The sequence below is a fragment of the Caballeronia sp. LZ003 genome (assembly GCF_031451465.1).
Taxonomy (GTDB): domain Bacteria; phylum Pseudomonadota; class Gammaproteobacteria; order Burkholderiales; family Burkholderiaceae; genus Caballeronia.
In genome coordinates this window covers 2,934,544-3,046,067 of the sequence record NZ_JARUXJ010000001.1, presented here as the reverse complement: position 1 = coordinate 3,046,067, position 111,524 = coordinate 2,934,544, and the positions used below count along the sequence as shown (strand labels likewise).

115 protein-coding genes and 1 riboswitch are annotated in these 111,524 nt (G+C 62.3%); of the genes, 67 read left to right on the top strand and 48 right to left on the bottom strand.

Features of this window, described 5'->3' with window-relative positions; all coding sequences use genetic code 11:
- Window positions 1–553: 553 nt before the first annotated feature.
- The 3 genes from QCE79_RS13845 to flgA form a co-directional block, all read right to left on the bottom strand.
- Window positions 554–988: a flagella synthesis protein FlgN gene (locus QCE79_RS13845; protein WP_250466048.1), complete on the bottom strand. Its 435-nt coding sequence runs from the start codon at window positions 986–988 to the stop codon at window positions 554–556.
- A 109-nt stretch (window positions 989–1,097) separates the two neighbouring features.
- Entirely contained in the window at window positions 1,098–1,421 is a 324-nt protein-coding gene (gene flgM, locus QCE79_RS13840) for a flagellar biosynthesis anti-sigma factor FlgM (protein WP_309844839.1), read from the bottom strand.
- 303 nt (window positions 1,422–1,724) lie between these two features.
- A complete protein-coding gene (gene flgA / locus QCE79_RS13835) occupies window positions 1,725–3,197 on the bottom strand; it encodes a flagellar basal body P-ring formation chaperone FlgA (protein WP_309844836.1) in 1,473 nt (490 codons plus the stop codon).
- 462 nt (window positions 3,198–3,659) lie between these two features.
- Between flgA and flgB the strand changes: the two genes are divergently transcribed.
- The 14 genes from flgB to QCE79_RS13765 all read left to right on the top strand — a co-directional run bounded on the left by flgB (window position 3,660) and on the right by QCE79_RS13765 (window position 16,364).
- A complete protein-coding gene (gene flgB / locus QCE79_RS13830) occupies window positions 3,660–4,163 on the top strand; it encodes a flagellar basal body rod protein FlgB (RefSeq protein WP_244826560.1) in 504 nt (167 codons plus the stop codon).
- A 14-nt stretch (window positions 4,164–4,177) separates the two neighbouring features.
- On the top strand, window positions 4,178–4,603 hold the full coding sequence (gene flgC / locus QCE79_RS13825) for a flagellar basal body rod protein FlgC (protein WP_244826559.1): 426 nt from the start codon (window positions 4,178–4,180) through the stop codon (window positions 4,601–4,603).
- Window positions 4,604–4,614: 11 nt separating this feature from the next.
- A complete protein-coding gene (locus QCE79_RS13820) occupies window positions 4,615–5,346 on the top strand; it encodes a flagellar hook assembly protein FlgD (protein WP_250466045.1) in 732 nt (243 codons plus the stop codon).
- 27 nt (window positions 5,347–5,373) lie between these two features.
- Window positions 5,374–6,591 carry a flagellar hook protein FlgE gene (flgE, locus tag QCE79_RS13815; RefSeq protein WP_244826557.1) on the top strand — a complete coding sequence of 406 codons (1,218 nt, stop codon included), beginning with the start codon at window positions 5,374–5,376 and terminating at the stop codon, window positions 6,589–6,591.
- 34 nt (window positions 6,592–6,625) lie between these two features.
- Window positions 6,626–7,378 (top strand): flagellar basal-body rod protein FlgF, encoded by a 753-nt coding sequence (gene flgF, locus QCE79_RS13810; protein WP_244826556.1) that lies wholly within the window; start codon window positions 6,626–6,628, stop codon window positions 7,376–7,378.
- A gap of 33 nt (window positions 7,379–7,411) precedes the next feature.
- Window positions 7,412–8,200, top strand: a complete 789-nt coding sequence (gene flgG / locus QCE79_RS13805) for a flagellar basal-body rod protein FlgG (RefSeq protein WP_244826555.1) — start codon at window positions 7,412–7,414, stop codon at window positions 8,198–8,200.
- 27 nt (window positions 8,201–8,227) lie between these two features.
- On the top strand, window positions 8,228–8,923 hold the full coding sequence (locus tag QCE79_RS13800) for a flagellar basal body L-ring protein FlgH (protein WP_244826554.1): 696 nt from the start codon (window positions 8,228–8,230) through the stop codon (window positions 8,921–8,923).
- Between the two features lie 6 nt (window positions 8,924–8,929).
- Entirely contained in the window at window positions 8,930–10,057 is a 1,128-nt protein-coding gene (locus QCE79_RS13795; protein WP_244826553.1) for a flagellar basal body P-ring protein FlgI, read from the top strand.
- Window positions 10,058–10,070: 13 nt separating this feature from the next.
- Entirely contained in the window at window positions 10,071–11,111 is a 1,041-nt protein-coding gene (gene flgJ / locus QCE79_RS13790) for a flagellar assembly peptidoglycan hydrolase FlgJ (protein WP_309844826.1), read from the top strand.
- 308 nt (window positions 11,112–11,419) lie between these two features.
- Window positions 11,420–12,172, top strand: a complete 753-nt coding sequence (locus QCE79_RS13785; RefSeq protein ID WP_250509642.1) for a flagellar brake protein — start codon at window positions 11,420–11,422, stop codon at window positions 12,170–12,172.
- A gap of 352 nt (window positions 12,173–12,524) precedes the next feature.
- Window positions 12,525–14,450, top strand: coding sequence for a flagellar hook-associated protein FlgK (gene flgK / locus QCE79_RS13780; RefSeq protein WP_244826550.1), 1,926 nt, complete (start codon window positions 12,525–12,527; stop codon window positions 14,448–14,450).
- Window positions 14,451–14,461: 11 nt separating this feature from the next.
- Entirely contained in the window at window positions 14,462–15,697 is a 1,236-nt protein-coding gene (flgL, locus tag QCE79_RS13775) for a flagellar hook-associated protein FlgL (RefSeq protein WP_309844822.1), read from the top strand.
- A 194-nt stretch (window positions 15,698–15,891) separates the two neighbouring features.
- The gene (locus QCE79_RS13770) at window positions 15,892–16,185 is read left to right on the top strand and encodes a hypothetical protein (protein ID WP_309844819.1); all 294 of its coding nucleotides are present in this window, start codon (window positions 15,892–15,894) and stop codon (window positions 16,183–16,185) included.
- On the top strand, window positions 16,182–16,364 hold the full coding sequence (locus QCE79_RS13765; RefSeq protein WP_250526379.1) for a hypothetical protein: 183 nt from the start codon (window positions 16,182–16,184) through the stop codon (window positions 16,362–16,364). The genes QCE79_RS13770 and QCE79_RS13765 overlap by 4 nt, the downstream gene beginning before the upstream one ends.
- A 23-nt stretch (window positions 16,365–16,387) precedes the next feature.
- Here QCE79_RS13765 and fliR read toward each other — a convergent pair whose 3' ends face one another.
- From fliR to fliL, 7 genes are read right to left on the bottom strand one after another with little or no spacing between them, the layout of a single operon-like run.
- A complete protein-coding gene (gene fliR / locus QCE79_RS13760; protein WP_250466038.1) occupies window positions 16,388–17,185 on the bottom strand; it encodes a flagellar biosynthetic protein FliR in 798 nt (265 codons plus the stop codon).
- A gap of 8 nt (window positions 17,186–17,193) precedes the next feature.
- Window positions 17,194–17,463, bottom strand: a complete 270-nt coding sequence (gene fliQ, locus QCE79_RS13755) for a flagellar biosynthesis protein FliQ (protein ID WP_244826546.1) — start codon at window positions 17,461–17,463, stop codon at window positions 17,194–17,196.
- A gap of 28 nt (window positions 17,464–17,491) precedes the next feature.
- Window positions 17,492–18,262: a flagellar type III secretion system pore protein FliP gene (fliP, locus tag QCE79_RS13750; protein WP_244826545.1), complete on the bottom strand. Its 771-nt coding sequence runs from the start codon at window positions 18,260–18,262 to the stop codon at window positions 17,492–17,494.
- On the bottom strand, window positions 18,262–18,777 hold the full coding sequence (fliO, locus tag QCE79_RS13745) for a flagellar biosynthetic protein FliO (protein ID WP_309844814.1): 516 nt from the start codon (window positions 18,775–18,777) through the stop codon (window positions 18,262–18,264). The genes fliP and fliO overlap by 1 nt, the downstream gene beginning before the upstream one ends.
- The gene (gene fliN / locus QCE79_RS13740; RefSeq protein WP_244828135.1) at window positions 18,774–19,166 is read right to left on the bottom strand and encodes a flagellar motor switch protein FliN; all 393 of its coding nucleotides are present in this window, start codon (window positions 19,164–19,166) and stop codon (window positions 18,774–18,776) included. Before fliN ends, fliO begins: the two co-directional genes overlap by 4 nt.
- 46 nt (window positions 19,167–19,212) lie before the next feature.
- The gene (gene fliM, locus QCE79_RS13735; protein WP_244826543.1) at window positions 19,213–20,211 is read right to left on the bottom strand and encodes a flagellar motor switch protein FliM; all 999 of its coding nucleotides are present in this window, start codon (window positions 20,209–20,211) and stop codon (window positions 19,213–19,215) included.
- Between the two features lie 36 nt (window positions 20,212–20,247).
- Window positions 20,248–20,739 (bottom strand): flagellar basal body-associated protein FliL, encoded by a 492-nt coding sequence (gene fliL / locus QCE79_RS13730; RefSeq protein ID WP_244826542.1) that lies wholly within the window; start codon window positions 20,737–20,739, stop codon window positions 20,248–20,250.
- A 424-nt stretch (window positions 20,740–21,163) separates the two neighbouring features.
- Between fliL and QCE79_RS13725 the strand changes: the two genes are divergently transcribed.
- From QCE79_RS13725 to QCE79_RS13715, 3 genes are read left to right on the top strand one after another with little or no spacing between them, the layout of a single operon-like run.
- On the top strand, window positions 21,164–21,778 hold the full coding sequence (locus QCE79_RS13725; protein WP_309844811.1) for a hypothetical protein: 615 nt from the start codon (window positions 21,164–21,166) through the stop codon (window positions 21,776–21,778).
- Window positions 21,778–22,578, top strand: a complete 801-nt coding sequence (locus QCE79_RS13720; protein ID WP_309844809.1) for a hypothetical protein — start codon at window positions 21,778–21,780, stop codon at window positions 22,576–22,578. The genes QCE79_RS13725 and QCE79_RS13720 overlap by 1 nt, the downstream gene beginning before the upstream one ends.
- Window positions 22,563–22,949 carry a hypothetical protein gene (locus QCE79_RS13715; protein ID WP_309844807.1) on the top strand — a complete coding sequence of 129 codons (387 nt, stop codon included), beginning with the start codon at window positions 22,563–22,565 and terminating at the stop codon, window positions 22,947–22,949. The genes QCE79_RS13720 and QCE79_RS13715 overlap by 16 nt, the downstream gene beginning before the upstream one ends.
- Window positions 22,950–23,005: 56 nt before the next feature.
- Here QCE79_RS13715 and QCE79_RS13710 read toward each other — a convergent pair whose 3' ends face one another.
- The 6 genes from QCE79_RS13710 to fliF all read right to left on the bottom strand — a co-directional run bounded on the left by QCE79_RS13710 (window position 23,006) and on the right by fliF (window position 29,960).
- Window positions 23,006–24,442 (bottom strand): flagellar hook-length control protein FliK, encoded by a 1,437-nt coding sequence (locus QCE79_RS13710; protein ID WP_309844805.1) that lies wholly within the window; start codon window positions 24,440–24,442, stop codon window positions 23,006–23,008.
- Window positions 24,443–24,473: 31 nt separating this feature from the next.
- Window positions 24,474–24,923, bottom strand: coding sequence for a flagellar export protein FliJ (gene fliJ, locus QCE79_RS13705; RefSeq protein ID WP_244826537.1), 450 nt, complete (start codon window positions 24,921–24,923; stop codon window positions 24,474–24,476).
- Window positions 24,924–24,994: 71 nt separating this feature from the next.
- The gene (fliI, locus tag QCE79_RS13700) at window positions 24,995–26,509 is read right to left on the bottom strand and encodes a flagellar protein export ATPase FliI (RefSeq protein ID WP_250466294.1); all 1,515 of its coding nucleotides are present in this window, start codon (window positions 26,507–26,509) and stop codon (window positions 24,995–24,997) included.
- An 8-nt stretch (window positions 26,510–26,517) separates the two neighbouring features.
- The gene (gene fliH, locus QCE79_RS13695) at window positions 26,518–27,189 is read right to left on the bottom strand and encodes a flagellar assembly protein FliH (protein ID WP_250466034.1); all 672 of its coding nucleotides are present in this window, start codon (window positions 27,187–27,189) and stop codon (window positions 26,518–26,520) included.
- Window positions 27,182–28,177 (bottom strand): flagellar motor switch protein FliG, encoded by a 996-nt coding sequence (fliG, locus tag QCE79_RS13690; protein ID WP_244826535.1) that lies wholly within the window; start codon window positions 28,175–28,177, stop codon window positions 27,182–27,184. The genes fliH and fliG overlap by 8 nt, the downstream gene beginning before the upstream one ends.
- The gene (gene fliF, locus QCE79_RS13685) at window positions 28,167–29,960 is read right to left on the bottom strand and encodes a flagellar basal-body MS-ring/collar protein FliF (protein ID WP_244826534.1); all 1,794 of its coding nucleotides are present in this window, start codon (window positions 29,958–29,960) and stop codon (window positions 28,167–28,169) included. The genes fliG and fliF overlap by 11 nt, the downstream gene beginning before the upstream one ends.
- Window positions 29,961–30,257: 297 nt before the next feature.
- Here fliF and fliE point away from each other — a divergent pair, with 297 nt between their 5' ends.
- The 5 genes from fliE to QCE79_RS13660 all read left to right on the top strand — a co-directional run bounded on the left by fliE (window position 30,258) and on the right by QCE79_RS13660 (window position 33,337).
- On the top strand, window positions 30,258–30,623 hold the full coding sequence (fliE, locus tag QCE79_RS13680; protein WP_244826533.1) for a flagellar hook-basal body complex protein FliE: 366 nt from the start codon (window positions 30,258–30,260) through the stop codon (window positions 30,621–30,623).
- A 241-nt stretch (window positions 30,624–30,864) separates the two neighbouring features.
- On the top strand, window positions 30,865–31,284 hold the full coding sequence (fliS, locus tag QCE79_RS13675; protein WP_244826532.1) for a flagellar export chaperone FliS: 420 nt from the start codon (window positions 30,865–30,867) through the stop codon (window positions 31,282–31,284).
- A gap of 29 nt (window positions 31,285–31,313) precedes the next feature.
- Window positions 31,314–31,643 (top strand): flagellar protein FliT, encoded by a 330-nt coding sequence (locus tag QCE79_RS13670; protein ID WP_244826531.1) that lies wholly within the window; start codon window positions 31,314–31,316, stop codon window positions 31,641–31,643.
- A gap of 75 nt (window positions 31,644–31,718) precedes the next feature.
- Window positions 31,719–33,041, top strand: coding sequence for a flagellar hook-length control protein FliK (locus tag QCE79_RS13665; protein ID WP_309844795.1), 1,323 nt, complete (start codon window positions 31,719–31,721; stop codon window positions 33,039–33,041).
- Window positions 33,038–33,337 (top strand): EscU/YscU/HrcU family type III secretion system export apparatus switch protein, encoded by a 300-nt coding sequence (locus QCE79_RS13660; RefSeq protein WP_244826529.1) that lies wholly within the window; start codon window positions 33,038–33,040, stop codon window positions 33,335–33,337. The genes QCE79_RS13665 and QCE79_RS13660 overlap by 4 nt, the downstream gene beginning before the upstream one ends.
- Here QCE79_RS13660 and QCE79_RS13655 read toward each other — a convergent pair.
- Complete coding sequence (locus tag QCE79_RS13655) at window positions 33,334–35,022, bottom strand: isovaleryl-CoA dehydrogenase (protein ID WP_309844792.1); 1,689 nt, start codon at window positions 35,020–35,022, stop codon at window positions 33,334–33,336. The two genes, QCE79_RS13660 and QCE79_RS13655, sit on opposite strands and share 4 nt — an antisense overlap.
- A gap of 314 nt (window positions 35,023–35,336) precedes the next feature.
- Between QCE79_RS13655 and QCE79_RS13650 the strand changes: the two genes are divergently transcribed.
- Window positions 35,337–37,034 carry an OmpA family protein gene (locus QCE79_RS13650; RefSeq protein ID WP_309844790.1) on the top strand — a complete coding sequence of 566 codons (1,698 nt, stop codon included), beginning with the start codon at window positions 35,337–35,339 and terminating at the stop codon, window positions 37,032–37,034.
- 118 nt (window positions 37,035–37,152) lie between these two features.
- Here QCE79_RS13650 and QCE79_RS13645 read toward each other — a convergent pair whose 3' ends face one another.
- On the bottom strand, window positions 37,153–38,094 hold the full coding sequence (locus QCE79_RS13645; RefSeq protein WP_309844786.1) for a LysR substrate-binding domain-containing protein: 942 nt from the start codon (window positions 38,092–38,094) through the stop codon (window positions 37,153–37,155).
- A gap of 112 nt (window positions 38,095–38,206) precedes the next feature.
- Here QCE79_RS13645 and QCE79_RS13640 point away from each other — a divergent pair, with 112 nt between their 5' ends.
- The 12 genes from QCE79_RS13640 (at window position 38,207) to QCE79_RS13585 (ending at window position 50,824) form a co-directional block, all read left to right on the top strand.
- Entirely contained in the window at window positions 38,207–38,665 is a 459-nt protein-coding gene (locus QCE79_RS13640; protein WP_309844783.1) for a CidA/LrgA family protein, read from the top strand.
- A gap of 3 nt (window positions 38,666–38,668) precedes the next feature.
- Window positions 38,669–39,391 (top strand): LrgB family protein, encoded by a 723-nt coding sequence (locus tag QCE79_RS13635; protein ID WP_250466023.1) that lies wholly within the window; start codon window positions 38,669–38,671, stop codon window positions 39,389–39,391.
- Window positions 39,392–39,489: 98 nt separating this feature from the next.
- The gene (locus QCE79_RS13630) at window positions 39,490–40,269 is read left to right on the top strand and encodes a glycosyltransferase family 2 protein (RefSeq protein ID WP_309844779.1); all 780 of its coding nucleotides are present in this window, start codon (window positions 39,490–39,492) and stop codon (window positions 40,267–40,269) included.
- 89 nt (window positions 40,270–40,358) lie between these two features.
- Window positions 40,359–40,475: riboswitch (S-adenosyl-L-homocysteine riboswitch) on the top strand.
- A gap of 32 nt (window positions 40,476–40,507) precedes the next feature.
- On the top strand, window positions 40,508–41,929 hold the full coding sequence (ahcY, locus tag QCE79_RS13625; RefSeq protein WP_250466021.1) for an adenosylhomocysteinase: 1,422 nt from the start codon (window positions 40,508–40,510) through the stop codon (window positions 41,927–41,929).
- A gap of 96 nt (window positions 41,930–42,025) precedes the next feature.
- Entirely contained in the window at window positions 42,026–42,379 is a 354-nt protein-coding gene (locus QCE79_RS13620; RefSeq protein WP_244826521.1) for a phage holin family protein, read from the top strand.
- A gap of 41 nt (window positions 42,380–42,420) precedes the next feature.
- On the top strand, window positions 42,421–43,260 hold the full coding sequence (gene metF, locus QCE79_RS13615; protein ID WP_250526366.1) for a methylenetetrahydrofolate reductase [NAD(P)H]: 840 nt from the start codon (window positions 42,421–42,423) through the stop codon (window positions 43,258–43,260).
- Between the two features lie 366 nt (window positions 43,261–43,626).
- Window positions 43,627–45,258, top strand: a complete 1,632-nt coding sequence (locus tag QCE79_RS13610) for an ABC transporter substrate-binding protein (RefSeq protein ID WP_244826519.1) — start codon at window positions 43,627–43,629, stop codon at window positions 45,256–45,258.
- 149 nt (window positions 45,259–45,407) lie between these two features.
- Window positions 45,408–46,418 (top strand): ABC transporter permease subunit, encoded by a 1,011-nt coding sequence (locus tag QCE79_RS13605; RefSeq protein ID WP_244826518.1) that lies wholly within the window; start codon window positions 45,408–45,410, stop codon window positions 46,416–46,418.
- Between the two features lie 259 nt (window positions 46,419–46,677).
- Window positions 46,678–47,598 (top strand): ABC transporter permease subunit, encoded by a 921-nt coding sequence (locus QCE79_RS13600; protein ID WP_309844769.1) that lies wholly within the window; start codon window positions 46,678–46,680, stop codon window positions 47,596–47,598.
- A gap of 1 nt (window position 47,599) precedes the next feature.
- On the top strand, window positions 47,600–48,592 hold the full coding sequence (locus QCE79_RS13595) for an ABC transporter ATP-binding protein (RefSeq protein WP_244826516.1): 993 nt from the start codon (window positions 47,600–47,602) through the stop codon (window positions 48,590–48,592).
- On the top strand, window positions 48,589–49,593 hold the full coding sequence (locus tag QCE79_RS13590; protein WP_244826515.1) for a peptide ABC transporter ATP-binding protein: 1,005 nt from the start codon (window positions 48,589–48,591) through the stop codon (window positions 49,591–49,593). Before QCE79_RS13595 ends, QCE79_RS13590 begins: the two co-directional genes overlap by 4 nt.
- Window positions 49,594–49,717: 124 nt before the next feature.
- Entirely contained in the window at window positions 49,718–50,824 is a 1,107-nt protein-coding gene (locus QCE79_RS13585) for a TraB/GumN family protein (protein WP_309844764.1), read from the top strand.
- A gap of 13 nt (window positions 50,825–50,837) precedes the next feature.
- Here QCE79_RS13585 and QCE79_RS13580 read toward each other — a convergent pair whose 3' ends face one another.
- The 5 genes from QCE79_RS13580 to pxpB form a co-directional block, all read right to left on the bottom strand.
- Window positions 50,838–51,794, bottom strand: a complete 957-nt coding sequence (locus QCE79_RS13580) for a DUF979 domain-containing protein (protein ID WP_309844762.1) — start codon at window positions 51,792–51,794, stop codon at window positions 50,838–50,840.
- Complete coding sequence (locus tag QCE79_RS13575; RefSeq protein WP_250509626.1) at window positions 51,791–52,510, bottom strand: DUF969 domain-containing protein; 720 nt, start codon at window positions 52,508–52,510, stop codon at window positions 51,791–51,793. The genes QCE79_RS13580 and QCE79_RS13575 overlap by 4 nt, the downstream gene beginning before the upstream one ends.
- A 106-nt stretch (window positions 52,511–52,616) precedes the next feature.
- The gene (pxpA, locus tag QCE79_RS13570) at window positions 52,617–53,381 is read right to left on the bottom strand and encodes a 5-oxoprolinase subunit PxpA (protein WP_309844760.1); all 765 of its coding nucleotides are present in this window, start codon (window positions 53,379–53,381) and stop codon (window positions 52,617–52,619) included.
- Window positions 53,382–53,403: 22 nt separating this feature from the next.
- A complete protein-coding gene (locus QCE79_RS13565; RefSeq protein WP_309844757.1) occupies window positions 53,404–54,450 on the bottom strand; it encodes a biotin-dependent carboxyltransferase family protein in 1,047 nt (348 codons plus the stop codon).
- Entirely contained in the window at window positions 54,447–55,100 is a 654-nt protein-coding gene (pxpB, locus tag QCE79_RS13560) for a 5-oxoprolinase subunit PxpB (protein ID WP_250466008.1), read from the bottom strand. The genes QCE79_RS13565 and pxpB overlap by 4 nt, the downstream gene beginning before the upstream one ends.
- A 181-nt stretch (window positions 55,101–55,281) precedes the next feature.
- Between pxpB and QCE79_RS13555 the strand changes: the two genes are divergently transcribed.
- Complete coding sequence (locus QCE79_RS13555; protein WP_244826509.1) at window positions 55,282–55,794, top strand: winged helix DNA-binding protein; 513 nt, start codon at window positions 55,282–55,284, stop codon at window positions 55,792–55,794.
- A gap of 1 nt (window position 55,795) precedes the next feature.
- On the opposite strand, the gene QCE79_RS13550 is transcribed toward QCE79_RS13555, so the two are convergent.
- Complete coding sequence (locus QCE79_RS13550) at window positions 55,796–56,413, bottom strand: 5-formyltetrahydrofolate cyclo-ligase (protein ID WP_404989366.1); 618 nt, start codon at window positions 56,411–56,413, stop codon at window positions 55,796–55,798.
- An 8-nt stretch (window positions 56,414–56,421) separates the two neighbouring features.
- Here QCE79_RS13550 and QCE79_RS13545 point away from each other — a divergent pair, with 8 nt between their 5' ends.
- The 4 genes from QCE79_RS13545 to QCE79_RS13530 all read left to right on the top strand — a co-directional run bounded on the left by QCE79_RS13545 (window position 56,422) and on the right by QCE79_RS13530 (window position 61,327).
- A complete protein-coding gene (locus QCE79_RS13545) occupies window positions 56,422–58,389 on the top strand; it encodes a lytic transglycosylase domain-containing protein (RefSeq protein WP_250526360.1) in 1,968 nt (655 codons plus the stop codon).
- 120 nt (window positions 58,390–58,509) lie between these two features.
- Window positions 58,510–59,466, top strand: a complete 957-nt coding sequence (locus tag QCE79_RS13540) for a complex I NDUFA9 subunit family protein (protein WP_244826506.1) — start codon at window positions 58,510–58,512, stop codon at window positions 59,464–59,466.
- Between the two features lie 11 nt (window positions 59,467–59,477).
- Complete coding sequence (locus QCE79_RS13535) at window positions 59,478–60,101, top strand: glutathione S-transferase family protein (protein WP_309844744.1); 624 nt, start codon at window positions 59,478–59,480, stop codon at window positions 60,099–60,101.
- Entirely contained in the window at window positions 60,098–61,327 is a 1,230-nt protein-coding gene (locus QCE79_RS13530) for a multifunctional CCA addition/repair protein (RefSeq protein WP_309844742.1), read from the top strand. Before QCE79_RS13535 ends, QCE79_RS13530 begins: the two co-directional genes overlap by 4 nt.
- A gap of 3 nt (window positions 61,328–61,330) precedes the next feature.
- Here QCE79_RS13530 and QCE79_RS13525 read toward each other — a convergent pair whose 3' ends face one another.
- Together QCE79_RS13525 and QCE79_RS13520 are read right to left on the bottom strand one after the other, a co-directional pair.
- Window positions 61,331–61,525, bottom strand: coding sequence for a DUF2905 domain-containing protein (locus QCE79_RS13525; RefSeq protein ID WP_244826503.1), 195 nt, complete (start codon window positions 61,523–61,525; stop codon window positions 61,331–61,333).
- Between the two features lie 9 nt (window positions 61,526–61,534).
- Window positions 61,535–62,740, bottom strand: a complete 1,206-nt coding sequence (locus tag QCE79_RS13520; protein ID WP_250509620.1) for a class I SAM-dependent methyltransferase — start codon at window positions 62,738–62,740, stop codon at window positions 61,535–61,537.
- Between the two features lie 13 nt (window positions 62,741–62,753).
- Here QCE79_RS13520 and QCE79_RS13515 point away from each other — a divergent pair, with 13 nt between their 5' ends.
- From QCE79_RS13515 to glmS, 5 genes are all read left to right on the top strand, one after another.
- On the top strand, window positions 62,754–63,599 hold the full coding sequence (locus QCE79_RS13515; protein WP_250509619.1) for an SDR family oxidoreductase: 846 nt from the start codon (window positions 62,754–62,756) through the stop codon (window positions 63,597–63,599).
- A gap of 35 nt (window positions 63,600–63,634) precedes the next feature.
- On the top strand, window positions 63,635–64,036 hold the full coding sequence (locus tag QCE79_RS13510; RefSeq protein WP_244826500.1) for a dihydroneopterin aldolase: 402 nt from the start codon (window positions 63,635–63,637) through the stop codon (window positions 64,034–64,036).
- The gene (ttcA, locus tag QCE79_RS13505; RefSeq protein WP_309844738.1) at window positions 64,033–64,992 is read left to right on the top strand and encodes a tRNA 2-thiocytidine(32) synthetase TtcA; all 960 of its coding nucleotides are present in this window, start codon (window positions 64,033–64,035) and stop codon (window positions 64,990–64,992) included. Before QCE79_RS13510 ends, ttcA begins: the two co-directional genes overlap by 4 nt.
- 97 nt (window positions 64,993–65,089) lie before the next feature.
- Entirely contained in the window at window positions 65,090–66,454 is a 1,365-nt protein-coding gene (gene glmU, locus QCE79_RS13500; protein WP_309844736.1) for a bifunctional UDP-N-acetylglucosamine diphosphorylase/glucosamine-1-phosphate N-acetyltransferase GlmU, read from the top strand.
- Between the two features lie 61 nt (window positions 66,455–66,515).
- Window positions 66,516–68,333, top strand: a complete 1,818-nt coding sequence (gene glmS, locus QCE79_RS13495) for a glutamine--fructose-6-phosphate transaminase (isomerizing) (protein WP_244826497.1) — start codon at window positions 66,516–66,518, stop codon at window positions 68,331–68,333.
- Window positions 68,334–68,523: 190 nt separating this feature from the next.
- Here glmS and QCE79_RS13490 read toward each other — a convergent pair whose 3' ends face one another.
- Window positions 68,524–68,733 carry a hypothetical protein gene (locus QCE79_RS13490; RefSeq protein WP_309844733.1) on the bottom strand — a complete coding sequence of 70 codons (210 nt, stop codon included), beginning with the start codon at window positions 68,731–68,733 and terminating at the stop codon, window positions 68,524–68,526.
- A 148-nt stretch (window positions 68,734–68,881) separates the two neighbouring features.
- Between QCE79_RS13490 and QCE79_RS13485 the strand changes: the two genes are divergently transcribed.
- The gene (locus QCE79_RS13485) at window positions 68,882–69,175 is read left to right on the top strand and encodes a HipA domain-containing protein (protein WP_309844730.1); all 294 of its coding nucleotides are present in this window, start codon (window positions 68,882–68,884) and stop codon (window positions 69,173–69,175) included.
- Window positions 69,176–69,189: 14 nt separating this feature from the next.
- Window positions 69,190–69,546, top strand: a complete 357-nt coding sequence (locus tag QCE79_RS13480; protein WP_309844728.1) for a hypothetical protein — start codon at window positions 69,190–69,192, stop codon at window positions 69,544–69,546.
- Between the two features lie 96 nt (window positions 69,547–69,642).
- On the opposite strand, the gene QCE79_RS13475 is transcribed toward QCE79_RS13480, so the two are convergent.
- On the bottom strand, window positions 69,643–70,347 hold the full coding sequence (locus QCE79_RS13475; RefSeq protein ID WP_250526351.1) for a FadR/GntR family transcriptional regulator: 705 nt from the start codon (window positions 70,345–70,347) through the stop codon (window positions 69,643–69,645).
- Between the two features lie 333 nt (window positions 70,348–70,680).
- Between QCE79_RS13475 and garL the strand changes: the two genes are divergently transcribed.
- The 3 genes from garL (at window position 70,681) to gudD (ending at window position 74,267) form a co-directional block, all read left to right on the top strand.
- Complete coding sequence (gene garL / locus QCE79_RS13470) at window positions 70,681–71,466, top strand: 2-dehydro-3-deoxyglucarate aldolase (RefSeq protein ID WP_309844724.1); 786 nt, start codon at window positions 70,681–70,683, stop codon at window positions 71,464–71,466.
- Between the two features lie 70 nt (window positions 71,467–71,536).
- On the top strand, window positions 71,537–72,430 hold the full coding sequence (locus QCE79_RS13465) for a 2-hydroxy-3-oxopropionate reductase (RefSeq protein WP_250465961.1): 894 nt from the start codon (window positions 71,537–71,539) through the stop codon (window positions 72,428–72,430).
- Window positions 72,431–72,917: 487 nt separating this feature from the next.
- Window positions 72,918–74,267 carry a glucarate dehydratase gene (gene gudD, locus QCE79_RS13460; protein ID WP_309844720.1) on the top strand — a complete coding sequence of 450 codons (1,350 nt, stop codon included), beginning with the start codon at window positions 72,918–72,920 and terminating at the stop codon, window positions 74,265–74,267.
- Between the two features lie 280 nt (window positions 74,268–74,547).
- Here gudD and QCE79_RS13455 read toward each other — a convergent pair whose 3' ends face one another.
- From QCE79_RS13455 to QCE79_RS13445, 3 genes are all read right to left on the bottom strand, one after another.
- Entirely contained in the window at window positions 74,548–75,366 is an 819-nt protein-coding gene (locus tag QCE79_RS13455) for a DUF72 domain-containing protein (protein WP_244826482.1), read from the bottom strand.
- 36 nt (window positions 75,367–75,402) lie between these two features.
- On the bottom strand, window positions 75,403–75,669 hold the full coding sequence (locus QCE79_RS13450) for a cupin domain-containing protein (RefSeq protein WP_309844717.1): 267 nt from the start codon (window positions 75,667–75,669) through the stop codon (window positions 75,403–75,405).
- A gap of 106 nt (window positions 75,670–75,775) precedes the next feature.
- Window positions 75,776–76,072, bottom strand: coding sequence for a hypothetical protein (locus tag QCE79_RS13445; RefSeq protein ID WP_244826480.1), 297 nt, complete (start codon window positions 76,070–76,072; stop codon window positions 75,776–75,778).
- A 418-nt stretch (window positions 76,073–76,490) separates the two neighbouring features.
- Between QCE79_RS13445 and arsC the strand changes: the two genes are divergently transcribed.
- Window positions 76,491–76,913: an arsenate reductase (glutaredoxin) gene (gene arsC / locus QCE79_RS13440; RefSeq protein WP_244828133.1), complete on the top strand. Its 423-nt coding sequence runs from the start codon at window positions 76,491–76,493 to the stop codon at window positions 76,911–76,913.
- Window positions 76,914–77,022: 109 nt separating this feature from the next.
- Window positions 77,023–77,295: a hypothetical protein gene (locus QCE79_RS13435; protein WP_244826479.1), complete on the top strand. Its 273-nt coding sequence runs from the start codon at window positions 77,023–77,025 to the stop codon at window positions 77,293–77,295.
- A gap of 106 nt (window positions 77,296–77,401) precedes the next feature.
- Here QCE79_RS13435 and QCE79_RS13430 read toward each other — a convergent pair whose 3' ends face one another.
- Entirely contained in the window at window positions 77,402–77,896 is a 495-nt protein-coding gene (locus tag QCE79_RS13430) for an MgtC/SapB family protein (RefSeq protein ID WP_250466292.1), read from the bottom strand.
- Window positions 77,897–78,027: 131 nt separating this feature from the next.
- Here QCE79_RS13430 and QCE79_RS13425 point away from each other — a divergent pair, with 131 nt between their 5' ends.
- A complete protein-coding gene (locus QCE79_RS13425) occupies window positions 78,028–78,402 on the top strand; it encodes a RidA family protein (RefSeq protein ID WP_284503230.1) in 375 nt (124 codons plus the stop codon).
- 3 nt (window positions 78,403–78,405) lie between these two features.
- Here the strand turns inward: QCE79_RS13425 and QCE79_RS13420 are convergent, their stop codons facing one another.
- A complete protein-coding gene (locus tag QCE79_RS13420) occupies window positions 78,406–79,002 on the bottom strand; it encodes an alpha-ketoglutarate-dependent dioxygenase AlkB (protein ID WP_309844714.1) in 597 nt (198 codons plus the stop codon).
- Between the two features lie 131 nt (window positions 79,003–79,133).
- Between QCE79_RS13420 and QCE79_RS13415 the strand changes: the two genes are divergently transcribed.
- Window positions 79,134–79,523, top strand: a complete 390-nt coding sequence (locus tag QCE79_RS13415) for a response regulator (RefSeq protein ID WP_244826475.1) — start codon at window positions 79,134–79,136, stop codon at window positions 79,521–79,523.
- A 7-nt stretch (window positions 79,524–79,530) separates the two neighbouring features.
- Here the strand turns inward: QCE79_RS13415 and QCE79_RS13410 are convergent, their stop codons facing one another.
- Together QCE79_RS13410 and QCE79_RS13405 are read right to left on the bottom strand one after the other, a co-directional pair.
- A complete protein-coding gene (locus QCE79_RS13410) occupies window positions 79,531–80,340 on the bottom strand; it encodes an endonuclease/exonuclease/phosphatase family protein (RefSeq protein WP_250465929.1) in 810 nt (269 codons plus the stop codon).
- A gap of 50 nt (window positions 80,341–80,390) precedes the next feature.
- On the bottom strand, window positions 80,391–80,930 hold the full coding sequence (locus QCE79_RS13405) for a hypothetical protein (RefSeq protein ID WP_404989350.1): 540 nt from the start codon (window positions 80,928–80,930) through the stop codon (window positions 80,391–80,393).
- Window positions 80,931–81,314: 384 nt separating this feature from the next.
- Here QCE79_RS13405 and QCE79_RS13400 point away from each other — a divergent pair, with 384 nt between their 5' ends.
- From QCE79_RS13400 to QCE79_RS13385, 4 genes are all read left to right on the top strand, one after another.
- Entirely contained in the window at window positions 81,315–82,292 is a 978-nt protein-coding gene (locus QCE79_RS13400) for an AAA family ATPase (protein ID WP_309844710.1), read from the top strand.
- Window positions 82,293–82,477: 185 nt separating this feature from the next.
- Window positions 82,478–83,578, top strand: a complete 1,101-nt coding sequence (locus QCE79_RS13395) for an NAD(P)/FAD-dependent oxidoreductase (RefSeq protein ID WP_250465923.1) — start codon at window positions 82,478–82,480, stop codon at window positions 83,576–83,578.
- A 125-nt stretch (window positions 83,579–83,703) separates the two neighbouring features.
- Window positions 83,704–84,018, top strand: a complete 315-nt coding sequence (locus QCE79_RS13390; protein ID WP_244826470.1) for a high-potential iron-sulfur protein — start codon at window positions 83,704–83,706, stop codon at window positions 84,016–84,018.
- A gap of 229 nt (window positions 84,019–84,247) precedes the next feature.
- Entirely contained in the window at window positions 84,248–85,537 is a 1,290-nt protein-coding gene (locus QCE79_RS13385; protein ID WP_244826469.1) for an MFS transporter, read from the top strand.
- A 24-nt stretch (window positions 85,538–85,561) separates the two neighbouring features.
- On the opposite strand, the gene QCE79_RS13380 is transcribed toward QCE79_RS13385, so the two are convergent.
- A complete protein-coding gene (locus QCE79_RS13380; RefSeq protein WP_244826468.1) occupies window positions 85,562–85,831 on the bottom strand; it encodes a hypothetical protein in 270 nt (89 codons plus the stop codon).
- Between the two features lie 54 nt (window positions 85,832–85,885).
- Entirely contained in the window at window positions 85,886–86,644 is a 759-nt protein-coding gene (locus QCE79_RS13375; RefSeq protein ID WP_309844703.1) for a Mut7-C RNAse domain-containing protein, read from the bottom strand.
- 90 nt (window positions 86,645–86,734) lie between these two features.
- Here QCE79_RS13375 and QCE79_RS13370 point away from each other — a divergent pair, with 90 nt between their 5' ends.
- The 3 genes from QCE79_RS13370 to QCE79_RS13360 all read left to right on the top strand — a co-directional run bounded on the left by QCE79_RS13370 (window position 86,735) and on the right by QCE79_RS13360 (window position 88,495).
- On the top strand, window positions 86,735–87,607 hold the full coding sequence (locus QCE79_RS13370; protein ID WP_250509607.1) for an NAD(P)-dependent oxidoreductase: 873 nt from the start codon (window positions 86,735–86,737) through the stop codon (window positions 87,605–87,607).
- Between the two features lie 89 nt (window positions 87,608–87,696).
- Complete coding sequence (locus QCE79_RS13365; protein ID WP_244826465.1) at window positions 87,697–88,122, top strand: hypothetical protein; 426 nt, start codon at window positions 87,697–87,699, stop codon at window positions 88,120–88,122.
- A 7-nt stretch (window positions 88,123–88,129) separates the two neighbouring features.
- Entirely contained in the window at window positions 88,130–88,495 is a 366-nt protein-coding gene (locus tag QCE79_RS13360) for a response regulator (RefSeq protein WP_309844700.1), read from the top strand.
- A 212-nt stretch (window positions 88,496–88,707) separates the two neighbouring features.
- Here the strand turns inward: QCE79_RS13360 and argC are convergent, their stop codons facing one another.
- From argC to QCE79_RS13345, 3 genes are all read right to left on the bottom strand, one after another.
- Window positions 88,708–89,661 carry an N-acetyl-gamma-glutamyl-phosphate reductase gene (gene argC, locus QCE79_RS13355; RefSeq protein WP_309844697.1) on the bottom strand — a complete coding sequence of 318 codons (954 nt, stop codon included), beginning with the start codon at window positions 89,659–89,661 and terminating at the stop codon, window positions 88,708–88,710.
- Between the two features lie 162 nt (window positions 89,662–89,823).
- Window positions 89,824–90,390: a flavodoxin family protein gene (locus QCE79_RS13350; protein ID WP_309844694.1), complete on the bottom strand. Its 567-nt coding sequence runs from the start codon at window positions 90,388–90,390 to the stop codon at window positions 89,824–89,826.
- Window positions 90,391–90,575: 185 nt separating this feature from the next.
- On the bottom strand, window positions 90,576–91,082 hold the full coding sequence (locus QCE79_RS13345) for a YbhB/YbcL family Raf kinase inhibitor-like protein (RefSeq protein WP_250465911.1): 507 nt from the start codon (window positions 91,080–91,082) through the stop codon (window positions 90,576–90,578).
- 369 nt (window positions 91,083–91,451) lie between these two features.
- Here QCE79_RS13345 and QCE79_RS13340 point away from each other — a divergent pair, with 369 nt between their 5' ends.
- On the top strand, window positions 91,452–92,159 hold the full coding sequence (locus QCE79_RS13340; RefSeq protein ID WP_244826460.1) for a response regulator: 708 nt from the start codon (window positions 91,452–91,454) through the stop codon (window positions 92,157–92,159).
- Between the two features lie 99 nt (window positions 92,160–92,258).
- Here the strand turns inward: QCE79_RS13340 and QCE79_RS13335 are convergent, their stop codons facing one another.
- Window positions 92,259–92,945 carry an orotate phosphoribosyltransferase gene (locus tag QCE79_RS13335; protein ID WP_244826459.1) on the bottom strand — a complete coding sequence of 229 codons (687 nt, stop codon included), beginning with the start codon at window positions 92,943–92,945 and terminating at the stop codon, window positions 92,259–92,261.
- Between the two features lie 255 nt (window positions 92,946–93,200).
- Here QCE79_RS13335 and QCE79_RS13330 point away from each other — a divergent pair, with 255 nt between their 5' ends.
- Window positions 93,201–94,427, top strand: coding sequence for an MFS transporter (locus tag QCE79_RS13330; RefSeq protein WP_309844689.1), 1,227 nt, complete (start codon window positions 93,201–93,203; stop codon window positions 94,425–94,427).
- A gap of 243 nt (window positions 94,428–94,670) precedes the next feature.
- On the top strand, window positions 94,671–96,950 hold the full coding sequence (locus tag QCE79_RS13325; protein WP_309844686.1) for an NADP-dependent malic enzyme: 2,280 nt from the start codon (window positions 94,671–94,673) through the stop codon (window positions 96,948–96,950).
- A gap of 116 nt (window positions 96,951–97,066) precedes the next feature.
- Here QCE79_RS13325 and QCE79_RS13320 read toward each other — a convergent pair whose 3' ends face one another.
- Both QCE79_RS13320 and hppD read right to left on the bottom strand, forming a co-directional pair.
- A complete protein-coding gene (locus tag QCE79_RS13320; RefSeq protein WP_309844683.1) occupies window positions 97,067–100,654 on the bottom strand; it encodes an indolepyruvate ferredoxin oxidoreductase family protein in 3,588 nt (1,195 codons plus the stop codon).
- Window positions 100,655–101,319: 665 nt separating this feature from the next.
- On the bottom strand, window positions 101,320–102,423 hold the full coding sequence (gene hppD / locus QCE79_RS13315) for a 4-hydroxyphenylpyruvate dioxygenase (protein ID WP_309844681.1): 1,104 nt from the start codon (window positions 102,421–102,423) through the stop codon (window positions 101,320–101,322).
- 135 nt (window positions 102,424–102,558) lie between these two features.
- Here hppD and QCE79_RS13310 point away from each other — a divergent pair, with 135 nt between their 5' ends.
- Window positions 102,559–103,062 (top strand): Lrp/AsnC family transcriptional regulator, encoded by a 504-nt coding sequence (locus tag QCE79_RS13310; RefSeq protein WP_244826453.1) that lies wholly within the window; start codon window positions 102,559–102,561, stop codon window positions 103,060–103,062.
- A gap of 56 nt (window positions 103,063–103,118) precedes the next feature.
- Here QCE79_RS13310 and QCE79_RS13305 read toward each other — a convergent pair whose 3' ends face one another.
- The 4 genes from QCE79_RS13305 to QCE79_RS13290 all read right to left on the bottom strand — a co-directional run bounded on the left by QCE79_RS13305 (window position 103,119) and on the right by QCE79_RS13290 (window position 107,057).
- Complete coding sequence (locus tag QCE79_RS13305) at window positions 103,119–103,811, bottom strand: GNAT family N-acetyltransferase (protein WP_404989349.1); 693 nt, start codon at window positions 103,809–103,811, stop codon at window positions 103,119–103,121.
- A 175-nt stretch (window positions 103,812–103,986) separates the two neighbouring features.
- Window positions 103,987–104,592, bottom strand: a complete 606-nt coding sequence (locus QCE79_RS13300; RefSeq protein ID WP_250509599.1) for a TetR/AcrR family transcriptional regulator — start codon at window positions 104,590–104,592, stop codon at window positions 103,987–103,989.
- A 28-nt stretch (window positions 104,593–104,620) separates the two neighbouring features.
- Window positions 104,621–105,421 (bottom strand): DUF1835 domain-containing protein, encoded by an 801-nt coding sequence (locus QCE79_RS13295; RefSeq protein ID WP_309844678.1) that lies wholly within the window; start codon window positions 105,419–105,421, stop codon window positions 104,621–104,623.
- A gap of 166 nt (window positions 105,422–105,587) precedes the next feature.
- Window positions 105,588–107,057, bottom strand: coding sequence for an MFS transporter (locus QCE79_RS13290; RefSeq protein ID WP_309844675.1), 1,470 nt, complete (start codon window positions 107,055–107,057; stop codon window positions 105,588–105,590).
- A 181-nt stretch (window positions 107,058–107,238) separates the two neighbouring features.
- Between QCE79_RS13290 and QCE79_RS13285 the strand changes: the two genes are divergently transcribed.
- Entirely contained in the window at window positions 107,239–108,501 is a 1,263-nt protein-coding gene (locus tag QCE79_RS13285) for a TIGR03862 family flavoprotein (RefSeq protein WP_309844674.1), read from the top strand.
- A 7-nt stretch (window positions 108,502–108,508) separates the two neighbouring features.
- Here the strand turns inward: QCE79_RS13285 and QCE79_RS13280 are convergent, their stop codons facing one another.
- The gene (locus tag QCE79_RS13280) at window positions 108,509–109,687 is read right to left on the bottom strand and encodes a class I SAM-dependent methyltransferase (protein ID WP_250465890.1); all 1,179 of its coding nucleotides are present in this window, start codon (window positions 109,685–109,687) and stop codon (window positions 108,509–108,511) included.
- Window positions 109,688–109,866: 179 nt separating this feature from the next.
- Here QCE79_RS13280 and QCE79_RS13275 point away from each other — a divergent pair, with 179 nt between their 5' ends.
- The gene (locus QCE79_RS13275) at window positions 109,867–111,162 is read left to right on the top strand and encodes an SGNH/GDSL hydrolase family protein (RefSeq protein WP_309844672.1); all 1,296 of its coding nucleotides are present in this window, start codon (window positions 109,867–109,869) and stop codon (window positions 111,160–111,162) included.
- The last annotated feature ends 362 nt before the right edge of the window (window positions 111,163–111,524 follow it).

The following is a 111,524-nucleotide window of genomic DNA, read 5'->3' as shown; positions in this document are numbered from 1 at the left end:
GTTCGGGTGATGAGAGGCGTTGGGACGGACGCGCCGCGCGGCGGAAGCGTTGATCCGGCGATGTGCCGCGCCGATCGGATATAAGCGTTGGCATGCGCCGAAAGTCGGACGCAAGCGGACTAAAGCAAGCTCCGACACTACAAGAAGTGCGAGGCTTATCGGTGAAAGGAAGCGTCGACGCTTGCCGCTGCGACCATCGGCACACTCGGCGGAATCATGTGCCGACGGTTCGAAAGGCGCGGATCGTTCACCGCGCCCGCCCGGCTAGAGGCTGCGCGGAGCTTCGAACGACTGCAAAACAGCGGGCTTTCGCAAGAGCCAGAGGCGTCAGCAAGCCGGCGATCGAATCAGGCGCGACCGCGTCGAAAAACCAACCCGCCGACAGATAACCAGCCTCGGCCGCCAACCAGGAGCGCCAAGCGACGTGCGCCCCGATCGAGACAAGAAGCCCGGGAAAGCGTTGAAAAGAACGGCTGTCGTTTACCGAATGCCAGCGGAGCAAGCCGCGCCGGCCCGAAAGCGCACCCGGCAAATGCAACCCTCCAACAAATCCTCAAGCTCCCGGCAACCGCCCATCCGGCCCGTAAAAGCCCGCCTTCGACGGCGCAACCTGCAACGCGGCGAGCGCCTTGCGGTTGTATTCCATGCGCGTGCGGATCAACACGCCGTTGTTGTTGTTGCCTTGACGCGCACGGCGAGCGGCGGCGCACAACAACGCCCATTGCTCGGCGATGCGCGCATCGCCCTGAGCGGCGACTTCCATGCCGGCGAAACCGCCCGGCAGGTCGAGCGCGTGCAAATGCGCGTCGCGATCTTTCTCGAGCGCGGCGATGCGCTCGGTCAACTCGGTCTTGTTCTCGATGATTCCAGGCAGCGCTTCGAGCGGCTGCGCGGCGATCAGCGCCTTTTCCTCGTGGGCGAGGAGGGCTTCGAACGCCAGAACGGCGGCGACTTCTTCGGTAACGGTGGACAGCAGGGCGTCTCTCATTGCAGCTCGCTAAAAAAACGCGGGTTTCACAATGCGCCTGCCGCCGTCGAATTCCGGTTCCGTTGCGCGTCTGCTTTCGAAGCGAAAGCGGGCGCGGCGGAGAAAGAACTCAGGCGCCAGCGGGCGCGGTTCTGGTTTGCAGCATGTCGCGCGCGGAACCCAGCATGCCGTCGGCGATCTTGCCGGCGTCGATCTTGTAGCTGCCGTCGCGCAGTGCTGCCTTGATCGAATCGACTTTCGCCGTATCGACGTCGGCGCTGTTCGACGCGCGCAGACCCGACGACAGCGATGACAGACTCACTTTCGAGTTCTGCGCGGCGGTCGTGCCGGCTTGCGCCACGCTAGAAGCGCTCTTGGCGTCGTTTTGCGATGCACGTTGCGTAGCGTCTTGAATTCCAGCCAGTGCGATGTTGCTATTCGATTCGATTTTCACGATGTCTATTCCCGTACTTGTTGAGTCCTTTATCGGCGGGGGTGTTTGGAAACTTTACCCAACCGGGGGACCCATACGGGGCATCGACTCGCTCGTCGCCCGAAAAGCCTTACGGGGCGGGCTTCAGAGCAATTGCAACAAAGTGAAACAAACTGTTATCTGGTCCACATAAGGGCTCTAGCGGCTCTTTCAGACCGATTCGTTCGGACGATGGAGCGCCGAAAAGAGCCACCTTCGGTCACGCATCTCGACGGTCTTACTGTCTTTCACGACCTGACTCGCAGATATCTGCCTCAAGCCGTCTCACATCCGTATCTCGACGGTCTGACTGTCCTTCACGATGCCGGTAATGATCTGTCCGTTGGCCGTCTTCACGCGGACTTGCTGGCCGGGCGCGGCGTTGTTCATCACGCTGCCTTCGGCGGAAATCGAGAATCCGGAGCCATCCGTGACGACGTGCACCGTCTGGCCGACCGCAACCGAGCTGGCCGCGCGCAGCATGTCGGTGCGCAGCGGCAAACCCGCCGGCACGCGCGACAGCGCGATCGCGCCCACGGCTTGCGCTGGATCGGTGACCGTGGCCTGCGGCATCGCGGTGATATCGCCTTCGTGGGCGACCACATCGCCCTGACCGAGCATCTCGCCGGGAGCGATCGCGCGCGCCGCCGTGTAGTAAGTCGCGTTGATCGCCACGCGCGCTTGCAGATAGAGCGTCCACGGGCGCTCGCCGACGCAGCGCACGCCCACTGTCATACGGCCCCAGAGCCGTGCGCCGGTCGGCATGAACGGATCGATCGACGAACACGGCGCGAGACCTCGCGGGAACGCAGGCGTCACGGTGATCTCGACCTTGCCCGGCAGTCCGGCGGTTTGTTGCTGAAGAAAAGCCATGGCAGCCGCGCGAATGCTCTCGCCGTCCTGGACGGTGGCGCCGGTGGCGTTCGCTTGTGGCAGCGTCGTCGCGGCGGGCGCTGCGGCGGACGGATTAAAACTGACGCGCTTCATCGGCGATGCCGCGCTGGGAACGGGCGCCGTCGTGCCTGCCGCGATCGGACGCACGGCGCCGTTGCGGGCGGGAATGGCGTCGTCGCGGGTGACGACCACGGGAATCACATCGCGCGATGGCGTGACGGAGGCGACTCTGCGCGGATTCGCGTTCGCGGCGGTATCGGGTTGAGCTGCGGTTTGAGCGGCGCCCGGAGCATCGGCAACCTTGGAAACGGGCGCGCTCATCGCGCCGCTTACTGCATTCTGATTAGCAGGGGCCGCCGCGCGCGCCGTTCCAACGCCCGTTTGCGCCTTCGCTTCGCCCGGACCGGGAATGACGATCATGCCGCTTGCGTCGTCCATGGCGTCGTCGGCGGCTTCGGCGCGCGCTTCGAGCGCGAGCGCGGCATGGCGCATGGCGGCATCGGCGGCTTTGCTGGCATCGCCGTAGCCGCTCGGGCGCGACATCATCGCGGATGAAATTGCTGCCGGAGAAACGGCGGCCACCGGTGCGGGCGCGGTCGCGGGCGCGGCTTTCGCGGTCTTGAGACCCTTCGCCATTTCCGCCGCGGCTGCCGGATTCGTCTCCGCATTGCCCGGAATGACGATGGGACCATCGTCCTGCTGCGCGTAAGCGCTCGCGGTAAAGCCAAAACCAGCGGCCCCGACGAACAGCAGGGCCACGCCAGCCGCCGAGCGTCGCGCAAGCGACGACGCCTTCTGCACGCGGCGCTCCATCGCGGCGACGCGGGCAAGAGCCTTCGACGAATGACTGGCGGACCTGCTCATTACTTCTCTCCCTCGCGCGCCGCGAATGCCGCGACGGCGTTCTGATTCGATTGAGCCGTCCTGCCCTTTGCGGGGGCGCGGACAGGACGGCGACTGCAAACCGCTAACGACACGCCGCGATTTCCACGGCGGCACTCCCATTCGACTGACTCGTCTTGCCCAGGCTGGGGCGCGGACAAGACGGCAACTACACATCGCTGGACAAACCCCGCCGCAATGCCACGGCGGCCGAGCCCATCCACCCGAAGTCCCACGAACATCACAGCCGCTTCGACTCCCAAACCATTCCTTTCGACCACGAACCAGATTCTAGATAGACCGCGCGGCGATCAAGCGTCGAATAGAGGCCCCGTTTCCCGGTTATTCGTCGGATTAGTTGTTGCGCGCCGCTCCTAATATTCGTGTCATGCAAAAAGGTCTTGGCGATGCCGGACCCGGACCAAACATCTGTAGAGGACGGTGATGCTAGACAAACTCGACAAGGAATTCGCCTTCGGCCGCGAAGCGCTCGATGTCCGCGCGTATCGGCAGGAACTGCTTTCGTCGAATATCGCCAACGCGGACACGCCGGGCTACAAGGCGCGCGACGTCGATTTCTCGTCCGCCCTTGCCGGCGCGCTGAAGAAAGGCGGCGCCACTGGCACGGCGAGCAGCGCGGGCACGAGCAGCACCGGCACGCTGGCAATGGCGCAGCCGGTCAGCGTGAGCGCTGGCGCGGCAATGGCGGTCACGGCGCGCGGCCACATGTCGGGCACTTCGACGCTCACCGCATCCGGCGGTTCGAGCGACGACTACGGCCGCCTCGCCTATCGCGTGCCGAACCAGCCGTCGCTCGACGGCAATACGGTCGATCTCGACGCCGAGCGCGTGCAATTCGCGGACAACGCGCTGCACTTCGAAGCCGGCATGACGGTGTTGAGTTCGCAGATCAAGTCGATGCTTTCGGCGATCACGTCGAACAGTTAAGGAGCCAGAAAACCATGCCTTCTTTGATGAACATTTTCAGCGTGGCCGGTTCGGCGATGTCGGCTCAGGCGCAACGCCTGAACGTCACCGCGTCGAATCTGGCCAACGCGGACAGCACCACCGGCCCCGACGGCCAGGCGTACAAGGCGAAGCAGGTCGTGTTCGCGGTCGATCCGCTCGGCGGCGCGAAGAGCGGCTCCGGCCAGCAAGTCGGCGGCGTGCAGGTCACCGGCGTGATCGACGACCCGAGCCCGATGAAAACCAGTTACGACCCGAGCAACCCGGCGGCGAACGCGGACGGCTACGTGACGCTGCCGAACGTCGATCCGGTGCAGGAAATGGTCAACATGATGTCCGCGTCGCGTTCCTATCAGGCGAACGTCGAAACGCTCAATACCGCGAAGCAATTGATGCTCAAGACCCTCACCATTGGAACCTGAAGGAACATAACGTGACAACCAGCACAACCATCGGCAGCAACGGCACCACGGTGTCGCAGACGCTCCTCGACACCATGAACGGCGCGTCGTCGGCTTCCTCGACGTCGTCCAGCTCGAGCTCCAGTTCGACTTCGGGCACGTCCGCATCGGACCTGCAGAACACCTTTCTCACGCTGCTCGTGACGCAGTTGAAGAACCAGGACCCGACCAACCCCGCCGACAGCTCGCAGATGACTTCGCAGCTCGCGCAGATCAACACGGTGTCGGGTATCGGTCAGTTGAACACGTCGCTGTCCTCGCTCGCCACGCAGCTTTCCGCCGGCCAGTCGACGCAAGCGGCGATGCTCATCGGTTCGACCGTGCTCGCCTCGGGCAGCAACGTGTCGGTATCGAGCGGCGCGTCGTCGACTTTCGGCGTGCAGCTCGCCAACGACGTGAGCGACCTTCAGGTGGTCGTCAAGAACTCGTCCGGCCAGATCGTCAACACGCTCGACCTCGGCGCGCAGAGCGCAGGCGTCGTGCCGGTCTCGGGCTGGAAGCCGGTCGACTCGAAGGGCAACACGCTCGCCGACGGCACTTACACGATCACCGCGCAAGGCACGATCAACGGCCAGCAGGCAACGGCGACCACGCTCGCGGCCTCGCAAGTCCAAAGCGTCGTGCAGATGACGGGCGGCGCACCGGGTCTCAAGCTCGCGAACGGCTCCACGGTCGCACTGTCGAGCGTCGCCTCGATTCTTTAAACAAACAGACATTCCAGAGAGAAACACATGAGCTATCAACAAGCACTGAGCGGTCTGGGCGCTGCATCGAGCGACCTCGACGTGATCGGCAACAACATCGCGAACGCGAACACGGTCGGCTTCAAGCAAGGCCAGGCGCAATTCGCCGATATGTACGCAAGCTCGATGGCCACCGCCGTCAGCAACCAGATCGGTATCGGCACGCGTCTGTCCGAAGTGCAGCAGCAGTTCTCGCAAGGCACGATCACGACGACCAACCAGGCGCTCGACGTCGCCATCAACGGCAACGGTTTCTATCAGTTGTCGAACAACGGTTCGACCGTGTACTCGCGTAACGGCGTGTTCCACCTCGACAACACCGGCAAGATCGTCAACTCGGCCGGCCTGCAACTGATGGGCTACGCGGCGGATTCGAACGGTGTGGTCAACAGCGCAAGCACGGTGCCGCTGTCGGTGCCGACGGCCAATATCGCGCCGACCGCGACGAAGACCATCACCGCGTCGTTCAACCTGAATTCGCAGGACGCAGTGAAGGACAAGGCCGCGTTCGATCCGACCAACGGCAACACGTACAACGCCTCGACCTCGGTCGATGCCTACGATTCGCTCGGCGGCACGCAGAAGGTCTCGGTGTACTTCACGAAGTCCGCGACAGGCTCGTGGGAGGCGTTCGCGGGTTACGGCGATCCGGTCACGCAAAAGTCGGATCTCGGCGCGGTCACGTTCGATACGTCGGGCAACCTGACGAGCAGCCCGAAATACACCTTCACGATTCCCAACGGCGCGGACCCGAGCGGCACGACCACGCAGTCGCTCACGCTCGACCTCACCGGCACGACGCAATACGGCGCGACGAGCGGTCTCGCGAATCTGCATCAGGACGGCAACAGCACGGGCGAACTGACCGGCTTCACGGTTGGCACGGACGGCATGCTGACGGGCAACTACTCGAACGGCCAGACCAAGTCGCTCGGCCAGATCGCGATTGCCAACTTCAACAACCAGAACGGTCTGCAGAACCTGGGCGGCAACGTCTACGCACAGACGGCGGCTTCGGGCGCGGCGCAGGTCGCGGTTCCGGGCTCGACCAACCACGGCGTGCTGCAAGGCGGCGCGGTGGAAGACTCGAACGTCGATCTGACGAGCGAACTCGTGAGCCTGATCACCGCGCAGCGCAACTATCAGGCGAACGCGCAGACGATCAAGACGCAGCAGGCCGTCGACCAAGCGGTCATCAACCTGTAAGCGTCGCCAAGTCAGTCAAGGAAGGAAGCGATTCATGGACCGTCTGATCTACACCGCGATGACCGGCGCAAGCCAGGCGCTCGAACAACAGAGCGTCGTGGCGAACAACCTGGCGAACGCATCGACCACGGGCTTCAAGGCTCAACTCGCGGCGTTCCGTCAAGTGCCGATGTCGTTCGAGAACCAGTCCGCCGATGGCACGACGCGCACTTTCGTGCTCTCGTCCACGCCGAACGCGGACTACTCGGCAGGCCCGATCTCGCAAACGGGCAATCCGCTCGATGTCGCGATTCAGGGACCCGGCTGGCTCTCCGTGCAAACGGCCGACGGCAACGAGGCCTACACGCGCGCCGGCAATCTGCACGTGGATCAGAACGGTCAGCTCGTCACGGCGAACAACTTGCCGGTGCTCGGCACGAGCGGCCCGCTGTCCATTCCGCCGGGCGCGGAAGTGACGGTCGGCAAGGACGGCACGGTGTCCGCGCTGATTCCGGGCGATCCGCCCACGGCGATCGCGACGGTGGATCAGCTGAAGCTCGTGAATCCCGATCCGTCGACGCTGTCGCGCGGCGATGACGGCCTCTTCCATACCGCCGATGGCGACCCCGCCGAAGCGGACCCGAATGTGGTCGTGGCAGGCGGCTCGCTCGAAGGCAGCAACGTGAACCCGGTCTCCGCGATGGTCTCGATGATCTCCAACGCACGCCAGTTCCAGATGCAGACCAAGCTGATGGAATCCGCGGACCAGAACGAACAATCGGCGAACAAGCTGCTGAACTTCAGCTAAGCCGCACAGCCAAGACATTAGGAAACGAACGACATGAACCGCTCCCTCTATATCGCCGCGACCGGCATGAATGCTCAGCAGTCGCAGATGGACGTGATTTCGAACAACCTCGCCAACGTGAGCACCAACGGCTTCAAGGGCTCGCGCGCGGTGTTCGAGGATCTGCTTTATCAGACCGTGCGTCAGCCGGGCGCGAACTCCACGCAGCAAACCGAACTCGCGTCGGGCAGCCAGCTCGGCACCGGCGTGCAGCAAGTCGCGACAGAACGCCTTTACACGCAGGGCAACCTGCAACAGACCGGCAACTCGAAGGACGTCGCGATCAACGGTCAAGGCTTCTTCCAGGTGACGATGCCCGACGGCACGACCGCCTACACCCGCGACGGTTCGTTCCAGACCAACGCGCAAGGCCAGCTCGTCACGTCGAGCGGCTATCAATTGAATCCGGCGATCACGATTCCGCAAAACGCGACCGCGATCACCATCGGCTCGGACGGCACGGTCTCGGTCACGCAGCCGAGCAGCACGGCCAGCACGACGGTCGGCCAGATCACGCTCGCGTCGTTCATCAACCCGGCCGGTCTCGAAGCGAAGGGCGAAAACCTCTTCGCCGAAACGGGCAGCTCGGGCGCGCCGAACGTTTCGCAACCGGGCCTGAATGGCACGGGCTCGCTGCAACAAGGCTATGTGGAAGCGTCGAACGTGAACGTGGTGCAGGAACTGGTCAACATGATCCAGACGCAGCGCGCCTACGAGATCAACAGCAAGGCCGTGACCACGTCCGACCAGATGCTGCAGACGCTTTCCCAGATGCAGGTTTGACGCAGAAGCATTAAACGGATCATCAAGATGTCGCCACTCAACACTATCGTTCGCGCGTCACGCCTTGCATCGCTTCTCGCGCTCGGCGCGGCGCTTGCCGCTTGCGGCCTCGTGCCGAAGGAACCGATCATCCAGCAGCCGATGACCGCGCGTCCGCCGCAGCCGCCCATCGGCACGCGTTCGCCCGGCGCGATCTACAACGCGGGCTATGCGGGCCGGCCGCTGTTCGAAGATCAGCGTCCGCGCAACGTCGGCGACATCCTGACCATCGTGATCTCGGAAAACGTCAACGCGACGAAGTCGTCGGCGGCGAACACCAACCGCACCGGCACGGGCGCGTTCGCCGTGCCGACCGTGCCGGGCGTCTTCGGCGGCCTCTTCAACAACACGAACCTGTCGGCCACGGGCGCCAACAAGTTCACGGCGGGCGGCGGCGCAAGCGCGGCCAACACGTTCAGCGGCACGCTCACCGTCACCGTCACCGAAGTGATGTCGAACGGCAACCTGATGGTCAGCGGCGAAAAGCAGATGCTCATCAACCAGGGTAACGAATACGTGCGTTTCTCGGGCGTCGTCAATCCGACGACCATCTCGGGCAGCAACACGGTCTACTCCACGCAGATCGCCGATGCGAAGATCGAATATTCGGCGAAGGGTTATATCGACGAAGCGCAAAACATGGGCTGGCTCCAGCGCTTCTTCCTCAACGTCGCGCCGTTCTGACCGATCATGAATTCGCTCCTTCGCTTCCTCTCGTTCTCGCTCGCGGCTGCTGTCGTCGCCATCGGCTCCGTTCCGCATGCGCACGCCGAGCGCCTGAAAGACCTCGTCTCCTTTCAAGGCGTGCGTGACAATCCGCTGATCGGTTATGGCCTCGTCGTCGGTCTCGACGGCACGGGCGACCAGACCATGCAGACGCCGTTCACCACGCAGAGCTTGACCAACATGCTCGGCAACCTGGGCATCACGGTGAATTCAGCGACCACATCGAACATGCAATTGAAGAACGTCGCCGCCGTGATGGTGACGGCCACGTTGCCGCCGTTCGCGCGTCCCGGCGAAGCGATCGACGTGACCGTGTCCTCGCTCGGCAACGCCAAGAGCCTGCGCGGCGGCACCTTGCTGATGTCGCCGCTGAAGGGCGCGGACGGTCAGGTCTACGCGATGGCGCAGGGCAACCTCGTCGTCGGCGGCGCGGGCGCAAGTGCGAACGGCAGCAAGGTGCAGGTCAATCAACTCGCGGTGGGCCGCATTTCCGGCGGCGCGCTCGTCGAACGCGCGGTGCAGAGCACGGTGCTGCAACAAGGCGGCACCATGCAGATGGAACTGCGCGAGATGGATTTCGACACGACCCAGCGCATCGTCGCGGCCGTGAACAACCAGTTCGGCACGGGCACGGCGCTCGCGCTCGACGGCCGCACGATTCAGTTGCGCGCGCCGTCCGAAGCGAGCGAACAGGTCTCGTTCATGGCGCAATTGCAAAACATCGACGTGCGTCCGGCGCAAGCCGCGGCCAAGGTCATTCTGAATGCACGCACCGGCTCCATCGTGATGAATCAGATGGTCACGCTGCAGAATTGCGCGGTCGCTCACGGCAACCTGTCGGTCGTCATCAACACGAAGACGGCGGTGAGCCAGCCGAACGCGTTCTCGAACGGCCAGACGGTCGCCGCGAAGGAATCGTCGATTCAGTTGAAGCAGGATAGCGGCGCGCTCAAGATGCTTTCGGCGGGCGCGAATCTGGCGGACGTGGTGAAGGGCTTGAACGCACTCGGCGCGACACCGGCCGATCTGATCTCGATCCTTCAGTCGATGAAGGCGGCGGGCGCACTGCGCGCCGACCTCGAAATCATCTAAGGGACGACGGCACATGAACTCGACTTCGAGCGGTATCGCCAACACGGCATTGGCATCTACCGAGACGGGCGGACTGTCGAACCTGACCAACCGCTTCGCGCTCGATACGCAGGGCTTCGACGCGTTGCGCGCGCAGGCCAACGCATCGCCGCAACAGGGTTTGAAGGCGGCAGCCAAGCAGTTCGATGCGGTCTTCACGACGATGATGCTCAAGAGCATGCGCGATGCGACGCCCTCGGACAGCCCGTTCGAGTCGAACGATACGAAGTCGTTCACGGCGATGCTCGACCAGCAGTTGTCGCAGCAGATGTCGTCGAAGGGTATTGGCGTGGCGGACGCGATGTACAAGCAACTCATGCGCACGGCGGGCATCAAGGACACGTCGGCCACGGGCGGCGCGGCAAACGGCATGAACGCGATGAACGCGCTGTCGGGCGGCGGCGGCAGCAGCGACGCGAACGCGGGCAACATCGCCGCAATGAACGCAATGGCCAAGGCCTACGCCGCGGCGCAGGCCAACAAGAGCGGCGCATCGCTCAACAGCGGCAACGGCTACACGGGCGCCGACGCGCTCGATCCGGGCGTGCGCGGCAACGGTTCGGACAAGGTCAACGCGTTCGTCGAACGGCTGGCCACGCCCGCGCAAGCCGCGAGCGCGGCAACGGGCATTCCGGCGCGCTTCATCATCGGCCAGGCGGCGCTGGAATCGGGCTGGGGCAAGCGCGAGATCAAGTACGCGAACGGCGCGACGAGCCACAACATTTTCGGCATCAAGGCGACGTCGAACTGGACCGGCAAGACAGTGGATTCGGTAACGACGGAATACGTCAACGGTCAGCCGAAGAAGGTCGTGGAGCGCTTTCGCGCCTACGATTCCTACGAAGCCGCGCTCACCGACTACGCGAGCGTCATCAAGAACAATCCGCGTTACGCGCCGGTCGTGGAGGCATCGCGCGATGTCGCGGGCTTCGCGCACGGCATGCAAAAGGCAGGCTACGCGACCGATCCCCAATACGCGAAAAAGTTGATCTCGATCATGCGTCAGATCGCCTGACGAAGCGTTTTCAAATTCGACCGAAAGGCAGGCGTTTCGTCAACGGCGGAACGATCCTGCCTTTTTGCGCTCGGCGCTCAATACGTTGATTTAGAGCCATGCGCGCTCTTTGGCCTGCTTCGTGCATGTGCAAACGTTTTAGTCCTCGTAGGGACGGCGCGCCACATATTTTTCGGGGCTGCCTGTCTAAACTTTGCTGGCAGTTTGCCGCTATCCCTAAGAAGAAACTGCCGGTTCGAAGGTGAGCCGGTTCGACACGTGGCGTAGCGGAAATGGACGGTACGCGACCAATGAATACGGCCAGCACAATGAATATCAATCACATGCAGGACTTCGCCAACGACGACATTGCGCCGATCGTGGACTTTGGACGACGCAATCCGCTGGAGATCGGTGTGTCGTTGCGCAACCTTGCCCATCGCGGCGACTTTTTGACCGCGCAATACGGCGACGGGCAGATTGTTACGCGCCTTTTGGACGTCGATGTTACGGGACATCGCTTTACGTTCGACTGGGGCGGCATGGCGGAACAGAATCGTCACGTGCTGGCTGCGCCTAAGCTGATTTTCAGTTCGGCGCCGGACGGCGTGCGACTCGAATTCACCACGGGCGCCGCGCGTGAGACCGTGTTCGACGGACGTCCCGCTTTCGAGGCCGAGTTTCCGCCGGTGCTTTACTACATGCAGCGTCGCGAATATTTCCGCGTCGAAGCGCCGGTGCTCGACCCCTACATTTGCAGCGGTTCGCTGCCGGATGGCGAGCGCTTTCGCTTCGAAGTGCATGATCTTTCGCTCGGCGGCGTCGCGTTGCGAACCACGGACGAACGCGTGGCCGACCTGGAGATGGGCATCGTGATTCAGGATGCCGAACTGCACTTCACGACTACCGGCAAGGTGACCGTGGATATCAAGCTGGTGTCGCACAGGGAATCGACGACGGCCAAGGGCGATCGCCGCTTCACGCTCGGCTTCAAATTCATCTCGATGCCGGGATCGGCGGAAAACACGCTGCAGCGGCTCATTACGCAACTGGAAATGAAGCGGCGCGCGCTGGCGAAGTAAGGCGGCCGTTCACATCGGTTTCATCCCTCGCGGCGGCGCTGCTCTGAGCGCCGCCCGTCCTGCTGCAAGGTTTCCCGGTTTTTTCCATTCCCTCGCGTCGCGATACAGCTAAAAGCGCCCGCCGAAATCTAATCCGAATAAGCCCCAAAACTCCCTTCAAATCGGCAAATTGCGCTTGCACGACGCGCCCGATAATGCCCAAGTCGAGCAAACCGTCCACGGTATCCGCGTTGAAGAACCGGTCCGCGAACGTTTGCCGAAACGCTCAACTTTCCCGGCGCTTCGCCGATAAACAAGGCAGCTATCCGGCGGCGTTGCATGACGCCATCGCCGCCAAGACAAGGATCAACGCATGTCCAACAACATCTTCAATATCGGCCTGTCGGGACTGAATGCGGCTCAATGGGGCCTGACAGTCACCGGGCAGAACATCAGCAATGCGGCGACGCCCGGCTATACGCTCGAAAAGGCTTCGTTTCAGGAGTCGTCGGGACAGTACACGGGTTCCGGCTATCTCGGCAGCGGCGTGCAGACGACTACCGTCACGCGTCAATACAGCCAGTATTTGACCACGCAGGTCAACAACACGACCGCGTCGAGCAGCGCCGCCAACACCTATTACTCGTTGATCTCGCAGCTGAACAACCTCGTTGGCGATCCCACCACCGGTATCGCAACCGGCATCAGCAACTATTTTTCGGGCATGCAGTCGGTGGCGAATTCGGCGAGCAGCACGTCGTCGCGCCAGTCGCTCATGAGCAACGCGCAGACGCTCGCGAATCAGCTCAATTCGGCAGGTGAGCAATACGACCAGTTGCGTTCGAGCGTCAACACGCAACTGACGAGCGCGGTCTCGTCGATCAACAGCTACACGCAACAGATCGCTGATCTCAACAAGCAGATCAACGTCGCCAGCGCGCAAGGTCAGCAGCCCAATCAGTTGATGGATCAGCGGGATCAGGCCGTCGCGAGTCTCAGCTCGATGGTCGGCGTGCAGGTCGTGCAAACGGATGGCAACTACAACATCTTCGTCGGTAACGGACAGCCGCTCGTCGTCGGCGGCACGGCTTCGGCATTGCAGACGGTGACATCGCCGACTGACCCGAGCGAATTGACGGTCGCGTTCAAGAGCAAGGACGGCACGACGCCGACCGCCGCGCAGACGCAATACCTCGATACCAGCGCGTTGTCGGGCGGCGTGGTTGGCGGCCTGATGGACTTCCGCTCGCAAACGCTCGATCCGGCGCAAGCGCAACTCGGCGCGATTGCGACGAGCTTTGCCGCGCAACTGAACGGACAGAACTCGCTCGGCCTCGATCTGAACGGCCAGGCTGGCGGCGCGCTCTTCTCGGCGGGTTCGCCCACCGTCTACGCCGACGCGCGCAACAAGGGCACCGGCACGGTCACGGCCGAGTTCTCCGATGCCACGCAGCCCACGTCCAGCGATCTCACGGTCACCTATAACGGCACCGGCTTCGACGTGACCGATACCCAGAGCGGCAAGGCGCTCGGCAGCTTCACGCCGCCCAACGCGTTCGACGGTCTGAAGATCACGCCGTCGGGCACGATGCAAGCGGGCGACTCGTTCTCCATTCAGCCGACGCGCGCCTCGCTCGACAACTTCCAACTCGCGACGACCAACGGCTCCGCGATCGCGGCCGCTTCGCCCGCGGTGACATCGGCGGCGACCGCGAACACCGGTACGGCCACGATTTCCTCGGCGACGGTCGCGGCGGGTTACAGCACGCCTTCGGCTATCGCACTCACGTACAACTCGACGGCGGGCGGCTTCACGTCGAATGTCGCGGTGACCGTGGGCACCACGAATTATCCGGCCAACACGACCATTCCCTACGATTCGTCGAAGGGGCTCACTGTCACGTCGAACGGCATCAGCGCGACGATCAGCGGCAAGCCGGCCAATACGGACGTGTTCAACATCAATCCGAACACGGGCGGCACGAGCGACGGCAGCAACGCGCTCACCATGTCGAACCTGGTGTCGACCAAGTCGATGAACGGCACCGACACGCTCACGAATTCCTATGCGAACTACGTGAACCAGATCGGCAACCAGACGAACCAGCTGAAGAGCACGAGCTCGTCGCAAACGGCGCTGCTCAGTCAGGCGACATCGGCGCAACAGTCCGTGCAGGGCGTGAACCTGAACGAGGAAGCGGCGAACCTCATGCAGTATCAGCAGCTTTACCAGGCGAACAGCAAAGTGATTCAGACGGCTTCGACGCTGTTTCAGACGCTGCTTGGCATCTTTAACTGAGGCATTTAGCGATGCGTATATCCAGTTCGCAGTATTTCAACATGAACGTCGCTTCGATGAGCGACCAGCAGAGCTCGCTTGCCTCGATGTATCAGCAGATCTCGTCGGGCAAGCGCATTCTGACTGCTTCCGACGACCCGCTCGGTGCCGCGCAGGCCGTGCAGCTCACGATGAAGACCGCCACGCTCACGCAATACAGCGCGAATCAGACCACCGCGCTTTCGTCGTTGCAGCAGGAAGATTCGACCTTGAGCGACGTGAGCGGCGTGCTGCAAAGCATTCAGACGCAAGTCGTGCGCGCGGGCGATGGCTCCCTCACGAACGCGGATCGCAAATCGATTGCGGATACGCTGCAGGGTTATCGCGACCAGTTGATGAGCGTCGCGAACACGACCGACAGCGAAGGCAATTACATTTTCTCGGGTTTAAAGGGCGGCACCGCGCCGTTTTCGAACAATGCTTCCGGCGTAGGCACGACGTATTCGGGCGATGCCGGCCAGCGCACGGTGCAGATCAGCTCGGGCCGCTCGATTCCAGTGGGCGACACCGGCGCGTCGATTTTCATGGGCGTGTCGCCCACGGATAGCGACGCGGTACCGTCGGCATCGGCGACCAATACGGGCACGGCCACGATCAGCAAGGTGAGCACGACCGATCCGGGCAACGCGAACAATGCGAGCACGTATTCGATCGCGTTTTCGGTATCGTCGACGGATGGTTCGACGAGCTACCTCGTGACCGCGACGCCGCCTGACTCGTCGTTGTCGACGACACCGACCGCATACACGGCCGGCACGGCGATTTCGTTCGGCGGTCAGAAGGTGACGGTCAGCGGCGCGCCCGCGAACGGCGACAGCTTCACGGTGCAGCCGGCGGCATCGGGCAACAACGATGTGTTCGCGACGCTCGACAATTTGATCAGCGCGCTCAAGCAGCCGACGGGCACGCCAGCCTCGGAAGCGACGTTGACCAACGCGTTGTCGACGGCTTCGACCAAGCTCGACAACACCTACACGAACGTGTTGTCTGCGCAGACGGTGGTGGGTGGCCGCGAGCAGGAAGTGAAGGCCACGCAGACGTCGATGGCGACTTCGCAGACGCAGACCGCCAGCGATCTTGCGAATCTGACGAGCATCGATCTGGTTTCGGCGATCAGTTCTTATGAGCTCACGCAAAACTCGTTGACGGCGGCACAGCAGGCGTTTTCGCAGATCCAGAAGTTGTCGTTGTTCAATTACCTCAGCTAATAAGGGGTCTTGTCTCTCGTTTTTTAAGGGAACTTCGAGAAGGGCATCGTGCGGTTTGGCGATGCTCTTTTTTTCGTTTTTTCAGTGGAAGAAGCCGGGAACGATTGCCTATGATTGACGCACCGGACTTAAGTGCAACGTCGAGGATTCGTGCGTCATGAGATACCGACTGCTTGGTGAGACGGGTGACGGAAATGAGGATTGATCGCGCGCTCGTTGTGCTCGGTGCAATGACATGTCCGATCATGCTTGTCGCGTGTGGAAGCGACGCGGATTCGCCGCCTGCCCGCGAGAACACGGCACAACTCGACGCCGGGCGGGCACAGTGGGCCGCGACGCTGCCGGAGCCGGACGCTGACTACGGTGAATATCCGTCGAATTATCAGGACATCATCAAGGCGGCCATGGCGAAGACGCTCAAAGACCCCGAGTCGGCGCGCTATGGCGATTCTCCACGCCAACGAAGGATCAGGCTATCGAGAACATGACGGAGCACCGTGCCGTTTATGGCTATCTCGTGTGCACGGACATCAACGCGAAGAACAGCTATGGCGGTTACACGGGAGCCAAGCGCCGCTGGTTCCTTATTCGTAACGGCGCTGTCGTTCGGTATGGTGAACGGCCCATGTATGTCGGGCACGTTGCGCCGTGCATGCGCGCACCGTGAGCCACGATGCGGGCAATGAGGCGTCAAGGGCCCATCGAGCCCGCGATCCTTCCCACCTGTCCCAGCCCCGCCTCGAAGATCCGCTGAAAAAACGGCATCAAATTAGGCACCATTAACTGAAGCAGCAACAAGCCGACGAGCATGGTGACCGGAAAACCCACCTGGAAGATGCCGATCTGCGGCGCCGCGCGATTCAGAATGCCGAGCGCGAGATTGGCGATAAGAAGCGCCGCCACGACCGGCAACGACAGCAACAACCCGGTGGAAAAAACCGAAGCGCCATAACCCACCATCACCCGCCAACCTTGCGCATGCGAAGCGGACGCCACGACATTGACATCGACGGGCACGCTCTGGAAGGTCGTGATCAGCGCGGCGATCAGTTGCAGATGCCCGTCGAAGACGAGAAACGCCAGCATTGCCAGCGTGTTGAGATAGCGCGATACCACCACGGCATTGCCACCCGCGCGCGGATCGTAAAGCATCGCGAAACCGAGGCCCATTTGCTGTCCGATGAACTCGCCAGCCGCATCGACGGCGGCAAAGGCTATTTGCATCGTCATGCCAATGGCCGCGCCAATCAGGAACTGATTGACGATGATCCACACGCCCGCCGCTGAAAACACCGTGGCGTCGGGCATGGCGGGTAAGGTGGGCGCGACGATCAGCGTGATGAAGGCGGCCAGCGCGATCTTCACGCGCGTGGGCAACGCCATATGGTTCAGCACCGGCGCGGTGGCCATCAAGGCGAGGATGCGCACGAACGGCCACAGAAACGCCGTGAGCCAGCCGTTCAGTTGTGCATAAGTAACCGAGAACATCGAACGAATCAGCCTGTGATCGCAGGCGTGATGGTGAACACGTGCCGCATGTAATCGAGGATGGTCGTGAGCATCCACGGTCCTGCGATCACGAGCGTCACCGCCACGGCGATCAGCTTGGGAATGAAGGAGAGCGTCGATTCGTTGATCTGCGTGGCCGCCTGAAAGAGACTAACCACCAGACCCACGACGAGCGCGACCAGCAAGAGCGGGGCAGCCAGCAGCAACGCGACATACATCGCCTGATGCGCTATGGTCATGACCGATTCGGGTGTCATTCCAGCAACCTCAATAGAAACGATAACGTTACGAAACGAAGCTCTGCGCAAGCGAGCCGATCAGCAACTGCCAGCCATCGACGAGCACGAACAGCATGAGCTTGAAGGGCAGCGCTATCGTCGTGGGCGAGACCATCATCATGCCCATCGACATCAAGACGCTCGCCACCACCACGTCGATGATGAGGAACGGAATAAAGATGGTGAAGCCGATCTGAAACCCCGTCTTCAGTTCGCTCGTCACGAACGAAGGCACCAGCAGCGACAGCGGCACGTCTTCCGGACCGTTCATCGGCGCGGCCTTCGAGATGCGGGCGAAGAGCGCGAGATCCGCTTCGCGCGTCTGCTTCAGCATGAACTGCTTGAAGGGCGCGACGCCGCGCTGCATGGCTTGATCCATCGCGATGGTGCCGTCGGAGAAGGGCTTGTATGCGTCGGTGTAGGCTTTGTCGAGCACCGGCGACATCACGAAAAACGAGAGAAACAACGCGAGGCCCACGAGCACTTGATTAGGCGGCGTGCTCGTCGTGCCGAGCGCCTGGCGCAAGAGCGACAGCACGATGATGATGCGCGTGAAGCTCGTCATCATCAGGACCATGGCCGGGAGGAACGAGAGCATCGTCAGCAGCAACATCGTCTGCACGCTGAGCGAGTACGTCGTGCCGCCGTTCGGGCCGGGGCTGGTATTGAAGGCGGGAAGACCCGCCGTGCTTTGCGCGAGCGCCGCGACCGGCAACAAGGCGATCACGACCGGCAGCGCCAGTTTCACGCCGCGCACGATGTTACGACTGACCTGCATTACTTGCTCCCGCCCACGAACTTCTGAAGACGCTTGTTCGCTTCACCGGCGAGGGCATCGCGAAACCGCTGACCAAAACTGCCTTGCAACGTTTGCGCGGCCGACGGCGCTGGTTCGCCGCTTACGTCCGCATCCGCCGATCCGGCGGGCATGGTATGCAGCAAGCGCACGTTGCCGGGCCCCGCGCCGAGCACGAGCCAGGTATCGCCTATTTCGACGACCGCCACGCGCTCCTTGTTGCCGAGCGACGCGCCGCCCACTACTTTCACGAGGCCGCCTTTCCTGCCGCCTTGGAAGCCGAACTTGCGAGCGAGCCACGCGCAACCGAACACGAAGCCGATCACGATGACGAGACCGAACAGCGTCTGCAACACCGCGCCGAAACCGAGCGACGGCACGGCGCTTCCCGCGCCGACGCTCGAAGCGATCTGCGCGGCGTGGTTCACGGCGTTCATATCGGCTGCGCGGGACAGCGCAGGCACGAAGGCAATCAGGACGGCGGCAAAGCGTTTCATCGATTCAACTTCCGGATACGTTCGGACGGCGTGATGATGTCGGTCAGGCGAATACCGAACTTGTCGTTCACGACGACCACTTCGCCTTGCGCAATAAGACAACCGTTCACCAACACGTCCATTGGCTCGCCCGCCATGCCGTCGAGTTCCACGACCGAACCCTGCGCGAGCTGCAGCAGGTTGCGAATCGCGATCTTCGTGCGGCCGAGTTCCACCGTCATCTGCACGGGGATATCGAGAATCATGTCGATGTCGTTGCGCGTCGAAGGCGCCGCGGCTTTCGACAAGGGCTGGAACACGCCCGCGCTGGCCACGGCAGGCGTTTCGTTGCCGTTCTGCTCGGCGAGCGCGCTCGCCCAGTCGTCCATCGACAACTCTTCCGCCTTCATGTCGCCCACGCCGGTCGAGCCGGGCAGTGTGCCTTCCTGCAAGAGATCACTCATATCCACCTTCCTTCATGTTGTCCGACGCGCTGACCATTTTCTGCACGCGCAGCGCGTATTGACCATTGAAAATTCCGTAGCCGCATTCCATCACCGGCACGCCGTCCACCTTGGCGACGACATGCTCGGGCACGTCGATCGGCAGCACGTCGCCCTTGCGCATGTTGAGCAGCCTTTCGAACGACGAACGGATCTCGGCGAGTTCCACCGTCAGTTCCACTTCCGCCGATTGCACTTGCTGCGAGAGCACGCGCACCCAGCGGCGATCCACTTCGAGCGCTTCGCCCTGAATCGGCGAGGAGAGCTGATCGCGAATCGGCTCGATCATCGAGTAGGGCATGCAGATATGCAGCGTGCCGCCCGTCGAACCGAATTCGATGGTGAACTGCGTCACGATGACGATTTCATTCGGCGTCGCCACGTTCGCGAACTGCGTGTGCATTTCCGAGCGCATGAATTCGAACTGCAGCGGACGCACGCTCTTCCACGAAGCGGAGTAGTGCTCGAATACCAGCGTGAGCAGCTTGTGAATGATGCGTTGCTCGGTCTGCGTGAACTCGCGGCCTTCGACGCGCGTATGGAAACGCCCGTCGCCGCCGAAGAGGTTGTCGACCACAAAGAACACGAGGTTCGGATCGAACACGAACAGCGACGTGCCGCGCAGAGGCTTCACATGGACCAGGTTGAGGTTGGTCGGGATCGGCAGATTGCGCGTGAATTCGCTGTACTTCTGCACCTTCACCGGGCCGACGGAGATTTCCGCCGAACGCCGCATGAAGTTGAAGATGCCCACGCGCAACAGGCGCGCGAAGCGGTCGTTGATGATTTCGAGGCCGGGCATCCGGCCGCGGACAATGCGTTCCTGCGTCGCGATGTTGTAAGGACGAACGCCGGCGGGCTTGCTGTCGTCTGAAACCTGATCGACTTCGCCGGTGACGCCCTTGAGGAGGGCATCGACCTCCTCCTGCGACATGAACTCTTCGTGGCCCATGACTCTTTTCCGTTTCCTTGAATCTGGTGCGCGGGCTTACTGCACGACGAATTCGGTGAACAACACTTCTTCGACGTGGGCGGGATGATCCGGCGCGCTGGCGGCCTTCTCGACGGCTTCGCGCAGTTCGTCGGCGAGCTTGCGCTTGCCTTCGACGGTCGCCATCTCTTCGGGGTGCTTGCCGGAGATGAGCATCAGCACGCGGCTGCGGATCTCAGGCATGCGTTCGGTGATCTGCACCTGAGCCTTTTCGTCCGCGAGCTTGAGCGACAGACCGACGCGCAGGTAGTGCATGATGCCGTCGTCGGCTTGCAGGTTGACGGTCAGCGAATCGAGCGGGAAGAACACGGGCGGCGGCACCGGTGCGGGCTTGGCGGGGCCGTGAGGCTGCTTGCCGAGCATGAAGTAAGCGCCGCCGGCGCCAGCACCCAGCAGAACGACCGCGCCAATGGCGATGATCAGAGTCTTCTTGAGCTTGCCGCTCTTCGCGGGAACGATGTCTTTCGGATTTGCAGTGGTGGTAGCCATGAATTCTTGCCCTCTTTCGATAGGTTGAATTGTTGGCTATAACGCCGTTGAGCGATGGGGCGAAAAGAGGGGGGATTTGGGGCTAACTCGTGGGTTAGGGCAGCTTGCTGGCGGATGCAGAGCCTTGCTATTCCGGTCTCGACGGCCCGTGAGCGAACGCTGAAAATGGGCGCGCGAACGCATTGCCGCGAGAAAGTTGCCCATGCACAGCATTTGGCACTATTTTTCAGCAAGGGCCCTTCGGTCATGTGAAACTGCGGTACGGGCGATACGCCAAGCGTTTCAGGCCGCTTTCTGGAAGGTTAGATGCGGCTATAACGCCTTCGCCTGAACGACGTTTCTTGCATTTAACGCGCATATCTACAAATCGACGTTAGACACGAACGTGTTGTCATCGCCGACGTACAAGAAAGGCAATAGCGAAATGACCGTCTATTACGCCGCCGTGGATGGCGACCCGCTCACCAGCGAAGAGGGGAGCTACGTAATCGCGCAAGGGCGAACTCGGCGCATTGCGGACGAAAGCGGTCGACTGCGCGGCGGGGCAGTGATCGGCGACTTCGCCTTCTGCACAGCTTGCGAGAGCACAGGCGAAATTACCTATGGTGTCCATCTAACACCGGGCCGTAGACCTAAAGATCGGGGACGCGATTGGGCGCTTGGCGGTGACCGGGTTCTTTGCCAGTGCTCGACGTCTCCGATCATCTATCCGGCTCACGGAAGACGATGCCGGGTATTCGATCACGCGCCCATCACGCGCTTCTCGTCGAGCAATGCTTCGGCAGAGCCGCCGGTACCTCCTGATGCAGACCACTGGATCAGCTTCACTCTGCGCGAGCCGGAAAGCTACGAAGGCATGTCATGCGTCACACGCTTCGCGGACGGGTCCAGCGAGCGAGGCAGTATCGGCGGCGGCAACAACATCCGGTTCGCTAGATCGAACAACAGCGCATGCACACGTATCGAGATCGCGGTAAGCGTTTCTCCCACTGAGGAAGCGACCGTATCTCAAGCACTTTTATCGATTATTCGAGCTTAATGCCAGACACAAAAGCGCCAGTAAGCGGCAGTACCATCAGAGGTTCTTTCGCGGCGAACAAAGATCACCAGATTGATTCCCGGATTCTGGCCGATGCGCGCGCCGCTCTCGAAGGCGCTGGAGCGTATTTCTCCCAAAGCGTTATCAGCGACGCGAGCGTGCGAGCGCGTTATGCCGCTGGCATCGAGCGAATGAGCGAGACCGTTCAAACCGAAGTCAACGCTGGACGCATGACCGCTGCAGAGGGTGCGGCTTTCTGCCAGGACATGCGCAATCGCATCATGGAAGAGGCGAGGACGGCCACTTCGCCCACGAGTTTGGCAAAAGCACTGGCATATAAGGCAGAAGGGCTTGGCCTTGAAAAGCTTCTCGACAAGTACTCGGTTAAAAATTTTTCCAAGCCCTTTCATGCATTGACCGAGTCTGAAAAAGACCGCGCTTACTTCTCGATAATCGAATCGGCGGGAAGGAGTAACGCCAAGGTCAACGCAACAACGGCCCGAATGAGATTGATGGGCAAGGTCGGCCTCTTGATAACAGGAGTGCTCGCCGGATATGAGATTTTGAACGCCAGAGACAAGATAAGCGAAGCTGAACGCCAAATTGCGTCCATTGAAGGCGGGTTGATCGGCGGTGCGCTTGCGGGTCTTGCCGTAGGATCAATCTGCGGACCGGGAGCCCCAATATGTGCTCTCGGTGTCGTCTTGATCGGTTCAACTCTCGGTTCTGTCGTAACTCAAACGGCTCAGGACGCTTATCTCGACGAATTGGAGGAATTCCGCACGTGGGGCATCAGATAGACCAGCAGGCAAGGGAGCGCATTTGGACGACGATGGCGGAATTCTTCGTCGATAACAGAATCGACTACGACTACCAAGCATCGAAAATATGTGTCTATCCATCGAAAGAACTCAAAAAGATTTTCTTTCGGGAGGTTGCTCCAGTGTGCGGTCCGAACGCCTTAACTGCAGCGCCGCCGATCTGGCTTTCATTCGATGATCAAACGGTGATCGATGAAGTCAGGAAACTCCTGTTGAAACGCGACGCGTCTGCTTTCTTCCGTTTGCGACACGAACTCAGCGTTCTGTATCTTCGGATGACACTCAACGGAATTTGGCAGGAAGTCGAAAAAGCGATCACGCGTCAGCGAGGACGCGCAACCTGTGCTTGATCAATGTAATTGCAATCGGTTCGTCCCAAGAAGCCAAATCGATTGCACCACGGTCATCAAGCAAACGTATCCACCAACCCGACCGTGCGCCGCACCGGCATCGTCACCGTGCTTGCCACGCCCGAATCGCTACCGCCGACGCCGCCAACACCGCCCACGCCGCGTCCGTTACCCGACGACGAGCGGCCCTCGCCGCGGTCCTGTTGCGACGACTGGCGCGCGAATCCATCCGAAACGCTGGTGGAGCCTAGGCTGATACCGTTGGCTTCCATCGCCTCGCGCAGCTTCGGCATCGCGGCTTCGACCGCTTCGCGCACCTGCGCATGCTGCGACACGAAGAGCGCGTGCGCGTGATTCTCGGAAACCTGCAGAGTGACCTGCAACGGGCCGAGATCCTTCGGATTGAGCGTCAACTCCGCGCTCTGTTGCTGCGAATTCGAGAGGAACACGACTTTCTGGCTGAACGCATCGTCCCAGCCGCCAGCGCCCACGTGCGGCGCAATCGCCGCGCTGGTCGCCGCCGTCATCTCGCCCTGCGCACTCGATACCGCCGACCCCGCCGATGCCGATTGCATCGCCACCGCGCGCGCCGCTGCATCGGCTTGCTGCGAGATGGCTTTGTACGCCGCGCTGCCCGCATCGGCTTGCGGGGTCAGCGCGGCCTGAACCGCTGCCGCATCGCTTGTCAGTGCCGCGGTCGTGGCCGGCGCCGCGTTGTCCCTGGCATCGCCGGCGAGCGCGTTGAGCAGGCCGCCCGAGCGATTACCCTTCGATCCTTCGCCGACCATGCCGCCCGACGCCTCGTCGCTCTTTCCAGCGCCCGTGGCCGCGCCCGAATGCGCCGATGCCGCTGCGTTCATCGGCACGGCATTCGCCGGCACGTTGTTCATCGCGGCGAGCGCGGCCTGCAGCGCATCTTGCGCGGACTTGGCGTCGCCGCTCTTGTGCGTGTCGCCGGTCGCGGTCTTGTCGTCATCCGTCGATGCAACCGCCGTCGCGGCCGCATCGGTTACGTCGGACACGGTGGTATTCGCAGCTTCGGCGGCGTCCGCGCGCTCGGCCGCATCGGCGGCATCCGTCGCTTTCGCGGGCTTTGCCGGGGCGGCAGGCTTGGACGCATCCGCCGTTTCGGTCTTGCCCGAAGGCTTCGAAGCCTCCTTCGTCGAATCCGTCTTGCCGCTCTTGTCGGCCGACGACGACGCCTGCGTGTCTGTCGCGCTATCGCTCTTCTTCACGTCGCTCGCGTCGTCCGACTTGCTGGCGCTCGCGGTGTCGTCGGACTTCGGCACGTCATGCACGCTCGACTTGGCCGCAGTGGACGAAGACAAGGACGACGCCGCCAGCGCCTTGGCTGCCTGTGCGTCGGCATTGGCCTTGTCGGTCATGCTCTGCAGCGTCAGGCCGAACGACGCGCCTGCGTCCGCTGCACGCTTTTTGGCAGCCGAAGATGACGTAACGCCCGACTGCGCGCCGATGGAAGAAACGGAGGACATGCGTTACCTCGAAAAAGTCCGGTAGTTAAATTCAGGCGCGTTCGGCGCGCATGCGCAGCACCTTGGCCGCGTGCTCGTCCGATTCGCGCTGTTCCACGCGCGCCGCCTTCTTTGCGAGCAACGCCTCGCCGCGCGCCGCGAGCACCTCGTAGCTGCCGACCTTCTGCTTCTTGAGACGCCATTCCGGCTTCGCCGCCTCGATGCGCTGGTCGGCCATCACGAGCAACGTGCGCTGTTGCGCAATCGCCGAGTCCAGCGTGTCGACGAACGCCTGGAAGTTACGCAGCGTCTGCGCCGTCGTGCCTTGCTGCGCCGACGCCGTGAAACGCGCGTGATATTCGTCGCGATACGTCACGAGCGAATTGAGTTGCCCCTCGATTTCGTTGCGCTCCTGCTGAAGCTTGCCCAGCTTCTTGGTCGCGGCGTCGAGTTCTTCCTGAGCGAGTTCGATCAGGGTGTTGATCGGCAGATTCTTTGACATGGACGAGTTGGTCTCTGTGGTCGCGCGGTTTTTTTAATAACTTATGACAAATATAGGTGCGGCTGCAAATACTAGTTGAAAAGTTGATGCAATAAATCAAGACTCGGTTCGAAATTCGCCTGCTCGCGAAAGCCTTGCTGTAAAAACGACTCCATTCGCGGATAAAGCGCGATGGCCCGGTCGAGCAGGGCATCGCGGCCGCTGGAATACGCGCCCACGTTGATCAGATCGCGATTGCGCTGATAACGCGAAAGCATCTGCTTGAAAAGGCGCACGTGCTCGAGATGCTTGTCGTCGATGAGCGCGGTCATCGCGCGGCTAATCGACTGTTCGATATCGATAGCCGGATAATGCCCCGCCTCGGCGAGCGAGCGGTTCAGCACGATATGGCCGTCGAGAATGGCGCGGGCCGAATCGGCGATCGGATCTTGCTGGTCGTCGCCTTCGGTGAGCACGGTGTAGAACGCGGTGATCGAACCGCCGCCTTCCGGGCCATTGCCGGTACGCTCGACGAGCGCGGGCAGCTTGGCGAACACCGACGGCGGATAACCCTTGGTCGCGGGCGGCTCGCCAATCGCAAGTGCGATCTCGCGCTGCGCCATCGCGTAACGCGTCAGCGAATCCATGAGCAGCAACACATGCTTGCCCTGATCGCGGAAATATTCGGCGAGCGAAGTCGCGTAAGTCGCGCCCTGCATGCGCAGGACCGGCGAAACGTCGGCCGGCGCGGCCACGACGACCGAACGCGCGAGACCGTCTTCGCCCAGAATCTGTTCGATGAATTCCTTCACTTCGCGGCCGCGTTCGCCGATCAGTCCGATCACGATCACTTCCGCGCTCGTGTAGCGCGCCATCGTGCCGAGCAGCACCGATTTACCGACGCCCGAGCCCGCGAACAGGCCCATGCGCTGGCCGCGTCCAACCGTCAGCAGCGAATTGATTGCGCGCACGCCGACGTCCAGCACTTTGTGAATCGGCTCGCGATTCAGCGGGTTGATGACCGGCGATGACAACGGCGCATCGACTTTTGCGCCGAGCGGGCCGAGTCCGTCGAGCGGACGGCCGGATGCATCGACCACGCGGCCGAGCATCTCCCAGCCGACCGGCAGACGTTTTGCGCCTGCCATCGGATCGTTGATCGGCGCGCTTTCCAGCGGATACACGCGCGCGCCGGGCAAGAGGCCGGCCATTTCCGTGGTCGGCATCAAAAAGAGTTTGTCGCCCGCGAAGCCGACGACTTCGGCTTCGGCGGTCGGAATGGCGCTGCCCGGCGGCAGTTCGATCATGCATTCGGAACCGACGCCCATCTTCAGTCCGACCGCTTCGAGCACGAGGCCGGCGGCGCGCGTGAGACGTCCGCACGGACGCAGCGGCTTGGCGATCGCGGTACGCGCCTTGAGGGCGTCGAGCTTGTCGCGCCAGGCGTCGATATGCGGATTGCCCGCCATGTTCGCGAGTTCCGCGATGGTCCGCGCAGCGAGTTCCTCCGGCGATTCTTCCTCGACGACAGCCTCCGGCCCGAACGACGCGCGCGCGATTTCCTGCTCCAGCTCGCTCAGCCCGTCCTGCGTGATGCGATGCGTCATTGCGCTATTTACCACGGCTTGTTCCTCCCCAATGCCGCCGCGACACGCTCCCAGCGCGACGCATTGGTCGAATCGATTTCGCCGCTCGCCGCGTGCGCGCGGCAGCCGCCGCGTTCCACGAGCGGGTCGGGCCGCACCATCCAGCCAGCCGCGCCGAGTTCTTCCTGCAAGTACGCATCGACGATAGGCAAATCGGCGGGATTCACGATCAGCGTCGGCGATCCCGTGAGTTCCGGCTCGGCCGCGATCACTTCGCGCGCCACGGTGACGAGCGCCGTCGGATCGTGCGCTAGATGCTGCCGCACCACTTGCTGCGCGATATCGACCGCGAGCGTGGCGAGCGTTTCCGCGATGGCGGCATCGGCGGCTTGCAGCGCGATCCTGAACGCATCGGCGATTTCCGCGAGACGCGCCGCTTCGGCGAGCGCTTCCTTGCGGCCGTCCTCGAAACCCTTGGCGTGCCCTTGTTCGAAACCGGCCTGATACCCGATCGCCTGTCCAGCCACATGACCCGTGGCGAGACCTTGCGCATGCGCGTCTTCCTCGACGCGGCGCAAATGCGCTTCGAGCGCTGCCTGATCCGCCGCGCTGTGGTCCACGGTGACGGGATCGAACGAAGCCATCTCCCAGCGCTGATACGCGGAGAGCGGCGCCTTCGGGTTCTGGGCCGGATTAGACATATGCATCCTCTGCCTTGCCGCCTAATTGAATCTGGCCGTTTTCGGCCAGATTACGCACCACCTGAAGCACCTTGCGTTGCTGCTGCTCGACTTCCGACACACGCACCGGACCACGCGAATCGAGGTCTTCCGCAAGCAATTCGGCCGCGCGTTGCGACATGTTCGACAGGAACTTCTGACGCAACGCGGGCTGCGCGCCCTTGAGCGAGACGATCAGCGTTTCGGATTCCACTTCCTTCAGCAGCAACTGGATCGCGCGGTCTTCCAGGTCGAGCAGGTTCTCGAACACGAACATCTGGTCGATGATCTTCTGCGCGAGTTCCACGTCGTATTCCTTGACGTTGTTGATCACGCCCTCTTCATGGTTGCTCGACATGAAGTTGAGAATCTCGGCCGCCGTGCGGATACCGCCCATCGGCGCGCGCTTCAGGTTGTCGCTGCCGGAGAGAAGCGTGGTCAGTACATCGTCGAGTTCGCGCAGCGCGGCGGGCTGAATACCGTCGAGCGTGGCGATACGCAGCAGCACGTCGTTACGCAGACGGTCGTTGAGCAGCGAGACGATTTCCGAAGCCTGATCGCGGTCCAGGTGCACGAGGATCGTCGCGATGATCTGCGGATGCTCGTTCTTGATGAGTTCCGCGACCGCGCCCGAGTCCATCCACTTCAGACCTTCGATACCGCTCGTATCGCTGCCTTGCAGAATCCGGTCGATGAGCGCGCCAGCCTTGGTTTCGCCGAGCGCCTTCGTGAGCACCGAGCGGATGTACTCGCTCGAATCGAGCGACAACGCGGTGTGCTGCTCCGCTTCGCTGACGAATTCGGTCAGCACGTTGTCGAGCTGCTCGCGCGTCACGTTCTTGAGCGCCGCCATGGTCGCGCCGATCTTCTGCACCTCGCGCGGAGCGAGATACTTGAAAACTTCGGCGGCTTCTTCCTCGCCGATCGACATCAGGAGAAGCGCGGCTTTATTGAGACCTTCAGCGTTCATCGGACACCCAGTTCTTCACGACCGTCGCCACGATTCTCGCGTCCTGACGCGCCACCATGCGCGCGTAGTCGAGATTGCGATCGAACTTGGCCTTGTTGCTTTCATGACCGAGGAGACTTACCTCGGCATCCTTGTCATCATCGTCATTCTTGGCGCCGCCTTCGAGCGTCGGGCCGTCGAGCAGCGAGAGTTCGTCTGGCGCGTTGAGCGAGGGCGCCGCCGGTTCCGGCACGGGGAAGGCGCGGCGCATTGCCGGCTTCACCATGCTGAAGTACAGGAACAGTGCGACGATGCCGATGCCCACGTACTTCGCCAACTGGATGCCGCGCATGATCATGTCCGGCGTGCGCCACCACGGCACATCGGGCGTCACGTTCTGGTCGGAGTTGAACGCGCTGTTCACCACGTTGACCGAGTCGCCGCGCTTCTCGTCGTAGCCCATCGCGTCCTTCACGAGTTGCTGGACTTGCGCGAGCTTGTCGGCGGCGAGCGGCGTCATCGTGACGTTGCCCTTCGCATCGACCTGACGCTGATAGTTCACGACCACCGCCACCGAAAGACGCTTGATGCCGCCTGTCGCCTGTTCGTAGTGGCGCACCGTGCGGTCCACTTCGTAATTGGTCGTCGTGTCCTTGCGCAGGTTCTGCGGCGTGGACTTCGCGGCGGCAGCGCCGGTTGCGTCCGATGCTCCGCCCGTGACCGGCGCGGATGCCGGCTGCGGCGGCTGGTTCGACAGCGCGCCCGGCACGCCCGACGGGCCGCTGCCCGAGGTTTCGCTGGATTCGCTCGATTGCTGGCTGCGGATCGACGTGTTCTGCGGGTTGGCGTTCGGGCCGTAGCTTTCGGCGGTCTGTTCGAGCTTCGAGAAGTCGATGTCCGCGCTCACTTGCGAATGCGCGTTGCCGCCGCCGAAGAGCGGGGAAAGAATCGCGTCGATGCGCTTTTGCGTGTTGTGCTCGATCTGCTGCACGTACTTCAGTTGCGATGCGTCGAGACCGTTCGCGGCGCTCTGGTTCGTGAGCAGGTTGCCGTCCTGATCGACGATATTCACGTTCTTGACCGGCATGTCCGCCACGCCCGACGACACCATGTGCGCGATCGCCGAAACCTGTCCTTCGTCGAGCACGCGGCCGGGAAAGAGGTTGACCATGACGGACGCGGTCGGCAGTTCCTTGTCGCGCACGAACACGCTCGGCTTCGGAATGGCCAGATGCACGCGTGCCGACTTCACGGAGGAAATTGCGCCGATGGTGCGTTCCAGTTCGCCTTCGAGCGCGCGCTGGTAGTTGATCTGCTCCGCGAACTGGCTGATGCCGAACTTCTGGTTGTCCATCAGTTCGAAGCCGACCGAGCCGCTTTTCGGCAAACCCTGGCTTGCGAGGCGCAGACGCGTTTCGTGCACCGACTCGGCCGGAACGAGGATCGCGCCGCCGCCGTCGGAGAGCTTGTAGGGAATGTTGCCCTGCTGGAGCGCGGCGACGATCGCACCGCCGTCGCGGTCGGAGAGATTCGAGAACAGCACGCGGTAGTCGGGCTGGCGCGTCCACATGACGAGCCCCGCCACGACCATCGCCAAGATCGCCACGGCGATGATGAGCGGCACGCGCGGGTTCGAGCGGAATTGCGAGAGCATCGGCATGCGCTGAGCGAAGCCGCCGAAGTCGGCGCCGCCAGCGCCGCCGGTGAGGCTGGGGCTCGCGGCGCTCGCCGAGGCGCCAGGCTGCGCGCCTGCCAGGCCCATTCTGGCGTCTGGCGTGATCAGTGAGTTGTTGGGCGTATCCATTTAGCGTCGAAGCTCCGAATCTTTTGCGTTCCCCTCTGGCCGGTCGTACTGCCCGTGATGCGGCGCCGGAGGACTTTTGACGAGATGGATTATCCGCAGAAGATTGCAAGTCGATTCGGCGAATAGAGCCGGGTTTCCCCCGTTCTTCCGGCGCTTTGGAAAATGCCGCGCTGCTAATCTTTCTCGTACTCGGTAAAAGCGTTCGGACGACCGTTCGCACGCCGCCCCGAACCCGGCGACGAGCGTTTTTCGCACTTGGGCGCTGAACCGGCTCTTTACTTGTCAATCGGAGACACCATGAACTTCCCGATCAATCCGCTCACCTCCGCGCTGAGCACAATGCAGTCGATGGCGACGCAGGCCGCCGGCAGCCCCACGGTCGCCACGGGCGCCGTATCCGGACAGGACGCGGGAATCGGCCAGTCGGGCGCGGTGAGCGCGGGCACGTTCGCGGACGCGCTGCAGTCGTCGATCAGCAAGATCAGCGACAACCAGACGAAGGCGCTGTCCGAAGCGCACGCGTTCGAAATCGGCGCGCCGAACGTTTCGCTCAACGACGTGATGGTCGATATGCAAAAGGCCAACGTCGGCATGCAGTTCGGCTTGCAAGTACGCAACAAGCTCGTGTCGGCCTACAACGACATCATGCAAATTTCGGTGTAACGCGCTGTGGCTGGCGCGTGCCTTTCGAATCCGTCCCCATCATGCCGATACGGCCCCAGAGCCTTGCGCCCTAAAGCTTTGCCGCGATTCTCCGATAACCTCGATAACAGCACGGCGAACGATGGTTCGATCGCCAGCACCGATTCTTACCGGTCGGACGAAGCGGCCTTTGCGCCGTCGTCCGAGCACCGCGCGCCACGTGCCGCGGGCGTCATTCGGTATCGCATAAGGAGAACCACGGATGTATTCCCCAGGACAGGCGGGAGCCAACGCATATGCACGCGTCGGCGTTCAGACAGGGGTGATGGGAGCGAGCCCGCACCGGCTGATCGTGATGCTCTATCAGGGCGCGCGGCAGTCGATTGCACAGGCGCGGATGCACTTGCAGCAGAAGAACGTGGGCGCGCGCGGAACGGCGATCAGCAAGGCGATCAACATCATCGAGACCGGGTTGCAGCAGGCGCTCAACAAGGAAGCGGGCGGCGAAGTCGCGCTGCGTCTGGACGCGCTGTACTCGTACATGGCACGCCGGCTCCTGGAAGCGAATCTGAACCAGGACGAGTCGATGCTCGTGGAAGTGGACAATCTGCTGGCTACGCTCGAAGAGGCGTGGGTCGGCATTGGACCGGAAGTGGCGAGAACGACCGCGGCAGCCGTCTGAGCGGCAGCCATGGCGACTGCCTGACAAGAATGAATACCACAGACGAATATTTCGCGCACTACGAGGCGATTGCTGCGCTGTCCGGCCAGATGCTGGCTGCGGCGCGCAGTGGCGAGTGGAGCGAATTGAAGACGATGCAGGGCAGGTATCGCGAGTTGATCGAACGGTTGAAGGACGTGGATACCGGCTCGGAACTCGACGACACCGCCCGTGCGCGCAAGCTGGACCTCGTGAAGAAGATCCTCGCCGACGACGCCGCGATTCGCGACCTCAGTTCGCCGAGCCTCGCGCGTCTTTCCGCGCTCTTCACGACCAACAGCCCGGCGCGCGTACTTAAAAAGATGATCGGACTGCGCTAGACAACGCGGCTTGCGACGGAAAACTCTTCCGGCGTCTGGCCCGGCCCTCGCGCGCGGTCTTTCCAGGATGCCGGCATGTCAGGACTCGATTCCGCGATCGCCACGATTATCGCCAGCCGGACCGAGCTCCTTCTGTCCGCGCTGCGCGCCAACGCCGGTTCGACCGGCCAGACGAGCACGCAGACGGGCGTTTCCTTGTCCGTCGCGACGCCCGCCGGAACCGCGGCGGGCGCATCCGCGCCGACGCTCGCTCCGGTGGCGTCCGCGCAAACCGAACTGTCGAGCGTGGCCCGCACGCTCGATGTCATTTCCCGCCTGGGCGGCGCCGCGCCCGCGATTCTCGGCGATGCCCCGCTCTGGCCGACACCGCCGCGTCCCGCGAGCGCGTTCGCCGCGCTGACCACGGGGCTTTTCGATACCGCTTTCTCCTCCAATGCCGCCGCCGTCGCGGCCGCGCGTGCGGCGAGCCAGAATCTGCCGCCGTTGCCGGCGTCCGCGCTGGCATCGGAGCTTGCGAAAACGGTGGCGCAAAGCGGCCTCTTCTACGAGTCGCATCTCGTGCAATGGATGGCCGGGCAGCGCAGCACGGCGTCGCTCGCGAGCGAACCGCAGGCGCGCATCGATCCGCGCGCGCTGACCTTGCCGCTCGATTTGCCGGGCGACGAAAGCATCGCGCGCGATACCGCCTTCGACGACACGCGCCCACCGGCGTTTGCCTCGACACAAACCGATCTGTCCGATCTGCACGCCGAAACGCATAACGTCGCGATGCCGCAAACGCCGCAGCAAGCGGCGGCGCTCGCGGCATCGGTACGGGATGCGCCCGCGCTGGCGCTGTCGAATTCGCAAAGCGCGCCGTCCGCGCCCGCTTCGCCGCCCGCCGCGCCGCAGCCGAGCCAGCATGAATCGGCGCTGCTGGCATCGCTCGATGCGGGTATTCATCCAGCGACCCTCACGGTCGTGCGTCAGCAACTCGACATACTCGCCAACGAGCAATTCCGCTGGCAGGGCGAAGCGTGGCCGGGAACGCGTTTCGAGTGGGAAGTAGCGCGAGAGCCGCGTCCCGCCGTGGATACCAGCGAGAAACGCGCGTGGCGCACGCGCGTCACGTTGTCGTTGCCCGCGCTCGGCATGGTGGACGCCGAACTCGTGCTGACCGGCGACAAGCTGGTCGCGCGTCTGAGGGCGAGCGATACGGGCGCATCGCGTTTTTCCGCCGATGCCGCCGCGTTCCAGCGTCAGCTCGAAGCGGCGGGCATCGCGCTGGCGTCGTTCAGCGTGCGTTCGATGGATGGCTCGGGCGCCGCCACGGGCGACATCGACCTGGACGCGCCGAAACCGGTGCGTTCGCCGCTCGAGCATTTATTCCGCGCGCCGCCGGGTGGAGAAGTGACATGAGCAATCCACTGTATTCGCGCAAGCAGGCCACCGCGCTCACTTACGATGCGGGCAGCCGCGAAACGACGCCGCGCGTCGTGGCGAAGGGCTACGGCGTGGTCGCGGAAATGATCGTGCAGCGCGCTAAGGAAGCGGGCGTGTATGTCCATGACTCGCCGGAAATGGTGTCGCTCTTGATGCAGGTCGATCTCGATTCGCATATTCCCCCCGCGCTTTATCAGGCGGTGGCGGAACTGCTGGCCTGGGTTTATCGGCTGGAGAACGAGGAGCCGGTGAGGGAGGCGGGACGCCGCTAAAACTCGAAAGCTCGCCTCACGATCGCCGCATGATCGAAGCGCGCGGGCAACGTGCCATACACGCGGCCGGTTTCGCCGCGCGCATCGCCCAAACGGCTTTCGATGAACGCCTGTGCCACCTCGTCCGGCGCATGTCTCGCCAGCAATACGCCTTGTGCACATAAGGTCAATTGCTGCGCGATGCGCCGCGCCGATGCCTCGCGCGACGCCGGATCGCTCGTCAAACTAGTCAAGAGTGTCTGCAAAGCCGCACCGAGCGCCGGATGCGCGCTTGCCGTATCGCGCCAGTCGTCGAATAGTGCGTGCGCCGCGTCCTGCTCGCGCTCGAACGCACGCAGCACGTCTAGACACATGACGTTGCCCGAACCTTCCCAGATCGAATTGACCGGCGCCTCGCGATAAAACCTCGCCATCGGCCCGGTTTCGACGTAACCGTTGCCGCCCCAGACTTCCATCGCCTCGCCGGTGAATTCGAGCGCGCGCTTGCAAACCCAGAACTTCGCCGCAGGCGTGACGATGCGCCGCCACGCGCGTTCGCGCAACGCCGCTCCCGCCGATGCGCTCTGCTCGAACGCCCCGGCCGTCCGCATGAACAGCACCGTCGCGGCTTCCGATTCCAGCGCGAGGTCGGCGAGCACGTTGCGCATCAAGGGCTGATCGGCGAGATGCGCGCCAAACGCGCTGCGATGCCGCGCATGATGGATCGCTTCGACCAGCGCCGCGCGCATCAACGCCGCGCTGCCGATCACGCAATCGAGCCGCGTGTAGTTCGCCATTTCGATGATGGTCGGCACGCCGCGTCCTTCATCGCCGATCATCATGCCGTAGGCATCGAGAAACTCGATTTCGCTGCTCGCGTTCGAGCGATTGCCGAGCTTGTCCTTCAGACGCTGCACGTGCACGGCGTTCTTGCGGCCGTCGGGCGCAAAGCGCGGCACGTAGAAGCAGGAGAGTCCGCCTTCGTCCGCCGTGCGCGCGAGCACGAGATGCGCGTCGCACTGCGGCGCCGAGAAAAACCACTTGTGTCCGATTAACCGATAGTCCCCGCCGCGCCCGGGTGTGCCGAGCGCATGCGCGCGCGTGCGATTGCCGCGCACGTCGGAGCCGCCCTGCTTTTCGGTCATGCCCATGCCGATCAACATCGATCGCTTGCCGGCTTCGAGGGCGATGTCGCGCGAATCGTGCTCGCGCGACAAGAGCGGTGCGGCGAGCCGTTCATAAAGCGCGGGTTCATTGCGCAAAACGGGGATGCTCGCGAAGGTCATCGTGACCGGACACAGCGATCCGGATTCGAGTTGTCCGTGCAGAAAGTAACCGGCGGCGCGCGCGGCCATCGACCCGGCGCGCGCCGAAGGTTCGAACGGCAGCGCGTGCAGACCTTCTTGCCGCAGACGTCGCAGCAGTTCATGCCAGGCCGGATGAAACTCGATTGCGTCGATACGCTCGCCACGCGCGCTGTGCGTGCTCAGTTCCGGCGTATGCCGGTTGGCGAGATCGGCGAGCGCGAGCACGTCCGGTTGTGTAAGCGCGCGGCCGTCGCGGTGGAGCGCCTCGGCATGCCAGTGCGCGCCTTCGCGCTCGAGCGCGGCAACGAGCGCGCGGTCCGCGGCGAAGGCGTCGTAGTCGACAAGCGGCGGCGACTGATTCGTGACTTCGTGTGTCTCGAACAAGGGTGCGTGGTTCATCGTGTGTCTCCCGTGCGAGCTTGCGTCGGCTAATCGCAACACGCGTGGTCAAAAATGATCCTCTATCTCTATTTAACGATGATAGGCCGCACGCCCGACTAGCGTGTAGCGCTGCCGCTCGCTTCAATCTGGCCGGGCGCTCGCGTTTGGTCTTAAACCATTCCTATATTTTTCTGATGCGAACTCTTAAAGACCAACCGGATGAGAGAAATCCGATTGTTTGGCTACCACGGCTGACGGACAGGAGGCCGAACCTATAATCGCCGAGACCCTTATGGCCTGAGGTTTACAGGCCTCTTCTGGAAGTCTTCTCAATGAGCATCAACCTCAATCAACTCGTTCAAGGCGCCTTGACCGAGAGCGTATTGCAACACCTGGCTGCACGCGTTGGCTGCACGCAGGAGTCCGCGAGGCGCGTCGTCGGACTATGCGCGCCAGCACTCATCGGCTCGATGATGAACAAGGCGGCGTCGCTGGATGGCGCACGCAGTCTGTTTGCATCCGTCATGTCGCCGGGCGTGAACACGCATATCGCCGAGGAACTGCCGCACTTCGTTCTCAACGACGAAGGCATGCAAACGCTCCTCGCCACCCATTCGACGGTGGATGGCGTCATTGCCTCGCACGACAATCTCAATGCGCTCGCCGAGCGTATTTCCGAATACACGGGCGTGGCGGCGAGCGCATCGCGCACGTTGTCGGGCGTCGTGGGCGCGACCATTCTCGGTATCCTCAAGCGCTATTTCACGCAGCACAACGGCCATATCGGCCAGTTGCCCACGCTGCTCGGGCATCAACTGCCGGTCGTGCGGGCCAACATGACGGATTCGTTCGCGAATGCGCTGGGGCTCGGCTCGGTCGGCGCGTTCCTCGCGGGCGTGGCCTCGCGGCTGAAGGCGGTGTCCTCGCATCTCGGTCATCCGGCTACCCAAGGAGCAGCGTTGTTCCCCATTCATGGTGAACAAGAACCGGCCGTGGAAACCGCGCAAACAAACGACAAGGGTCCGCGCCGCAAATGGCTGTGGGTCGCCAACGCCGCTGCCCTCGCGTTGCTGGCCGCGCTCGTTGCGCGCGGCTGTTCGACCGAAAACAAGTCGAAAGACATGACGGCCGAAACGCGCACGGACGCCTCGGCGGCATCCGACGCCGCATCTGCATCCAGCGCCAGCGCCAGCGACGATCAGGCATCGCAAGCCACGGCTGTGGCGCCCGATCAGGCATCGTTGCCGACCATTTTGCCGGGCAAGGACGCAAGCCTGTCCATGACGGTCGACACCTCCGGCATTCCCACGCTGAAAGCCACGGTGAATAGCGAGCAGGAACGTCAACGCCTGATCGACATGCTGTCGGCCAAGCTCGGCGCGGACAAGTTCCACGCGAACGTGACCGTCGATCCCGACACGAAGCCCGCCGCGTGGCTCGACAAGCTCGAAGGCCTGCTGCCGTTGATGACGCTGCCGGGCGCCGATCTGCAGATTACCGGCGACACGATCACCCTGAGCGGCGGCGCAAGCGAGCCGAAGCTCGGCTGGGTCGACAAGCTGAAGGCGCTGTTCGGCGCCGGCTGGACGGTCGGCACGCAATCGGCTCAGGTTGCGGCTCCGGCATCGGAAGCGCAAGCCAATCAAGACGCGGATGCCTGCTCGGCTCCGGCTATCGTCAAGACGCTGAACCTGAAGCCGGTCAACTTCGGCACGGGTTCGAACACGCCGCCGCCGGTTGCCATGGCGGCGCTCGCTGCATCGGCGAAGGCGCTGAAGGCCTGCGACACGCAAGCAAAGCCAATTCGGCTTCAGATCGCGGGCTATTCGGACAACACGGGCGGCGCGGCGCTGAATCTTCAGTTGTCGAAGAAGCGTGCGGAAGCGGTGCGTTCGTACCTCGTTCAGCACGGCATTCCTTCTGATTCGCTGACGGCTCAAGGCTTTGGCGACGCCAATCCGGTCGCCGACAACTCGACCGCCGCTGGCCGCATGGCTAATCGACGTATCGAGTTCAAGCAAGCCGACTGAGCGTCGCGCGCCATCTCGGCGCGATGCGTCGAAAAAGCGCCGGACCGCTCTGAAGCGGTTCGGCGCTTTTTTTACTGCGCGCCAGGCGCATCAGGCAAGGGAACTCCCGTTCAACGCATTACAGCGCCTCGCCACGCTTCAGCCGCGGAAAGCCATCGGCCATGAAATCCTGATCGACATTCGCGGGCAGTATTTCGCGCGCGACTTCGATCCACGCTCGCGCCGCATGCGACAGATATCCGTTGCGCCGCCAGCCGACGGCCATATCCCAGCGAATCTCGGGCGCGACGACCGGCCGGCAGGTGAACGCCTCGGCATCCAGGCGGCCACAATAAGGCGCGGGCAACAGCGCGATGCCGATGCCAGCCTGCACCAACGCCGCCATGAAATCCCAATGCCCGCTGCGACCGACGATCGTCGGCGCGAACCCCGCCGCGCGGCACGCGTTCAGCACGACGTCGTTGAGCGCGAGACTTTCGCCGTAGAAGACAAAGGGTTCGGCTGCCAGATCGGCGAGCGCTACCTCGTTCAGACCGTCCCAGCGCGAACCTTTTTGCGCCACGAGCCACAAGAGTTGCCGGCTGACGGGCAGCACGTCGAACGTTTCGGCATCGACTGGCTGCAGTACGCCGCCGAGTTCGAGCTCGCCTTCGATCAACGCAGCCTCAATCGCCTTCGAGCCTTGCTCGAACAGCTTCAGCTCGATCTTCGGATACCGCTCCCTGAAAGCAGCAATGACTGGCGTGAAGAGCGCGCCGCCCATCGGCGGAATGCCGATCGTCAGCGTGCCACGCCCGAACGTGCCCAGATCGTTCAGTTCCGCTTCGAGCCGCGCATGGGCCGCGAGCACATCGACGCCACGCTGATAGACGATTTGCCCGGCATCGGTCAGGACCATCTGACGGCCTTCCCGCAATAAAAGCGGCGAGCCGACCTCGTCTTCCAGTGACTTGACCATTTTGCTGATGGTCGGCTGAGTGACAAACATATGCTCGGCGGCAGCAGTGAAGCTCTTTTGCTTGACCACCTCGACGAAATACCTCAACGCGCGCAATTCCATGTGAGATTCCAGATTGGAATGATTTGGATAATGCTAAGTCATTTTTTTTATGTAAATGGTGCACTTATACTCCGTCTACAGGTTAACCCTAGTCATTCGCCCCGAGCCCGCCATGTCCACCGTTCTTTCCGCCCCATCCGCCTTTGCCAACGCCCGCATGGCGCTTGCTCGCGTGACGCGCATCGCGATTCAATCGGCGGCGCTCGCGGCGATCTGGTTCGTCGCGGACCTGGCCGCGCGCAAGCTGGCGCTGCCGGTGCCGGGTGGTGTCGTCGGACTAGTCGCGTTGTTGGCGCTCCTGTTCTGCGGCGGCGTGGCGCCGCGCTGGGTGAAGGCGGGCGCCGACTGGCTGCTGTCGGACATGCTGCTGTTCTTCATCCCGGCGGCCGTGGCGGCGGTCCAATACGGCGGGCTTTTCATGGAAGAAGGCTGGCGTTTGGCGCTGGTTGTCGTCGCGGGAACGCTGATGGTGATGGTGGCGGTGGCGTTCGCCGTGGATCGGGCGGCGCGCCTGGAGCGTCACCTCGCGCTGCGCCGGGCGCTCCACGCGCGGCAAGCTGCGCGCGCCTGAGCCATGAGCCACTTCTACGCTTCGCTGCTCCAAGACGACGCTGCACGCCTGATCGCTGCCGGATGCTTCGTGATGACCGTCGTCCTGTACTTCGTGTCGAAGCGGCTTTACGCGCGCTTCAAAAGTCCGTGGCTGACGCCGCTTCTGGCTGTCCCGGCGGTGCTTGCGGCGATCGTCGTGACGGCGCGCATTCCATACCCCGTCTATTTCGCCGATACGCGCTGGCTCATGTGGCTGCTCGGGCCAGCCACCGTGGCGTTCGCGGTGCCGATCTACGAATATCGGTCGCTCCTGAAGCGGCACTGGATTTCGTTGAGCGTCGGAGTGACGGTTGGCATTCTGGTGGCGGTCGGCGGGTCGATTGCGCTTGCGAAGTTGCTGCATCTGTCGCCGGAACTGCAGCGCAGTCTCGCGACGCGTTCGATATCGACGCCATTTGCGCTCGCGGTATCCGACAAGATTCACGCGCCGCGCGATCTGACCGCGCTTTTCGTCATCGCGACGGGCGTGTGCGGCATGCTCTTCGGCGAGATCGTGCTGGCGCTGGTGCCGCTGCGCACTCGGCTTGCGCGCGGCGCGTTGTTCGGCGCGGCGGCGCATGGCGTCGGCACCGCGAAGGCGCGCGAACTCGGGAACGAAGAGGGCGTTGTCGCCAGCTTGACGATGATGATCGCGGGCGTGGTGATGGTGCTGCTCGCGCCAGTTTTGAGCATGCTGCCGATATAGGCAATTACGCGCACGCGCCGCTGTTTAGGAGTTTTCGCGGGCAATTCGCGTGGCATCTATTGCGACAATGCGGGCTCAAATTTTTCGGTTCGAGCCAAATGTCACTAGTCTCCCAGAACCCCGGCGTCTCAGTCATCATTCCGTGTTTCAACTCGGCAAAAACGCTGGCACGCGCGCTCGATAGTTGTCTTTTGCAAACCGAAGCAGCGCAGATCATCGTGGTAGACGATGGCTCGCAGGACGCATCGGCGGCGGTTGCGAAGTTTTATTCCCTGAAAGACCGACGCGTCGAACTGGTTCAGATGCCGGAAAACGGCGGTCCGGCTCGGGCGCGCAATCGCGGTGCGAACTTTGCGGCACACTCCATTCTTGCGTTCCTCGACGCCGACGACGAGTACCAGCCAGGCGCACTGGCGACTGCCGCACTCTATCTGCGAAACACGCCTCGGCAAGCCGCAGTCCGTTTCAGCGCCGATTTCAGCGACTTTCCCGCCGATCTGCGTGCTTTCCCCGACTTCGAACGCCACGCCGACATCATGAGCGACACGGTGGCGAGCACGCTCGTGATTCAGCGTGCGACCTTCCTCGCGCTCGGCGGCTTCCCTACAGATGAAGTCTTCCGGCGTTATGGCGGCGAGGATTCGGCGCTTTCAAATGCAATCATCGACATTTACGGTTGTTATCGCCTGGAAGCCAGGAAAGGCGTTCGCGTTAACTATCATCCGGGGAGCCACGTGGCGTTGTATTTCAGCCGCGCAGGAGGCGCCGAAACGCCGTTCGACGAGCATTGGGCGACCACCGAGGCCATCCAACAGTTCGTCGCACGCGCCCGCACGGCGATGTCCGGCACTGCTGAGTCAATAGTCGATCGAGCCTGAACGCCTCCATACGCTTAGTCACCCCCATCAATCAGACTGCGCTTAATCCCGCATTCGCATTCCGCCGACTTTTGCTACAATCTTCGCTCGCCCCCGAGGAGCGTTGCGACGGGTTTCACCCGCCAGGCTCGGAGGCTTCAATCGGACGGTTCGAAGGCACATAAACAAGCCCGCTGAGCCACCGCATCGAACGGCGCTCACGTCAAAATTTCTAGTCTTTTTTAGAAAGGAGGGCGTGATGAACGCCGCAGTTCTCGATTCCAAGAATTCCCAGGATTACGTTGTTGCCGACATGTCGCTCGCCGCATGGGGCCGCAAGGAACTCGACATCGCCGAAACGGAGATGCCCGGTCTCATCCAAACGCGCGAGGAATACAAGGCGCAACAGCCGCTGAAAGGCGCGCGCGTCGCAGGCTCGCTGCACATGACCATCCAGACCGGCGTGCTGATCGAAACGCTGACCGCACTCGGCGCCGACGTGCGCTGGGCATCGTGCAACATCTTTTCCACGCAGGATCACGCTGCCGCCGCCATCGCCGCGGGCGGCACGCCGGTGTTCGCGTTCAAGGGCGAATCGCTCGACGAATACTGGGAGTTCTCGCACCGCATCTTCGAATGGCCGAACGGCGAATTCGCCAACATGATTCTGGACGACGGCGGCGACGCCACGCTCTTGCTCATCCTCGGTTCTAAGGCCGAAAAAGACCGCTCGGTCATCGGCAAGCCGACGAATGAAGAGGAGGTCGCGCTGTACAAATCGATCGCTTCGCACCTCGATGCCGACCCGACGTGGTACTCCACGCGCCTCGCGCACATCCAGGGCGTGACGGAAGAAACGACCACGGGCGTGCATCGTCTGTATCAGATGGAGAAGGAAGGGCGTCTGCCGTTCCCGGCCATCAACGTGAACGATTCGGTCACGAAGTCGAAGTTCGACAATCTATACGGCTGCCGCGAATCGCTCGTGGATGGCATCAAGCGCGCCACCGACGTGATGATCGCCGGCAAGATCGCGGTCGTGGCGGGCTACGGCGACGTGGGCAAGGGCTGCGCGCAGTCGCTGCGCGGTCTGGGCGCCACTGTCTGGGTCACGGAGATCGACCCGATCTGCGCGCTGCAAGCGGCAATGGAAGGCTACCGCGTCGTGACGATGGAATATGCCGCCGACAAGGCCGATATCTTCGTGACGGCAACGGGCAACTACCACGTCATCAACCACGACCACATGAAGGCGATGCGCAACAACGCCATCGTCTGCAACATCGGTCACTTCGACTCCGAAATCGACGTCGCTTCCACGCGCCAATACACGTGGGACAACATCAAGCCGCAAGTCGATCACATCATCTTCCCGGACGGCAAGCGCATCATTCTGCTGGCCGAAGGACGTCTCGTGAATCTCGGCTGCGCAACCGGCCATCCGTCTTTCGTGATGTCGAACTCGTTCACGAACCAGACGCTCGCGCAGATCGAACTGTTCACGCAAGGCGACAAGTACGAGAACAAGGTGTATGTGCTGCCGAAACATCTCGACGAGAAGGTCGCGCGTCTGCATCTGGGACGTATCGGCGCGGAACTGACGGTGCTTTCGACGGAGCAGGCCGGTTATATCGGCGTCGACAAGAACGGTCCGTTCAAGCCGAACCACTACCGCTATTAATCCGCTACTGACAAGGCACGCGGCGGCGTGGCCGCGCACGGATCGGGAGGTTCGAGCGCGGTACAAAGACACATTGCATCAACCGGAGAACACTCGATGACCGTGCTGCTGACATGGCTGATCAACGCGCTCGCGCTTCTGATCATCACCTATCTCGTGCCGTCGATCCACATCCGCAGTTTCGGCACGGCGCTCATCGTGGCCGTGGTGCTCGGGCTCATCAACGCAGTGCTGCGCCCGGTGCTCATCATTCTCACGTTGCCCGTGACCATCCTGACGCTCGGCCTCTTCATCCTCGTGGTGAATGCGCTGTGTTTCTGGCTGTGCTCGTCGCTCTTGAAAGGCTTCGAGGTGACGGGTTTCTGGTCCGCGTTCTTTGGCTCGATTCTCTATAGCATCGTGTCGTGGCTTCTGTCGGCGCTCATCTTCGGACAGCGCAACTTCGGCTGACGCCGCGCACACCACGCCTCGCCGCGCGTACACACACCATCATGAAACCGATCGAACTTTCATTCGAGTTTTTCCCGCCGAAGACGCAGGAAGGTGTGGACAAACTGCGCGCCTCGCGCGCGCAACTGAAAACGCTCGCGCCGAAGTTCGTCTCCGTGACGTTCGGCGCGGGCGGCTCCACGCAGCAAGGCACGCTCGACACCGTGCTCGAAATGGCCGCGGAAGGCTTCGAAGCGGCGCCGCATCTGTCTTGCATCGGCTCGTCGAAGGACAGCCTGCGCGCGATTCTTTCGCAGTATCGGGAGCACGGCATTCGTCATATCGTCGCGTTGCGCGGCGACTTGCCTTCGGGCATGGGTGAAGTCGGCGAGTTGCGCTATGCGTCCGAACTCGTGGCGTTCGTTCGCCAGGAGCACGGCGACTGGTTCAACATCGAAGTGGCGGCGTATCCGGAGTTTCATCCGCAATCGCGTTCGCCACGCGCCGATCTCGAAAACTTCGCGCGCAAGGTGAAGGCGGGCGCGAACTCCGCGATCACGCAGTACTTCTTCAACGCGGACGCCTACTTCGAATTCGTCGATGAAGCGAAAAAGCTCGGCGTCGATGTGCCTATCGTGCCGGGCATCATGCCGATCACCAACTTCACGCAGTTGATGCGCTTTTCCGAGATGTGCGGCGCGGAAGTGCCGAAGTGGATCGCGCGCCGGCTCGAAAGTTACGGCGACGACCGCGAGTCGATCCGCGAATTCGGCGTCGATGTGGTGACGGGTCTATGCCAGCGTCTGATCGACGGCGGCGCGCCCGGCTTGCATTTCTACACGCTCAACGGCGCGTGGGCGTCGAAGACGGTTTGCGAGCGGCTCGGCGTCAAGAGCGTCTGAGTTTGTTTTACCCGCGCGGCGTTCGTCCGCGCGGTCCTTACTTTCCTCCTCGTTTAGCACTTTTTTCGGGCGTTTTAGTACCCGACGGCGCACTTTGCGCACGCTGCCGGCACCTTGCGCGGATATTTCGCCATCCGAGCTATCACGCTTAGACATAGGCGATAACCTAACCGCATCGAACCAACCGGCAGCCGTAAATCCAGTGGGGAAAACGACCACACACGTAATATTTGTTCATGCTAGGGTAGCGCCCGAATTTGCTTGCGCCGTTTCATCCGGCAGATTCGCACGGCCGGCAGCACCGCCGATGCGATCAAGTAATATCGCGCTACGTCAGTTGAAAGCTGGCATCGACCTGGAGGAAACATGAAGAAGAATGGCCTGTTGCGAGTCGCCCGCGTGTCGGCGCTCATGGGCGCCGTCGCCACGGCAACGCTATTCGCGGCGAACGTCGCGAATGCCGCCATCCCCAACAAGACGCTGGTGTACTGCTCGGAAGGCAGTCCCGCCGGTTTCGATCCTGCGCAATACACCACCGGCACCGACTTCACCGCGAACACGTTCACGGTCTATAACCGCCTCGTCGAATTCGAGCGCGGCGGCACGAAGGTCGAGCCGGGTCTCGCCGAAAAGTGGGACGTGTCGGCGGACGGTTTGACCTACACCTTCCATTTGCGTCACGGCGTGAAGTTCCAGACGACGTCGTACTTCAAGCCGACGCGCGAATTCAACGCGGATGACGTCCTCGTCACGTTCAACCGCATGCTCGACCCGAACCAGCCGTTCCGCAAGGCGTACCCGGTTGCGTTCCCGTACTTCACGGACATGGGCCTCGACAAGCTCATCGCGAAGGTGGAGAAGGTCGATCCCTACACCGTGAAGTTCACGCTCAAGGAAGTGAACGCGCCGTTCATCCAGAACATGGCGATGGAATACGCGTCCATTCTCTCGGCCGAATACACGGACAAGCTGGTGAAGGACGGCAAGGCCGCCGACATCAATCAGTATCCGGTTGGCACGGGACCGTTCATCTTCCGTAGCTATACAAAGGATGCGACCATTCGCTTCGACGGCAATCCGGATTACTGGAAGCCGAACGCGGTGCAGGTGTCGAAGCTGATCTTCTCGATCACGCCTGATGCCGCCGTGCGCGTTCAGAAGCTGAAAAGCAACGAATGCCAGGTGATGAGCTATCCGCGGCCAGGCGACATCGAGTCGCTCAAGTCCGCATCGAATCTTGATACGCCGTCGCAGGCCGGTTTCAACGAAGGTTACGTGGCCTATAACGTGACCAAGAAGGGGCTGGACAACACCGACGTGCGCCGCGCGCTCGACATGGCGATCAACAAGAAGGCGATCATCGATTCCGTGTATCAGGGCGCGGGCCAGGCGGCCACCGCTCCGATGGCGCCGACTCAATGGTCCTACGACAAGAACCTCAAGACGAGCCCGTACGATACGGCCAAGGCCAAGGATCTGCTCGCGAAGGCCGGCTTTCCGAACGGCATGGATATCGACCTTTGGGCCATGCCTGTGCAACGCGCGTACAACCCGAACGCACGTCTGATGGCCGAGATGATCCAGGCCGACTGGGCGAAGATCGGCGTGAAGGCAAAGATCGTGTCGTACGAATGGGGCGAGTATCTCAAGCGCGCGCACGCGGGCGAGCATCAGGCGCTCTTGATCGGCTGGACCGGCGACAACGGCGACCCCGACAACTGGCTCGGCACGCTGCTCGGTTGCGACGCGGTGAAGGGCAGCAACTTTTCGAAGTGGTGCTATAAGCCGTTCGACGATCTGGTCGTGAAGGGCCGTTCGACGAGCGACGTGGCGGCGCGCACAAAGGCTTACATGGACGCGCAGCAGATCTTCGCGCAACAACTGCCGTTCTCGCCGATCGCGCATTCGACGGTGTATCAGCCGGCCAGCAAGAAGGTGACGGGCCTGAAGATCGAACCGCTCGGCTATGTGCGTTTCGACGGCGTGGGCATGCAGTAAAGCGAGAGCATCCGCAAAACGCAGCTTGTAAGCGGAACGCTTTTTGCACTAAACCATAATTAGTCGAACAGGGCCGGCGGCGCGGGTCGAAAACGATCCGCGCCGCCGGTCACTCTTCCAAATCCCCAAGTACGAACCAAAGGGCGATCATGTTCCGATTCGTTTTGCGACGCATAGGAATGGTGATACCGACGTTCATCGGCATTACGATTCTCGCGTTCGCGCTCATCCACCTGATCCCGGGCGACCCCATCGAAGTGATGATGGGCGAACGCGGCGTGGACCCGGCGATGCACGCCGAAGCCATGAAGCGCTTAGGTCTCGACGAGCCTTTGCCGCTTCAATATCTCCACTACGTTGGCCATGCGCTCAAGGGCGATCTCGGCATGTCGATCATCACCAATACGAGTGTGATGAGCGAATTCATGGCGCGCTTTCCGGCGACCGTCGAACTCTCCATCTGCGCGATGATCTTCGCGCTCATCGTCGGTCTGCCGGCGGGCGTGGCGGCGGCGCTCAAGCGCGGCACGGTGGTCGATCATGGCGTGATGGGCACCGCGCTCACGGGCTATTCGATGCCGATCTTCTGGTGGGGCTTGATCCTCATCATGTTCTTCTCGGCGAGGCTCGGCTGGACGCCGGTGTCGGGGCGGATCGCGGTGGAATACGACATTCCGCACGTCACGGGCTTCATGCTGATCGACTCGATCTTCTCCACCGATGAAGGCGCGTTCAAGTCCGCGGTGAGCCATCTGATATTGCCGACCATCGTGCTCGGCACGATTCCGCTCGCGGTGATTGCGCGCATGACGCGTTCGTCGATGCTCGAGGTGCTGCGCGAAGACTACATTCGCACGGCGCGCGCGAAGGGGCTTTCGCCGTTGCGCGTGGTGATCGTGCATGCGTTGCGCAATGCGCTGATTCCCGTGGTGACCGTGATCGGCTTGCAGGTTGGCACGTTGCTCGCGGGTGCGGTGTTGACGGAGACGTTGTTCTCGTGGCCGGGCGTCGGCAAGTGGCTGATCGATGCCATTTCGCGTCGCGATTATCCCGTCGTGCAGGGCGGCATTCTGATGATCGCGTCGCTCGTGATCTTCGTGAATCTGATCGTCGATCTGCTGTACGGCGTGTTGAATCCGCGCATTCGCCATACAAGGTGAACATGTACCACCCCCACGCTCACATTCGTTCGCTGCCCCCCAAGGGGGCGCATGCCTCTCTTGAGGCGGCTCGGCGAGAGACATAAACATGTACCACCCCCACGCTCACATTCGTTCGCTGCCCCCCGAGGGGGCGCATGCCTCTCTTGAGGCGGCTCGGCGAGAGGCATAAACATGTACCACCCCCACGCTCACATTCGTTCGCTGCCCCCCGAGGGGGCGCATGCCTCTCTTGAGGCGGCTCGGCGAGAGGCATGATATGGCCGACATTCAAAACAACCTACCCCCCCAGGCAGTAACACCGCCACCCAACGGCCGCATGGTCGCGGGCCGCGAGTTCTGGGCGAACTTCTCGCGCAATCGCGGCGCAGTGGTCGCGGGCTTCATCGTGCTCGTGCTGATTCTGGTGGCGCTCACCGCGCCCGTGATCGCGCCGCACAGCCCCATCGAGCAATATCGCGAATACGTGAAGATTCCGCCCGCGTGGCTCGAAGGCGGCAACCGCATGTTCCTGCTCGGCACCGATGAAGCCGGCCGCGACATTCTCTCGCGTCTCATGTACGGCGCGCGGCTGTCGTTCTGGATCGGCTTCGTATCGGTCGTGCTCGCGCTCATTCCGGGCGTCGTGCTGGGGCTCATGGCCGCGTTCTTCGGCTGGCTCGATACGCCGATCATGCGCATCATGGATGTGCTCCTCGCGCTGCCTTCGCTCTTGCTCGCGGTCGCCGTGGTCGCGATCATCGGGCCGGGGCTCGTCAACACCATGCTTGCCATCGCCATCGTCGCGCTGCCGGGTTATGTGCGTCTGACGCGCGCATCGGCGCTCGGCGAATTGCAAAAGGAATACGTGACGGCATCGCGCGTCGCGGGTGCGGGCGTCGTGCGGCTGATGTTCTCGCAAGTGCTGCCGAACTGCGCCGCGCCGCTCATCGTGCAGGCGACGCTCGGATTTTCATCGGCAATTCTGGACGCCGCCGCGCTCGGCTTTCTCGGCTTGGGCGTGCAACCGCCCGCAGCCGAGTGGGGCGCCATGCTGGCTTCGGCGCGCGATTACATCGAAAGCGCATGGTGGATCGTCACGATGCCCGGTCTCTCCATCCTGATCTCGGTGCTCGTCATCAATCTGCTCGGCGACGGTCTGCGCGACGCCCTCGACCCGAAACTGAAACGGATGGGATGACATGAACGATCTACTCACTATCCGTAATCTGCAAGTGACGTTCGGCGGCACACAGGCGGTCGATCGCATCGACCTGTCGGTCAAGCCGGGCGAAGTGGTCGGCGTGGTCGGCGAATCCGGCTCGGGCAAAAGCGTCACGATGATGGCGCTCATGGGCCTGATCGATGCACCCGGCAAGGTCTCGGCCGATCAGGTCACCTTCGATGGGCGAGATTTGCTGAAGGCCTCGGCGCGCGAGCGTCGCAAGATCATCGGCAAGGACATCGCGATGGTGTTTCAGGACGCGCTGACGAGCCTGAACCCGAGCTACACGGTCGGCTATCAGATCAAGGAATCGCTGAGACTGCACGAAGGCTTGCGCGGCGACGCACTCAACAAACGCGCGCTCGAACTGCTGGATCAGGTCGGCATTCCAGATGCGAAAAGCCGCATCGACGCGTTTCCGCATCAGATGTCGGGCGGCATGAATCAGCGCGTGATGATCGCAATGGCGGTCGCCTGCAATCCCAAACTCCTGATCGCCGACGAGCCCACGACCGCGCTCGACGTGACCATTCAGGCGCAGATCATGGAACTGCTCGTGCGCTTGCAAAAGGAACGCGGCATGGCACTCGTGCTGATTTCGCACGATCTCGCGGTGGTGTCGGAAGTGGCGCAGCGCGTCGCGGTGATGTATGCGGGCGAGATCATCGAAACGAATCACGTCCCTGCCATTTTCAGCGAGCCGCATCATCCGTACACGGAAGCGTTGCTCGCCGCGATTCCGGAACATAGCCGCGGCGCGGATCGTCTGGCGGCGTTGCCGGGCATGGTGCCGGGCCGCGACGACAGACCCAGTGGATGCCTCTTTGCGCCGCGCTGCAAATATGCCGTCGAGGACTGCTGGAAGGGGCGGCCGAATCTGTTCCAGCTCGACCCCAACGACGCGGCCGTGCGCGCGCGTTGCATCAAGCCGTTGAATGTCGAAGTGGTGGTGGAAGGAGGCGCGCGATGAACGCCGTACCGAAGGAAATCAACAAGGACATCGTGCTCGCCGCCGATCAGCTCACGCGGCATTACAGCGTCAAGCGCAGCATGTTCGAGCAGGGCACGGTGAAGGCGCTGAACGGCGTGTCGTTCGAGTTGCAGCGCGGGCGCACGCTTGCTGTCGTCGGCGAATCGGGCTGCGGTAAGTCCACGCTCGCGCGTCAGTTGACGATGATCGAAACGCCGACATCGGGCCGTCTTCTGATCGATGGCGAGGACGTGGCGGGCGCGAGCAAGGACAAGATCGCCGCGTTGCGGCAGCGCGTGCAGATGGTGTTCCAGAACCCGTTTGCCTCGCTCAATCCGCGTAAGACCGTCGAGCAGACGCTCGGCGAGCCGCTCGCCATCAACACGAAGCTCAACGCAACCGAACGCGCTCAACGCATTGCGCAGATGATGCGCACCGTCGGCCTGAGACCGGAACACGCGACGCGCTACCCGCACATGTTTTCGGGCGGTCAACGGCAACGCGTGGCGATTGCGCGCGCGATGATTCTCGACCCGCAAATCGTCGTCGCCGATGAACCCGTCTCCGCGCTCGATGTCTCGATCCAGGCGCAGATTCTCAATCTTTTCATGGACCTTCAAGCGCAGTTCGGCACGAGCTACGTGTTCATCTCGCACAACCTGTCGGTGGTCGAGCATATTGCCGATGACGTGATGGTGATGTACTTCGGCGGCGTGGCCGAACTCGGCGACAAGAAAACCATCTTCGCGCGACCGCGTCATCCGTACACGCGCGCCTTGATGTCGGCAACGCCCGCGTTGTTCGAGGAAGATCGCCGCATCAAGATCAAGCTGCAGGGCGAAATGCCTTCGCCGCTCAATCCGCCATCGGGCTGCACGTTTCATCAGCGCTGCCCGTACGCGATCGATCGTTGCAGAACCGAGGAACCGGCGCTGCGCGTCGTCGACGGGCGGCAAGTCTCGTGTCATCGCGCCGAGGAGGTAGGTGACGTGGAGGTTTGAATCGCATCGACGCGCGGTTTGACGCGCGCCAGCTTCGTTCAAAGAAGGCGGCGCGCGGTCAAGCTCCAAGTCGATCGTCTCGAAGCGACAGCGCGTGTCCAGCGGGTCGCGTGAATGTTTTAAGATGTCGCTCGTGCCGTATTCATATGACCAGCCGCGCGCCGCGCGCGTGGCGTCCGCCAGAGCGACAGCCATTGTGCTGTCGTTCGTACTGTTCATGGCAGGCGCGGTCGTTACGCCATCCGGTTTCGCGGTCGTCGGATCGCGTACGCCGGCAGGTGGCACCCCTCAGCCCGCAGGCGGCGCGGACGTAGCGGCGGCACCGGGCGCATCGGCACCCGCGCCGGCCGTGGATCGATCCGATGGCACGACGGCAAGCGGTCCCGTGCGCGTGGCGCCGGCGCGCATGCCGTTCTACGTTGCGACCAAAGGCACGACCACCATCTATTTGCTCGGCACGCTGCATGTCGGTTTCGCGACCGACTATCCGGCCGAACAGCCGTTTCGCCAGTCGATACTGGCTGCGCTCTATGCATCGCCCACACTCGCGCTCGAAATCTCTCCCGACGAACTGCTCGTTTCGCAAGAGGACGTGAATCGCTTCGGCATGTGCCGCAGCGAATGTCTGATCGATTATTTGCCGGATTCGATGTGGCAGGCGGTGCAAGCGCGCATGCGCAACAATCCCGATGCGCTGAAGGAATTGCGGCACACGCGTCCGTGGCTCGCGTCGATGCTGATCGAAACATACGACACGCTCAAGGCCGGTTTTCAGAGCGAGTACGGCACCGAGGCGCAGTTGCAGAATGTCTATCTGCATGTGCGCGGAAAAATCGTCGGGCTCGAAACCTTGAACGAACAGATATCGACGTTCACGCGTCTGACTTCCGCGCAACAGCGCGAGATGCTCGCACAGGATCTCGTGCAGACGCCAACCGAAAACATCGCCGACGTGAAAGAGCTGCACCGGCTCTGGCGAATCGGCGACGCGGACGCGCTCAAAGCCTGGGACGACGCCAAGGGCAACAAGCTTGCGCGCTCGAAGCCGCTCGCGGATCAGGTGGATAACCGCGTGGTATATGAGCGCAATCGCCGCTTCGTCGCGCGGATGGTGCAACTGGCAGCGCCCGACAAGCCGGTGTTCGTGGCTATCGGGGCGCTGCATCTCGGCGGGTCGCGCGGCGTGCTCGAACTGCTGAGAAAGCGCGGCTTCGTCGTGATGGCTGGCTGAACGCTTTGCCGATTCAGATGAACATCAGCCAGTTCAGCAAAAAGATGTTCACGATCAGAAGCGACAACGCTGTCGGCACCTGCACCTTGATCACCGCGTTCTTGTCGGGCAACTCCAGCAACGCCGCCGGAACCATGTTGAAGTTCGCGGCCATCGGCGTCATCAGCGTTCCGCAGTAGCCCGAGAACATGCCGATGCCGGCCATCGTCGCCGGATTGCCATGGAACACGCCGACGAGAATCGGTACGCCGACACCGCCCGTCATCACAGGAAACGCGGCGAAGCCGTTGCCCATCACCACCGTGAAAAGCGCCATGCCGACGACATAGACCGTCACCGCGACGAGCCGATAGTCGAGGTTGATGTAGGCCGTCGTCACATGCGCGACCGCCTTGCCGACGCCTGCGTCCGAGAACACGAGTCCGAGCATGCCGAGCATTTGCGGCAGCACGGCGGCCCACGAAAGCGCGTCGATGAGACGGCGCGCCTCGCGCATCGACTGGCCGACGGTATCGCGCGTCATGACGCACGCCACCGCCAGCGCGATCACGCAGCCTATGCCGAAGCCGATCAGCGTCACGTTCTTCAACTCGATCAACGGTTGCCCGCCGAAGACAAGATGGCTCGCGCCGAGCGTCAGGATCACGGTGACGACCGGAATGGTCAGCGCGGGCACGAAGAGCTTGTTGCCGAGCCGCGCGGCGCTCTGCCGGCGCGTTTGCTCCGACAGCATTTTCGGCTTCGCGCCGGTCACGCCGCCGAGTCCGGCGATGAGCGCCATCGCGATCACGAGCACGCCGACGACCGCGGGCGGCAGCCAGTCGCCGATCAGGAACACGAGCGCATACACGAGCCAGAACACGCCCGTCGTCAGGCGGCGCGGATGCGACTTGTCGGTGAGGATCATGCCGGCGACCACCACCAGCACGATGCCGACGAGATAGAAAAGATAGTTGATGGTGAGCGTCATGCTTTCTCTCCCGCGAGATTGCGCGTGAGCGCGCCGAGTTCGCGCGTCAGGCGCCGGTCGAGCAGCCACAGCCGAAAGCCGTGGATGAGGAACGCGCAGATCGCGGTTGGAATGCCCCACACGGCAACATGCATGGGTTCCACGACGATGCCCGCTTCCTTGAGGAACGTGACCATCAGCACGATGGCGCCGAACGCCACGAAGATGTCCTCGCCGAAGAAGAGGCCGACGTTGTCGGTTGCCGCCGAATATGCGCGCAGCTTGTGGCGCACCGCGTCGGAGAGCTTGCCGTAACGCGTTTCGGCGGCCCCTTCGGCCATCGGCGCGAGGAGCGGTCGCACCATTTGCGGATGGCCGCCGAGACCCGTGAGGCCGACCGCCGCCGTCAGTTCGCGCACGAGCAGATAGACGATCAACAGTCGCCCGACCGTCGCCGCGCGAATGCTCGATATCCACGTCTGCGCGCGTTCACGCAAGCCATGCCGTTCGAGCAGGCCGATCACCGCGAGCGGCAGCAAGATGATGAGCGGAATATTGCGCGTCTTCAGAAAGCCGGTGCCGATGGTGGTCAGAATGCGCTCCACGGGAAAGTGCGCCGCGAAGCCGGTGACGATCGCCGCTGCGGCGACGATCAGCATCGGATTGAAGCGCAGCACGAAGCCCACGATGATGACGGCCACGCCGATGAGCGGCCATAAGTTGACTGCGGTTGCCATGAGATCTCCAGACCGGGGGTTAGACATCGCGCCTCGAAGCGGACGCGTAAATAGCGCTTGTTAAAACGCCCCGGCAGGCGGGGCGTTCGATGCATCGGAAAATCGCTTATTCGGCGCGGGCGGCGCGGGCGGCGCGGGCGGCGCGGACATCGACGCCCGCATCGGCGAGCGCGCCGCGAATGCGTCGCGCGAATTCGAGTGCGTGCGCGCCATCGCCATGCAGGCAGATGGTCTGCGCCTTGAGCGGCACCCATTCGCCGGACACGGCCTGCACGCGTTGCTCGCGCACCATCGCGAGCGTGCGGTCGAGCACTTCGGTTTCATCCTCGAGCAGCGCGCCCGGTTCCTTGCGCGGCACGAGCGAGCCATCCGCGCGATAGCCGCGATCCGCGAAGACTTCCTCGATGGCGACCAAGCCCGCGCGCCGCGCCGCATCGACGAGACCGCTGTTGGCGAGACCGAAGATCAGCAGCGACGGATCGAAGTCATGCACGGCGGAGCAGATGGCATCCGCTATCCCGGGGCTTTTCGCGGCCTGGTTGTAGAGCGCGCCGTGCGGCTTCACATGCGCGATACGTCCGCCTTCCGCCCGCGCAATGGCCGACAGCGCGCCCAGTTGATACAGCACGCCCGCGTAGATTTCCTCGGGCGGCAAGTCCATTTCCTTGCGGCCGAAGTTCTCGGGATCGTTGAAGCTCGGATGCGCGCCGATCGCCACGCCTTTTTGCACCGCCCAGCGCACGCACTCGCGCATCGCGGTGGCGCCGCCCGCATGCCAGCCGCACGCGATGTTCGCGGAGCTGACGAGTTCGAGCAGCGCTTCGTCGGTGCCGCAGCCTTCGCCGAGATCGGCGTTCAGATCGATTTCCATGATGTCGTATCGTTCAAAGTCGTTACGTTGATTTAGCCAGACGCGCGCAGCGTTCCTCGTGCATCGCGATGGCCGTGCCCACCTGACTGACATAGCGCCGCTCTTCGGCGAGCGCATGGCGTGCTTCTTCCAGCGACGTTTCGATGAAGCGCACGCCGCCGTTCAACCGCACTTGCGCGAGCTTCCACAAATCCGCCTTGATGACCGCGCCGATCTTCGGATAGCCGCCCGTGGATTGCGCGTCGCCCATCAGGACGATGGGCTGGCCGTTCGGCGGCACTTGAATCGTGCCGGGCAGGACCGCGTGCGACAGCAGTTCGATCTTCTCGCCGCGTTCGAGCTCCGTGCCCGCAAGGCGAAAGCCCATGCGGTTGCTGTTTGGCGTGATGGTCCATTCCTCGTTCCAGAAGTCGCGCTGCGCCTTCTCCGTGAAGCTCGCGTATTCCGGACCGCGCAGCACGCGAATCGGCACGGCCCAGTCGACGCCCGGCGCATGTCGGCCGCGCCGCACGGGTTCATCGACGAGCACGAACTTGCACCACGCGGGCGCCTTCACGCCGAAGGCCGGTTCTTCCGGCGAAAACGCGATGCCCTTGTGCGGTTGCGGCACGCCGACAGGCAAACGGTCGCCGTCGGCAAGCGCGCGTCCGCCCAGGCCGCCGAAGCATGCGCCGAGGTCGGTGCTGCGCGAGCCGAGCATCGGCAAGACGTCGATACCGCCCGCAATGCACACGTAGCCGCGCATGCCGCGCTTGGCCGCGCGCAGCGTCAGTTCCTGGCCCGCGCGCACGGGCAAACTCCACCACGAATAAACCGGCTCGTCGTCGAGCGTCGCGCCGAAGTCCGTGCCGGTAATCGCCACGCGCGTCGCGCGCGAGAAGCGCAGCACGGTCGGCCCGAACGTGACTTCGATACCCGCCGCATCCGCCTTGTTGCCGACGATACGATTGCCGATTTCCAGCGACAGCGCATCGAGCGCGCCGCCCGAACTCACGCCGAGATGCCGATAACCGTGGCGCCCGAGATCCTGCACGGACGAGAGCACGCCCGCGCGTTTTATTTCGATCATGCGCGCACCTCCAGCGCCGTGAAGCGCACGCGGTCGCCGGGTTGCATGAGCGTCGGCGGGTTGCGGGCCGGATCGAAAAGCTTGAGGTCGGTGCGGCCGAGCAGATTCCATCCACCGGGCGATACAGCGGGATAGATACCCGTCTGCGCCCCGCCGATGCCGACCGAACCCGCCGGCACTTCGAGGCGCGGTTCCGCGCGGCGCGGCGTGTGCAGCGCGGGATCGAGGCCGCCCATGTAGGCGAAGCCCGGCTGAAAACCGAGAAAGAAGACGACGTATTCGGCTTCGGTGTGACGCTTCACGACTTCATCGACGGAAAGGCCGACATGCTTGGCGAGCGAACTCAGATCGGGGCCGTCCGCGCCGCCGTAGCGCACCGGAATCTCGATCTCCGCGCCGCCTGTATCCGATGGCGTGGCCGCTTCCCAACCTTCTTCGAGTTGCGCCGCGAGGGCTTCGTAATCGGCTTCGAGCGGGTCGAAGACGATGGTCAGGTTGTTCATGCCCGGCACGACTTCGACGACGTGCGGCATGAGCCGCGCGATGTCGGCGAGCGCCCAGATGCGGCGCTGACAATCGAGCGTCGCCGGTGGCGCGGATTCGCACACGAGCGCGTTGTCGCCAAGCGGATGAATACGTGGTTTCGTCATGCCTCTCTGGTCCCTTGCGCGCGCCGTCCATGCGGCCAGCAACGCGTCAGAATGCTACATTGTCAATAAATTATCGACAATTTATCAATAAGCGTTTGTTCGGAGTGTAGTTCGTGACGCAAGGTCGCGGCTGCGCGATATCGTTCGGATACACTCCACGCACTTTTCAACGGTCCTCGCCATGTCGCGTCACCCTACCAAGATCGTCTCGTCCGAGCATCTCGTGTCAGAAGTCAGCGCCGAGTTATCGGAGTTCGAATACGCGCTCATCATGGTGAGCAACGCGTTCAATCGCTGGATGGTGCGTTGCATGTCGGCGGCGGGCGCGAAGGACATGACCGCCGTGGAAGTATCGCTGCTGCATCACGTGAGCCATCGCGATCGCAAGAAAAAGCTTGCCGATATCTGCTTCGTCCTCAATATCGAGGATACCCACGTTGCCACGTATGCACTCAAGAAACTGGTGGCGCGCGGTTACGTGAAAAGCGAGAAGACGGGCAAGGAAGTGTTCTTTTCCGCAACGGCGGCAGGGCGCGAGTTGTGCGGGAAGTATCGTGAAGTGCGGGAGAGCTGTCTTATGTCGACGCTGCGCGAGAGCGGGCTGACAAACGAGCAGATTGGCGACGCCGCGCAACTCATGCGCAACGCATCCGGTCTTTACGATACCGCCGCGCGCGCGGCGACATCGCTTTAAGTCAGTAGACGGCAGCCTCGGTAACGATGGCTCCAAGCGGCAAGTCGTGAGTCTCGCGCGGGAGCGCATCGCATTTGCCCGATTCGTAGGCAATCCCGATAGTCACGGGGCGTTCGCCATTCGGCCAGGCGGCGAGCGTGCGATCGTAGTAGCCGCCGCCGTAACCCAGTCTCAAGCGCTGCAGATCGAAACCGACGCATGGAATCAGCAACAGATCCGGCGTCACGCGGGTTTCCTGGGCAGGCACGGGAATGCGATAGCGGCCTTCCTTCATCGGCATTTGCGCATGCCATGCGTGGAAGGCCATCGGCGCCTTGGGCTCGACCACCACGGGCAACGCGGCGGCGCGCGTCGCGTCTGCCGCGAGCCAGCGCGTGAGCAAAGCGCGCGCATCGAATTCGCCCGCAACGGGCCAATAAAAGCCGATGCACTTGACCGCATGCTCCGCGAGCAACGCCTCGATGCGTGTCGCGAGCGCCTTGTTTCTTTCGGCTTGCGCGGGATCGTCACGCTGTGCTTCGCGGCTTGCGAGAAGCGTGGAACGCAATGCGCTTTTAGGTTCCGCGCAAACGTTGCGTGCTATGCTTTCAACCGATCTTTGGACCACCTCGCGCTCCAGTAATAACGATGTCAAAACGCCTCGACCGAGTATATCTTGCGGCTGGTACCGCACTTGCCGCAGTGACGCTCGTCGCTTGTGGAACAGCTTCCGCGGTTCGCCCCGACGAAGACTTCTCGCCGTCGTCCGACGACCGCATCTTCATGCAGTTGCGCGATGCCGCGCGCGCGAACGATCCGGCCAAAGCCGCCGTTCTTGCCGCGCAAATCCCGAACTATCCGGCGCCGAGTTACGTCGAGTACTTCACGATCAAGCCGCAACTCTTCGATTCGCAAGGCCACGCGCGCATCGACGCGCCCGATGCGCCGGTGCTCTCGTTCCTGCAGCGCAACGACGGCCAGGCCATTGCCGACCGCATGCGCAACGATTATCTCGTCGTGCTCGGCAGCCGTCACGACTGGAAGAACTTCGAGCAGCAATATGCCCGCTTCGTGCTCAACGACGACACGCAGGTCAAGTGCTATGCACTCGAAGCGCGTCTCTCGAAGGGCGAGAACGTCGCGGAAGCGGCGCGCGCGCTGCTCGTCGATCCCAAATGGTACGGCGACGGCTGCGTCGATCTCATCGGCGCACTTGCGGAGTCAGGCCAGTTCACGAGCGACGACATCTGGCAGCAGATTCGCATCGCTTACGAACAGAACTACACGTCGACCGGATCGAATATCGTCGAAGCGCTCGGGCAGGAAAAGCCGAAAGGCTCGCTTCTCGACGACGCGGTCAACAAGCCGCCGCTTTACCTCGCACGCGGCGTCATGCCGAACACGCCGGCGCACCAACTGACCTTGCTCGCCATCACGCGCATGGCTCGCAACGATCCGGCAATGGCCGCGGCCACGTTCAGTTCGGTCGCGCCGAGTCTCACCGCGCAGGAACGCGCGATCGGCTGGGGCACCATCGGTTATCAGGCGGCGATCAAGCGCATGCCGGCCGCGTCGGACTGGTATCGGCTATCGGCGAACGCGCAGTTGTCGAACCCCGCATATGAATGGCGCACGCGCAGCGCGTTGCTCGCGGGCGACTGGAACATGGTGCGCTGGTCTATCGACCAGATGCCGCCCACCTTGCGCAGCCAGCCTGCGTGGACTTACTGGCACGGCCGCGCGGTCAAGCAAGCGGGCGACGCCGCAACGGCCAATCAGGAATTCCAGTCGATCGCGGACCAATACAACTTCTACGGCCAGCTCGCGCTGGAAGAAACCGGCCAGAAGATCAGCGTCCCGCCGCGCACCACCGTGAGCGATGCCGAAATCGCGCAAATGCAGTCGGTGCCGGGCTTCGCGCTGTCGCAACGTTTCTACTCGCTGAACATGCGGCTCGAAGGCAACCGCGAATGGAACTGGCCGTTGCGCAGCATGACGGACCGGCAACTCATCGCCGCCGCGCAGTATGCAAAGCGCATCGAACTGTTCGACCGCACGGTGAACACCGCCGACAAGACGAAGACCGAGCACGACTTCACGCTGCGTTATCTGTCGCCGTTCCGCGATATCGTCGAGCGCGATGCGCAAACCACCGGGCTCGATATCGAATGGGCATACGGGCTAATTCGCCAGGAATCGCGCTTCATCATCAACGCGCGTTCGGAAGTAGGCGCGGGCGGCTTGATGCAACTGATGCCTGGCACGGCGCAACTCGTCGCCAAGAAAATCGGCATGGGTCCGGTGTCGCGCGCGCAAATGAACGACATCAACACCAACATTCTGCTCGGCACAAATTACCTGTCGATGATCTACAATCAATTCGATAACTCGCCCGTGCTCGCCACTGCCGGTTACAACGCAGGTCCCGGCCGGCCGAAGCAATGGCGGCAGGATTTGCGCGCGCCTGTCGAGGGCGCGATTTTTGCTGAAACCATTCCGTTCACCGAGACGCGCGATTACGTCAAGAACGTGTTGTCGAACACCGTCTATTACGCGGCACTGTTCGAAGGCCGTCCGCAATCGCTGAAGACGCGGCTGGGATATATCGCGCCGTAGTTCTTTTGCACCGCGCGTCGCGGTTTCGTTGCACGAATAAACGGAACGGGCGCGCGGCTGCCCCTTCGCCGTTCGCATTCGTCAAAGCGCACTCACAAAGCCGCGACTCAAGAGGCGAATATGCGACATCAAAAGGTAGCGCTCATCGGCGGTTCGGGTTTCATCGGAAGTCATCTCGTCAACGCGCTGGTCGATCTCGGCAAGAACGTGCGAATTGCCACGCGGCGCCGTTCCAACGCGGCGCATCTGACGCTTCTTCCCGTCGATGTCATCGAAACCGATATTCACGATCCCGCGCAACTCGCGGCTTTCGTCGCGGAGGCCGACGCGGTGATCAACCTCGTCGGCGTGCTGCAAGGGCGGCGCGGCGAGCCTTATGGGCCTGAGTTCGAGAAAGCACACGTCGAGTTGCCGCGCAAGATCGCGGCGGCGTGCGCGGCGAAAGGCGTGCGCCGGCTGCTGCACATGAGCGCGATCGGCGCGGATTCGGAAGGTCCGAGCATGTATTTGCGCTCGAAGGGCGACGGCGAAAAGGCGGTGCGCGACTCGGGCCTCGACTGGACCATTTTTCGAAGCTCCGTCGTTTTCGGTCCCGAGGACAATCTGCTGAATCAGTTCGCCTTCCTCGAACGCATGTTCCCGGTGATTCCGCTGGCTTGCGCCGACGCGCAGTTCCAGCCTATTTTCGTCGGCGACGTGGCCAAGGCCATGGTCAACGTGCTCGACCTCGACGCGGCCAACCGCATGGTCTACGAACTCGCGGGGCCGGGCGTCTTTACGCTCGCGGAGCTGGTGCGCTTTGCGGGCGCGACCATCGGCAAGCATTCGCGCATCATCAAGCTGCCCGAGAGCCTTGGCCGCCTTCAGGCGATGACGCTCGAACTCGCGCCCGGTGAACCGCTGATTTCGCGCGACAATCTCGATTCCATGAAAACGCCGAATATTGCGAGCGGCCCGCTTGCGCCCGAACTGGGCATCGGCGAACCGGCGAGCATCGAAGCGATTGCGCCGTTGTATCTGACGGGCGCGTCGAATCGCTCGCGCTTCAATTCTTTTCGCGCCACGGCGCATCGCTGAACATCGATCGCATGAAACTCGTCATTGGTGACAAGAACACGTCTTCCTGGTCCATGCGCCCTTGGGTGCTGGCGAAGCACTTCGGCATTCCCTTCGAGGAAACGCTGATCCGTCTCGGTCAGCCCGATACCAAGGCGCGCATTCTCGAAGTGTCGCCATCGGGCAAGGTGCCGTGTCTCGTCACCGACGACGGCGCCTCCGTGTGGGAGTCGCTTGCAATCATGGAGACCCTCGCCGAGCGCTTTCCCGACCACGCGATGTGGCCGCGCGATGCCGGCGCGCGGGCTCATGCGCGCAGCATCAGCGCCGAGATGCACGCGAGTTTCGCTGACTTGCGTCAGTCGATGCCCATGGAAATTCGCACGCACGCGCCAGGCAAAGGCGCAAGCGAAGGCGCATTGGCGAATATCGCGCGCATCGAAGCGTTGTGGGCCGATTGCCTGGCGAAGTCGGGCGGGCCGTTTCTGTTCGGCGAGTTCGGTATTGCGGATGCCATGTTCGCGCCGGTCGTCATGCGCTTCAATTCCTACGAGCCGTCGCTTGACGATGAATCGCGTGCCTATGCGCAGCGCGTGACCGCATTGCCCGCGGTCGCGGCGTGGATCGAGGATGCAAAGCAGGAAATCGCGCAATGAACATTTACGCGGTTGGCGGCGCGATCCGCGACGAATTGCTCGGCGTGCCGGTGGTGGATCGCGATTATGTCGTGGTTGGAGCCACGCCCGAGCAAATGGTGGCGCAAGGCTATAAGCCGGTGGGCAAGGATTTCCCGGTGTTTTTGCATCCGCGGACGCACGAGGAATACGCGCTCGCGCGCACCGAGCGCAAGACGGCGGCGGGGTATCACGGCTTCCAGTTTTACTACTCGCCGGACGTGACGCTCGAAGAGGACTTGACGCGGCGCGATCTGACCATCAATGCAATGGCGCGCGAAGTGAATCCCGATGGCGAACTGACCGGCCCGGTGATCGATCCGTTCAACGGCCGCGCCGATCTCGCGCAGAAACTCTTCCGGCATGTGGGCGATGCGTTCATCGAAGACCCGGTGCGTATTCTTCGTCTCGCTCGTTTCGCGGCGCGCTTCGCCGATTTTTCAGTCGCGCCGGAAACCGAAGCGCTGATGAAGAAAATGGTCGAGGCGGGCGAAGTCAATGCCCTCGTGCCCGAGCGCGTATGGCAGGAAGTCTCGCGCGGTCTGATGGAAAAGAAGCCTTCTCGCATGTTCGAGATCCTGCGCGGTTGCGGCGCGCTGGCGCGCATTCTCCCCGAAGTCAACGCGCTTTGGGGCGTGCCGCAACGCGCCGACTATCACCCTGAAGTGGACACCGGCGTCCACGTGATGATGGTGGTGGACTACGCGGCGTCGCAGGGGTTTGCGTTGCCGGTGCGCTTCGCCGCGCTCACTCACGATCTCGGCAAGGCGACCACGCCGGACGATATCCTGCCGCGCCATCTTGGTCACGAAGGGCGCAGCGTCGATCTCCTGAAGCCGCTTTGCGACCGCTTGCGCGTGCCGAACGAGTGCCGCGATCTGGCGGTACTCGTCGCGCGCGAGCACGGCAACATTCATCGCGTCATGGACGCGGGCGCGGCCGCGCTGGTGCGCCTCTTCGAACGCGCCGACGCGTTGCGCAAACCCGCGCGTTTCGCGGAAGCCTTGCAGGCATGTCTCGCCGATGCGCGCGGTCGGCTCGGTCTGGAACAGCAGCCTTATCCACAGGCTGAACGGCTGCGCGAGGCGCTAGTCGCGGCCCGTTCCGTCGATGCCGGCGCGGTCGCGCAACGCTTCGCCAATCAGCCCGCCCGCATAAAAGACGCCGTGCACGATGCGCGGGTCGAAGCGGTGAAGGCGGTTCTGTAACGGCTAGAGCGCGCGCGCGATCAGCGACAGCAACATCGACAGCAGCAGCGTCGACATGAACGGAAACGAGTATTCGCGTCCAAAGATGCGCAGCGTGAAGTCGCCCGGCAAGCGCCCGACGCCGAGCTTGCGGAGCCACGGCCAGCAAGCCGACAGCACCATCAGCGCGACAAACGTAGTCAGAAGCCAGCGGATCATGGCAATGGCTCAGAGCGTATGGGAACGGTCGCCGGCCGAGAAGGCGTCGAGCGTGCCGGGAATGCCGCGCGAAAACGCGATCACCTTGAAGAGTTCGCCCATCTCTGCTTCCGAAAGCAATTTCTGCACGGCGTTGGCGGCGGGCAAAAAGCGCCGCACGTCGGCGGGATCGAGTTCGTTGAGTACGTCGGTGATACCGGCGTTCATTAAAAAGCGCGCCTGCGATGTGAAGCCCAGCAGATCGGCGCCGGCTTCCGTGCCTGCTTCCGCGATCCCCGTGAATTCGACGTGCGCCGTGATGTCCTGCAAGCCCGGATAGAGAAACGGGTCCGTGTGCGCGCGATGCCGGTAATGACACATCAACGTTCCGGTCGCGCGCTGCGCGTGATAGAACTCGCGGCGCGGAAATCCATAGTCGATGAAAAACGCCGCGCCGCGCGTGAGCATGGTGCAAACGGTCTTCGTGAAGCCGAGCGCCGCCTCGTGCGTTTCGGTCACGTATTCGGTGAATGGCTCGTCGTTGGCTTCGTCGATGGCGGCATCGATCAATTCGATTTGCTCGTCGATTTCCACGGGATGGTCATCGAAAGCAAAACGGTCGTTCAGCACGACCACGCCGCGCTCGTGCCACGCGCCGAGCTTGCGCACCACGAGTCGCACCGGCATGGCGTCCAGCACTTCGTTGCCGATCACCACGCCTTCGAACGAATCCGGCAATGCATCGAGCCAGATGACCTTGGCGGCGAGCGCGGGCGCCTGCGCTTCGATTGTCTCGCGCTGGCGCGCGCGCAATTCGCCGGAAAGATCGACGATTGCGTAACTATCGAAGGCCACGTCCAGTTCGGCGAGCGCGTTGAGCAAACCCGCCGCGAGCTTGCCCGTGCCCGCGCCGAACTCCATCAGCCGGCGCGTGCCGCTCTGTTCGAGCGCCTGCGCCACGGGCCGCGCGAGCGTCGTCGCGAACAAGGGCGACAATTCCGGCGCGGTGACGAAGTCGCTGCCGTCTTCCGCGCGCCGGCCGAACTTTGTCGCGCCGCCGCTGTAATAGCCGAGTCCGGGCGCATACAGCGCGAGGTCCATGTAGCGGTCGAACGGCAGCCAGCCGCCCGCCTCGGCGATACGCTCGCAAATCAGCGCGGAAAGTGCGTCGGACTGGGCGAGTGCATCCGCGCCGGGAGCAGGTAAACTGTCGGATTGTCGAGCTTTCGGATTCATCCCAGTATTGTAAATGAGCGCCTCCACGCCGTTATCTTCCGCAAATTCGCCGCTTTCGCCCGCTTCGGCTGCGCGGTCCCGCGTCGTACTCGTGACCGGCGGCGCCAGGCGCATAGGGCGCGGCGTCGCGCTGGAATTCGCTCGCCAGGGCTGGGACGTCGCCGTGCACTACGGCGGCTCTGCGCGTGAAGCGCTCGAGACCGTCGTCGAAATCGAAGCGCTTGGCCGGCGCGCGGCCGCATTGCACGCGGATCTCGGCATCGAAGCGGAAGTGGCGCGGCTCGTGCCGGCGTGTGTCGAGGCATTCGGCGCGCTGAATTGCGTGGTGAACTGCGCATCGCGTTTCGACGAAGACACGGCCACCGACTTTGGCTATGCGAAGCTGCTCGAGATGACCGCGATCAACGTCGCCGCGCCGCTCACGCTTGCGCGTCTGTTGCACGAAATCACGCCTGAATCCGCCGCCGATGACGACACGCAACGCGGCGTTGTCATCAACGTGCTCGATCAGAAGCTGTACAACATGAACCCGGATTACCTGTCGTACACGCTCACGAAGGCCGCGCTGGAAAACGCCACCGTCGCGCTCGCGCAGGCGCTGGGGCCGAAGCTGCGCGTCGTCGGCCTCGCGCCGGGACTGACGCTGATTTCCGCCGGGCAGACGCCGGAATCGTTCGCGGCGGCGCATCGCGTGACGCCGCTCAAGCGGGCGTCCACGGTGCGCGACGTCGCGGAGGCCGCGTGCTTTCTGGCGAACGCGCACGGCATGACCGGCACGACGCTCGTGGTCGATGGCGGCCAGCATCTCGTGCCGAGCCCGCGCGACGTGATGTACCTGTTCGGCGCGCCGAAGCTGTAGCCCGCGCGCCGCGTATCAACTTTTGGAACGAACCCATGCTTGCCGCACTTTCGCATCCCCGGCTGGCCGATTGCCGGCGGCTTTTTCTGCGCAACTACGAAGTGCGCATCAATATCGGTGTGCATGACTTCGAGAAGCGCGGCGAGCAACGCGTCGTGATCAACGTCGAACTGTTCGTGCCGCTCGCGCTGTCCACGCCCGTCGCGGACAAGCTCGCCGAAGTCGTCGACTACGACTTCATGCGCTCGACCATCGCCGAGCGCGTGAAGCGCGGCCACATCCATCTGCAGGAAACACTCTGCGACGATGTCGCCGCCGCGCTGCTCGCGCATCCGAATGTGCGGGCCGTGGTGGTATCGACAGAAAAACCCGACGTGTATCCCGACTGCGACGCGGTGGGCGTCGAAGTCTTCCGTATCAAAGAGGAACGAGCATGAACGCGCCCGAGACACTGCAAGCGCCCGACGAGCAAAAGCCCGCGCGCGAAGCGCTGACGCGCCGTCAGCAGAAGGAAGCCTACGAGAACAACAAGCTCTTCAAGCGGCTCGCGCGGCAAGTCGGCGAGGCGATCGGCGACTTCAACATGATCGAGGAAGGCGACAAGGTCATGGTGTGTCTGTCCGGCGGCAAGGATAGTTACGCGATGCTCGAAATTCTCATGCGCCTGCGCGAGCGCGCGCCGATCAACTTCGAACTCGTGGCCGTCAATCTGGATCAGAAGCAGCCGGGATTTCCGGAGCATGTGCTGCCCGAATATCTGAGCAAGCTGGACATTCCGTTTCATATCGAGAACCAGGATACGTACAGCATCGTCAAGCGGCTGGTGCCGGAAGGCAAGACGACGTGTTCGCTGTGCTCGCGGCTGCGGCGCGGCATTCTGTACCGCGTGGCGGGCGAACTGGGCGCGACCAAGATCGCGCTCGGGCATCATCGCGACGACATTCTGCAAACGCTTTTGCTCAACATGTTTTATGGCGGCAAGCTGAAGGGCATGCCGCCCAAGCTGCAATCGGACGATGGCAAGAACATCGTGATTCGCCCGCTTGCCTACGTGAAGGAAACCGATCTGGAAAAATACGCCGCGTTGCGCGAGTTTCCGATCATCCCGTGCAATCTGTGCGGCAGTCAGCCCAACTTGAAGCGCGCGGAAATGAAGGCGCTGGTGCGCGATTGGGACAAGCGTTTTCCCGGTCGAGTGGACAACATGTTCAACGCGCTGACTAATGTCGTGCCGTCGCATTTGATGGATCACAAGCTCTTTCCGTTCGCCGGATTGCGCGCGACGGGCGAGGCGGACGCAAACGGCGATCTTGCCTTCGACGAAGAACCGTGCGCGAGCGAACCGTCCGGGCCGGCAAACGCGATTTCAATCGTGCAGTTCGACGACCTTTGAGCCTTTCCCGACAAGGCGCAGCGTGGCATTTACCGCACTGCGTCAAAAGGCCTGCGTGCTATATTGGCCGCAACCATTCTTCGCAAGAAATCCGTCAATGAACATCGTGATTCTGGCTGCCGGCATGGGCAAGCGCATGCGCTCCGCTCTGCCGAAGGTCCTTCATCCGCTGGCGGGCAAGCCGCTTCTCGCGCATGTCATCGACACGGCGCGCACGCTTTCGCCAACGCGGCTCGTCGTGGTGATCGGTCACGGCGCGGACAAGGTGCGCGAAGCCGTCGGCGCGCCCGACGTGCAGTTCGCCGTCCAGGACAAGCAACTCGGCACGGGCCACGCGGTGCAACAGGCGCTGCCGCTGCTCGATCCCTCCGTGCCGACGCTCGTGCTCTACGGCGACGTGCCGCTCACGCGCGCAAGCACGTTGCAACGCCTGCTCGATGCTGCCGGCGGCGAACGCTACGGCGTGCTGACGGTAACGGTGGCCGATCCGGCCGGCTACGGCCGGATCGTGCGCGATGCCAGCGGTTCCGTGCAGAAAATCGTCGAACAAAAAGATGCGAGCGAGGAAGAGCGGCGGATTGCGGAGATCAACACGGGCATTGTCGTTTCGCCCACGCGCACGCTCGAAGCGTGGGTCGCGTCGCTTAAGAACAACAACGCGCAGGGCGAGTTTTATCTCACCGATGTAGTCGAGCGCGCCATCGAAGCAGGCGTCGAAGTGGTGACGGCGCAGCCCGATGCCGAATGGGAAACGCTCGGCGTGAACAGCAAGATTCAGCTGGCGGAACTGGAGCGCGTGCATCAGCGCAACGTGGCTTACGCGCTGCTCGAAGCGGGCGTGACGCTCGCGGACCCGGCCCGCATCGACGTACGCGGCACGCTCGAATGCGGCGCGGACGTTTTCATCGACGTGAATTGCGTCTTCGAAGGCCGCGTGACGCTGGCGGATGACGTGACCATCGGTCCGAACTGCGTGCTTCGCAATGCCACCATCGGCACAGGCGCGCGCGTGGACGCGTACACGCATATCGAAGGCGGCAAGACCGGCGCGAATGTCGTGCTCGGGCCGTATGCGCGGCTGCGTCCGGGCGCGGTGCTTGGCGACGAAGCGCACGTCGGCAACTTCGTCGAAGTGAAGAACGCGGTGCTAGGCCACGGTTCCAAGGCGAACCACCTGACCTATATCGGCGACGCGGACATCGGCGCGCGGGTCAATGTCGGCGCTGGAACCATTACCTGTAACTACGACGGCGCGAACAAGCATCGCACGATCATCGAAGACGACGTGTTCGTCGGCTCGGATACGCAGCTCGTCGCGCCCGTGCGCGTCGGTCGCGGCGTCACCATCGCGGCGGGCACGACCGTGTGGAAGGATGTCGGCGAAGGCGAACTCGTGCTGAACGAGAAAGTGCAGGTCAGCAAGCCGGGCTACGTTCGCCCGGTCAAGGCGAAGAAGGTCTGAACAACGCGCGCGGACTGCATTGCGGCGCGCGCACGAAACTAAGTCTGAAAGGATCAACGCCATGTGTGGAATTGTCGGCGCGGTTGCGCAACGTAATATCGTCCCGGTGCTCGTCGAAGGCCTGCGACGCCTCGAATATCGCGGCTACGACTCGTGCGGCGTCGCCGTATTGAGCAACGGCGAGCCGCGCCGCGCGCGCAGCGTCGCCCGCGTGGCCGATCTCGACGAACAGGTGAAGCAATCGGGACTCGCCGGCATGACGGCCATTGCGCACACGCGCTGGGCCACGCATGGCGCGCCCGTCACCGACAACGCACATCCCATCTTTTCGCGCGATACCGTGGCGCTCGTGCATAACGGCATCATCGAGAACTACGAGGCGTTGCGCGAGATGCTGCGCGGCAAGGGCTATGAGTTCGTATCGCAGACGGATACCGAAGTCATCGCGCATCTGATTCACAGCATGTATCGCGGTGATCTGTTCCAGACCGTGCGCGAAGCCGTCGCGCAATTGCATGGCGCGTATGCCATCGCGGTCATTCATAAGGATCAGCCGCATACGGTGGTGGGCGCGCGGCAGGGTTCGCCGCTCGTCGTGGGTCTGGGCGATGGCGAGAATTTCCTCGCGTCCGATGCGCTCGCCATTGCGGGCAGCACGGACCGTTTCTCGTTCCTCGAAGAAGGCGATGTCGTCGAACTTTCGCTCGATGGCGTGAAGATTTTCGATCGGGCGGGTCTGCCCGCGAAGCGCGAAGTGCGCGTGGTGACGGCGTACGGCGGCGCCGTGGAGCTTGGGCCGTATCGCCATTTCATGCAAAAGGAAATCTTCGAGCAGCCGCGCGCTATCACCGACACGATTCCGCAAGCCGATCACTTCGACCCGGAGCTATTCGGCGCGACGGCCGGCGAGGTGTTCGCGGAAATCGACAGCGTGCTCATTCTGGCGTGCGGCACGAGTTCGTACGCGGGTTTGACGGCGAAGTACTGGCTCGAATCTATCGCGAAGATTCCAACGCAGGTCGAGATTGCGAGCGAGTATCGGTATCGGGAGTCGGTGCCGAATCCGAAAGCGTTGGTCGTGGTGGTATCCCAATCGGGCGAAACCGCCGACACGCTCGCCGCGCTCAAGCACGCGCAATCGCTCGGCCACAAGCACACGCTCGCGGTCTGCAACGTTGCGACGAGCGCGATGGTGCGACAGACCGAGTTCGCGTTCCTGACGCATGCGGGCACGGAGATTGGCGTGGCGTCGACGAAGGCGTTCACGACGCAGCTCGTCGGCTTGTTCGTGCTGGCGGTGACGCTCGGGAAGCTGCGCGGTTTCGTCGATGCAAAGCAGGAAGCGGCTTATCTCGGTCAGTTGCGTCACTTGCCGGCGGCGTTGAATAGCGTGCTGGCGCTGGAGCCGCAGATCATCGCGTGGTCGGAGGAATTCGCGCGCAAGGAGAATGCGCTTTTCCTCGGGCGCGGGCTGCATTATCCGATCGCGCTGGAAGGCGCGTTGAAGCTCAAGGAGATTTCGTATATCCACGCGGAGGCTTATCCGGCGGGCGAACTGAAGCACGGGCCGCTCGCGCTGGTGACCGAGGCGATGCCGGTCGTGACCGTCGCGCCGAACGATACGCTGCTTGAAAAGCTCAAGTCGAACATGCAGGAAGTGCGGGCGCGCGGCGGTGAGCTTTATGTGTTCGCGGATGCGGATACGCGCATCGTCAGCGAGGCGGGCATTCATGTCATCCGCATGCCCGAGCATTACGGCGCGCTCTCGCCGATTTTGCATGTGGTGCCGCTGCAATTGCTGTCGTATCACACCGCTTGTGCACGCGGGACGGATGTGGATAAGCCGCGGAACTTGGCGAAGTCGGTGACGGTGGAGTGAAGTTGGGTTGGTGCCGTCGCGAGTTTTGTAAAGCGCCCCTTCGGGGGCGTTTTTGTTGGATGGGCATATCCTGAAACAAGTGGCACCCTTTTCTAAGCGGTAAAACAACGCCGGTAAGCGTCAATCTTTGCATTTAACCGGCAAAAAAACGCGCTTTAACTTAGCAAGCTCAGCTGAGATTTGGGAGGAATCAGGCCAGCGCCTGCGCGCTCACCGCCTTGCGCAAAATCTCCAACAGGAAAGACGTGGCAAGCCGCGCCGGCATAACGACGCGCGCACTGCGCAATATCGAACGCGGCGGACAAGGGTCGCTCGATTCTTTTATCCGCGTCGCAATGGCATGTTGGGCCTTGCCGACAATCTGGATCTCCCTTTCGAACTCAAGCCGCGCTCCGATCACAAGGAAGTCTGCGCGGTCGAGGCCATGTACGGCGCCATTGCAACTGCGTGCGAGCTACGAATGCCCGTCACGGCTTATTTCGATCTCGGCGATTCCATGGCCGCCTTTGGTATCGAACGATTCGATCGCGAGCTGCATGCGGGTCCCCATGCGTACGGCAGCCGGCGTGGCGCACGCCGACTTTCGCGTCCCTCAGATGGACTACGTCACGCTCTTGCGACTCATGCAGTTCATAACGCGCGATGTACGCGAAGTACTTCAGGCCTCCGAGCGATGCGTGTTCAACGTCGTCTTCGACAATCGCGACGATCACACCAAGAACTTTTCCTTCGTGATGGACGCGGATGGCCGCCGGCAGTTTTCACCCGCGTACGACCTCACGTTTAATTCAGGTCCGGGCGGCGAGCATCGAATGAATGTCAGCGGAGAGGCGAGGCCGTGACGCGCGAGCATCTCATGAAGCTCGCCAGCAAGACCGGCATCGCCCCACGTGTCGCTGCGCGCTCCATCGATCGAATCGCGAACATCGCATCGGACTTCAAACGCTACGCCGACAACCTGTCGATAACCGTCGAAACCCTCGACGCCATGACTAAGACGATCTCGACCAACCAGGTGCGCGTGGCCAGACGCCTGTGGACAACCCTGTCAACAGCTCGACTGTTCATCTGTTGGCGGTTTCTGGATAACTTCGCGTTAACCCGCAAACACCGAAAGTTGTCCCAGCTTCCGTCCGCAAACGCGCTCGCCATACCGGACTTGTTAAATCGCCAACTCGTTGATCGGAAAAGCACGACGGTACTTATCCACTGAAACGCCTCGTGCTTGTTAACTATTACTACGTATATATACGAATCCTTTTGTTAACTTAGACAGACGAGGCGCGCTGCTCAAAACCCGTGCGATGTTTCAGACCGCAGCCGACGCATGCACGTCTTTCAACCGCTCACGGCTGTTGCTCAGATGCAGGCGCATTGCTGCGCGTGCGTCGTCGCTGTCCTGACGCACGATCGCCCGATAAATCGCCTTGTGTTCACTCAGCACATTGCGCAGGCGTTCGATCTGATCCAGCTCCGCCAACTCCGCCCGGCCAAGCCGCGTGCGAGGACTCACGCCTCGGCCCATCTGGCTCAGGACGTCGTGGAAATATCGGTTGCCGCTTGCCCGCGCAATTTGCAGATGAAACTCGACGTCGTGTTCGAGAACATCGGTGCTGCCGCTCGTCAGTTGATCCTCGAAGTTTCTGAGCGTCGCGGCAATCTGCTTCAGATGCTGCTCCGTACGGCGTCCCGCGGCGAGCGCGGCGGCAGCGCCTTCCAGATCGATGCGAAACTCGATGATCGCCATGATGTCCAGCAGGTTCGACAACTCGACGCCCGGTAAGCGAACGGTCTCGCGCCCGGACGGCGCCAGAATGAAAGTGCCGACGCCATGCCGCGTCTCGACGACATTCGCCGCCTGCAACCGCGACACCGCTTCGCGCACCACCGACCGGCTCACCGACAGTTGCTTCATCAACGCGGCTTCGGTTGGAATCCGGTCGCCAGGTCGCAGAACGCCGCGCTCGATTTCCTCGAACAACGTGGTGACAACTTTATCGGTCAAACTCGCCATGTTCTCTTGATGTTGGGAAGAATGGTGTGGTCGGACATCTTGTCCGCGCCATGGGCAGCGCTTGTAACTTGGATGTCAGACAACGCATCTTGTCGTCACGCCGTTCGTTCGTCAACTCGGCGATTCCAGCGCTCGTAGCGCTTATCAAATAGGATGTCATATAACTGGCCGCGTTCAACGGTACCGCTTCAAACGTGGCCGCAAAAAGGATTAAGGGTTAACTCCGCTGTCTAATGTGAATGAAAACACAGTACCCTGTGTTAAGACGTCTGATGACATTTGCAATCTCAGACACCGGCTTCTCATCGAAAGACAGTCGCTCAAGGAGACACCATGTCATCAACGGCACCTTATCAAGCTTTGCCCAATACCTTCCGGGCGGCGCTTCTCGCACGCAAGAAAGTGATTGGATGCTGGACGTCGCTTGCCAGTCCTATCGTCGCGGAATTGCTCGGCGTTGTCGGCTTCGACTGGATTCTGCTCGACGCCGAGCACGCGCCCAACGATTCCATCACGCTGATTCCGCAGCATATGGCGCTAAAAGACAGCGTCAGTGCGCCCGTGGTGCGGCCACCGGCCAACGACGCCGTCGCCATCAAGCGCTTGCTCGACGCGGGCTTCGTCAACTTTCTCGTTCCGTTCGTCGATAGCGCCGACGACGCTCGCCGCGCCGTGGCATCCACACGCTATCCGCCGCAGGGCATTCGCGGCGTGTCGGTCGGGCATCGGGGCAACCGGTATGGCACGGTGCCCAATTACTTCGCCCTGGCCAACGACAACATCGCCGTCGCGGTGCAGATCGAAAGCCGCGCGGCCGTCGAAGCCATCGACGAAATCGCGGCCGTCGACGGCGTCGATGCGCTCTTCGTCGGGCCTTCGGATCTCGCGGCATCGTACGGACATCTCGGCAATGCGAATCATCCGGACGTACAAGCCGCCATCAAACATGTCTTCGAACGCGTGCACGCGGCTGGCAAGTCGAGCGGCATTCTCGCGCCCGTGCAGCAGGAAGCCGAGCGCTATCTCTCGTTGGACTGCACGATGGTCGCGGTCTGCGCCGACCTGGGGCTGCTCAGGAACGCCGCGCAGGGCGTGAAGAAGCACTTCATCCAGGAGTAAGCTGCGCGGGTGGCAAGACCCGCAGCTGACTTCGAGAATCGAATCTGACAACCGACCAAGGAGCGACACAATGCAAAAGGCAGGCTTTATCGGACTGGGCATCATGGGCAATCCCATGGCCGCCAATCTCCTCAAGAACGGCGTCGAACTCGCGGCATTCACGCGCAGCGGCGTGCCCGCCGATCTGACCGGCGCGGGCGCCAAGGCGTGCGATAGCCCGGCGGATGTCGCCGCCCAGGCCGACATCATTTTCCTGATGGTGCCGGACACGCCCGATGTAGAGCGCGTGCTGTTCGGCGAGAACGGCGTCGCGCAGAACTTGCGCGCGGGTCAGATCGTCGTCGATATGAGCTCGATTTCGCCCATCGCCACGCGCGAGTTCGCGGCGAAGGTGCGCGAGCGCGGCGCGGATTACCTCGATGCGCCCGTTTCCGGCGGTGAAGTCGGCGCGAAGGCGGCATCGCTCACCATCATGGTCGGCGGCGCGCAGGCGACCTTCGACAAGGTCAAGCCGTACTTCGACATGATGGGCAAGAACATCTCGCTGATCGGCGAAGTGGGCGCCGGGCAGGTCTGCAAGGTGGCGAATCAGGTGATCGTCGCGGCAACCATCGAAGCAGTCGGCGAAGCGCTGCTGCTGGCGTCGAAGGCCGGCGTCGATGCCGAGAAGGTTCGCACTGCGCTGATGGGCGGCTTCGCGTCGTCACGCATTCTCGAAGTGCACGGCGAGCGCATGACCAAGCGCACGTTCAATCCGGGCTTCCGGATCGAATTGCATCAGAAGGACTTGAATCTGGCACTGGCGACCGCGCAGTCGCTTGGCGTGTCGCTGCCGAACACGGCGACGTGTCAGCAGTTGTTCAACTCGTGCAGCGCGCATGGCGGCAAGGCGTGGGATCACTCGGGAATGGTTCGCGCGCTGGAGATCATGGCGAATCATGAGATTGGGCAGGAAAAGAAGTAAGACGCTGGTTCAACTGTCGTCGACGAGCCGGCGTTCGCCGGCTTTTTGTTTTTGGCTGGCTCGTTGGTGCTTGGCCCTTGCCGTGAGGCTCGACGCGGGCGCAGTCGCTATTAGTTGTCGGACGTCTTAATTGGCCTTTGCCCATTCGAACCGCTAGACGGATCAAGCGCTGTAAAGGGCTTATGCGGAAGGGCTCAGGCGCGACAGGGTAAACGCCGAATTGGTGCTCAAGCCGACTCGCGATACCATGTCATCTGACAACGTATAACGATGACGGCGTGCTTCTGCATGTCACATAACGCGCGCGAACCGCTGATCGTATATTGCGCGGAAAGACGGCGAAGACGCGCTACATCATTTTCATGGATACCGGCGTCGCGACGCGCGAGACATCGTCTTGGTTCTCCGCGTGCCATCGGTGCCGCGACTCAATGTGCTCTCGCGCGAAAACAAGCGCAGCGCAAACCAACCCAACGAAGCTCCGACCATGTCCACTCAAGCACCTCAAGCGAACGCCACACCCAAAGTCACCGACCTGCGCGTCGTACCGGTCGCGGGCCGTGACAGCATGCTCATGAACCTGAGTGGCGCGCACGGGCCGTTCTTCACGCGCAACATCGTGATCCTCACCGATAGCGCGGGCAATCAGGGCGTCGGCGAAGTGCCGGGCGGCGAGAGCATCCGCAAGACGATCGACGATGCGCGCGCGCTCGTCGTCGGGCAATCCATCGGCAACATGCAGGCGGTGCTGAACCACGTGCGCACGCAATTCGCGGATCGCGACGCGGGCGGCCGCGGCCTTCAGACGTTCGACTTGCGCACGACCATCCACGCCGTCACCGCGCTCGAAGCGGCGCTGCTCGATTTGCTCAGTCAGCATCTGGGCGTGCCGGTCGCGGCGTTGCTCGGCGAAGGACAGCAGCGCGACGAAGTGGAGATGCTCGGCTACCTCTTCTATGTCGGCGATCGCAACAAGACGGACCTGCCGTACGCGAGCGGCGCGGATGGCCGCGACGACTGGGAACGCCTGCGCACCGAAGAAGCGATGACACCGGAAGCGGTCGTCCGTCTGGCCGAGGCCGCGAAGGCGCGTTACGGCTTCAACGATTTCAAGTTGAAGGGCGGCGTGCTATCGGGCGACGAAGAGATGCAGGCGACGACCGCGCTTGCGGAACGCTTCCCGGAAGCGCGCGTGACGCTCGATCCGAACGGCGCGTGGTCGCTTGCCGAAGCCATCCGCCTGTGTCGCGACAAGCACGACGTTCTGGCCTACGCCGAAGATCCGTGCGGCGCGGAAAACGGTTACTCGGGCCGCGAAGTGATGGCCGAATTCCGCCGGGCGACTGGCCTGCCGACGGCCACCAACATGATCGCGACCGACTGGCGGCAGATGGGTCACGCAATCCAGTTGCAATCCGTCGATATTCCGCTTGCCGATCCGCACTTCTGGACCATGCAAGGTTCGGTGCGCGTCGCGCAGATGTGCAACGACTGGGGTCTTACGTGGGGATCGCATTCGAACAACCACTTCGATGTATCGCTCGCGATGTTCACGCATGTGGCCGCCGCCGCGCCGGGCAAGATCACCGCAATCGATACGCACTGGATCTGGCAGGATGGCCAGCGTCTGACGCGAGATCCGCTGCAAATCGTGGGCGGCAAGGTGAAGGTGCCGGAGCAGCCGGGTTTAGGCGTCGAACTCGATATGGATGAAGTGGAGAAGGCGCACGCGCTGTATCTGCAACACGGACTCGGCGCGCGCGATGATGGCGTCGCCATGCAGTATCTTATTCCGAACTGGAAGTTCGATAACAAGAGACCTTGCATGGTGCGATGAGCGGGCAGTGATCTAAGGGACTGCGGCGAAAATGCTTCGTTTGGGGGCGGGGCAATTTTGTCGCGAGGGAAGGAGCGTCTGGAATCTTCGGCGTAATCTTCGCCGTCGCTGCGACATTGGGAATTGCACTGATCCTTATCGGCCGAACGGCATTTGGTTACAACACCCTGCTACCGCCTGTGAAAGTGAACTGACATAAATCCGGTGACGGCTCTCTACCTACGAAGCGGCAAAGACACCGTCACCGGTCGCTACCCGCGGAACGTTCGCCTCAGTCGAATTACGTCGTCCCATTGATTCGTTCGGTCAGTGCAATTGCCGCAGCGGGATTGCGCTCCTTATAACCACTGATGACGTAAAGAAACACATCCCGTGAACCGACCTTCGCACCCGCGCTTGTCGATGCCCTCGCCATATCCTCAGGCACGCCACCCGCCGCCCATTCTTTCGCGCGGCTCGCCCAGCCATCGAGCGCGGCCTTCGAGTAACCTTGCTTCTGCTTCTCTGTCGTTCCCATGATGCGTGCATAGACGAATGGTGCGGTCGTATCCGCGATTTGCGGATACTTCGAGTCTCCCGCGACGACAATCGCCACGCGATGCTTTCGCGCCAGCGCCACGAATGCCGGATCGCTGAAACTCTCGTGTCGCACTTCGACGGCATGACGAATTGCGCGGCCTTCCACTTTCGCGGGCAGCAGCTTGAGGAAAGCGCCGAAGTCATCGGCATCGAACTTCTTGGTCGCTGCAAATTGCCAGTTGATCGGGCCGAGCTTGTTCTGTAGTTCCAGCACGCCGCTCTTGAAAAAACGCTCGATGGTTTCGCCCGCATCGGCGAGTACCCGGCGATTGGTCGCGTAACGCGGCGCCTTCAGTGAGAACACGAAGTCGTCCGGGGCTTCATCGCGCCATTTGGCGAAGGTCTCGGGCTTTTGCGAGCCATAGAACGTGCCGTTCACCTCGATGGTCGTGAGCGCGCGGCTCGCGTATTCGAGCTCCTGCTTCTGCGCGAGTCCCTTCGGATAGAACGTGCCGCGCCAGGGCTCGAACGTCCATCCGCCGATACCGACGCGAATCCGCGCCGTCTTTCGCGTGGCCATATGTCGTCCTCGATGTCGTGTGTTCGCCGATGCGGCTTACTTGCGCCCAACCAGATAGGTCACGCCTTGCGGTCCGTAGCGTTCTTCATGCTCGAGATTCGCGGACAGCTGGAAGATCTCGCCGACGTGATACAGCCGCTCGTCATCGCCAACGCGGATGGTGATCTCGCCTTCGACAATTAGCGCCTTGGCTTCGAAGGGATGCACGTGAATATCCATTACGCCGTTCGGCTCGCGCGTGACGGTCACGACTTCTTGAAAGCCCTCCTCGGGAAGAAGGGCGAGGAATTCGTCTCGGTGCATGGCGATCGTTCCAAAGGGAAAAGGAAAGCGCGCCCGCATACGAGAATGCGAGCGCACGGGATCATGCACCGGATGCTAGCGCAACTTTCAGGCCGCGCTTGCTGCTTCAGTTGCCGAAGAATATGTCGCAGGGCGGGCCGCGCACGCACGGCTTGGAGATGCCCGCGTTGGTTCCGGTCGTGCCGATTGCGCCAGTGGCGCCACGAGAGGCGGGCGCGCCGCCATACGACATATCGCCCGTTTGGCCTTGCGTGCTGCCTTGCATCGCCGGTTGCGACGAGGTATCCGCCGTGGTTTGTCCCGGCACCTGCGCCGTGCGGTAATACGTTTCCTGCGCCGAGGCGCTGCCAACAGCCACCAGTAGCGAGGCGGCAAGCGCCGTCGCGACGAGACGTGTTTTCATATCGACTCCTAGAATGAGATGCACGAACCGACAATGGCCGGGTCGCGCTATTCGTTGTAGCGAACCGTCGGTCGCACACGACGTGCCACGGTGCGTTCTACTCGATGGCAGTGCGCGAAGAGGCGTCAGGGCCGGTTCCGGTCGGCTTCTGCCATGCGACCACTTGCCGGACTTGTAGATATGCAATTCAAAGGCGACTGCGAAGCAGTCAGGGCCGAACGCCAGTAAGACCGCTGGCGGATGATGCACCCAGGACATGCCGCATTGCACACTTCGTTATAGGCCGCGCAGCCGCCATTGAACAGGGTATTTGCTGCATCGCTGGCAATCCGGTCGGTGGCCTGACGCAAGTCGGGCGTGCGCGTCATCGTGAGGTCGGCCTAGAATGCCGAATGTGATCATCAAGGACATCGCCGACATGACTGTCATCATCTATCACAACCCGAAGTGCGGCACCTCGCGCAACACACTCGCGCTGATCCGCAATGCGGGCATCGAGCCGAAAGTCGTCGAGTATCTGACCGCGCCGCCGGATCGCGCGACGCTCACTTCGCTCATCGCGCGCGCCGGGCTTTCCGTGCGCGAAGCGCTACGCGAAAAGGGCACGCCCTACGCCGAGCTCGGCTTGGGCGACACGAGTCTCACCGACGAGCAACTCATCGACGCCATGCTCGCGCATCCAATCCTCATCAATCGTCCCTTCGTCGATACCCCGAAAGGCGCGCGACTGTGCCGTCCATCCGAACTCGTGATCGATCTTCTGCCGGAGCCGCAAAAAGGACCTTTTGCAAAGGAAGACGGCGAAGTGGTTATCGACGAAGCAGGCAAACGCTTGCTCTGACTTGACCGTTACCTGACGTTACCTTTCTCGCGGGTCTGTTGCACCTGTGTCAGGAATCGCCTTCTAGACTGCACTCGACATCACGCAATCGGGGCAAGGAGAAGGCGACATGAAGAAGCAGCTTGCAACTGTGGCAATCGCGTTGGCAGGACTCGGGGGTTTGGCGGTATCGACGGCTGCATCGGCGCATGTCGATGTCGCGGTAGGCGTCGGAGTGCCGGTTTATGCGCAGGCCCAGCCGGTCTACGTGCAGCCCGCATACGGATACGGCTACGGCGATGAACGCTGGCGCGAACACGAATGGCGACGCCACGAGCGCGAGCGTCATTGGCGGCATGAGATGCATCGCGAAGAACGCTGGCGCGAACATCACGGCTGGTAAGCGCATCGACTTTCTGCGCCTGGAAACGCGGCGGGCCGCAAGGTTGCGCCGCGTTGCTTTTTGAATGATGCGAGAGTGCGCCGACGCGCACAGGCAACTCCGCCAGTCACTCTTCCTCGCCAATACCCGCCGGACGTTGACTCGGCGGCTTGCGCATCCAGCGCTTCAGCAAGCCTTTCTCGATGATCCGCCCAACCGTCAGCAGCACGATGAGAATCACCGTGGCGATCAGCGCGAGACTCCATACGCCGAGCCCACACAGAATGCCCACGGCCGCCGTCACCCAGATGGAAGCCGCCGTGGTCAGCCCGCGAATGCGGTTCTCGCGCGGATTCTGAATGATCACGCCCGCGCCCAGAAAGCCGATGCCCGTCACGATGCCTTGCACCACCCGCGAGACTTCGGTGTTGTGCGCGAGCGGCTCGGTGGCAAATCCGAGCGCACACATGGTCGCGATGCACGCGCCGAGCGACACGAGCCCGAGCGTCTTCATGCCGGTCGGTTTGCCGTGCAGATCGCGATCGACGCCGATGATGCAGCCGATCGCCACCGCGACGAGCATGCGGACGACGGCATCGATGAGAATGGGTTGAGGAAGCATCGCGAAGAAACAGGACTGGAAGGGACGCTGCATCTTCGCATCAAAGGTCCGGACGCGCGCGGGATATTTTGGCGGGCTAACGTGCCGGTTCCTTGCAAGGAGACAACGTGAACCACCGACCCAAATTCTCGATGATCGATGCCGCGCCGACGCCTGTCGGCCCGTTCTCCCACGCGGCAGAAGCCGACGGCTGGGTTTTCCTCACCGGCCAGATGCCGACCGACCCCAACGACGACAACGCCCCGCTGCCCGAGGGCGTCGCCGCGCAGACGCGCCGCGTGATGGATAACCTGATCCTGGTGCTGACGGGACTCGGCCTCACGCTCGACAGCGTGGTGAGCGCGCGCATCTTCCTCACCGAGTTCAAGCGCGACTACGACGCGATGAACGCCGTGTACCGCTCTTACTTTCTGCCGAAGCCGCTGCCGGCGCGCACGTGCATCGGCGTGACGGGCCTTGCGCGCGATGCGCTCGTCGAGATCGACTTCGTCGCGCGGCGGCCCTGAAGTTCAACGCCGCTTCGATGCGTCGACCCAGCGAAAGGTCAGGTTGATGCGTTCGCCGCGCGCGCCCGGCTCCTTCGGCACGCGATGCACCCATTCGAGCTGCGTGCGTCCGCGCATAACGAGCAGGCTGCCGTGCGTCAACGCGAGCGCGTGCGTGGCATGCGTGCGCGCGTGGCGGAATTCGAATGCACGCGTGGCGCCAAGACTCACCGACGCGATCACCGGCTCGGGCCCGAGCTCGCGTTCCTTGTCGGCGTGCCAGCCCATGCTGTCGAGCCCCGTGCGATAACGGTTGACGAGCACGCTGTTGAAACGCGCGGCGCACACGTCCTGAGCGGCATCGCGCAAACGGGCGACGGCGGGCGTCCACGGCTGCGGCACGTTGCGGATGCCCGAGTAGACATAGACGGCATCCGGCTCGCCTTGCCACGCGGTCAGGCGCGGCAGCGGCAAACGGCCGCGGGGCGTGTTCATCGTGTCCTGCTGCCAGCTTACTTCCGCGATCAGCTCGCCCATGAGATCGGAACCGGCGTCGGAGTCGATCCAGTCCGGGTGCCACACGATATCGGGTTTGGGAATGTCGTCGAAGAGATCGAACATGGGAACGCCGGCGTGCGCGGAAAAAGTCCACGATAGCAGAGCCGTCGCATGCTGCCTTGCGCCCTCATTTCATCAGGCTCGGGCGTTGTGCTACAGTCGCCTCGCCATCTTGAAAATGTACGAGGACACGCATGAACACCACCGCCGAAGCGACCGGCGGCGCGGCGTCGAGCCGGCGCATTCTGATTGTCGACGACAGCGAGGACGCCGCGCTTGCCATGTCGATGCTGCTCGAAGCATTGGGCCACGAAGTGCGCACGGAGCACGACGGTCCGCGCGCGTTGCAGTCCATCGACGATTTCAAACCCGACGTGGTGCTGCTCGATATCGGTCTGCCGGGCATGAACGGCTTCGACGTGGCGCGCGAGATGCGCAAGCGCCCCGTCACGCGCGACGCCTTGCTGCTCGCGCTGACCGGTTACGGCAGCGACGCGGATCGCCAGAATTCGATCGATGCCGGCTTCGATCATCACCTCACCAAGCCAGTTTCCATCGACGCTCTGGAAGCGCTGCTCGGCTAACGCCGCCTCATTCCTCGACGCGCAGTCTCGCCATATACGGCAAGTGATCGGACAGCCATGCGGTGTCCTGCGTCGGCACGAGCCATTCGACAGGCTTAAGACCGCGCACGAACATCTTGTCGAGCGCGAGCGCGGGCGAGAACGCCGGAAAGGTGCGGCCGGATTCGCCGAGCATCGTCGCGACCTCGCTCATGCCGAGTTCGCGAAATAGCGGCACGGAATCGTTGCGCCAGTCGTTGAAATCGCCTGCCAGCACGAGCGGGCCTTCCGGCGCTTCCTTCGCAATCCAGTGCGCGATCCAGTTCATCTGACGCAGACGCGCGGAACGCGTGAGCGCCAGATGCGCGCACAAGAGCGTGATGGCCTTGCCGGCGAAAGTGGCGCGCGCGACCAGCAAGCCACGCTTTTCGAAGCGATGCGCCGAGATGTCCCAGCGCCCGGACAGATCCAGCGGATGCGGCGACAAGATGGCGTTGCCGTGCCGCCACGACGGCTTGAACACGTTCGGCCCGAGGGCGATCTGCAATTCGAGCGCGGTGGCGATTTCGGTGGCCTGGCAATGCCAGACATCGTCGAGCGGCGCTGCAAGCGGGTTGCCGAAACCGCTTGCGAGCACGGGCTGCGGCATGCGCCGCGCCATCGCTTCCTGGAGAAAATAGACGTCGGCGTTGGTGGTCTGAACCCACCGCTGCATGGCGTTCCAGGCGCGCAGTCCGAGCGGTGAGCGGCCCTTGTGGAGGTTCCAGCTTACGGCGGTGAAATCCGGCGTGCCGTTGTGCGTGGATGGACCTGGCGGAAGATGTTCTGGATTTCGCATGCGTTCGTTGTGTGGTGGCGCGGCCTCTCTACTTTATGTCACGAAGGCCGTCATTGCGTTGCTGGTGCCGAAGCCATGCTCGCGCGCACTCGATACAGCAGCGTCGGATTGCTGTCGACGATCTTCCATTCGCCCCATTCGCCGGGCTTCAGCACGAGCCCCGGATGCGATCCGCTCACCTGACGCGGCACCGGCGGCAACTTGCAGCCGGCCGCCGTGGTCCGCGAGGAATCATCCTGAAGCGTTTCCTGAGCGTCGATGGCGAGCGTGATGTCGTCGGCGCTCGCGTGCGTCGGCGAAACGGTGATGGTGCGCGTGAGATCGATGTCGCCCGCCGGCTGATTCGCACAGCCGACCTGATTCTGCGTGATGTTGTGATGCGTATCGGTGCGCGCCTGGCCGACATTCGTCGTGGCGGAAAACGAATCGATTTGCTGACCGTCGCGCACGACCTGCAACTCCCAGTCGACAGGCTGCGGCGTGCTTGACTGCGCCCAGGCAGGTCCCGCCGATACCACCACGAGGCACGCGCTCGCAGCAAGCGCAAATCGAAAGGGGAGCGGCAAGACGGTTCGTGTTGTTCTTTGCATTGAAGGCTTCTCCGGCGCACGGGCGGTTCGGATGGCGGCGTTTCGCTTTTGCGCGTGATCTGCTTGGGCGAAAAGCCGCTGGATCGGCGTTTCCTCGGCGACTTGATTCTGACCGGGCTGCACGGCTACGGTTCAGCCAGAATCCTTACCAAAACCCGACATATAGGGTCGCGCAAAACACTTCGCAGCCAGGTTGGAAAAACGCCGCAGAAAAACAGCACGTTTCGAACCCGCTCGCGGCACGCTCACACGTGGGACGAACGATGATACTCGCGCCTGCGCTACGCGGCGGAATTGGCAGCAGACCCGCGAGACTGCTCGCTTGCGTGGTGTTTTGTCGTCGCTACACTGGCTTTGTCGACCAAAACAATGACGGGGTGTGACATGACGACAGCCGTGGTGAAACAGGAACTGGCGGTGGCATCGTTCAGCAAGGTCTACAGTCTCGACGACGTGGAAACCGCGCTCAACGACTTGTCCGAAGGCGCGAGCGACGCCCTGCGCGGCACTTACGAGAAGATGCTCAAGGTCGGCAATCTGCGCTTCTGCGTGAAGCCGAATCGCATGCCGTGCATCGACGACCTTGCGGCTTCCCTGCCGAACTTCGAGGAGCCGCTCGACGACATTCGCAAGCAGATCGCGCTGTGCCTCGAAACCGAGGACCGCCTCGAACTCATGCCAATGCTGTTGCTCGGCGAACCCGGCATCGGCAAGACGCATTTTGCGAAGCAGCTTGCGCGAATGCTCGGGACCACGTCGCATTACGTGGCGATGAGTTCGCTCACCGCCGGATGGATTCTCTCGGGCGCGTCGTCGCAATGGCGCAACGCCAAGCCAGGCAAGGTGTTCGACGCCCTCGTGAACGGCAGCTACGCGAACCCCGTCATTACCGTCGATGAAATCGACAAGGCCACCGGCGACGCGCAATACGATCCGCTCGGCGCGCTTTACGCGTTGCTCGAACACGACACGGCGCAGACTTTCATCGACGAATTCGCGGAAGTGCCGATCAACGCGGGCAACGTCGTGTGGATTGCAACGGCCAACGACGCGCGCGCCATTCCCGAGCCGATCATGAACCGCATGAACGTCTACGAGATTCCCGCGCCGGATCGCGACGGCGCGCGTCGTATCGCGCAGGCGATTTACGACGACATCCGCACGACGCACGCGTGGGGCCGGCGCTTTCCCGAAACGCTCGGCGATGCCCCGCTCGATGCGCTCACGCAAGCCTCGCCACGCGGCATGCGGCGCGCGATGCTCAACGCGTTTGGCAACGCGCGTATCGACGGACGGCATCACGTCGAGGCGCGCGATATCCAGCTCGACCGTAATTCACGCAAGAAAGCGATCGGTTTTTAAAGCGCTCGAATTTTTGTAATTGCCAAAAAAGCCATGGAAACATGGCTTTTTTGTCATCGAACCGCCAGTTTCATGCCTTTTTCTGCATTGCTCCGTAATTCGGTTCAATTGCCATGCGTTTGTTGTGCAACTCGCAATAGTCAAGAACGTAGAATGGTTGCGAGCTATCTTGCAACGGAACGGACATGGATCGGATCGAGTGCGTGGTAATCGGCGCGGGCGTGGTTGGACTTGCGATTGCGCGGCAACTGGCGATGCGCGGGCGCGAAGTGATCGTGCTGGAAGCGGGCGAGGCGATCGGCATTGGCACCAGTTCGCGCAACAGCGAAGTGATTCACGCGGGCATCTACTATCCGCGCGGATCGCAGAAAGCCGAGCTGTGCGTGCGTGGGCGCGAAATGCTGTACGAATACTGCCGCGAGCATGGCGTGCCGCATCGGCAATGCGGCAAGCTGCTCGTTGCCACGGCGCGCAATCAGATTCCGCAGCTTGCGGGCATCGAACAGAAGGGCCTGGAAAATCGCGTGGAAGGTCTCGTGCGGATCAGCGGCGCACAGGCGGCGGAGATGGAGCCGCAACTGACGTGCGTCGAGGCGGTGTGGTCGCCGAGTACGGGAATTGTCGACAGTCACCAGTACATGCTGGCGCTACAAGGAGATGCCGAGAATCACGGCGCGAACATCGTGTTTCATACGCCGGTGGCCGCCATCGACGCGCGCGAGGGCTGCTTTATCGTCGAGACCGGCGGCGATGCCCCGGCGCGCTTCCGGGCGTCGTTTCTGATCAACAGCGCGGGGCTTCATGCGAACAGGATCGCCAGCAAGATTCGCGGTCTCGACGATCGTCACGTGCCGCCGCTCTACTTCGCGAAGGGCAACTACTTCAGCGTGAGCGGGCGCGCACCGTTCGAACGGCTCATCTATCCGATGCCCAATGAAGCGGGACTCGGCGTGCATCTGACCGTCGACATGGGCGGCCAAGCCAAGTTCGGTCCTGATGTCGAATGGGTGCAGTCGCTCAATTACGATGTCGATCCGCGCCGCGCCGATTCCTTCTACGCCGCGATTCGTGCGTATTGGCCGGGTCTGCCTGACGACGCGCTGCAGCCAGCCTACGCGGGCATCAGGCCGAAGCTCTCGGGTCCGGGGCAGGCAGCCGCCGACTTCATGATTCAAGGCAAGTCCGCGCATGGCGTGCCGGGGCTCGTGAATCTGTTCGGTATCGAATCGCCCGGACTGACGGCTTCACTCGCCATCGCCGAGCGCGTGGCGGACATGATGCGTTAGCCGCGATTCCCCCGGGTTCTTATCTATAACATTTGGCTTCATCGATTCGCTTCCGGATTGTTATGCTCGGGCATCGCCGTCGTCAGAACGGCGTTTTCCCCCAATACAACATGGAGCGAGTCACCATGAAGGCATCTCGTCGTACGTTTCTCATCACCAGCGTGGGCGTTGCATCGACGTTCGCGCTCGGCTCGAAAGCCGCTTTCGCCGACGCACCGAAGGTCGACGAAAACGATCCCACCGCCAAGGCGCTCGGCTACAAGGAAGACGCGACCAAGGTCGATAAGGCCAAGTTCGCCAAGTACGCCGCCGGCGAAGACTGCGGCAACTGCCAGTTCTATCAAGGCAAGGCCGCCGATGCCTACGCCCCGTGTCCGATGTTCGCGAACAAGCAGGTCGCCTCGAAGGGCTGGTGCGGCGCGTATGTAAAGAAGGCCTGAGCTTTCTTCGTTCTACGACGAACGCGCCTGGCGGCATTGCCCGGCGCGTTTTGCGTTGTAGCCGCTTGATAAGCAAACGCATGGTCTTTACACTCGCCAAGGCAAATTCAGCCTTACGCCTCGCCTGAGCAAATGCATTCGATGCACCGGGCGATACGCGCACGACGCGGCCAACGGGGGTCCGTCCGATGGCACGAAACCCAATGATCGACAAACCAAAGGGATTCGCATGGCAGGCAGACCATTGAATGCGCGCGCCGTCGCGGCCGCGGTCATCGGCAATGCGCTGGAGTGGTACGACTTCACCGTGTTCGGTTTCATGACTGTCGTCATCGCCCGCTTGTTCTTTCCGAGCTATAGCGACTACTCATCCATTTTGCTGACCACCGCGACCTTTGGCGTCGCGTTCGTGATGCGGCCGGTCGGCGGCATCGTGCTGGGTCTTTATGCGGATCGCGCGGGGCGCAAGGCGGCGCTCACGTTGGTCATCGCGATGATGACCATCGGCATTCTGCTGCTCGCGATAGCGCCGCCATACTCGGCAATCGGGATCGGCGCGCCGCTCGTGATCGTGTTCGCGCGGCTGTTGCAGGGCTTCTCCGCCGGCGGCGAGTTCGGAACGGCGACCGCGCTCTTGATCGAAGCAGCGCCGTTTTCCCGACGCGGTTTCTACGGCAGTTTCCAGATGGCGAGTCAGGCGGCGGCGCTCTTGCTCGGCGCGCTCGTCGGCGCGGCGATCACGCGCGGACTGTCGCCCGAAGCGCTCGATTCATGGGGCTGGCGCGTGCCGTTCGTTCTCGGTTTGATCATCGGGCCGATCGGCCTGTACATTCGGCGTAACATGGCCGATACCGAAGCGTTCCTGCACGCGAAGAAGACCGCGCGCCGCGCGACGCTTGGTGAAGTCTTCCGCAATCACAGCCGCGAAGTGCTGTGCGGGCTCGGTTCGGTGATCGCGCTGACGGTGACGGTCTATGTGCTGATCGCCTATCTGCCGACCTTTGCGGTCAAGCAACTCAAGCTGCCGCTCGGGCAGTCGTTCACGGCGCTGATCGTCGGCAATCTCATCTTGACCGTGCTTTCGCCGGTGGCGGGCGCGTGGTCGGATCGAATCGGACGCAAGGGCCTGACCTTGTGGTCGCTTCTCATCACGCTCGTGATCATCTATCCGCTCTTCGCGTGGCTCGCCGCCGAACCGAGCGTGGCGCGGCTCGTGGTCGTGCAGGCGCTCTTGTCGATCACGCTGTCCGGTTACTACGGGCCGTTCGGCGCGCTGATCGCGGAGCTGTTTCCCGCTCATATCCGCTCGACCGGGCTTGCGCTCGCGTACAACATCGCGGTGATGCTGTTTGGCGGCTTCGGGCAGTTCATCGTGACGTGGCTCATCAAGACGACGGGCTCGCAACTCGCGCCGACCTTCTACGTGATGGCGGGACTCGTGCTTTCGATCATCGCCGTGGCCTGCATTCCGGCGACGCGTCACGTCGATGTCGACGAGGCGCGCGACGGCATCCGCTAGGCGGTCGAGCGCCTGCGCGACGCTTCAACGCTCCAGACCCGCTGCGACGAGCAATTCCGCCAGGACTTCGGAGAGACCGCCTTCGTGGTTCGCGGCGCGTTCCTTCAATTGCGTCACGAGCTTCTCGTCCAGCTTGCAGGCAAACGGCACGAGACCCTTGGCCTGATCCAGCTTGCGCTGCTCGCGGCGATCCAGTTTCGGCGCTTCCGCTGCGCCCACGCGCGGCTTGCCGCCTTGCTTCAGGTCGTTGGCGAGCTTGAACGCCTTGGTTTGTTCCAGTTGAAATTTGTTCACGCGATGCTCCGTTGCGGCGTTTTGATAGGCAGGGGCCGTATTGTACGTGGAGGTTCACACGCGGCTTGCATCCGCGAGACCGTCGATGCGCTCGCGCATGCGCTTCCAGTGCGAGCCTTCCCAGAAGACGCGGCGGCAGACATCGCAAGTCACGAAACGCGTGTGCCGTTCGCGCACGCCTTCGGACACGCGGTCGTCGATCTCGCTCGCTGCCGCGCGACGCAGCGGCGCGTTGCACATGAGGCAGAGGCGAAACGCGCGCACATGCGGCGCGAGATCGAGACGTTCCGCCACTTCACGCCATTGCTCGTCGGCATGCAGTGCGCGCACGTAGCAGCCGTGCAGCACATTTTTTCGCTTGAGCAATTCGCGGTCGCGCGTAAGGACGATGCGTGCTTCATCGTGCGCAAGGCGCTCGATTTCATCGTCGGCGAAGTTGTTGTCGTAACGCGTGTCGAAACCCGCGAGCCGTAACAGTTGCGCGAGGCCGCCGAGATGCGCATCGGCGATAAAGCGCAGATTTTCCGCGACGAGCGCCGGCCGCAAAAGCCGTGCGCCGTCGGCCATGCCGGGCGGCACGCGCCGCGCGGGATAGATCTCGATGACATCGTTTTCTTCGATTGGCGCGTCGAAGCCGGCCGGATGCCCGTTGCGCACGATCAGCGCCACTTCCGTGTGCGGCACGCCCAGCGCTTCGATCATGTGCTTGGCCGACGAAGACGGCGGACAGGCGCAAGCGAATGCCTGCCCGCGTTGGGGCCGCGCCAGAAAGTCGTTCAGTTCGCGATGGAAGTGAAAGCGCGCCGTGACCATGCAGGGAGTATCGCATCGGCGGATTCGGCGTGCTGCCAGTCGATGTGCTCTACTGGCGCTCGGTCGGCAATCAACGAATGGAGCGTAAGCATGGATATCGGATTCATCGGTCTGGGTGAAATGGGCGCGGCCATGGCCGTCAACGCGCTGAAAGCGGGCCACACGGTGCGCGTCTGGAACCGCTCGCGCGACAAGACGCGTTCGCTCGCGGACCAGGGCGCATCCGTGGTCGATACCCCCGAGCAGGCATTTGCCGGCGACGCCGCCTTTTCGATGCTCGCGGACGATCAAGCGCTGCGCTCGGTGCTGATCGATGGCGGCTTGCTCAAGCACGCGCCGAAAGGCCTCGTGCACGTGAACATGGCGACCATTTCGGCGGCGCTCGCCGTCGAACTCGCGCAATTGCACGCGCAGCATGGCGTCGCTTACGTGGCCGCGCCCGTGCTTGGCCGGCCGGATGTCGCGGCGGCGGGCAAGCTCAACATTCTCGCGGCCGGCGCCGATGCCGACATCGCGCGCGTGCAACCCGTCTTCGACGCGCTCGGTCAAAAAACCTGGCGCGTGGGCCACGAGCCGCAGCACGCCAACGTGCTCAAGCTGGCGGCGAATTTCATGCTGGCGTCGGCGATAGAAAGTTTCGGCGAAGCGGCCGCGCTCGTGAGCGGACACGGCATCGAGGCGCAGACGTTGCTCGACGTCATCACGAATTCGCTGTTTCCGGGGCCGGTCTATCAGGGCTACGGCAAGATGATCGCGGAGCGTCGTTACGAGCCCGCGCTCTTCAAGGCGCGGCTCGGTCTGAAGGACGTGCGCCTCGCGATAGCCGCGGGCGACGCGGTCAACGTGCCGCTGCCGGTCGCGAGCGTGGTGCGCGACAACCTCGTCGACGCGCTTGCCCACGGCGACGGCGAAAAGGACTTCGCGGTGCTCGGGCAAGTGGCGGCGCGCCGCGCGGGACGATGATCGTTGAAAAGAAACGTCTGTTCTAACGGGTTCGTGATTTGCTGGGATGGCTATGCATCGAACGTAATTAAAAATAGCTGGGAGACGTCATGCCATCGAACCGCATCGCCTTCGCCGCGCTTTGCTGGGGCGCCTTGTCGAGCGCGCCCGCTCACGCCGACGACACCCCGAGCCCGTGCGATGCGCTGAAGCGCATCGTGGCGGCGGCGCCGAATTTCTCGTCACTCTCCGCAATCGATGGACGGCCCGTCGCGTTGGCATACGGCGACGGCGCGAGCTGCGCGGCGTCGCAAAGCAACTATCGATGCACCTGGACGCCGCACGGCGGAGCAAGCGCCGATGCGCTGCAAAGCGTCGCGGCGGACATCGCTTCCTGTCTGCCAGACGCCACCCACGATCAGAATTCACCCGCGCGCCAGCACTTTTATCTTGGCGCACGCGGCGCGCGCACGGAGATCGCGGCATCGCAGGCGGGCGAGAACAAGCTGAAGCTCGAAATCTACGGCAACCGGTGAGGCTATCGTGACGAAGCGCATCCTCATAGCCGACGCCGACGACGACGCCCTGAGCGGTCTCGCCAATCTCCTGAATGGAATGGGGCATGAAGTGGCGCTCGCCGCCAATGGCGCGCAAGCCGTGCACGTGGCCGCGCAGTTTTCGCCGGATGTCGTGATTCTGGATATCGGCGCGCCGCTTTTGGATGGGCTCGTCGCCGCGCGTGATTTGCGCCGCACGCCCACAGGTCACGCGATGATGCTCGTTGCGCTCACGGGTTGGGGTCAGCCGCAACACCGCGAACTAACGATGGATGCGGGCTTCGACGTACATCTTGTGAAGCCAATTTCATCGGATCAACTGCAGTTCATTCTCTCGATGACGCAGCCGTGAAATATTCCGTGTTGATCGCATGCAACGGAGATGTTGCATCGCATCAAATTTAACGATATAGTTACTCCTGTCTCCTCCATGTCTCCACTGATATGGATTCAGCCCGCCAAACTAGGCGGGCTTTTTTTCGTCCGCAGTAAATGATGCAGCCAATAAAAAAGCCGATCCGCTGACAAAGCGAACCGGCTTTTCTGCTTTCCGAGGGATAACGATCAGCGCGTGAGCCCGGCTTCCTCGTCGGCACCGATGGCCAGATTCATGCATTGAATCGCCGCGCCGGATGCGCCCTTGCCAAGATTGTCGAGCCGCGCCACGGTCACGAAACGCTCTTCGTTGCCGAACACGAAAATCTCGACACGGTTCGTGTCGTTGCACGCTTGCACGTCGAAGAAACCGTTGTCGAGATTGCTTTCGGCATCGAACGGAAGCACGCGCACGAACGGCTCGTTGTTGTAGTACTCGGCGAGCATATCGCGCACGTCTTGCGGTTTCGCCTTGCGCGCGAGCTGGTCGGGGGAGAAATATGTCGTCACCGCCAGACCCTTCAGGAACGGGCCGACTATTGGCGTAAAAATCGGCGCGCCCTTCAAACCCGTGCGCACCGACATTTCCGGCAGATGCTTGTGCGCGAGGCCGAGCGCGTACGGACGCGGACTCGCCAGACGCGCGTCGCCGCCGGCTTCGTATTCGGCGATCATCTTCTTGCCGCCACCGCTGTAGCCGGTGATCGAATAGGCGTGCGCGTCGAAATCGGCGGATACGAGACCGCCCGCGACGAGCGGTTGCACCGACAGCACGAACGCCGATGCATGGCAGCCCGGCACGGCGATGCGCTTCGCAGTACGCAGACGTTCCCGCTGCGCGCGCGACAGTTCGGGCAGACCGTACGCCCAGTCGTCCTGCGTGCGAAACGCGGTGCTGGCGTCGATCATGACGGTGCGAGCGTTGTCCTTGTCGACGAGCGAAACCGATTCGCGCGAGGCGACATCCGGCAGGCATAGAAAGGTCACGTCGGATGCGTTGATGAGGCGGCGGCGTTCCTCGACGTCCTTGCGCTTCGTGTCGTCGATAAGCAGCACTTCGATGTCACGGCGTCCCGACAGATATTCGAAAATCTTAAGGCCGGTGGTGCCTTCCTGTCCGTCGACAAATACTTTCGTGGTCATCTCGATCTCACTGGTTCGGCGCGACGACGCAAATGGTTGCAACGCCTACGCGCTCGCCGCAAAAACGGACATTTTAAGGCGTTTCCGAGACGCGTTGATGTTCGTTGTCCGCAACGAGCGCGTGCAGGCTGTCAAACGCGCCGCCCAAGCGGCGCGCGCGCCTTACTTGCCGGTCCAGCGAGCAGTCACGGCAGCGATTCGCGCGCCAAACACGCGGGCGCTTTCGAGATCGCCGGGCGGCGGTGCTTCGTCCGGCGATGCATCCGCGGGCGATTGCGTCAGCAACCCGGTCGAGCCGCCGACGAAGTTCAGGTCGTTGCGGGTGGCGGCCTTCGTGTTCGACGGCATCATGCCGGTGCCCGCCCAGATCATGCCGTGTTGCATGGCGAGCGTGACGAAGTAGGAAATCGTCAGGAACTTGTCGCCGTTCATGGTCGCGGAATTGGTGAAGCCAGCCGCGATCTTGTCTTTCCATTTTTGCGCGAACCAGGGTTTGGAACTGGCGTCGGCGAATTTCTTGAAGTCGGCGGACGGGCCGCCCATGTACGTCGGCGAGCCGAAGATGATGGCGTCGGCGGCATCCAGTTCGGCCCAGGCGGCGTCGTCGAGATCGCCGACTGCGATCAGTTTGGCGTTGGCGCCTGCGTCCGTGGCGCCGGCCAGCACGGCTTCGGCGGCTTTCTTCGTGTGGCCGTAGCCGCTGTGATAAACGATGATGATGTTCGACATGGTTTCCTTTAGCCGCGATGAATTCGCGGTGCGTCTCGACTGCACGCGTGTGGGTTTGCTCTTCGCGACGACGGCATGGAAGCCATCACTCGACGAAGGCGGCGGGCGAGCGAGACCAGTCTAGCAAAGACAAATTTCGTTCTGCGGACACGGATGCGGGAGGGTTACGCTCCCCGGCCCGTTCATTACCGGCCGTAAGTGAAGGTCAACTGTGCCGAAGCGATGCTTACCGTGCGGATTTCGTGTTCGAACATCAGCGCGGGCGTACCTTGCCGCAGCCGCAGGTCGTCGCTGCGCAGCGCATACACCGTCACGATATAGCGGTGCGCCTTGCCAGGCGGAGGGCACGGACCGCCGTAACCGTCGGTGTCCCAGTCGTTGCGGGCTTCCACCGCGCTCATTTTGCGCAGCGCGCCGGCGGCGCTCGCATTGGCCGGTATATGCGTCACACCCGCCGGAATGCCGGCGACGGCCCAATGCCACCAGCCGCGGCCGGGGGCGTCAGGATCGAATACGGTGATCGCAAAACTGCGCGTATCGGTGGGCGCGCCGCGCCATGAAAGCTGCGGTGAGCGATTGCCGCCCTTGCAGTCGGATTCATTGAAAAGAAGATCGCGCGAAACCGGCTTTCCCGGAACTAGATCGACGCTTGAAACGGTGAATGCCGGTTCAGCCACGGCGTCTTGTGGCATGAAAATCACCGCCAATATCGACGTCGAGAGTGCGAATAACGTAAGACCGGCCGGACTCTCGGTTCGACATGCGAGGCGCATGTAGCTGACTCCTGTCAGTGCCGTTGCGCCTTATATCAGCGTTTCGATGGCTGCAACGATGTTTTTTGTCTCAGTGATGCGCTTCATGCCAAGTTGCAGTTTAACATTGCAACAAAGCATTAAAAGCTTGCACCTTGAGACTAAACCTATGGCGCAGTTCAAATGTGTCTGAAATTAAAAACGAGATGACGCCTTGACGGCGGCGACTTCGGCAGCTATCAAAGAGAAAATGAATATCCCGACAGTGATTCGCGCGGCATCAGACGAACTAATATTCTGGGGCAGTAAATGAGCCAGCGAATAAAAGTCATCATTGCAGACGATCATCCGGTCATCTTGTTCGGCGCCACTCAGGCGCTCAACAAGTTTCCGGAGGTCGACGTCATTGGTCAGGCCAAGCAATCCACCGAGCTTATTCAATTGCTGCAAAAATCGCATTGCGACGTTCTTGTAACCGATCTTGCAATGCCGGGCGGCTCTTATGGCGATGGCATGCCGCTGCTCGGCTATATCGGCAGGCAATTTCCCCGGGTAAAACTCGTTGTCCTGACCATGCTGGAAAACCCGGCCTTGCTCAAACGTCTGCGCGAAGTCGGTGTCATGTCGATCATCAACAAAGCCGACGACATGAACCATATCGGCTGGGCAATTCAGCACGTCATGCGCGGTCAGGAGTATCTCGGGCCATCGGTCAAGGCGGCGCTCGACAGCATGGGAATGAGCGGAAGCGGTCAGCAACGCAGCGTGATTCTTTCCAAGCGTGAACTCGAAGTGGTGCGGCTCTTCGTCTCGGGCATGACGATCACTGAAATAGCGGGGCAATTGCGGCGCAGTATTAAAACCATCAGCACGCAAAAGAACACCGCTATGCGCAAACTGGGTATCGAGCGAGATTCCGAATTGTTTCAGTATGCACAAAGTAATGGCTTGATGAATCTCTCGGCATATTCGGGCGACGGTTCCGTGGAAGACGTGCCCATTCCAGATTCAAATTAGGTTCGCAGTATTTAACCGCTGGACGAATTGAAAAAAGCCGCTGATGTCATGTCAGCGGCTTTTTCGTTTCGATTCTCAACCAGCGATTGCTTTAAAGACTTATTGCGGCGCAGCCGTCGCTCCGCCGTGTGCCGCCGACCATTCGGCAGGCGCGTGCAGGAATTTCTCGACCTCATCCAGCGTCTTCGATTCGAAATAGCCTTGTTCCTTGGCGACGCGCAGCACGTCCCACCACGTCGCGAGCGCGTGCAGATTCACGTCGATATCCTTCAGCACCGACACGCTCTCTTTGAAGATGTTGTAGTGAAAGAGCACGAAGCAGTCGTTCACCGTTGCGCCGGCCGTGCGCAGCGCATTGATGAAGTTGATCTTGCTGCGGCTGTCGGTGGTCAGGTCTTCCACCAGCAGCACGCGCTGGCCTTCGGTCAGAAGACCTTCGATCTGCGCGTTGCGACCAAAACCCTTGGGCTTCTTGCGAACGTATTGCATCGGCACCATCAGGCGATCCGCCAGCCACGCCGCGAAAGGAATACCCGCCGTCTCGCCGCCTGCAACCGCGTCGATCTGTTCGTAGCCGACGTCGCGCAGAATGGTCGCCTCGGCCATTTCCATCAGACCGCGACGCACGCGCGGATAGGAAATCAGCTTGCGGCAGTCGATATACACCGGGCTCGCCCAGCCGGACGTGAAGATATACGGTTTTTCCGCGTTGAAGTGCACCGCCTGTACTTCGAGCAAAATCTTGGCGGTGGTGTCGGAGATCGTCTGGCGATCGAAGCCTGTCATGGGCGAATCCTTGGACTTGGATGGTGGCGCTTGGTCGAAGCGGGAGGCGGCCGCGTGGGGCCCTGGCGCATTAACAGGCAGAACGAGCCGCTTTTGGACGGCGTTCGTGCGGTTCCTGCGCGCGTAGGCCGAAATTTTACCCGAGGTGAGACGTTCGGGCGAGCGGCGCTCGGGACAGCGCCTATTTTTTGAGCGTCTTGTAGCCGCGTGGTCGTCGCACTTAAACTCGCGCAACTTCGCCCGCCGTGCTCCGACATGACTTTCGCTTCCCCTTCCGTCGATACCCCGAATCACCGCCACGCGCTGCACGCGCTCATCGCTTCCATTCTCGGCTATGCGATGGATGGCTTCGATCTCCTGATCCTCGGCTTCATGCTGCCCGCGATCGCCGTGGATCTGCACCTCACGCCCGCGCAGGCAGGGTCGCTCGTCACGTGGACGCTGGCTGGCGCGGTCGCGGGCGGCGTGGTGTTCGGCATGCTCTCCGATTACTTCGGCCGTGTGCGCATGCTGACCTGGACCATTCTCCTGTTCGCCGTCTTCACCGGCCTGTGCGCGCTTGCGAGAGGATACGGCGACTTGCTGGTCTATCGCACCATCGCGGGCATTGGGTTGGGCGGGGAGTTCGGCATTGGCATGGCGCTCGTCGCCGAGGCATGGCCGGCTCGGCTGCGGGCGCGCGTGTCCTCGTATGTCGGGCTTGGCTGGCAACTTGGCGTGCTCGCCGCAGCGCTTCTCACGCCGCTTTTGCTGCCGATGATCGGCTGGCGCGGCATGTTCGCCGTCGGCTTGTTGCCGGCGGTCGCGTCGTTCTTCGTGCGGCGCAAGGTCGCCGAACCCGCGCTCTTCACGGAACGTCGCGCGAAGCACGCGCCGCGCAAGCTGCCGCTCGGACGTCTCTTCGACACCGCGCGCACGACGCGTGCGAGCCTTGGCGTGATCGTGCTGTGCTCGGTGCAGAATTTCGGCTATTACGGGCTGATGATCTGGCTGCCCAGTTATCTATCCAAGACCTTCGGCTATTCGCTCACGAAGTCGGGTCTCTGGACCGCCGTCACCGTGCTCGGCATGGCGCTCGGGATCTGGCTCTTCGGCGTCGCGGCCGACCGCTTCGGCCGCAAGCCCGCGTTTCTCTTCTATCAGATCGGCGCGGTGGCAATGGTCTTCGTCTATTCGAACTTGACGAGCCCCAGCGCGTTGCTGGTAGGCGGCGCGGTCATGGGCGTGTTCGTCAACGGAATGATCGGCGGTTACGGCGCGCTCATCTCCGAAATCTATCCGACCGAGGCGCGCGCAACCGCGCAAAACGTGCTGTTCAATATCGGCCGCGCGGTCGGCGGACTGGGTCCGGTCGTGGTTGGCGCGCTTGCCGCGAAGTATTCGTTCGCGACTGCGCTCGCCTTGCTGGCATCGATCTATTTACTCGATATATTTGCCACGCTCTTTCTCATTCCCGAGAAACGCGGCGCCGAACTCGACTGATCAACCGTTCGGCCTAGGGAAAATGCTGCTGCGCGCCATCTGGAAGGCGAGGTGTACACTGGTCGTCCCAAAAATTAAAGCTCCGGCCGTCCCGTTCGATCCTTACGGGCGGCACGCCGCGTCTATCCGATGCGCCGGGCGACTGAAGACATTGGTCCATCGAATCACACTCCACACTCAATGTTGAGCGGTCGTCGGCGGTGTGAACCCTGTTCAAAATATTTCTAACGTCTCAGGCTAATCATGGACGAACAACTGAAGCAAAGCGCTCTCGCATATCACCAATATCCGCGTCCGGGCAAGATCTCCGTCACGCCGACCAAACCGCTTTCCAATCAGCTGGATTTATCGCTTGCGTATTCGCCGGGTGTAGCCGCCGCATGCATGGCGATCTTCGATGAACCGCTCGACGCGCAGAAATACACCTCGCGCGCGAATCTCGTCGGCGTGGTGACGAACGGCACGGCGGTGCTCGGCCTCGGCAACATCGGTCCGCTCGCGGCCAAGCCGGTGATGGAAGGCAAAGGGTGTCTGTTCAAGAAGTTCGCGGGCATCGACGTGTTCGACATCGAGCTCGACGAGACCGATCCCGACAAGCTCGTCGATGCAATCGCCATGCTCGAACCGACGCTCGGTGGCATCAACCTCGAAGACATCAAGGCGCCGGAATGCTTCTATATCGAGAAGAAGCTGCGCGAGCGCATGAAGATTCCCGTTTTCCATGACGATCAGCACGGCACGGCGATCATCGCGTCGGCGGCAATTCTCAACGGCCTGAAAGTGGTCGGCAAGAAGCTCGACGAAATCAAGCTCGTCTGTTCGGGCGCGGGCGCAGCCGCTATCGCGTGTCTGGACTTGCTCGTCGATCTGGGCTTGAAGAAGTCGAACACGCTCGTCGTCGATTCGAAGGGCGTGATCTACGAAGGGCGCGGCAACCTCGATGTGTCGAAGGAGCGCTATCAGGCGACCACCGACGCGCGTACGCTCGCCGATGCCATCGATCAGGCCGACGTTTTCCTTGGTTGTTCGAGCGCGGGCGTGCTCAAGCCCGAGATGGTCAAGGTGATGGCCGACAAGCCGCTGATTCTCGCGCTTGCCAATCCCGAGCCGGAAATTCGTCCGGAGGAAGCGAAGAAGGTGCGGCCGGACTGCATCATCGCGACTGGCCGTTCGGACTATCCGAATCAGGTCAACAACGTGCTGTGCTTCCCGTTCATCTTCCGTGGCGCGCTGGACGTGGGCGCCACGACCATTACCGAAGAGATGAAGCTCGCGTGCGTGCGCGCGATCGCCGAACTCGCGGAAGAAACCGACCAGGGCGATGAAGTCGCGAAAGCCTACGAAGGCCATTCGCTCGAATTCGGCCCCGAATATCTGATCCCGAAACCGTTCGATCCGCGACTCATCATCAAGATTGCGCCGGCCGTGGCGCAGGCCGCGATGGATTCGGGCGTGGCGACGCGTCCGATTCAGGACATGGACGCGTATCGCGAGACGCTCGGCGCGACGGTGTATCGCACCGGCATGGTGATGCGGCCGGTGTTCGTGGCGGCGAAGGCTGCGCCCGCGCGCATCGCGTTTGCAGAAGGTGAAGACGAGCGCGTGCTGCGCGCCGCGCAGTTCGTGTTGCTGGAGAAGATCGCGAAGCCGATCATCATCGGCCGGCCGGCTGTCGTCGAAATGCGTCTGCAGAAGATGGGCTCGAAGCTCAAACCTGGCGTCGATTTCGAGATCGTGAACCCGGAAGACGATCCGCGTTATCAAAAGAGCTGGCAGGCGTATCACGAAATCGCCGCGCGTGAAGGCGTGACGCCCGAAAGCGCGAAGGCCGCGCTGCGCAAGTTCAACACGCTGATCGGCGCGATCCTGGTTCATACCGGCGACGCCGACGGCATGATCTGCGGTCTCATCGACACGTATCAGGATCACCTCAAGTTCATCGATCAGGTGTTGGGCAAGTCCGAAGGCGCAAACAACTTCGCGGCGATGAACCTGCTGATGCTGCAAGGGCGCAATCTCTTCATCAGCGATACCTACGTCAACGAAACGCCGACGCCCGAGCAGCTTGCCGACATGACGATTCTCGCCGCGCGCGAGATCGAGCGCTTCGGCATTTCGCCGAAGGTGGCGCTGGTGTCGAACTCGAACTTCGGCAGCGTGCCGAGCGCGTCGAGCAAGCGGATGGCCGAAGCACGCAAGCTGATCGCCGAACGCGCGCCGGGCCTCGAAGTCGATGGCGAAATGCACGGCGACGCCGCGTTGTCGGAAGCGGTACGCAAGGCTTCGTTCCCCGGCACGACGCTCACCGGCGAAGCGAACCTGCTCATCATGCCGAACGTGGAAGCCGCGAACATCACGTACAACCTGCTCAAGATGGTGAGCGGCGAGGGCGTGACGGTCGGACCGTTCCTGCTGGGCGCGGCAAAACCCGTGCACATCCTGACGCCGGCCGCGACCGTGCGACGGATCATCAATATGACGGCGGTGGCTTCGGCGAACGCGAAGGTGGCGAATAACAAGTAAGAGGCAAAACGGCGGCTTCTCGCGAAGAGGTCGCCGCTTCTCTTTGGACGCACGAAAGACAAAAGGGCGGTCCTCGCGGATCGCCCTTTTGTTTCAAACAGCGCGTAACCCAGGCCTTACGCTACCTGTCGCGCCTGACCGCCCTCGTTGTTTCTCCACCGCGTCAGCAGCGCATTCCACTTGATCCGCGCCGCCTTCACGTTGTTGTCCTTCACGTGGCCATAACCGCGCATCGAATCCGGCAGATTCGCCAGTTCGACGGCAAGCGCCAGCTTCTGCGGCGTCAATCCACCGATCAGCTCCTTCACCAGCGCCTCGTATTCCACGATCAGCGCGCGCTCCATCTTCCGCTCCTCGGTTCTGCCGAACGGATCGAGCGCCGTGCCGCGCAGAAACTTGAGCTTCGCGAGCCCGCGCATGGCGGACATCATCCACGGGCCGTATTGCTTTTTCACCAGATGGCCGTGCTGGTCCTTCTTCGACATGCTCGGCGGCGCGAGATGGAACTTGATCTTCCAGTCGCCTTCGAAACTGTTCTTCACCTTGTCGAGGAAAGCGGGGTCCGCATAGAGACGCGCGACTTCGTACTCGTCCTTGTACGCCATCAGCTTGTGCAGATTCTTCGCGACGGTTTCGGTCAATTGATACTGGCCATCGCCGACGCCGAGTTCCGCCTCGGCGGCACGCACCGACGCGACGAGTCGGCCATAACGCGTTGCATACGCGGTGTTCTGATACTTCGCAAGATAGTCGAGGCGCTTGTCGATGAGCGCGTCGAGCGCCTTCGGCGTGTGCAGCGCGATGATCTTGCCCGCGCCTTCCGGCGCGCTGCCGCGTTGCGCTTCGGTCAGCTTGCGTAGCGAGTCGAGATCGTGCGCGGCGCGACGGCCCCATTCGAACGCGGCCAGATTCTTTTCGACTTGCACGGCGTTCAACTCGATCGCGCGCACGAGCGATTCATGCCGCAACGGTACCCAGCCTTTTTGCCATGCGTAGCCGAGCACGAACGGATTCGTGTAGATGGCGTCGCCCATCAGCGCGACGGCGAAGCGGTTGGCATCGACGAGCGCGACATGTTCGCCCGCCGCCGCACGGATGTCGGCTTCCGCGCTCGCGCCGGGAAAGCGCCAGTTCGGGTCCTTGATGAACGCAGCGGTCGGCGTCTGCGCGCTGTTCACGACCACGCGCGTGTGATCCGGTTGCATGCGCGAGCCGCATTCGTCGCTGGCGGTGACGATCGCATCGCAACCGATGACGAGATCCGCCTCGCCCATAGCGATGCGCGTTGCGTGAATATCGCCCGGACGGTTGGCGATCTGCACGTGGCTCATCACCGCGCCGCCTTTCTGCGCGAGGCCGGTGACGTCGAGCACGGTCACGCCTTTCTGCTCCAGATGCGCCGCCATGCCAAGCAGCGCGCCGATGGTCACGACGCCCGTGCCGCCGACGCCCGTCACCAGCACGCCATATGGCCGGCCGATATCCGGCAGGTCAGGCGCGGGCAGGGCCGGCATGCCGCCGGCTTCGACAGTCGTCGCCTTCGGCTTCTTCAACTGACCGCCTTCGACCGTGACGAAACTCGGGCAAAAGCCGTTCAGACACGAATAGTCCTTGTTGCAGCTCGACTGATTGATCTGCCGCTTCGTGCCGTACTCGGTATCGAGCGGTTCGACCGAAAGGCAGTTCGACTTCACCGAACAGTCGCCACAACCTTCGCAAACCGCTTCGTTGATCACCACGCGCTTCGCCGGATCGGGAAACGCGCCGCGCTTTCTGCGGCGGCGCTTTTCGGTCGCGCAGGTTTGGTCGTAGATCAGGATGGACGTGCCGGGAATCTCGCGTAGTTGCCGCTGAATGTCGTCGAGTTCATCGCGATGATGCACGTCGATGCCCGGCGCCAGTCCCGTGCTCGGCGTGTACTTCTCGGGCTGATCCGTGACGATGACGATGCGCGCCGCGCCTTCCGCCGCGAGCTGATGCGTGATCTGCGGCACGGTCAGCACGCCGTCGACGGGTTGGCCGCCGGTCATCGCGACGGCGTCGTTATAAAGAATCTTGTAGGTGATGTTCACCTTCGCCGCGATCGCCGCGCGAATGGCGAGCAGGCCGGAGTGGAAGTAGGTGCCGTCGCCGAGATTGGCGAAGACATGCTTGTCGTTCGTGAACGGCGCCTGGCCGACCCACGCGACGCCTTCGCCGCCCATCTGACTGAACGTGCTCGTGCTGCGGTCCATCCACACCGTCATGTAGTGGCAGCCGATTCCCGCCATCGCGCGCGAGCCTTCAGGCACGTTCGTCGACGTGTTGTGCGGACAGCCCGAGCAGAACCACGGCTTGCGCTCCACTTCCACACGCGGACGCGCGAGCGCTTTCTCTTTCGCCTCGATCACGGCAATGCGCGCCGCGATGCCCGCGCGTACATCGGCGGGCAGATCGAACTTTTCGAGACGCGTCGCAATGGCCTTCGCGATGATCGCTGGCGAGAGTTCGTAGTGCGCGGGCAGCAACCAGTTGCCCATCGGCACGGACCATTCGCCGCCTGCACCGTCTTTCTCGTCGAACTTGCCGAAGACGCGCGGACGTTGCGCATCGGGCCAGTTGTACAACTCCTCCTTGATCGCGTATTCGAGAATCTGGCGCTTTTCCTCGACCACCAGAATCTCGTCGAGACCACGCGCGAATTCGTGCGCGCCTTGCGCTTCGAGCGGCCACACGCAGCCGACCTTATAGAGACGAATGCCGATTTGCGCGCAGGTGGCGTCGTCGAGACCGAGATCGGTCAACGCCTGACGCACGTCGAGATACGCCTTGCCCGCCGTCATGATGCCGAAGCGTGCGTTGGGCGAATCGATTTCCACGCGGTCCAGCTTGTTCGCGCGCACGTAGGCGAGCGCGGCGTACCACTTGTAGTCGAGCAGACGCGCTTCCTGCACGAGCGGCGGATCGGGCCAGCGAATGTTCAGGCCGCCGTCGGGCATGGCGAAATCGGTCGGAATCACGATCTTCGTGCGATGCGGATCGATATCCACCGACGCCGACGATTCCACCACGTCGGTCACGCATTTCATCGCGACCCAGAGGCCGGAGTAGCGGCTCATCGCCCAGCCGTGCAGGCCGAAGTCGAGATATTCCTGCACGTTCGACGGAAACAGAACCGGCAGGCCGCACGCCTTGAAAATGTGTTCGGATTGATGCGCGAGCGTCGATGACTTCGCGGCGTGGTCGTCACCAGCGAGCACGAGCACGCCGCCGTGCGTCGCCGAACCAGCCGAATTACCGTGTTTGAAGACATCGCCGGTGCGGTCGACGCCCGGACCCTTGCCGTACCACATCGAGAAGACGCCGTCGTATTTGGCGCTCGGGTACAGGTTGACCTGTTGCGAGCCCCAAACGGCGGTGGCCGCGAGGTCTTCGTTTACGCCGGGCTGAAACACGACCTGATGTCCGGCGAGATGCTTTTTCGCCTTCCAGAGCGACTGGTCGATTCCGCCGAGCGGCGATCCGCGATAACCGGAAATGAATCCGGCGGTGTTGAGGCCAGCGGCTTTGTCGCGCTCTTGCTGCAGCATCGGCAGACGCACCAGCGCCTGGATGCCGCTCATATAGGCGCGGCCGCGTTCCAGCGTGTATTTGTCGTCTAGCGTGACGGATTTGAGTGCGGCTTCTAGCGAAGCTCTTTGTTCTGCGTCTAGCGGGGCGTTCATTCTGTGTACTCCTCCACCCGAGTTTGGGATCACCAAAGCATGTTCCGGGCCGCAGCGTCTTGTGAACGCTCAGGCCGGGACTTCCCAGTTTGCCGATGCTCATGGATTTCAGACAGTGGTACTAACCCGTTGAAAAATACGCACTTACTCGCGCTTTGCATTAAAACGTTGCCGCAAGTGGGCGATTCAGGACAGTTTTGTTACGGCGTGTAAGTTCGACCGAATCGCGGAACCCATGCGCGGACGCATGTCTAAACGAGCGCTTGTGGGGAATGCGCGCCATTCCGGAAGGAATGTGGCGGTCGTTGCAAGTGCCGTAAATCGCAGTCAGAAGGAGTCAATAAAAAATGAAGCAACGTCACATCCAGAGCTTTTTAATGGTCTCGGCGGCCTTTTTCGCTATTAACGCACCGATTGGCGGTGCGCGTGCGAATGCGCCGCAAAATGCGGCATCGCCCGTTCCGCGAATTTCGCAAGTCCGCGTGCCGTCGGCACAAACCGGCGCCGGCATGCGCCGTAAATCCGAACGCAGCGACGACACGGCCGCATAAAGCCAATCGCTCTATTCTTCGCGGTTCGGGGCTGTCGGAACGAACCGCGGAAAAGAAGAAGGGGCATGAACCTGAGTGGTCATGTCCCTTTTCTTTTGGCGCTCGCGCCGTTTTCTAGTTGGCGGTCGTGTCTTTCAGCACGCCACGGCGCATCTGATCCAGTTCGATCGATTCGAACAGCGCCTTGAAGTTGCCTTCACCGAAGCCCTGATTGCCCTTGCGCTGAATGATCTCGAAGAAAATCGGCCCGATCTGGTTCTCGGTGAAGATTTGCAGCAGGATTTCGTCGTGCACACCGTCGATCAAAATCTTGCGCTTCTTTAGTTCCGCGACCGATTCGCCGTGGTCCGGCACGCGCCGGTCCACGAGTTCGTAGTAAGTGTCGATGGTATCGAGAAGCGCGATTTTCGACGCGCGAAGGCCGTCGACCGTGTTGTAGATGTCGTCCGTCCCGAGCGCGATGTGCTGAATGCCTTCGCCGCGATACGCGTCCAGATATTCCTGAATCTGGCCGGCATTTTCCGAACCTTCTTCGTTGATCGGAATACGGATCTTGCCGCAGGGCGAGCTCATCGCCTTGGACTTGACCGCCGTCACTTTTCCTTCGATGTCGAAATAACGCGCTTCGCGGAAATTGAAAAGCCGCTCGTAAAACTCGGCCCATTCGACCATCCGGCCGCGATGCACGTTATGCGTGAGGTGATCGATATACGTGAGGCCGTTGCCAACCGGATTCGGCGAAGCGCCGGGAATCGGCTCGAAATCGACGTCGTAAATGCTGATGTCGCCGATGCTGCCCGGCTGTGCGCCGTTCTTGCCGCGCCAGCGATCGACGAAGTAGATCAACGAATCGCCGATTCCCTTGATCGCCGGAATGTTCAATTCCATCGGGCCGTTCTTGTTGTCGAAGCCCCACGCGCCCAAGTCCAGCGCGCGTTTGTAGGCTTGAGCGGCATCGGCGACGCGGAATGCGATGGCGCAAATCGACGGGCCGTGCAGGCGCGCAAAGCGCTGCGCGAACGAATCCGGCTCCGCGTTGACGATGAAATTAATTTCGCCTTGCCGGTAAAGGGTCACGTCCTTGTGACGGTGCCGCGCAATGGCGGTGAAACCCATTTGCTCGAACAGTTTGCCGAGCGCGACGGGATCAGGCGCGGTGTATTCGATGAATTCGAAGCCGTCGGTGCCAACGGGCTTTTCCCAAGTCGATGCGGTCATGCGCGTGTCTCCTGATGTTCGTTTCGATATCGAGACAGTCTAGTCAAGCTGGCGAAGCAAAAGCTTGCGAAACAAATCGCGTGTTTCTAAGATTGCGCAACAACCTGCCGTCTCACGCTTCAAACGAGCCAGAACGTGCCCGAAATAGAACTCGACACCATCGACAGGAAGATTCTCGCGATCCTTCAGGAAAACGGTCGGCTTTCGAATCAGGAAATCGCGGATAGAGTCAGTTTGTCACCGAGTCCGTGCTTGCGGCGCATTCGGCGCCTGGAAGAACTTGGCGTGATTCGCGGCTACGTCGCGCTGCTCGACGCGAAAAAGCTCGGGCTTGGGCTGCTCGCCTACATCAACGTGCGACTGGAAAAACGCGGCGGCGTTCCACTCGCGGCCGGGTCGCAGAATCCGCCAACGCATGCCGATCTGTTTCGCGACGCGGTGCGCGCGTGGGACGAAGTCGTCGCGTGCGACGCGATGACTGGCGAAATGGACTTTCTGCTGCGCGTTCAGGTACGCGACATGGAGCACTTTTCGCGCTTCATGCAGGAACGGCTGCTGCACCATCCTTCGGTGATCGACGTGCGTTCGAGTTTCTCGCTCGAACGCATCAAGGACACGACGGCGCTGCCGTTGCGTTGAAATGAAAAAGGGCGGTCAGAGCCGCCCTTTCTTTGGTGAGATACGTGGACTGCGATTCAGGCCACGGTTGCCGCAGGCATGAACGCCTGAAAAACCTTCGACGCCCGATGTGCCTGCCGTTTGATCGCGTAATCGAAGACGGCGGCCTGTTCCTGAAGCATCTCGGCCATGATGCTGCCTTGATCGGCGGGCGCGAGCGAGAGATACGCGTCCGCTTCGCCATATGCGTATTCGATCTTCATCCCCGATTTCCGGGCGATGTGCATCATGGTCTTGTTGCGCGACAAACAATGCATGTAGAGCTGCGAGACTTTCGAATTGCGGCTGCGCATGGCGGCGCGCTCGAACATTTTGGTGCCGATGCCCCGGCCACGCGCGCTTTCGAGAACCGAGACGCCGAATTCGGCGGTGCGCTTTTCACCATCGACCGGAAGATAGGCCAGATGGCCGACGCCGATCAACTGCAGCGCGTTGTCGAACACGCCAAAAACGGCGTCGTTAGCAAAGTTGATGTTGCGAACGTAATTCTCGATGACGTGATCCGGCACGATTTGCCCGAAACGCAGCAGTCGGTCGTCTTCGTCGAGCGCAAGGAAGTGTGTCTGCAGCCGTTCGCGATCAGCCGACGACAACTCGCGGACCAGAACCGGCAGACGCGCGGATGCAGGCAGCGGATCGCTAGCGACTATCTGCGCGGCAGTGCGGTCGATGTTCAATTCCACGATGATTCTCCTCGGTGATGCGGGCATGTTGCACAGCAAAAACGATTTTAGCCCAATCGAGGAAAGCGGGTACGGGAAAACCCTTAATCAAAGCTGGAGGAGACGTTCTAAATAGCTACGGAAAACGTTTGTAATCTATAGAAATCAATGTCTTATAGAATGTGTCAGCGTGCAACAGCTTCATGCTGCGACGCAATATCGCTCAGGCTTCAGTATTCAGGCCGCTTTCAATCATCGCGACGACTTGCTCGCCGAACTCACGATACCCGAGCCTGCCGCCCGGTTTGAGCCACGTGAAAGTCCAGTTGATCATGCCGAAAACCATCATGGTCAGCGCGGTTTGGTTTTCTCTCGTCACGCGCTTCGGGTACGCGCGCGCCAGTTGTCGCGCGAACGCAGCGACGATATCCCGCTGGCGATCCAGCACGATCTCGCGCTGCACGTCTTCCAGATATTTGACGTCGTTCAATAGCGCGACGTGCCGGCTATGAGAGGTCTCGTATTCGGCAAGGAACGCCCGCACCAGTTCGGCGAAAGCCTCGCGCTCGCCCAGTCCGCGTCGCTGGCTCGCGGCTTCCACTTCCGCGATGATCAGCATCAGCCGCTTGGTGTAGCGGTCGAGCAGATCGAAAAGAATCGCTTCCTTGCTCTCGTAATAATGATAGAGGCGCGCTTTCGACGTGCCGCTCGCGGCTGCCAAGTCGGCCATCGACGTGCTGGGGTAACTCGTCTGCGCGAATTTCGCGGCGGCAAGCTCCAGAATCTGTTCGCGTTGCGTCTCGTGATCGGGCGCTTTGGTTCGGGCCATTGGGTCGGAAGATGCGTTCTTGTCGGTTTTAGCGCCGCAATTCGGCCTGCACGATATCCGACGGCGTGCCGCGTATTTTAAGCCGGCCCGCCGTGACGAGTTCGCGGCATCGCCAGAAAGCGATCGAATCGCTGAGAAGGAAATCGAAGCGGCGCGCCATTGCGCCACCGGCGATCCGCCGCGCGGGCTGCCATTCGGGGCTGGCTAGGTCGAGCAGGGCTTCGTCGACGTCGAACCAGCTTCCCGAAACCAGCATGTTGTCGCGCAGCCGACGCGTATCCGCGCTCGCATGCTTCGCCTCCTGCCATTCGAGCGCCAGCCGGCTAATGCGCAGCACCGAAATCGGCGCGGCGCTCGGCAACTTCTTTAGCAACTGTCCAGGTGAAAACATGCCGACAGCGGTCGCGCGATCGGCACGCCGGAGCGGATCGGAATGCGCGTCGGATGCTTCGATCGACAGGTCGTCGTAGTTGAGCTTCGCCTCGTTAAGACGTTGCGGCACGTTGCGCAGATGGTAGGCGACGCGCCGCAAGGTGAGCTGGTCGGCCGCGCACTGTCCGTGCCACACGACAATCTGCGCGTCGCCGCGCACGAGGCGTGTCAAGAGCGCCTGCTGCGCTTCGAGTTCGTCCTCGAATTCATTCGTGCTGTTGAGCACTTGACGCCAAAACGCTGCGCGCGTGAGCGAAGTGTCGTCGGCGTCTCTGAGCGGGCCGACCGCGAGATCGTCGCGCAGAGGGATGACACGGTCTGGACGGTCGGCTAGTCGAAGCGCTTCGGTGAGAGACAGGGCCGCGCTGTCGCCATTGGTGACGTGGATCGTGGTCATTGTTGTGGATTTGCCAGAAGGACTCGTGTTTTGCCGCTCGGACGAGCAGCAATCAGTCTACGCGAATCGATTTGCGACCGGCTGTGGGCTGGCGCGCTTCGGCAAACCATTTCAGAAGCGCGAACGGCGCGACCGCGAGGCCACGCCGTTCTAGCCGAAAGACGCCTTATCGCGTGCCGCTGGCGGCGAAATCCTCGGCATCGACGTCGTAGCCGGACGGTTCCCAGTGCACCGCGAACAGCGCGATCAAGCCGAGAAGCGGCGCAACCGCGATGATCCAGAACACCTTCGTGCCCAGCGCCGCCGACAGCACCGGAAACAGGAACAGGGACACGGTGGAACTAGCGCGCATCAACGTCTGATTGAAGCCGACGCCCACGCCGCGCGATGACGTCGGATAACTCAGCGACGCAAATGTCATGCTGTGCGAGCCCGGTCCGACGCCCTGGCCGAGCAGGAACGCGGCGAGCAGCGCGATCGCGATCGCCACCTGCGCACCGGTTGCCGGTTTGCCGACGACAGCGAGCCCGACGAGCGCCACCAACTGAAACGCGTAGCCGATCACGGTCAGATTCCACGCGCCGTACTTCGGCACGGTGCGCACGGAGAACAGGCCGCCCGTGAATGCGAACAGCAGATTGAGCGCGAGCGAGGCGAGAATCGTGGTGAGCATCGACTGCGCGAGGAAGCTCGAAATGATCACCGGCAAGCCGAACGCGACCGCGTTGTAGGCGAAGGACGATGCAATCGCAATGACGGTCGCGAGCACGGTCCTGCGTAAATACACGCCACGCAGAAGCGCGCCGTAGTTGCTCCACGTCGCCTTGCGCGCCTTTGGAACGGTCGACGCAGCCGCTTCGACGCGAACCTCGACGCCATACGAACGTTTGAGAATCTCGGCGGCGCCCTTGAGATCGCCCTGATTCGCGGCCCACACGGGCGACTCGCTCATGTAACGGCTGCGAATCGCGATGATGAGAATGGCCGGCACAGCGCCGAAGCCGAGAATCAGCCGCCACAGCAAGCCTGCGTGATGCGCCGGCAGCACCGCGTACAAACCGAGCACCAGCAGATAGGACACGCTGATCGCGGCGTACCACGTTGGACACCACATGGCGACGCGCGCGGCCTTGTTGCCACGGCCTTGCAGACGCGAAAATTCGGCGAGAAAGGCCATTGCCACCGGAAGATCGATGCCAACGCCCAGCCCCATCACGAAGCGCGCGCCGCCGAGCACCCACGCGTTGGGCGCGAATGCGCAGGCAATGGCCGCGATCACGAAGAAGAACATATCGGCCATGAACACGCGGTATCGGCCGATCTTGTCGGTGAGATAGCCGCCGAAAAATGCGCCGATGATCGCGCCGAACGTGATCGCCGATGCGACGAAACCGGTTCCCGTCGGGCTCAGCGAGAACTCACGGGCGATGTCCTTGATGCCGAACGCGAGCGCGCCGAGATCGTAGGCATCGAGGAAAATGCCGCCGAGCGCGATGGCGACGACCACGCGCGCGTCGCTGCCGATGGCGGCGCCACGATTGACGAGACTGGAGACATCGGCGGCGCTGCGGATGACGGGGCGCGCATCGGCGGCGGCCGGAGCAGAAGCGCGTTCGGACGCGAGTGAGACGGACATAAGCGGGCGGAAAGTGAAAAAGTGTTGATGCAGCGAATCGCGCGATGCTACTGGCAGGGCTTGCCGCGACCAAATTCTTTTTTGTTATTTAATGACTTACGCGCGCCGGCGGGCTTTTCAGGCTGCAAGTTTCATCGGCGCGGATGCGACAATCGCGGCTCTTTTTCTTTTTCCATTTAGCATGGCGTCAGCAGAAAACATCGAAACGGTGAACGTCGCGGTCGTCGGTGGCGGACCGGCCGGGCTCATGGCCGCCGAGGCCCTTGCGGCGGGCGGCGCGCGCGTGGATGTCTTCGACGCGATGCCATCGGTCGGCCGCAAATTCCTGATGGCGGGCAAGGGCGGCATGAATCTGACGCACTCCGAAGCCGCCGACGCGTTTCTAGGCCGCTACGGCGCGCGCAGCGCCGAAATCGCACCGCTCCTCGCGCGCTTCGATGCCAACGCGCTTCGCCAATGGGTGCACGGCCTTGGCGTGGAAACGTTCGTCGGCAGTTCCGGCCGCGTCTTTCCGCGCGACATGAAGGCCGCGCCGATGCTGCGGGCCTGGCTGCATCGGCTGCGCGCGTCCGGCGTGACGCTGCACATGCGGCATCGATGGCTCGGTTTCACCGACGACGGCGCCTCGATCTCGCGCTTCGCGACGCCCGACGGGGAAAAGTGCATTCGTCACGACGCGCTGATTCTCGCAGCGGGAGGCGCGAGCTGGCCGCAACTCGGCTCGGATGGCGGCGCAATTGCGCATCTCGCCGCGCGCGGTGTGCCGGTGCGGCCTTTCGTGCCGTCCAATTGCGGCTTCGATACCGACTGGTCGCCGCATTTCCAAAGCCGCTTCGCGGGCGAGCCGCTCAAGGCGGTGGCGATCGGTGTGGCGCGCGCGGACGGCCGGCTCGACTGGCGCACCGGCGAAGCGCTAATTACAGACAATGGTATCGAAGGAAGTCTGATTTACGCGCTGTCGGCGCCAATCCGCAATCGGCTCGCCGAATGCGACGGCGGAGCATCGACCATTCTGCTCGATCTCGTTCCTCAGCTTTCCGCCGAGCGGGTGCGTGCGGAGGTGCTGCATCCACGTGGCGCTCGCTCGCTGTCGAGTCATTTGCAAAGCCGCCTGCATTTGACCGGCGTGAAAGCGGGCTTGCTGCGGGAATGTCTGACAAAGGCGGATTTCGGCGATCCCGAAACGCTCGCCGCACGCATCAAGGCGCTGCCGTTGCGCGTCTTACGCCCGCGTCCGATCGCCGAGGCGATCAGCAGCGCGGGCGGCGTGGCGTTCGAAGCGCTCGACGAGTGCTCGATGCTTACCGCGCTTCCCGGCGTCTTCTGCGCGGGCGAAATGCTCGACTGGGAAGCGCCGACAGGCGGTTATTTATTGACGGCGTGTTTTGCGAGCGGGCTCGTGGCTGGGGAAGGCGCGCTCGCGTGGCTGGCGTCGCGCGGCTGAGGCGCGCTCAGGCGGCCACCAAGCGCCACAACGAAGTCACTTCCTTCGAGCGCGCCGCATACAGCGGATCGGTTTTATCGAATGCACGCGGATGCTGCGGCCGAATATCGATGCGGCCATCCACTTTCAATTTCGCCGCGTCGATCCACTCCTGCAACTGCGCGCGCGTGCGCAGCCCGAGATGCTCGGCGAAATCGGACAGAATCAGCCAGCCTTCGCCGCCGGGCGTGAGATGCGCGGCGAGGCCATCGAGAAAACCGCGCAGCATCCGGCTTTCGGGATCGTAGATCGCGTGCTCGATCGCCGAACTCGGCCGCGCGGGCAGCCACGGCGGATTGCACACGACGAGCGGCGCGCGTCCTTCAGGAAAGAGATTCGCTTCGACCACATTCACTTGGCGATTCAGCCCGAGCTGCCCGATGTTTTCGCGTGCACAAGCCAACGCACGCGGATCGAGGTCCGTCGCGACGATTCGTTCGACGCCGCGCCGTGCAAGCACCGCCGCCAAAACGCCCGTACCGGTACCGATATCGAAGGCCAGCGAAGTCGACGGAAGCGGCTGATTGGCAACGAGGTTGATGTATTCGCCGCGCACAGGCGAGAAAACACCGTAATAGGGATGAATCTTCCCGCCCACCGCCGCGACATCCACGCCTTTCTTGCGCCACTCGTGCGCGCCGACCAGCCCGAGCACTTCCCGCAACGAAACCACCGACGCGTCACGAGCCGCGCCGTACGCTTCTTCGCACGCTTCCTGTACATTCGGCGCGCGGCGCAGCGGAATCGCATACTGCTCGTCTAGCGGCAGAAGCAGCATCGCCAGCGTTCGCGCACGTTGCGACTGCGCCAGACGATGCAGATTGAAGGTATCGACCGGCGAAGCAGCCGCCGCTTTTTCCCTTTCCGCCGCCGCCTTTTTCGGCTTGCGCGGCTTGTTGTCGATACGGCGCGCCATCGCCTGAAGCAACTGCCGCGCGTTTTGATAATCTCCGCGCCAAAGAATGCCGGTTCCTTCGCAGGCAAGGCGATACGCGTTGTCGGCCGTCATCTGGTCGTCGCCAATGACAATGCGCTTTGGCGCCGGGTTGCTACTTTCCGAACGCCAGCGGGCGGAGCGTTCTTCGCCGTCCTCTTCCCAGTGCAGGATCGGCGGAGTGTCGGCGTGAGGCGTGCTTTTAGATTGCATTGTTGTCTTTTGATGTGCGGGAGAGCGGCTGCCGGCCGCAAAGTGAACTGGCAGCATTTTGATGCCATTTCACTCGCGCCGGTCGCACCTTTCGAGTTTTGAAGGCGAATCGGGCGCGGTCGATCAGGCACAATCCACGTTTTGTCACAATCGAGCGCTCGTCGGAACGCCATCGCCGAATGAAATTCAGAATCATTGCCTCGCTGTGCGCTGCCGCGCTTGCCGCGCAATTCGCCTTCGCGCCGCAGACGCTCGCCGCCGAGTCCGCCGACGCCGCGGCCAACGAACATTGGGTCAGCGCCTGGGGCACGGTTTTGCAGTCCATTCCCCAATTAGCCAATCTGCCGCCGCTGTACCGGGCACCTGAAGTGGGCGGGCGGACGGTTCGGCAGTTGATCTATCCGCAACTCGACGGGAAACGACTTCGGCTGCGCGTCAGCAATCTGTATGGAACGGAGCCACTTGTCATCGAATCGATGAGCGTCTCGAGTGCCGTCAGCGGCAGCAGTCCGGCCATCCGCGCGGGTAGCGCAAAGCCAGTGGCGTTCGGTGGACACAACGCGGTAACCGTTCCGCCAGGCGGCCAGGCGACCAGCGATCCCATAGCGTTCGATGTCACCGCGTTCCAGCCACTCGCTGTGAGCACATTCATGGGTAAGGACCAGAAACTCGTGGCGTGGCATCGGGTCTCGAGCCAGGTGAATTACGTTTCGTCGCCCGGCAATCACGCAAACGACGCTTCCGCCGATGCGTTTCGCACGCGCTTTACCCAATACGCGTGGCTGACGAATGTGTCGGTCGAACATCCGTCCGCGCAGACGGTGGTGGCAATCGGCGATTCAATCACCGACGGCATGCGCTCGACGCTGAATGCCAACCGAAGCTGGCCGGATGTGCTCGCCAGACAGGTCGCGCAGAAAAGTGGCGGTCAGGCGGCGATAGTGAACGCGGGCATCAGCGGCAATCGTCTCCTCAGCAATTCGCCGTGCTATGGAGAGGCGCTCGTCAGCCGTTTCGAGCGCGACGCACTGCGTCAGCCGGGCGTGCGGGCGATCATCGTGTTGATCGGCATCAACGACATCAACTTTGCGGCGATGCCCGCGCACGCTGGACTCGACTGCGACGCGCCGCACACGGAAGTCAACGCCGACGCGCTGGTGCGCGGATACCAGCGGCTGATTGCGCAGGCGCATCAGCGCGGCATCAAGATCTACGGCGCGACGCTCACGCCCGCAGCGCTGCCGCCGGAACGCGAGGCCATCCGGACGGCGGTGAACGCGTCGATCCGTTCGAGCCATGCGTTCGATGGCGTGATCGATTTCGATCAGGCGCTTCGCGATCCGGCGCGCCCGAACGTCCTGCAACGGCGTTTCGATAGCGGCGACCACATCCATCCAAGCGATGCCGGCTACGCAGCGATGGCCGCAGCCGTTCCCTTCGACATGGTGTTTGGGCAGGCAAAAGCGGCGCATTGAGGTGCTTCAAAAAAAGTTGGCTCGCTGTCTTGCCATTGGCGTTCGCATCGCCTAATATTTCGCTCCTCGTCGCAAGACGGGAGCCGCCAGCGAAACAGGCGGCCTCGAAGTCGGCAGATTTTGATGCGAAAGCGGAAATAAGCTGTTGACAACGAGAAAAAGATTCCTCATAATCTCGTTTCTCTGCTGCAGATGCAGCGACGCAAGACGAGGCGGTGCTGAGCAAAATGCTTGGTGCGCTTGGCAGGAAGTCTTAGCGAATGTGCTCTTTAAAAACTAACAGCCGATAAGTGTGGGCACTTGATGGCGCGAGCGGTTCTGACCTTTCGGGGTTGGGACGTTTAGCGAAAGTTATCAAGTCT

Bases quoted from the DNA above. Each gene is read 5' to 3' on its own strand.
- QCE79_RS13575 (WP_250509626.1), bottom strand. From the start codon at position 52,510: ATGGCAACCGCAGTCAACTTATGGCCGCTCATCGGCGTGGCCGTCATC.
- QCE79_RS13455 (WP_244826482.1), bottom strand. From the start codon at position 75,366: ATGGCCACGCGAAAGACGGCGCGGATTCGCGTCGGTATCGGCGGATGG.
- QCE79_RS13655 (WP_309844792.1), bottom strand. From the start codon at position 35,022: ATGAACCACGCACCCTTGTTCGAGACACACGAAGTCACGAATCAGTCG.
- QCE79_RS13640 (WP_309844783.1), top strand. From the start codon at position 38,207: ATGTCCACCGTTCTTTCCGCCCCATCCGCCTTTGCCAACGCCCGCATG.
- flgE (WP_244826557.1), top strand. From the start codon at position 5,374: ATGAGCTATCAACAAGCACTGAGCGGTCTGGGCGCTGCATCGAGCGAC.
- flgG (WP_244826555.1), top strand. From the start codon at position 7,412: ATGAACCGCTCCCTCTATATCGCCGCGACCGGCATGAATGCTCAGCAG.
- QCE79_RS13610 (WP_244826519.1), top strand. From the start codon at position 43,627: ATGAAGAAGAATGGCCTGTTGCGAGTCGCCCGCGTGTCGGCGCTCATG.
- QCE79_RS13445 (WP_244826480.1), bottom strand. From the start codon at position 76,072: ATGAAAACACGTCTCGTCGCGACGGCGCTTGCCGCCTCGCTACTGGTG.
- fliF (WP_244826534.1), bottom strand. From the start codon at position 29,960: ATGGATACGCCCAACAACTCACTGATCACGCCAGACGCCAGAATGGGC.
- QCE79_RS13585 (WP_309844764.1), top strand. From the start codon at position 49,718: ATGTCGCTCGTGCCGTATTCATATGACCAGCCGCGCGCCGCGCGCGTG.
- QCE79_RS13510 (WP_244826500.1), top strand. From the start codon at position 63,635: ATGCTTGCCGCACTTTCGCATCCCCGGCTGGCCGATTGCCGGCGGCTT.
- QCE79_RS13540 (WP_244826506.1), top strand. From the start codon at position 58,510: ATGCGACATCAAAAGGTAGCGCTCATCGGCGGTTCGGGTTTCATCGGA.
- QCE79_RS13280 (WP_250465890.1), bottom strand. From the start codon at position 109,687: ATGCAATCTAAAAGCACGCCTCACGCCGACACTCCGCCGATCCTGCAC.
- QCE79_RS13545 (WP_250526360.1), top strand. From the start codon at position 56,422: ATGTCAAAACGCCTCGACCGAGTATATCTTGCGGCTGGTACCGCACTT.
- QCE79_RS13525 (WP_244826503.1), bottom strand. From the start codon at position 61,525: ATGATCCGCTGGCTTCTGACTACGTTTGTCGCGCTGATGGTGCTGTCG.
- QCE79_RS13390 (WP_244826470.1), top strand. From the start codon at position 83,704: ATGAAGGCATCTCGTCGTACGTTTCTCATCACCAGCGTGGGCGTTGCA.
- QCE79_RS13275 (WP_309844672.1), top strand. From the start codon at position 109,867: ATGAAATTCAGAATCATTGCCTCGCTGTGCGCTGCCGCGCTTGCCGCG.
- fliS (WP_244826532.1), top strand. From the start codon at position 30,865: ATGTATTCCCCAGGACAGGCGGGAGCCAACGCATATGCACGCGTCGGC.
- QCE79_RS13410 (WP_250465929.1), bottom strand. From the start codon at position 80,340: ATGCGAAATCCAGAACATCTTCCGCCAGGTCCATCCACGCACAACGGC.
- QCE79_RS13375 (WP_309844703.1), bottom strand. From the start codon at position 86,644: ATGGTCACGGCGCGCTTTCACTTCCATCGCGAACTGAACGACTTTCTG.
- QCE79_RS13590 (WP_244826515.1), top strand. From the start codon at position 48,589: ATGAACGCCGTACCGAAGGAAATCAACAAGGACATCGTGCTCGCCGCC.
- fliL (WP_244826542.1), bottom strand. From the start codon at position 20,739: ATGGCTACCACCACTGCAAATCCGAAAGACATCGTTCCCGCGAAGAGC.
- QCE79_RS13635 (WP_250466023.1), top strand. From the start codon at position 38,669: ATGAGCCACTTCTACGCTTCGCTGCTCCAAGACGACGCTGCACGCCTG.
- fliJ (WP_244826537.1), bottom strand. From the start codon at position 24,923: ATGTCAAAGAATCTGCCGATCAACACCCTGATCGAACTCGCTCAGGAA.
- gudD (WP_309844720.1), top strand. From the start codon at position 72,918: ATGTCCACTCAAGCACCTCAAGCGAACGCCACACCCAAAGTCACCGAC.
- flgC (WP_244826559.1), top strand. From the start codon at position 4,178: ATGCCTTCTTTGATGAACATTTTCAGCGTGGCCGGTTCGGCGATGTCG.
- fliH (WP_250466034.1), bottom strand. From the start codon at position 27,189: ATGTCTAATCCGGCCCAGAACCCGAAGGCGCCGCTCTCCGCGTATCAG.
- QCE79_RS13285 (WP_309844674.1), top strand. From the start codon at position 107,239: ATGGCGTCAGCAGAAAACATCGAAACGGTGAACGTCGCGGTCGTCGGT.
- flgJ (WP_309844826.1), top strand. From the start codon at position 10,071: ATGAACTCGACTTCGAGCGGTATCGCCAACACGGCATTGGCATCTACC.
- QCE79_RS13600 (WP_309844769.1), top strand. From the start codon at position 46,678: ATGGCCGACATTCAAAACAACCTACCCCCCCAGGCAGTAACACCGCCA.
- fliR (WP_250466038.1), bottom strand. From the start codon at position 17,185: ATGTTCTCGGTTACTTATGCACAACTGAACGGCTGGCTCACGGCGTTT.
- argC (WP_309844697.1), bottom strand. From the start codon at position 89,661: ATGACCACGAAAGTATTTGTCGACGGACAGGAAGGCACCACCGGCCTT.
- QCE79_RS13405 (WP_404989350.1), bottom strand. From the start codon at position 80,930: ATGCAAAGAACAACACGAACCGTCTTGCCGCTCCCCTTTCGATTTGCG.
- QCE79_RS13535 (WP_309844744.1), top strand. From the start codon at position 59,478: ATGAAACTCGTCATTGGTGACAAGAACACGTCTTCCTGGTCCATGCGC.
- QCE79_RS13435 (WP_244826479.1), top strand. From the start codon at position 77,023: ATGAAGAAGCAGCTTGCAACTGTGGCAATCGCGTTGGCAGGACTCGGG.
- QCE79_RS13770 (WP_309844819.1), top strand. From the start codon at position 15,892: ATGAGGATTGATCGCGCGCTCGTTGTGCTCGGTGCAATGACATGTCCG.
- QCE79_RS13305 (WP_404989349.1), bottom strand. From the start codon at position 103,811: ATGCCCGCATCACCGAGGAGAATCATCGTGGAATTGAACATCGACCGC.
- garL (WP_309844724.1), top strand. From the start codon at position 70,681: ATGTCATCAACGGCACCTTATCAAGCTTTGCCCAATACCTTCCGGGCG.
- fliN (WP_244828135.1), bottom strand. From the start codon at position 19,166: ATGAAGGCGGAAGAGTTGTCGATGGACGACTGGGCGAGCGCGCTCGCC.
- QCE79_RS13425 (WP_284503230.1), top strand. From the start codon at position 78,028: ATGATCGATGCCGCGCCGACGCCTGTCGGCCCGTTCTCCCACGCGGCA.
- ttcA (WP_309844738.1), top strand. From the start codon at position 64,033: ATGAACGCGCCCGAGACACTGCAAGCGCCCGACGAGCAAAAGCCCGCG.
- QCE79_RS13555 (WP_244826509.1), top strand. From the start codon at position 55,282: ATGTCGCGTCACCCTACCAAGATCGTCTCGTCCGAGCATCTCGTGTCA.
- QCE79_RS13665 (WP_309844795.1), top strand. From the start codon at position 31,719: ATGTCAGGACTCGATTCCGCGATCGCCACGATTATCGCCAGCCGGACC.
- ahcY (WP_250466021.1), top strand. From the start codon at position 40,508: ATGAACGCCGCAGTTCTCGATTCCAAGAATTCCCAGGATTACGTTGTT.
- QCE79_RS13580 (WP_309844762.1), bottom strand. From the start codon at position 51,794: ATGACGCTCACCATCAACTATCTTTTCTATCTCGTCGGCATCGTGCTG.
- QCE79_RS13670 (WP_244826531.1), top strand. From the start codon at position 31,314: ATGAATACCACAGACGAATATTTCGCGCACTACGAGGCGATTGCTGCG.
- flgL (WP_309844822.1), top strand. From the start codon at position 14,462: ATGCGTATATCCAGTTCGCAGTATTTCAACATGAACGTCGCTTCGATG.
- QCE79_RS13720 (WP_309844809.1), top strand. From the start codon at position 21,778: ATGCCAGACACAAAAGCGCCAGTAAGCGGCAGTACCATCAGAGGTTCT.
- QCE79_RS13480 (WP_309844728.1), top strand. From the start codon at position 69,190: ATGAAGCTCGCCAGCAAGACCGGCATCGCCCCACGTGTCGCTGCGCGC.
- hppD (WP_309844681.1), bottom strand. From the start codon at position 102,423: ATGACCGCATCGACTTGGGAAAAGCCCGTTGGCACCGACGGCTTCGAA.
- fliP (WP_244826545.1), bottom strand. From the start codon at position 18,262: ATGCAGGTCAGTCGTAACATCGTGCGCGGCGTGAAACTGGCGCTGCCG.
- QCE79_RS13290 (WP_309844675.1), bottom strand. From the start codon at position 107,057: ATGTCCGTCTCACTCGCGTCCGAACGCGCTTCTGCTCCGGCCGCCGCC.
- QCE79_RS13325 (WP_309844686.1), top strand. From the start codon at position 94,671: ATGGACGAACAACTGAAGCAAAGCGCTCTCGCATATCACCAATATCCG.
- QCE79_RS13795 (WP_244826553.1), top strand. From the start codon at position 8,930: ATGAATTCGCTCCTTCGCTTCCTCTCGTTCTCGCTCGCGGCTGCTGTC.
- QCE79_RS13395 (WP_250465923.1), top strand. From the start codon at position 82,478: ATGGATCGGATCGAGTGCGTGGTAATCGGCGCGGGCGTGGTTGGACTT.
- QCE79_RS13350 (WP_309844694.1), bottom strand. From the start codon at position 90,390: ATGTCGAACATCATCATCGTTTATCACAGCGGCTACGGCCACACGAAG.
- glmU (WP_309844736.1), top strand. From the start codon at position 65,090: ATGAACATCGTGATTCTGGCTGCCGGCATGGGCAAGCGCATGCGCTCC.
- QCE79_RS13650 (WP_309844790.1), top strand. From the start codon at position 35,337: ATGAGCATCAACCTCAATCAACTCGTTCAAGGCGCCTTGACCGAGAGC.
- QCE79_RS13520 (WP_250509620.1), bottom strand. From the start codon at position 62,740: ATGAATCCGAAAGCTCGACAATCCGACAGTTTACCTGCTCCCGGCGCG.
- flgK (WP_244826550.1), top strand. From the start codon at position 12,525: ATGTCCAACAACATCTTCAATATCGGCCTGTCGGGACTGAATGCGGCT.
- fliM (WP_244826543.1), bottom strand. From the start codon at position 20,211: ATGGGCCACGAAGAGTTCATGTCGCAGGAGGAGGTCGATGCCCTCCTC.
- QCE79_RS13420 (WP_309844714.1), bottom strand. From the start codon at position 79,002: ATGTTCGATCTCTTCGACGACATTCCCAAACCCGATATCGTGTGGCAC.
- glmS (WP_244826497.1), top strand. From the start codon at position 66,516: ATGTGTGGAATTGTCGGCGCGGTTGCGCAACGTAATATCGTCCCGGTG.
- QCE79_RS13450 (WP_309844717.1), bottom strand. From the start codon at position 75,669: ATGCACCGAGACGAATTCCTCGCCCTTCTTCCCGAGGAGGGCTTTCAA.
- QCE79_RS13415 (WP_244826475.1), top strand. From the start codon at position 79,134: ATGAACACCACCGCCGAAGCGACCGGCGGCGCGGCGTCGAGCCGGCGC.
- QCE79_RS13320 (WP_309844683.1), bottom strand. From the start codon at position 100,654: ATGAACGCCCCGCTAGACGCAGAACAAAGAGCTTCGCTAGAAGCCGCA.
- QCE79_RS13605 (WP_244826518.1), top strand. From the start codon at position 45,408: ATGTTCCGATTCGTTTTGCGACGCATAGGAATGGTGATACCGACGTTC.
- QCE79_RS13295 (WP_309844678.1), bottom strand. From the start codon at position 105,421: ATGACCACGATCCACGTCACCAATGGCGACAGCGCGGCCCTGTCTCTC.
- QCE79_RS13485 (WP_309844730.1), top strand. From the start codon at position 68,882: ATGCGTACGGCAGCCGGCGTGGCGCACGCCGACTTTCGCGTCCCTCAG.
- fliI (WP_250466294.1), bottom strand. From the start codon at position 26,509: ATGACGCATCGCATCACGCAGGACGGGCTGAGCGAGCTGGAGCAGGAA.
- QCE79_RS13765 (WP_250526379.1), top strand. From the start codon at position 16,182: ATGACGGAGCACCGTGCCGTTTATGGCTATCTCGTGTGCACGGACATC.
- QCE79_RS13515 (WP_250509619.1), top strand. From the start codon at position 62,754: ATGAGCGCCTCCACGCCGTTATCTTCCGCAAATTCGCCGCTTTCGCCC.
- QCE79_RS13645 (WP_309844786.1), bottom strand. From the start codon at position 38,094: ATGGAATTGCGCGCGTTGAGGTATTTCGTCGAGGTGGTCAAGCAAAAG.
- QCE79_RS13800 (WP_244826554.1), top strand. From the start codon at position 8,228: ATGTCGCCACTCAACACTATCGTTCGCGCGTCACGCCTTGCATCGCTT.
- fliQ (WP_244826546.1), bottom strand. From the start codon at position 17,463: ATGACACCCGAATCGGTCATGACCATAGCGCATCAGGCGATGTATGTC.
- flgF (WP_244826556.1), top strand. From the start codon at position 6,626: ATGGACCGTCTGATCTACACCGCGATGACCGGCGCAAGCCAGGCGCTC.
- QCE79_RS13785 (WP_250509642.1), top strand. From the start codon at position 11,420: ATGAATATCAATCACATGCAGGACTTCGCCAACGACGACATTGCGCCG.
- QCE79_RS13620 (WP_244826521.1), top strand. From the start codon at position 42,026: ATGACCGTGCTGCTGACATGGCTGATCAACGCGCTCGCGCTTCTGATC.
- QCE79_RS13370 (WP_250509607.1), top strand. From the start codon at position 86,735: ATGGATATCGGATTCATCGGTCTGGGTGAAATGGGCGCGGCCATGGCC.
- QCE79_RS13400 (WP_309844710.1), top strand. From the start codon at position 81,315: ATGACGACAGCCGTGGTGAAACAGGAACTGGCGGTGGCATCGTTCAGC.
- fliO (WP_309844814.1), bottom strand. From the start codon at position 18,777: ATGAAACGCTTTGCCGCCGTCCTGATTGCCTTCGTGCCTGCGCTGTCC.
- flgB (WP_244826560.1), top strand. From the start codon at position 3,660: ATGCTAGACAAACTCGACAAGGAATTCGCCTTCGGCCGCGAAGCGCTC.
- arsC (WP_244828133.1), top strand. From the start codon at position 76,491: ATGACTGTCATCATCTATCACAACCCGAAGTGCGGCACCTCGCGCAAC.
- QCE79_RS13385 (WP_244826469.1), top strand. From the start codon at position 84,248: ATGGCAGGCAGACCATTGAATGCGCGCGCCGTCGCGGCCGCGGTCATC.
- QCE79_RS13330 (WP_309844689.1), top strand. From the start codon at position 93,201: ATGACTTTCGCTTCCCCTTCCGTCGATACCCCGAATCACCGCCACGCG.
- QCE79_RS13465 (WP_250465961.1), top strand. From the start codon at position 71,537: ATGCAAAAGGCAGGCTTTATCGGACTGGGCATCATGGGCAATCCCATG.
- metF (WP_250526366.1), top strand. From the start codon at position 42,421: ATGAAACCGATCGAACTTTCATTCGAGTTTTTCCCGCCGAAGACGCAG.
- QCE79_RS13530 (WP_309844742.1), top strand. From the start codon at position 60,098: ATGAACATTTACGCGGTTGGCGGCGCGATCCGCGACGAATTGCTCGGC.
- QCE79_RS13595 (WP_244826516.1), top strand. From the start codon at position 47,600: ATGAACGATCTACTCACTATCCGTAATCTGCAAGTGACGTTCGGCGGC.
- QCE79_RS13725 (WP_309844811.1), top strand. From the start codon at position 21,164: ATGACCGTCTATTACGCCGCCGTGGATGGCGACCCGCTCACCAGCGAA.
- fliE (WP_244826533.1), top strand. From the start codon at position 30,258: ATGAACTTCCCGATCAATCCGCTCACCTCCGCGCTGAGCACAATGCAG.
- QCE79_RS13430 (WP_250466292.1), bottom strand. From the start codon at position 77,896: ATGCTTCCTCAACCCATTCTCATCGATGCCGTCGTCCGCATGCTCGTC.
- QCE79_RS13340 (WP_244826460.1), top strand. From the start codon at position 91,452: ATGAGCCAGCGAATAAAAGTCATCATTGCAGACGATCATCCGGTCATC.
- QCE79_RS13365 (WP_244826465.1), top strand. From the start codon at position 87,697: ATGCCATCGAACCGCATCGCCTTCGCCGCGCTTTGCTGGGGCGCCTTG.
- QCE79_RS13710 (WP_309844805.1), bottom strand. From the start codon at position 24,442: ATGTCCTCCGTTTCTTCCATCGGCGCGCAGTCGGGCGTTACGTCATCT.
- QCE79_RS13565 (WP_309844757.1), bottom strand. From the start codon at position 54,450: ATGATCGAAATAAAACGCGCGGGCGTGCTCTCGTCCGTGCAGGATCTC.
- fliG (WP_244826535.1), bottom strand. From the start codon at position 28,177: ATGAACGCTGAAGGTCTCAATAAAGCCGCGCTTCTCCTGATGTCGATC.
- QCE79_RS13300 (WP_250509599.1), bottom strand. From the start codon at position 104,592: ATGGCCCGAACCAAAGCGCCCGATCACGAGACGCAACGCGAACAGATT.
- QCE79_RS13475 (WP_250526351.1), bottom strand. From the start codon at position 70,347: ATGGCGAGTTTGACCGATAAAGTTGTCACCACGTTGTTCGAGGAAATC.
- QCE79_RS13630 (WP_309844779.1), top strand. From the start codon at position 39,490: ATGTCACTAGTCTCCCAGAACCCCGGCGTCTCAGTCATCATTCCGTGT.
- pxpB (WP_250466008.1), bottom strand. From the start codon at position 55,100: ATGACGAAACCACGTATTCATCCGCTTGGCGACAACGCGCTCGTGTGC.
- pxpA (WP_309844760.1), bottom strand. From the start codon at position 53,381: ATGGAAATCGATCTGAACGCCGATCTCGGCGAAGGCTGCGGCACCGAC.
- QCE79_RS13660 (WP_244826529.1), top strand. From the start codon at position 33,038: ATGAGCAATCCACTGTATTCGCGCAAGCAGGCCACCGCGCTCACTTAC.
- QCE79_RS13335 (WP_244826459.1), bottom strand. From the start codon at position 92,945: ATGACAGGCTTCGATCGCCAGACGATCTCCGACACCACCGCCAAGATT.
- QCE79_RS13345 (WP_250465911.1), bottom strand. From the start codon at position 91,082: ATGCCACAAGACGCCGTGGCTGAACCGGCATTCACCGTTTCAAGCGTC.
- flgA (WP_309844836.1), bottom strand. From the start codon at position 3,197: ATGAGCAGGTCCGCCAGTCATTCGTCGAAGGCTCTTGCCCGCGTCGCC.
- QCE79_RS13845 (WP_250466048.1), bottom strand. From the start codon at position 988: ATGAGAGACGCCCTGCTGTCCACCGTTACCGAAGAAGTCGCCGCCGTT.